The sequence below is a fragment of the Arthrobacter sp. ISL-5 genome, from assembly GCF_018613835.1.
Lineage (GTDB): Bacteria > Actinomycetota > Actinomycetes > Actinomycetales > Micrococcaceae > Arthrobacter.
On sequence record NZ_JAGGPM010000025.1, the window covers coordinates 1 to 112,039 of the forward strand.

General features: G+C 67.0%; 106 protein-coding genes and 6 pseudogenes (1 of these 112 cut by a window edge). 62 read left to right on the top strand and 50 right to left on the bottom strand.

Going from position 1 to position 112,039, the window contains the following annotated elements:
• Positions 1–180: 180 nt before the first annotated feature.
• The 5 genes and pseudogenes from J7I89_RS13305 to rplI all read left to right on the top strand — a co-directional run.
• Positions 181–552: pseudogene (locus J7I89_RS13305) on the top strand (transposase); the annotation flags it as partial.
• Between the two features lie 444 nt (positions 553–996).
• Entirely contained in the window at positions 997–1,302 is a 306-nt protein-coding gene (rpsF, locus tag J7I89_RS13310; protein ID WP_015939036.1) for a 30S ribosomal protein S6, read from the top strand.
• A 55-nt stretch (positions 1,303–1,357) separates the two neighbouring features.
• A complete protein-coding gene (locus J7I89_RS13315; RefSeq protein WP_214971054.1) occupies positions 1,358–1,933 on the top strand; it encodes a single-stranded DNA-binding protein in 576 nt (191 codons plus the stop codon).
• Positions 1,934–2,060: 127 nt separating this feature from the next.
• On the top strand, positions 2,061–2,300 hold the full coding sequence (gene rpsR, locus J7I89_RS13320) for a 30S ribosomal protein S18 (RefSeq protein WP_003800144.1): 240 nt from the start codon (positions 2,061–2,063) through the stop codon (positions 2,298–2,300).
• 17 nt (positions 2,301–2,317) lie between these two features.
• On the top strand, positions 2,318–2,770 hold the full coding sequence (gene rplI, locus J7I89_RS13325) for a 50S ribosomal protein L9 (protein WP_214971057.1): 453 nt from the start codon (positions 2,318–2,320) through the stop codon (positions 2,768–2,770).
• A gap of 116 nt (positions 2,771–2,886) precedes the next feature.
• Here rplI and J7I89_RS13330 read toward each other — a convergent pair whose 3' ends face one another.
• Positions 2,887–3,300, bottom strand: a complete 414-nt coding sequence (locus J7I89_RS13330; protein WP_214971060.1) for a DUF1801 domain-containing protein — start codon at positions 3,298–3,300, stop codon at positions 2,887–2,889.
• A 182-nt stretch (positions 3,301–3,482) separates the two neighbouring features.
• Here J7I89_RS13330 and J7I89_RS13335 point away from each other — a divergent pair, with 182 nt between their 5' ends.
• Positions 3,483–4,106 carry an FMN reductase gene (locus J7I89_RS13335; protein WP_214971392.1) on the top strand — a complete coding sequence of 208 codons (624 nt, stop codon included), beginning with the start codon at positions 3,483–3,485 and terminating at the stop codon, positions 4,104–4,106.
• A gap of 52 nt (positions 4,107–4,158) precedes the next feature.
• Positions 4,159–4,497 carry a zf-TFIIB domain-containing protein gene (locus J7I89_RS13340; RefSeq protein WP_214971063.1) on the top strand — a complete coding sequence of 113 codons (339 nt, stop codon included), beginning with the start codon at positions 4,159–4,161 and terminating at the stop codon, positions 4,495–4,497.
• A gap of 26 nt (positions 4,498–4,523) precedes the next feature.
• Here J7I89_RS13340 and J7I89_RS13345 read toward each other — a convergent pair whose 3' ends face one another.
• Positions 4,524–5,090 carry a hypothetical protein gene (locus J7I89_RS13345; protein ID WP_214971066.1) on the bottom strand — a complete coding sequence of 189 codons (567 nt, stop codon included), beginning with the start codon at positions 5,088–5,090 and terminating at the stop codon, positions 4,524–4,526.
• Between the two features lie 4 nt (positions 5,091–5,094).
• Entirely contained in the window at positions 5,095–5,562 is a 468-nt protein-coding gene (locus tag J7I89_RS13350) for a hypothetical protein (protein WP_214971069.1), read from the bottom strand.
• A 684-nt stretch (positions 5,563–6,246) separates the two neighbouring features.
• Here J7I89_RS13350 and dnaB point away from each other — a divergent pair.
• On the top strand, positions 6,247–7,629 hold the full coding sequence (dnaB, locus tag J7I89_RS13355; protein WP_078028396.1) for a replicative DNA helicase: 1,383 nt from the start codon (positions 6,247–6,249) through the stop codon (positions 7,627–7,629).
• Positions 7,630–7,693: 64 nt separating this feature from the next.
• Here dnaB and J7I89_RS13360 read toward each other — a convergent pair whose 3' ends face one another.
• From J7I89_RS13360 to J7I89_RS13390, 7 genes are all read right to left on the bottom strand, one after another.
• Positions 7,694–9,139, bottom strand: coding sequence for an ABC transporter ATP-binding protein (locus J7I89_RS13360; RefSeq protein ID WP_214971072.1), 1,446 nt, complete (start codon positions 9,137–9,139; stop codon positions 7,694–7,696).
• The gene (locus J7I89_RS13365) at positions 9,136–10,023 is read right to left on the bottom strand and encodes an ABC transporter permease (RefSeq protein WP_214971075.1); all 888 of its coding nucleotides are present in this window, start codon (positions 10,021–10,023) and stop codon (positions 9,136–9,138) included. Before J7I89_RS13365 ends, J7I89_RS13360 begins: the two co-directional genes overlap by 4 nt.
• Positions 10,023–11,012 (bottom strand): ABC transporter permease, encoded by a 990-nt coding sequence (locus J7I89_RS13370; protein ID WP_214971078.1) that lies wholly within the window; start codon positions 11,010–11,012, stop codon positions 10,023–10,025. The genes J7I89_RS13365 and J7I89_RS13370 overlap by 1 nt, the downstream gene beginning before the upstream one ends.
• Positions 11,013–11,025: 13 nt before the next feature.
• Positions 11,026–12,579: an ABC transporter substrate-binding protein gene (locus J7I89_RS13375; RefSeq protein ID WP_214971081.1), complete on the bottom strand. Its 1,554-nt coding sequence runs from the start codon at positions 12,577–12,579 to the stop codon at positions 11,026–11,028.
• 170 nt (positions 12,580–12,749) lie between these two features.
• Positions 12,750–13,721 carry an acyl-CoA thioesterase gene (locus tag J7I89_RS13380; protein ID WP_214971084.1) on the bottom strand — a complete coding sequence of 324 codons (972 nt, stop codon included), beginning with the start codon at positions 13,719–13,721 and terminating at the stop codon, positions 12,750–12,752.
• Positions 13,722–13,939: 218 nt separating this feature from the next.
• Positions 13,940–14,374 carry a DoxX family protein gene (locus J7I89_RS13385; protein ID WP_214971087.1) on the bottom strand — a complete coding sequence of 145 codons (435 nt, stop codon included), beginning with the start codon at positions 14,372–14,374 and terminating at the stop codon, positions 13,940–13,942.
• A 135-nt stretch (positions 14,375–14,509) separates the two neighbouring features.
• On the bottom strand, positions 14,510–15,085 hold the full coding sequence (locus J7I89_RS13390) for an antibiotic biosynthesis monooxygenase (protein WP_308159906.1): 576 nt from the start codon (positions 15,083–15,085) through the stop codon (positions 14,510–14,512).
• A gap of 145 nt (positions 15,086–15,230) precedes the next feature.
• Between J7I89_RS13390 and J7I89_RS13395 the strand changes: the two genes are divergently transcribed.
• From J7I89_RS13395 to J7I89_RS13405, 3 genes are all read left to right on the top strand, one after another.
• Positions 15,231–16,514 carry an MATE family efflux transporter gene (locus J7I89_RS13395; RefSeq protein WP_214971397.1) on the top strand — a complete coding sequence of 428 codons (1,284 nt, stop codon included), beginning with the start codon at positions 15,231–15,233 and terminating at the stop codon, positions 16,512–16,514.
• A gap of 69 nt (positions 16,515–16,583) precedes the next feature.
• Entirely contained in the window at positions 16,584–17,171 is a 588-nt protein-coding gene (locus tag J7I89_RS13400; RefSeq protein WP_214971090.1) for a hypothetical protein, read from the top strand.
• Between the two features lie 102 nt (positions 17,172–17,273).
• Positions 17,274–17,645 (top strand): hypothetical protein, encoded by a 372-nt coding sequence (locus tag J7I89_RS13405; protein WP_214971093.1) that lies wholly within the window; start codon positions 17,274–17,276, stop codon positions 17,643–17,645.
• 73 nt (positions 17,646–17,718) lie between these two features.
• On the opposite strand, the gene J7I89_RS13410 is transcribed toward J7I89_RS13405, so the two are convergent.
• Positions 17,719–18,267 (bottom strand): CGNR zinc finger domain-containing protein, encoded by a 549-nt coding sequence (locus J7I89_RS13410; RefSeq protein WP_214971096.1) that lies wholly within the window; start codon positions 18,265–18,267, stop codon positions 17,719–17,721.
• Between the two features lie 49 nt (positions 18,268–18,316).
• A complete protein-coding gene (locus J7I89_RS13415; protein ID WP_214971099.1) occupies positions 18,317–18,538 on the bottom strand; it encodes a hypothetical protein in 222 nt (73 codons plus the stop codon).
• On the opposite strand from J7I89_RS13415, the gene J7I89_RS13420 reads away from it, so the two are divergent.
• Positions 18,519–19,490 carry a DMT family transporter gene (locus J7I89_RS13420; RefSeq protein ID WP_214971102.1) on the top strand — a complete coding sequence of 324 codons (972 nt, stop codon included), beginning with the start codon at positions 18,519–18,521 and terminating at the stop codon, positions 19,488–19,490. The genes J7I89_RS13415 and J7I89_RS13420 overlap by 20 nt on opposite strands.
• 80 nt (positions 19,491–19,570) lie before the next feature.
• On the opposite strand, the gene J7I89_RS13425 is transcribed toward J7I89_RS13420, so the two are convergent.
• Positions 19,571–19,837 carry a hypothetical protein gene (locus J7I89_RS13425; RefSeq protein WP_214971105.1) on the bottom strand — a complete coding sequence of 89 codons (267 nt, stop codon included), beginning with the start codon at positions 19,835–19,837 and terminating at the stop codon, positions 19,571–19,573.
• A gap of 212 nt (positions 19,838–20,049) precedes the next feature.
• Here J7I89_RS13425 and J7I89_RS13430 point away from each other — a divergent pair, with 212 nt between their 5' ends.
• On the top strand, positions 20,050–20,322 hold the full coding sequence (locus J7I89_RS13430; protein WP_214971108.1) for a DUF2277 domain-containing protein: 273 nt from the start codon (positions 20,050–20,052) through the stop codon (positions 20,320–20,322).
• 57 nt (positions 20,323–20,379) lie between these two features.
• Here J7I89_RS13430 and J7I89_RS13435 read toward each other — a convergent pair whose 3' ends face one another.
• The 4 genes from J7I89_RS13435 to J7I89_RS13450 form a co-directional block, all read right to left on the bottom strand.
• The gene (locus J7I89_RS13435) at positions 20,380–22,884 is read right to left on the bottom strand and encodes a cation-translocating P-type ATPase (RefSeq protein ID WP_214971111.1); all 2,505 of its coding nucleotides are present in this window, start codon (positions 22,882–22,884) and stop codon (positions 20,380–20,382) included.
• Between the two features lie 27 nt (positions 22,885–22,911).
• Positions 22,912–23,142 carry a heavy-metal-associated domain-containing protein gene (locus tag J7I89_RS13440; protein ID WP_214971114.1) on the bottom strand — a complete coding sequence of 77 codons (231 nt, stop codon included), beginning with the start codon at positions 23,140–23,142 and terminating at the stop codon, positions 22,912–22,914.
• Between the two features lie 62 nt (positions 23,143–23,204).
• The gene (locus tag J7I89_RS13445; RefSeq protein ID WP_214971118.1) at positions 23,205–23,561 is read right to left on the bottom strand and encodes a metal-sensitive transcriptional regulator; all 357 of its coding nucleotides are present in this window, start codon (positions 23,559–23,561) and stop codon (positions 23,205–23,207) included.
• Positions 23,562–23,811: 250 nt separating this feature from the next.
• Entirely contained in the window at positions 23,812–24,318 is a 507-nt protein-coding gene (locus J7I89_RS13450; RefSeq protein ID WP_214971121.1) for a universal stress protein, read from the bottom strand.
• Between the two features lie 175 nt (positions 24,319–24,493).
• Here J7I89_RS13450 and J7I89_RS13455 point away from each other — a divergent pair, with 175 nt between their 5' ends.
• The gene (locus J7I89_RS13455; RefSeq protein ID WP_214971124.1) at positions 24,494–24,694 is read left to right on the top strand and encodes a hypothetical protein; all 201 of its coding nucleotides are present in this window, start codon (positions 24,494–24,496) and stop codon (positions 24,692–24,694) included.
• A 34-nt stretch (positions 24,695–24,728) separates the two neighbouring features.
• Here J7I89_RS13455 and J7I89_RS13460 read toward each other — a convergent pair.
• The 3 genes and pseudogenes from J7I89_RS13460 to J7I89_RS13470 all read right to left on the bottom strand — a co-directional run.
• Positions 24,729–25,706, bottom strand: a pseudogene (locus J7I89_RS13460) (DUF4113 domain-containing protein); the annotation flags it as partial.
• A gap of 325 nt (positions 25,707–26,031) precedes the next feature.
• A complete protein-coding gene (locus tag J7I89_RS13465) occupies positions 26,032–26,481 on the bottom strand; it encodes a hypothetical protein (RefSeq protein ID WP_214971427.1) in 450 nt (149 codons plus the stop codon).
• Between the two features lie 56 nt (positions 26,482–26,537).
• Positions 26,538–26,705, bottom strand: a complete 168-nt coding sequence (locus tag J7I89_RS13470) for an IS110 family transposase (protein ID WP_214971127.1) — start codon at positions 26,703–26,705, stop codon at positions 26,538–26,540.
• Between the two features lie 1,046 nt (positions 26,706–27,751).
• Between J7I89_RS13470 and J7I89_RS13475 the strand changes: the two are divergent.
• Together J7I89_RS13475 and J7I89_RS13480 are read left to right on the top strand one after the other, a co-directional pair.
• Positions 27,752–29,112, top strand: a pseudogene (locus J7I89_RS13475) (transposase).
• A gap of 347 nt (positions 29,113–29,459) precedes the next feature.
• Positions 29,460–31,790: an Ig-like domain-containing protein gene (locus J7I89_RS13480; protein WP_214971130.1), complete on the top strand. Its 2,331-nt coding sequence runs from the start codon at positions 29,460–29,462 to the stop codon at positions 31,788–31,790.
• 140 nt (positions 31,791–31,930) lie between these two features.
• Here the strand turns inward: J7I89_RS13480 and J7I89_RS25225 are convergent, their stop codons facing one another.
• The 3 genes and pseudogenes from J7I89_RS25225 to J7I89_RS25235 form a co-directional block, all read right to left on the bottom strand.
• On the bottom strand, positions 31,931–32,785 hold the full coding sequence (locus J7I89_RS25225) for an MFS transporter (protein WP_308159916.1): 855 nt from the start codon (positions 32,783–32,785) through the stop codon (positions 31,931–31,933).
• Positions 32,762–33,997 (bottom strand): annotated as a pseudogene (locus J7I89_RS25230) (IS110 family transposase); the annotation flags it as partial. The pseudogene J7I89_RS25230 and the gene J7I89_RS25225, both read right to left, overlap by 24 nt.
• Before the next feature lie 386 nt (positions 33,998–34,383).
• Positions 34,384–34,638: pseudogene (locus J7I89_RS25235) on the bottom strand (IS110 family transposase); the annotation flags it as partial.
• A 257-nt stretch (positions 34,639–34,895) separates the two neighbouring features.
• On the opposite strand from J7I89_RS25235, the gene J7I89_RS13490 reads away from it, so the two are divergent.
• The 3 genes from J7I89_RS13490 (at position 34,896) to J7I89_RS13500 (ending at position 36,900) form a co-directional block, all read left to right on the top strand.
• Positions 34,896–35,504 carry a dihydrofolate reductase family protein gene (locus tag J7I89_RS13490; RefSeq protein ID WP_214971136.1) on the top strand — a complete coding sequence of 203 codons (609 nt, stop codon included), beginning with the start codon at positions 34,896–34,898 and terminating at the stop codon, positions 35,502–35,504.
• 222 nt (positions 35,505–35,726) lie between these two features.
• Positions 35,727–35,993: a hypothetical protein gene (locus tag J7I89_RS13495; RefSeq protein ID WP_214971139.1), complete on the top strand. Its 267-nt coding sequence runs from the start codon at positions 35,727–35,729 to the stop codon at positions 35,991–35,993.
• Positions 35,983–36,900: a hypothetical protein gene (locus tag J7I89_RS13500; protein ID WP_214971141.1), complete on the top strand. Its 918-nt coding sequence runs from the start codon at positions 35,983–35,985 to the stop codon at positions 36,898–36,900. The genes J7I89_RS13495 and J7I89_RS13500 overlap by 11 nt, the downstream gene beginning before the upstream one ends.
• Before the next feature lie 275 nt (positions 36,901–37,175).
• On the opposite strand, the gene J7I89_RS13505 is transcribed toward J7I89_RS13500, so the two are convergent.
• Both J7I89_RS13505 and J7I89_RS13510 read right to left on the bottom strand, forming a co-directional pair.
• Positions 37,176–37,673, bottom strand: a complete 498-nt coding sequence (locus tag J7I89_RS13505; protein ID WP_214971144.1) for a DinB family protein — start codon at positions 37,671–37,673, stop codon at positions 37,176–37,178.
• A gap of 468 nt (positions 37,674–38,141) precedes the next feature.
• On the bottom strand, positions 38,142–39,041 hold the full coding sequence (locus J7I89_RS13510; RefSeq protein WP_214971147.1) for a helix-turn-helix transcriptional regulator: 900 nt from the start codon (positions 39,039–39,041) through the stop codon (positions 38,142–38,144).
• Positions 39,042–39,205: 164 nt separating this feature from the next.
• Between J7I89_RS13510 and J7I89_RS13515 the strand changes: the two genes are divergently transcribed.
• Positions 39,206–40,474, top strand: coding sequence for a multidrug effflux MFS transporter (locus J7I89_RS13515; RefSeq protein WP_308159907.1), 1,269 nt, complete (start codon positions 39,206–39,208; stop codon positions 40,472–40,474).
• Here the strand turns inward: J7I89_RS13515 and J7I89_RS13520 are convergent.
• Positions 40,422–41,618, bottom strand: a complete 1,197-nt coding sequence (locus J7I89_RS13520; protein WP_214971149.1) for an MFS transporter — start codon at positions 41,616–41,618, stop codon at positions 40,422–40,424. The two genes, J7I89_RS13515 and J7I89_RS13520, sit on opposite strands and share 53 nt — an antisense overlap.
• A complete protein-coding gene (locus J7I89_RS13525; RefSeq protein WP_308159908.1) occupies positions 41,615–42,157 on the bottom strand; it encodes a Chromate resistance protein ChrB in 543 nt (180 codons plus the stop codon). Before J7I89_RS13525 ends, J7I89_RS13520 begins: the two co-directional genes overlap by 4 nt.
• Positions 42,158–42,234: 77 nt before the next feature.
• Between J7I89_RS13525 and J7I89_RS13530 the strand changes: the two genes are divergently transcribed.
• From J7I89_RS13530 to J7I89_RS13550, 5 genes are all read left to right on the top strand, one after another.
• Positions 42,235–42,612 (top strand): metalloregulator ArsR/SmtB family transcription factor, encoded by a 378-nt coding sequence (locus J7I89_RS13530; protein WP_214971151.1) that lies wholly within the window; start codon positions 42,235–42,237, stop codon positions 42,610–42,612.
• The gene (locus tag J7I89_RS13535; protein WP_214971153.1) at positions 42,609–43,664 is read left to right on the top strand and encodes a cation diffusion facilitator family transporter; all 1,056 of its coding nucleotides are present in this window, start codon (positions 42,609–42,611) and stop codon (positions 43,662–43,664) included. Before J7I89_RS13530 ends, J7I89_RS13535 begins: the two co-directional genes overlap by 4 nt.
• Before the next feature lie 188 nt (positions 43,665–43,852).
• On the top strand, positions 43,853–44,134 hold the full coding sequence (locus J7I89_RS13540; RefSeq protein WP_214971155.1) for a hypothetical protein: 282 nt from the start codon (positions 43,853–43,855) through the stop codon (positions 44,132–44,134).
• Between the two features lie 60 nt (positions 44,135–44,194).
• Complete coding sequence (locus tag J7I89_RS13545; RefSeq protein ID WP_214971156.1) at positions 44,195–45,325, top strand: exo-alpha-sialidase; 1,131 nt, start codon at positions 44,195–44,197, stop codon at positions 45,323–45,325.
• Positions 45,326–45,334: 9 nt separating this feature from the next.
• Complete coding sequence (locus J7I89_RS13550) at positions 45,335–45,622, top strand: MoaD/ThiS family protein (RefSeq protein ID WP_078028368.1); 288 nt, start codon at positions 45,335–45,337, stop codon at positions 45,620–45,622.
• 5 nt (positions 45,623–45,627) lie between these two features.
• On the opposite strand, the gene J7I89_RS13555 is transcribed toward J7I89_RS13550, so the two are convergent.
• Positions 45,628–45,864, bottom strand: coding sequence for a hypothetical protein (locus J7I89_RS13555; protein WP_214971158.1), 237 nt, complete (start codon positions 45,862–45,864; stop codon positions 45,628–45,630).
• A gap of 222 nt (positions 45,865–46,086) precedes the next feature.
• Here J7I89_RS13555 and J7I89_RS13560 point away from each other — a divergent pair, with 222 nt between their 5' ends.
• The gene (locus J7I89_RS13560) at positions 46,087–47,817 is read left to right on the top strand and encodes an alpha-glucosidase (protein WP_214971161.1); all 1,731 of its coding nucleotides are present in this window, start codon (positions 46,087–46,089) and stop codon (positions 47,815–47,817) included.
• A gap of 22 nt (positions 47,818–47,839) precedes the next feature.
• Here J7I89_RS13560 and J7I89_RS13565 read toward each other — a convergent pair whose 3' ends face one another.
• Positions 47,840–49,534, bottom strand: a complete 1,695-nt coding sequence (locus J7I89_RS13565; RefSeq protein ID WP_214971164.1) for an alpha-amylase family protein — start codon at positions 49,532–49,534, stop codon at positions 47,840–47,842.
• Positions 49,531–50,502 carry a TIGR03885 family FMN-dependent LLM class oxidoreductase gene (locus J7I89_RS13570; protein WP_214971167.1) on the bottom strand — a complete coding sequence of 324 codons (972 nt, stop codon included), beginning with the start codon at positions 50,500–50,502 and terminating at the stop codon, positions 49,531–49,533. The genes J7I89_RS13565 and J7I89_RS13570 overlap by 4 nt, the downstream gene beginning before the upstream one ends.
• An 82-nt stretch (positions 50,503–50,584) precedes the next feature.
• Between J7I89_RS13570 and J7I89_RS13575 the strand changes: the two genes are divergently transcribed.
• The gene (locus J7I89_RS13575) at positions 50,585–51,652 is read left to right on the top strand and encodes an ATP-dependent DNA ligase (protein ID WP_214971168.1); all 1,068 of its coding nucleotides are present in this window, start codon (positions 50,585–50,587) and stop codon (positions 51,650–51,652) included.
• A 160-nt stretch (positions 51,653–51,812) separates the two neighbouring features.
• Here J7I89_RS13575 and J7I89_RS13580 read toward each other — a convergent pair whose 3' ends face one another.
• Positions 51,813–53,132 (bottom strand): MFS transporter, encoded by a 1,320-nt coding sequence (locus tag J7I89_RS13580; RefSeq protein ID WP_214971170.1) that lies wholly within the window; start codon positions 53,130–53,132, stop codon positions 51,813–51,815.
• 223 nt (positions 53,133–53,355) lie between these two features.
• Here J7I89_RS13580 and J7I89_RS13585 point away from each other — a divergent pair, with 223 nt between their 5' ends.
• The 19 genes and pseudogenes from J7I89_RS13585 to J7I89_RS13675 all read left to right on the top strand — a co-directional run bounded on the left by J7I89_RS13585 (position 53,356) and on the right by J7I89_RS13675 (position 72,147).
• The gene (locus tag J7I89_RS13585) at positions 53,356–54,219 is read left to right on the top strand and encodes an IclR family transcriptional regulator (RefSeq protein WP_214971171.1); all 864 of its coding nucleotides are present in this window, start codon (positions 53,356–53,358) and stop codon (positions 54,217–54,219) included.
• Between the two features lie 152 nt (positions 54,220–54,371).
• On the top strand, positions 54,372–55,253 hold the full coding sequence (locus J7I89_RS13590) for a shikimate dehydrogenase (RefSeq protein WP_214971172.1): 882 nt from the start codon (positions 54,372–54,374) through the stop codon (positions 55,251–55,253).
• Positions 55,253–57,169: a bifunctional sugar phosphate isomerase/epimerase/4-hydroxyphenylpyruvate dioxygenase family protein gene (locus tag J7I89_RS13595; protein ID WP_214971173.1), complete on the top strand. Its 1,917-nt coding sequence runs from the start codon at positions 55,253–55,255 to the stop codon at positions 57,167–57,169. The genes J7I89_RS13590 and J7I89_RS13595 overlap by 1 nt, the downstream gene beginning before the upstream one ends.
• A gap of 32 nt (positions 57,170–57,201) precedes the next feature.
• A complete protein-coding gene (gene pcaH / locus J7I89_RS13600; protein WP_214971175.1) occupies positions 57,202–58,107 on the top strand; it encodes a protocatechuate 3,4-dioxygenase subunit beta in 906 nt (301 codons plus the stop codon).
• Positions 58,100–58,681 carry a protocatechuate 3,4-dioxygenase subunit alpha gene (pcaG, locus tag J7I89_RS13605; protein ID WP_214971178.1) on the top strand — a complete coding sequence of 194 codons (582 nt, stop codon included), beginning with the start codon at positions 58,100–58,102 and terminating at the stop codon, positions 58,679–58,681. The genes pcaH and pcaG overlap by 8 nt, the downstream gene beginning before the upstream one ends.
• On the top strand, positions 58,678–60,162 hold the full coding sequence (locus J7I89_RS13610; protein ID WP_214971180.1) for a lyase family protein: 1,485 nt from the start codon (positions 58,678–58,680) through the stop codon (positions 60,160–60,162). The genes pcaG and J7I89_RS13610 overlap by 4 nt, the downstream gene beginning before the upstream one ends.
• Positions 60,155–60,973, top strand: a complete 819-nt coding sequence (locus J7I89_RS13615; RefSeq protein WP_214971183.1) for an alpha/beta fold hydrolase — start codon at positions 60,155–60,157, stop codon at positions 60,971–60,973. The genes J7I89_RS13610 and J7I89_RS13615 overlap by 8 nt, the downstream gene beginning before the upstream one ends.
• Positions 60,970–61,443: a 4-carboxymuconolactone decarboxylase gene (gene pcaC, locus J7I89_RS13620; protein WP_214971185.1), complete on the top strand. Its 474-nt coding sequence runs from the start codon at positions 60,970–60,972 to the stop codon at positions 61,441–61,443. Before J7I89_RS13615 ends, pcaC begins: the two co-directional genes overlap by 4 nt.
• An 85-nt stretch (positions 61,444–61,528) precedes the next feature.
• Positions 61,529–62,731 carry a thiolase family protein gene (locus J7I89_RS13625; protein WP_214971188.1) on the top strand — a complete coding sequence of 401 codons (1,203 nt, stop codon included), beginning with the start codon at positions 61,529–61,531 and terminating at the stop codon, positions 62,729–62,731.
• A 3-nt stretch (positions 62,732–62,734) separates the two neighbouring features.
• On the top strand, positions 62,735–63,424 hold the full coding sequence (locus tag J7I89_RS13630; RefSeq protein ID WP_214971191.1) for a 3-oxoacid CoA-transferase subunit A: 690 nt from the start codon (positions 62,735–62,737) through the stop codon (positions 63,422–63,424).
• Between the two features lies 1 nt (position 63,425).
• Positions 63,426–64,109, top strand: coding sequence for a 3-oxoacid CoA-transferase subunit B (locus tag J7I89_RS13635; protein WP_056623089.1), 684 nt, complete (start codon positions 63,426–63,428; stop codon positions 64,107–64,109).
• A 208-nt stretch (positions 64,110–64,317) separates the two neighbouring features.
• A complete protein-coding gene (locus tag J7I89_RS13640; protein ID WP_251045309.1) occupies positions 64,318–65,925 on the top strand; it encodes a flavin monoamine oxidase family protein in 1,608 nt (535 codons plus the stop codon).
• Positions 65,922–66,644: a Rid family hydrolase gene (locus tag J7I89_RS13645; protein WP_308159909.1), complete on the top strand. Its 723-nt coding sequence runs from the start codon at positions 65,922–65,924 to the stop codon at positions 66,642–66,644. The genes J7I89_RS13640 and J7I89_RS13645 overlap by 4 nt, the downstream gene beginning before the upstream one ends.
• 128 nt (positions 66,645–66,772) lie before the next feature.
• The gene (locus J7I89_RS13650) at positions 66,773–67,609 is read left to right on the top strand and encodes an IclR family transcriptional regulator C-terminal domain-containing protein (RefSeq protein ID WP_251045310.1); all 837 of its coding nucleotides are present in this window, start codon (positions 66,773–66,775) and stop codon (positions 67,607–67,609) included.
• A 72-nt stretch (positions 67,610–67,681) separates the two neighbouring features.
• Positions 67,682–67,915, top strand: a pseudogene (locus J7I89_RS13655) (PAS domain-containing protein); the annotation flags it as partial.
• Between the two features lie 164 nt (positions 67,916–68,079).
• Entirely contained in the window at positions 68,080–69,354 is a 1,275-nt protein-coding gene (locus tag J7I89_RS13660; RefSeq protein WP_308159910.1) for a Re/Si-specific NAD(P)(+) transhydrogenase subunit alpha, read from the top strand.
• The gene (locus tag J7I89_RS13665; protein ID WP_251045323.1) at positions 69,354–69,749 is read left to right on the top strand and encodes an NAD(P) transhydrogenase subunit alpha; all 396 of its coding nucleotides are present in this window, start codon (positions 69,354–69,356) and stop codon (positions 69,747–69,749) included. The genes J7I89_RS13660 and J7I89_RS13665 overlap by 1 nt, the downstream gene beginning before the upstream one ends.
• Positions 69,746–71,119: an NAD(P)(+) transhydrogenase (Re/Si-specific) subunit beta gene (locus tag J7I89_RS13670; RefSeq protein WP_214971198.1), complete on the top strand. Its 1,374-nt coding sequence runs from the start codon at positions 69,746–69,748 to the stop codon at positions 71,117–71,119. The genes J7I89_RS13665 and J7I89_RS13670 overlap by 4 nt, the downstream gene beginning before the upstream one ends.
• Before the next feature lie 110 nt (positions 71,120–71,229).
• Positions 71,230–72,147, top strand: a complete 918-nt coding sequence (locus J7I89_RS13675; protein WP_214971200.1) for a diacylglycerol kinase family protein — start codon at positions 71,230–71,232, stop codon at positions 72,145–72,147.
• Positions 72,148–72,249: 102 nt separating this feature from the next.
• On the opposite strand, the gene J7I89_RS13680 is transcribed toward J7I89_RS13675, so the two are convergent.
• The 6 genes from J7I89_RS13680 to J7I89_RS13705 form a co-directional block, all read right to left on the bottom strand.
• A complete protein-coding gene (locus J7I89_RS13680; RefSeq protein WP_214971202.1) occupies positions 72,250–72,978 on the bottom strand; it encodes an aspartate/glutamate racemase family protein in 729 nt (242 codons plus the stop codon).
• An 8-nt stretch (positions 72,979–72,986) separates the two neighbouring features.
• Positions 72,987–74,426 carry an amidohydrolase family protein gene (locus J7I89_RS13685; RefSeq protein ID WP_214971204.1) on the bottom strand — a complete coding sequence of 480 codons (1,440 nt, stop codon included), beginning with the start codon at positions 74,424–74,426 and terminating at the stop codon, positions 72,987–72,989.
• Between the two features lie 10 nt (positions 74,427–74,436).
• On the bottom strand, positions 74,437–75,207 hold the full coding sequence (locus tag J7I89_RS13690) for an aspartate/glutamate racemase family protein (protein WP_214971206.1): 771 nt from the start codon (positions 75,205–75,207) through the stop codon (positions 74,437–74,439).
• Positions 75,204–75,887, bottom strand: a complete 684-nt coding sequence (locus J7I89_RS13695; RefSeq protein WP_214971208.1) for a GntR family transcriptional regulator — start codon at positions 75,885–75,887, stop codon at positions 75,204–75,206. The genes J7I89_RS13690 and J7I89_RS13695 overlap by 4 nt, the downstream gene beginning before the upstream one ends.
• Before the next feature lie 107 nt (positions 75,888–75,994).
• Positions 75,995–77,332, bottom strand: coding sequence for an MFS transporter (locus J7I89_RS13700; RefSeq protein WP_308159912.1), 1,338 nt, complete (start codon positions 77,330–77,332; stop codon positions 75,995–75,997).
• Between the two features lie 376 nt (positions 77,333–77,708).
• On the bottom strand, positions 77,709–78,587 hold the full coding sequence (locus tag J7I89_RS13705) for an amino acid-binding protein (protein WP_214971214.1): 879 nt from the start codon (positions 78,585–78,587) through the stop codon (positions 77,709–77,711).
• A 200-nt stretch (positions 78,588–78,787) separates the two neighbouring features.
• On the opposite strand from J7I89_RS13705, the gene J7I89_RS13710 reads away from it, so the two are divergent.
• Positions 78,788–79,744 carry an SMP-30/gluconolactonase/LRE family protein gene (locus J7I89_RS13710; protein ID WP_214971216.1) on the top strand — a complete coding sequence of 319 codons (957 nt, stop codon included), beginning with the start codon at positions 78,788–78,790 and terminating at the stop codon, positions 79,742–79,744.
• A 121-nt stretch (positions 79,745–79,865) separates the two neighbouring features.
• A complete protein-coding gene (locus J7I89_RS13715) occupies positions 79,866–80,915 on the top strand; it encodes an FUSC family protein (RefSeq protein WP_214971220.1) in 1,050 nt (349 codons plus the stop codon).
• Between the two features lie 76 nt (positions 80,916–80,991).
• Here the strand turns inward: J7I89_RS13715 and J7I89_RS13720 are convergent, their stop codons facing one another.
• Positions 80,992–82,353, bottom strand: a complete 1,362-nt coding sequence (locus J7I89_RS13720) for an aromatic acid/H+ symport family MFS transporter (RefSeq protein ID WP_214971224.1) — start codon at positions 82,351–82,353, stop codon at positions 80,992–80,994.
• Between the two features lie 139 nt (positions 82,354–82,492).
• On the opposite strand from J7I89_RS13720, the gene J7I89_RS13725 reads away from it, so the two are divergent.
• The 3 genes from J7I89_RS13725 (at position 82,493) to J7I89_RS13735 (ending at position 85,738) form a co-directional block, all read left to right on the top strand.
• Positions 82,493–83,272 carry an IclR family transcriptional regulator gene (locus tag J7I89_RS13725; protein WP_214971227.1) on the top strand — a complete coding sequence of 260 codons (780 nt, stop codon included), beginning with the start codon at positions 82,493–82,495 and terminating at the stop codon, positions 83,270–83,272.
• Positions 83,273–83,366: 94 nt separating this feature from the next.
• Positions 83,367–84,551, top strand: a complete 1,185-nt coding sequence (locus J7I89_RS13730) for a 4-hydroxybenzoate 3-monooxygenase (RefSeq protein WP_214971229.1) — start codon at positions 83,367–83,369, stop codon at positions 84,549–84,551.
• Positions 84,552–84,706: 155 nt separating this feature from the next.
• Entirely contained in the window at positions 84,707–85,738 is a 1,032-nt protein-coding gene (locus tag J7I89_RS13735) for an FAD-dependent monooxygenase (RefSeq protein ID WP_214971231.1), read from the top strand.
• Positions 85,739–85,869: 131 nt separating this feature from the next.
• Here the strand turns inward: J7I89_RS13735 and J7I89_RS13740 are convergent, their stop codons facing one another.
• The 5 genes from J7I89_RS13740 to purB form a co-directional block, all read right to left on the bottom strand.
• Positions 85,870–86,304: an acyl-CoA thioesterase gene (locus tag J7I89_RS13740; protein WP_214971233.1), complete on the bottom strand. Its 435-nt coding sequence runs from the start codon at positions 86,302–86,304 to the stop codon at positions 85,870–85,872.
• A gap of 159 nt (positions 86,305–86,463) precedes the next feature.
• The gene (locus tag J7I89_RS13745; protein ID WP_214971235.1) at positions 86,464–86,967 is read right to left on the bottom strand and encodes a GNAT family N-acetyltransferase; all 504 of its coding nucleotides are present in this window, start codon (positions 86,965–86,967) and stop codon (positions 86,464–86,466) included.
• A gap of 120 nt (positions 86,968–87,087) precedes the next feature.
• Positions 87,088–91,950 (bottom strand): NAD-glutamate dehydrogenase, encoded by a 4,863-nt coding sequence (locus tag J7I89_RS13750; RefSeq protein WP_214971237.1) that lies wholly within the window; start codon positions 91,948–91,950, stop codon positions 87,088–87,090.
• 112 nt (positions 91,951–92,062) lie between these two features.
• Positions 92,063–92,728, bottom strand: a complete 666-nt coding sequence (locus tag J7I89_RS13755; protein WP_214971239.1) for a histidine phosphatase family protein — start codon at positions 92,726–92,728, stop codon at positions 92,063–92,065.
• 108 nt (positions 92,729–92,836) lie between these two features.
• Positions 92,837–94,279, bottom strand: a complete 1,443-nt coding sequence (gene purB / locus J7I89_RS13760; protein WP_214971241.1) for an adenylosuccinate lyase — start codon at positions 94,277–94,279, stop codon at positions 92,837–92,839.
• Between the two features lie 244 nt (positions 94,280–94,523).
• On the opposite strand from purB, the gene J7I89_RS13765 reads away from it, so the two are divergent.
• Together J7I89_RS13765 and J7I89_RS13770 are read left to right on the top strand one after the other, a co-directional pair.
• Positions 94,524–94,829: a hypothetical protein gene (locus J7I89_RS13765; protein WP_214971243.1), complete on the top strand. Its 306-nt coding sequence runs from the start codon at positions 94,524–94,526 to the stop codon at positions 94,827–94,829.
• Positions 94,829–96,304: a hypothetical protein gene (locus J7I89_RS13770; protein WP_214971246.1), complete on the top strand. Its 1,476-nt coding sequence runs from the start codon at positions 94,829–94,831 to the stop codon at positions 96,302–96,304. The genes J7I89_RS13765 and J7I89_RS13770 overlap by 1 nt, the downstream gene beginning before the upstream one ends.
• Before the next feature lie 127 nt (positions 96,305–96,431).
• Here the strand turns inward: J7I89_RS13770 and J7I89_RS13775 are convergent, their stop codons facing one another.
• The gene (locus tag J7I89_RS13775; RefSeq protein WP_214971249.1) at positions 96,432–96,860 is read right to left on the bottom strand and encodes a phage holin family protein; all 429 of its coding nucleotides are present in this window, start codon (positions 96,858–96,860) and stop codon (positions 96,432–96,434) included.
• Positions 96,861–96,921: 61 nt separating this feature from the next.
• Here J7I89_RS13775 and hisC point away from each other — a divergent pair, with 61 nt between their 5' ends.
• From hisC to J7I89_RS13800, 5 genes are all read left to right on the top strand, one after another.
• On the top strand, positions 96,922–98,040 hold the full coding sequence (gene hisC / locus J7I89_RS13780) for a histidinol-phosphate transaminase (protein ID WP_214971252.1): 1,119 nt from the start codon (positions 96,922–96,924) through the stop codon (positions 98,038–98,040).
• Between the two features lie 148 nt (positions 98,041–98,188).
• Positions 98,189–99,421 (top strand): pyruvate dehydrogenase (acetyl-transferring) E1 component subunit alpha, encoded by a 1,233-nt coding sequence (gene pdhA, locus J7I89_RS13785; RefSeq protein WP_214971253.1) that lies wholly within the window; start codon positions 98,189–98,191, stop codon positions 99,419–99,421.
• The gene (locus J7I89_RS13790; RefSeq protein ID WP_214971255.1) at positions 99,421–100,401 is read left to right on the top strand and encodes an alpha-ketoacid dehydrogenase subunit beta; all 981 of its coding nucleotides are present in this window, start codon (positions 99,421–99,423) and stop codon (positions 100,399–100,401) included. The genes pdhA and J7I89_RS13790 overlap by 1 nt, the downstream gene beginning before the upstream one ends.
• Before the next feature lie 83 nt (positions 100,402–100,484).
• On the top strand, positions 100,485–102,008 hold the full coding sequence (locus tag J7I89_RS13795; RefSeq protein ID WP_214971256.1) for a 2-oxo acid dehydrogenase subunit E2: 1,524 nt from the start codon (positions 100,485–100,487) through the stop codon (positions 102,006–102,008).
• 96 nt (positions 102,009–102,104) lie between these two features.
• Positions 102,105–102,713: a phosphatase PAP2 family protein gene (locus tag J7I89_RS13800; RefSeq protein WP_214971257.1), complete on the top strand. Its 609-nt coding sequence runs from the start codon at positions 102,105–102,107 to the stop codon at positions 102,711–102,713.
• Positions 102,714–102,731: 18 nt separating this feature from the next.
• Here J7I89_RS13800 and J7I89_RS13805 read toward each other — a convergent pair whose 3' ends face one another.
• The 3 genes from J7I89_RS13805 to J7I89_RS13815 all read right to left on the bottom strand — a co-directional run bounded on the left by J7I89_RS13805 (position 102,732) and on the right by J7I89_RS13815 (position 105,131).
• Positions 102,732–103,070 (bottom strand): hypothetical protein, encoded by a 339-nt coding sequence (locus J7I89_RS13805; RefSeq protein ID WP_214971258.1) that lies wholly within the window; start codon positions 103,068–103,070, stop codon positions 102,732–102,734.
• A 199-nt stretch (positions 103,071–103,269) separates the two neighbouring features.
• On the bottom strand, positions 103,270–103,701 hold the full coding sequence (locus J7I89_RS13810; protein WP_214971259.1) for a universal stress protein: 432 nt from the start codon (positions 103,699–103,701) through the stop codon (positions 103,270–103,272).
• Positions 103,702–103,835: 134 nt separating this feature from the next.
• Positions 103,836–105,131, bottom strand: a complete 1,296-nt coding sequence (locus J7I89_RS13815) for a PLP-dependent aminotransferase family protein (protein ID WP_214971261.1) — start codon at positions 105,129–105,131, stop codon at positions 103,836–103,838.
• A gap of 112 nt (positions 105,132–105,243) precedes the next feature.
• Here J7I89_RS13815 and J7I89_RS13820 point away from each other — a divergent pair, with 112 nt between their 5' ends.
• Positions 105,244–106,113, top strand: a complete 870-nt coding sequence (locus tag J7I89_RS13820; protein ID WP_214971263.1) for an isocitrate lyase/phosphoenolpyruvate mutase family protein — start codon at positions 105,244–105,246, stop codon at positions 106,111–106,113.
• 57 nt (positions 106,114–106,170) lie between these two features.
• Here the strand turns inward: J7I89_RS13820 and J7I89_RS25240 are convergent, their stop codons facing one another.
• Together J7I89_RS25240 and J7I89_RS13830 are read right to left on the bottom strand one after the other, a co-directional pair.
• Complete coding sequence (locus J7I89_RS25240; RefSeq protein WP_251045312.1) at positions 106,171–107,034, bottom strand: GerMN domain-containing protein; 864 nt, start codon at positions 107,032–107,034, stop codon at positions 106,171–106,173.
• Positions 107,035–107,230: 196 nt separating this feature from the next.
• Entirely contained in the window at positions 107,231–107,797 is a 567-nt protein-coding gene (locus J7I89_RS13830; RefSeq protein ID WP_214971266.1) for an NAD(P)H-dependent oxidoreductase, read from the bottom strand.
• Between the two features lie 124 nt (positions 107,798–107,921).
• Here J7I89_RS13830 and J7I89_RS13835 point away from each other — a divergent pair, with 124 nt between their 5' ends.
• On the top strand, positions 107,922–108,530 hold the full coding sequence (locus J7I89_RS13835) for a TetR/AcrR family transcriptional regulator (protein WP_214971269.1): 609 nt from the start codon (positions 107,922–107,924) through the stop codon (positions 108,528–108,530).
• A gap of 9 nt (positions 108,531–108,539) precedes the next feature.
• A complete protein-coding gene (locus J7I89_RS13840) occupies positions 108,540–109,598 on the top strand; it encodes a Gfo/Idh/MocA family oxidoreductase (RefSeq protein WP_214971272.1) in 1,059 nt (352 codons plus the stop codon).
• A 94-nt stretch (positions 109,599–109,692) separates the two neighbouring features.
• Here J7I89_RS13840 and ald read toward each other — a convergent pair whose 3' ends face one another.
• Positions 109,693–110,811 (bottom strand): alanine dehydrogenase, encoded by a 1,119-nt coding sequence (gene ald, locus J7I89_RS13845; protein ID WP_214971275.1) that lies wholly within the window; start codon positions 110,809–110,811, stop codon positions 109,693–109,695.
• A gap of 232 nt (positions 110,812–111,043) precedes the next feature.
• Between ald and J7I89_RS13850 the strand changes: the two genes are divergently transcribed.
• On the top strand, positions 111,044–112,039 hold the 5' portion of the coding sequence (locus J7I89_RS13850) for a helix-turn-helix domain-containing protein (protein WP_214971278.1). It continues 225 nt past the right edge of the window; only the first 996 of its 1,221 coding nucleotides appear in the window; its start codon is at positions 111,044–111,046; its stop codon lies beyond the right edge, outside the window.

A 112,039-nucleotide genomic window follows, 5' to 3' on the forward strand; every position in this document is an offset into this window, starting at 1 on the left:
CAACATAACCAAGTACTACTAGACGCCTGTTGAGGACGCACAAACCTTCGTCATCGAAGCCAGAAGGCCTCCGACCAGAAAATCTGGTCGGCGACCTTCTTCCACTGCTGTCCCGGCGGGGCGACGACGGCCTGCAAGGTGTCGTACTTGACCCGACCGCTTAAATTCGCGGTGGCCCGCGGCGATTCGCCTATGTTCCCGGCCGTCATGGAAGCAGTACGGGTTCCCCGCCTCGGCGGCGGCCGCGCCAGGACCCGGCCGGATGCCGTGATGGGCCACAAGGCCTACTCGTCCAGGGCAAACCGGGCACTGCTGCGCGGACGGGGCATCAAAGCCGTCATTCCGGAACCCTCTGACCAGATCGGGCACCGCAAACGCCGCGGCTCACGCGGCGGACGCCCCGTGAACTTCGACGCCGAGACCTACAAAGGCCGCAACACTGTGGAGAGGTCCTTCAGCCTCTTCAAACAACGGCGCGGCATCGCCACCCGCTACGACAAACTCGCACTGACCTATCGAGCCGGCGTCGTCCTCTACGCCGTCGTCAGTTGACTCCGAACCGGACTACACGATGCAACGGTCCTTCGACGGCGCATGGCGTCTGAGCGGAAGCACGCCCGGTAAGGCGTCCGTGAGCTATGAACGGAATGCATCCTTCAGCAAGGCCAGGCCCGAGTGGGAAAAGGAAACGCGAAAGGTCGATTTCTATGTCAGGGGCAGTGTCTCCGTCGCTTCGGACAATGTCGTGGTGAAACTTTCGCGGTTCTAGGGACCCTTTTTTCCACATAGGTGCCTCCGCTGCTGCTGCCGGGGCCCGCATCACGCTAGCCTCGAGCCAGAGCACGAATCGCTGAATCCGGCTTCGATGCACTAAGATATTGAAGTCTGTGCTGCGCCCTGCCTCCGTTTTGGATGCCGGGTGCGCATGGCGCCGCAAATGAACCTCCTGTTACGGAAATGCCGTAACCGCTTAGCCCAAAGGAGGTGGGTTCACATATGCGTCCTTACGAATTGATGGTAATCATCGACCCCGAGGTCGAAGAGCGTACCGTAGAGCCGTCGCTTCAGAAGTTCCTGAATGTCATCACCAACGATGGTGGAACCATCGAAAAGGTTGACATCTGGGGCCGTCGTCGCCTCGCCTATGACATCAAGAAGAAGTCCGAAGGTATCTACGCCGTGGTGAACTTCACCGCCAAGCCGGAAACCGCCAAGGAACTTGACCGCCAGCTGAGTCTCAACGAGACCATCATGCGCACCAAGATCACCCGCCCCGAAGAGCAGAAGGTCGTTGCTGAGTAATTTCAGCTCCCGGCTTTTATTCTTTACCCCGCAGGAACGAACAAGGAGGCAGTAGATGGCAGGCGAAACCACTATTACGGTCATCGGTAATCTCACCAATGACCCCGAACTGAGGTTCACACCGTCAGGTTCGGCAGTAGCGAACTTCACCATCGCTTCCACGCCTCGCACCTTTGACCGCCAGTCCAATGAGTGGAAGGACGGGGAAACCCTGTTCCTCCGCGCATCGGTGTGGCGCGAAGCGGCCGAAAACGTTGCCGAGTCCCTGACAAAGGGCATGCGCGTGATCGTCAACGGCCGCCTGAAGAGCCGTTCCTACGAAACAAAAGAAGGCGAGAAGCGCACCGTTATCGAGCTCGAAGTCGATGAAATCGGCCCGAGCCTGCGCTACGCCAATGCCAAGGTCAACCGCACCCAGCGCTCCGGCGGTCAGGGTGGCCAGGGTGGCTTCGGCGGAGGCAACAGCGGCGGTGGATTCGGTGGCGGCCAGGGTGGAAACCAGGGCGGCAACACCGGAGGAACCTGGGGCGGCAACCAGCCCGCAGCGCAGGAAGACCCCTGGGCAACGCCCGGGGTCAGCAATGCAGGCGGCAGCTGGGGCAACGGCCCGGATTCCGAACCTCCCTTCTAAAACAACAAATTAAAGGTTCGACGCCGGAACCGCCCGGGTGCCGAAGGCACCGTGGTGACTGCCGCCGTCGGACCACCACCATCCCGTGGATCAATATCCACGGGCTCCATAGAATAGGAGCTCCACGATGGCTAAGGCTGAACTCCGTAAGCCCAAACCAAAGTCCAACCCCTTGAAGGCCGCTGACATCACTGTCATCGACTACAAGGACGTAGCATTGCTGCGCAAGTTCATCTCCGACCGCGGAAAGATCCGCGCCCGTCGCGTCACTGGCGTCACGGTGCAGGAACAGCGCAAGATCGCCCAGGCAATCAAGAACGCCCGCGAAGTTGCTCTGCTGCCTTACTCCGGCGCTGGCCGCGGCTAAGGAAGGGATTAACTAACATGGCAAAGCTCATTCTGACCCACGAAGTAACCGGTCTCGGTGCTGCTGGCGACGTTGTCGAGGTCAAGGACGGTTACGCACGTAACTACCTGCTGCCCCGCAACTTCGCTCTGACCTGGAGCAAGGGTGGCGAGAAGCAGGTTGAGTCCATCAAGGCTGCCCGCGCTGCCCGCGAGCACGCTTCCCTGGAAGATGCTCAGAAGCAGGCCGCTGCACTCTCCGCCAAGCCGGTCAAGCTGGTCGTCAAGGCCGGCGAAAGCGGCCGCCTGTTCGGCACCGTCAAGCAGGGCGACGTGGCCGACGCTGTTGAGGCCGCTGGCCTTGGCCGCATCGACAAGCGCAAGGTTGAACTGCCGGCACACATCAAGTCGGTCGGTTCCTACCAGGCGAACGTCCGTCTTCACGACGACGTTGCCGCTGTGATCGAACTCGACGTAGTCGCAGGCAAGTAGCCGTTCCGGCTTCACGCCAGACCGCTACGCAGTCCTGAACTGCTGACGGCCCCCCCGTCGGATTCCTCCGGGAAGCCGACGGCGGGGGCTTTCGCGTTAACAACCCCACGGACCGCTCAGGCCTGATGAATGACGGTGGTGCAGTAGCGGTAGCCGAGCCTGATCAGCGCCGCCTCGTCCACGTCAGCGAGTTTGTTCACGTACAGGCAGCCAGAGCCGGTCTTGTGTTTGCCGAGCCGGGCCAGCAATTCCGCGGATTCCGGCGCAATCGTCAGGCCGTACAGCGAGAGGCTGGCCTTCCGGGGCGAAAAGCCGACGGCGGGCATGTCCCCCTCGCGGCCGGTCGCGTACTTGTAGTGCACGCGGCCAAAGCCCACGATGGTGGGCCCCCACATCTCGGGTCCCTCTCCGGTCAGTTCCGCCATGAGGTCCAGCAGCCGAAGGCCGTCCTGGCGCCGGACGGGGTGCTCCACGCCGGCAACGAATTCGTCCGCCGAAGCGCCGGTCACCTGCGTCTTGTTTTCTGTCATGGGCGCAGTCTACTTCGCGGGAATCCGGTCCCGCGGACCCGCCTGACGGGAGCGTGGACGGGAGCGAGGACCGGTGCGAAGTGCCCGGCGCCTGCTGCGGAATAAACGCGAAGGGCCCCGGGTTGAGCCAGTAGATGCAAACGCATGTACTGTCAGTGGCAGTCGAACCTGAGGAGAACACCGTGGAGACCCGCCGTATCACCGTTCTGTCCGCCGGCCTGGGCGTGCCGTCGTCGAGCCGCCTGCTTGCCGACCAGCTCGCCGCAGCCGCCAAGCAGCGGCTGGAGGCGGCAGGATATGAGGCGGCAGTGGACGTGGTGGAACTCCGCGACCTGGCCGTGGACATTGCCAACAATTTCGTCACGGGCTATGCGGGGCCCCGCCTTGCGGACGCGATCGCCGGGGTGGAGGCCTCGGACGGCATTGTCGCCGTCACGCCCGTCTTCAGTGCCTCGTACAGCGGGCTCTTCAAGTCCTTCATCGATGTCCTAAATCCCAAGTCACTGGACGGAAAGGCCGTGCTGCTCGGCGCCACGGGCGGCACTGACCGCCACCAGATGGTCCTCGAGTACGCCATGCGGCCGCTGTTCAGCTACCTGCGCACGCGGACGGCTGCGACGGCCGTCTTCGCGGGCCCCCAGGACTGGGGCAACACGGACGACGGCGGCTCGCCCCTTTCGGCGCGGATCGACCGCGCTGCGGCCGAGTTCAGCCAGCTGCTCGAGGGCGCGCAGCCGGGCCGGAAGGCCGCCCCGCTGGAGTCCCTGCCCTTTGAACAGTTGCTAGCGGGCATCTCAGGCGCCTGACAGGCAACGGGAGCCAGCGAACTATTCTCCGCACCCGCTCGTTGTGCCGGACATGAAATGTCCTGTTGATTCTGTAGACCTGATCATGAGCGAACGCAGCGGCGTCGAAATCGACTACTGCCCCCAGTGCCGGGGCGTGTGGCTTGACCGGGGGGAGCTGGACAAGATCATTGACCGTGTGGCCGCCGGGGGACCAGGAGCACCGGTGGCGCCCCCGGCGCCTGCCCCGCCGGTCGGCATGGCCCCGCCACCCCTGTACCGGAGCTACGAGCAGCGGCGTGACCAGCCCCGCTACGATGACCGCGGCCACGCTAAAGGCTATGACGGCGACTACGACCGACGCCGGCCCAAGAAGAAGGAAGGCTGGCTGGGCGACCTCTTCGACTTCTAGAGGTCGCCGGGTTCCCGGAGGGCGATTCAGTCGTCAAGCAGCGCGATGAATTCGCGGGCCTGCTTCATGGTGATGTCCGAGTGCCGTGTCAGCGCCGTGGCCGCGGCCTCCGTGTTTCCGCTCTTGGCGAGCGTGCGGATGCGGCCGTAGATCTCGTCGTTCAGCATGTTGCTGCTGACCTCGCGGGTGACGTCGCCCTTGCTGGCGATCGCCCGGTACCGGTAAGGGAAGCGCTGCGGCGTGTCGTCGTCGGCATCGGGCTCGCTGGCTGCCTGTGGCGGCGGCGAGCGGAAGGGCTGCGGGTGGGCCGCCAGCGCGGCTACTGCGTCCCGGGAGGCCCTGAGGCCCTGGCCTGAGACCTCGTAGTAGAGCTTGATCGCGGCCATGGCCTGGCCCTGCGCAATCAGGGCATACAGCCTCCGGTGGTCGTCTTCCGAGAGCTTCGCGGCAGCCATTTTCGCCAGTTCCGCGGATTCCGGCGGGGCCGGGGCGGGTCCGGCGGACTTCCGCCGGCGCCCCCAGGCCCGGGCCGTGAGAGTCACGGCGACGGCGACGGCCACGAGGATCAGGAGGGGGATCACGAGCGATTCCATTGTTCTAAAGCCGATCTACATATTGCTTGGCGGTCAAAAGGTCGGAGTGGGTTGCCTGGCGCAGAAGCCTGATTGCCTGGATTTTCTGCCCGTTGCGCGCCATGGACTGCAGCTGGAGGGCCAACTGCGGATTGAGCTGGCCCCCGGGCAGAACAGCACTCTGGAAAGCGTGCTGCCCCTGGCCTGCGATTGACCCTGGCTGGCCGAGGAGCGCCGCCCGGGCGTGGTCCTGCTGCTGGGTGTGCTGCTGTTCGTTCTGGCTGGGCCGGGTTGCCGCGTCAACGCGGGCGCGGGCGGCCGTCGCGGCCTGGACCTGAGCGGCGTAGTGGGCCTGTGAACGCCTGGCCAGATCCAATTGGTAGCGTTCCGCGTCCGACATGCCGGTGTCCCGCGGCTTCAGCGCCGTGGACAGGGCCCAAAGGACAGCCAAGAGGATAAGGACAGGCAATATGACTATCAGAACGTCGCCCATAGTTAGAGCTTAGGCCAGATGCGCGTTATCCACAGCATGTGCCGGAAGGCGTATATAGCGGCCGCTGCCCGGCCCTATGCGCGCCTCCGGCGGCCCGGCCCTGAACGCGCCGCCCGCGGCCTGGCGGTGACTTTGCTCGCACGAACCGCGTATTTGCTCGTCCACAGCCCGAAATTACCGGCCGGTATCCCCAGCAAACGGCTTCAGGCTGTGGATGAAGGTACGGAAATATTTTCTTCAGTCCACAGGTCCACAGCAGCGTTTTCGCAGGTCAGAGGCTATATATGCCCGAAAGAAAATTGATTTCCACAGCTTCACCCACAGGCTGTGCACAAGCAGGGGAGCGTTGTGCACAGGTTATCCACAGAGGTGCAGAACTGCGGGCTTTGTGCGTTGCCCGGTGGGCGCTAACGTAGCGGAGACACCCCATCAGGACGCGGTTCGCTTTCGGTCCGGCACACCGGAGCTGATGGTTTTCCAGGCCCCGGCTATTCCGTGCTGCCTGTGGAAAACCTGTTGATGAGGGTGTCGCCGCGGGGGCACGGCGTCCGACGGAAAATGTCAGGGCTGGCTGGTGTAGTTGCACTAGCCGCGCGGCAGATTCCGCTGAACGGCCCACCCGGCATACGGCACACCCGCCGCAGATTCCTCCGGGAACTGCGGACACAATGGAGGACGGCAGCTTTGTCAGTTACGCACCTGGACTCAATCGAGGGCACCCGCAGCTCCGAAGGCAGCCGCAAGCCTCCGCAGGACATTCCGGCCGAACAATCCGTCCTGGGCGGCATGATGCTCTCCAAGGACGCCATCGCCGACGTCGTGGAGATCCTCCGCGGCCAGGACTTCTACCGCCCTGCCCACGAAACCATCTACGAGGCCGTGATCGACCTCTATGGCCGCGGCGAACCCGCGGATGCGGTCACGGTCTCGGACGAGCTGACCAAGCGCGGCGAGATCAACCGGATTGGCGGTCCTGCCTACCTCCACGAGCTCATTCAGACCGTTCCCACCGCGGCCAACGCCGGCTACTACGCCGAGATCGTGGCCGAACGGGCCGTCCTCAGGCGCCTGGTCAACGCCGGCACCAAGATCGTCCAGCTCGGCTACGGCCAGGACGGCGAAGTCGAAGACCTCGTCAACCAGGCGCAGGCTGAGGTCTATGCCGTCGCCGAGCGCCGGACCGCTGAGGACTACGTCGTCCTGAAGGACGTCATGGAGTCCACGGTGGACGAGATCGAGGCCTCCGGCCACCGCGGCGAAGGCATGGTGGGCGTCCCCACCGGTTTCTACGAGCTGGACGAGCTCACCCACGGACTGCATCCGGGCCAGATGATCGTCATCGCTGCCCGCCCCGCTGTGGGTAAATCCACCTTCGCGCTGGACTTTGCCCGCTCCGCTGCCATCAAGAACAACCTGGCCACGGTGATGTTCTCGCTCGAAATGGGCCGGAACGAGATTGCCATGCGTCTCCTGTCCGCCGAGGCCACCATCGGGCTGCAGGACCTGCGCAAGGGCACCATCAAGGACGAGCAGTGGTCCAAGATCGCCACCACCATGGGCCGCATGAACGATGCTCCGCTGTTCATTGACGACAGCCCCAACATGTCCCTCATGGAGATCAGGGCCAAGTGCCGGCGCCTCAAGCAGCAGCATGACCTTAAACTCGTGATCCTCGACTACCTGCAGCTGATGAGCTCCGGCAAGAAGGTGGAGTCCCGCCAGCAGGAGGTCTCGGAGTTCTCGCGTGCACTGAAGCTGCTCGCGAAGGAGCTGCAGGTCCCGGTCATCGCGCTGTCACAGCTGAACCGTGGTTCCGAGCAGCGCCAGGACAAGCGGCCCATGGTGTCGGACCTTCGCGAATCGGGGTCCATCGAGCAGGACGCCGACATGGTGATCCTGCTGCACCGCGAGGACGTCTACGACAAGGAGTCCCCGCGGGCCGGTGAGGCGGACATCCTCATCGCCAAGCACCGTAACGGGCCCACGAAGGACATCGTGGTCGCGTTCCAGGGGCACTACTCGCGCTTCGCCAACATGGCGGCGGATGCCGGGGGCGGCGGGTTCTGACCCGCGGAACCTGGCACCAAGCGTGGCGCCCGGTGCCAGGCCGTGCGGCGTCACACCGGAGGCGTCACACCGGCGTTCCCGCGCCTTGGACCAATCGTTCCGTGACCGCGACTCCCAGCGGGATGCGGCGGCCGGCGACAGCGTTGGCGAGGGCATAGTCATGGGTGACCAGCACCAGCGCGCAGCCATGCCGGTCCACCTGGTCCATGAGGCAGGCGACGGTCAGTTCCTGGGTGATGAGGTCCAAGCGTGAGGTGGGTTCGTCGGCGAAGACGAGGGCGGGTTCGAGCAGCATGGCCCTGATGATCGCGAGCCGCTGCAGTTCCCCGCCGGAGACCTGGCCGGGCCTGCGGTTGAGAAGTGCCGGTGTGAGGCCGAGCGAGGCCATGAGTTCCTCGAGGCGGGCTGGCTCCAGCCGGTGACGGCGGATAACGTCGCCGAAGGGGTCCCGCAGGGCGACTCGGGCGGGGAACGCCAGTGCCGGGTCCTGGTACAGCTTTTGCAGCCGGCCTCCGCGGAGCGCGACGGCATGGTGGACGTATCCGGCATCGGGCGGCAGCAGTCGCAGCAGCACGTTGCCCAGAGTCGTTTTGCCGCTGCCGCTGGGACCGCCCAGGGAGACCCGTTCCCCGGCCCGGATCGTGACGGAGAGGTCCGAGAAGAGTTGCTGGCCGCCGAAGGCCTTGGACAGCCCTTCGCCGGAGACAAGCGCGGTGCCACCCTCTTCTGGTGGTGCCCCGCGTCGCGCCCACGCATGGTTCCAGTTCGCCGGTTCGGCTTCCAGCAGCCTGCGTGTGTAGGGATGAGCCGGCTCAGTGAGCACTTGCCGGGCGCAACCCTGCTCAACGACGTGGGCGTCCTTCATGACGAGGACATCCCCGCCGAGTTCTCGGGCCAGGTCCAGGTCGTGGGTGATGGTCAGCAGGATGCCGCCGCCGTCGAGGTGCAGCTTCAGCAGTCCTGCCAGCTCGGTCCGGGCGCGCTCGTCCAGGCCCTTTGACGGCTCATCCGCTATGAGCACGGGCGCTCCGCCGATGGTGGCGGCGGCGAACGCGACGCGTTGGGCCATGCCGCCGGAGAGCGTGTGCGGGAACGCGCGGGACGCGTGTCCGAGCCCAAGGGCAGCGAGCAGCGTTCCTGCTGTGCGGCGGGCGCCGCTGCTGTCTGTTGTGAAGGAGGTGGCGCCTTCGGCGACCTGTTCCTGGGCGCGCATTGTGGGGTCCAAGGCGAGCGTGGGTTCTTGTGGCAGCAGGGACATTAGCCGGCCCCAGAGCCCGCGGCGGTTTGCCCGGTCGGACAGGTCGAACGTTTGGCCGTCCATGGCCAGGCTTCCCCGCGCCGTGAGGTTCGCCGGGAGTGTCCCCATGATCGCATGGGCCAGCAGGGATTTCCCCGAACCGCTTTCGCCGACGATCGTCACCGGGCGGCCGCGCTCAAAGTCCAGGGTGCCCACATCGACCAGGGTGCTGTCAGCGTGGCTGACGACGAGGTGGTTTAGGCGCATGCTCATTGGCGGGCCTCCTTGCTTCGCAGGCTCAGGAGCCCGATCAGGATAGTGCTCAGGACCAGGACGGGGGCGAGAGACATCCACGGTGCCTCGTGATAGTAGGGGAACGCCTCGGTGATCATCAGCCCCAGTTCCGGCGTGGGAGGCCGGACCCCGATCCCGACGAATCCCAGGGTGGACAGGGCCAGGATTGAGGAGCCGATTCCGAAGGTGGCCATGGTGGTCAGCAGCGGCCGCAGATCCGGCCAGAGGTGGCGGCGCATGACGTGGACGGGACCCAGCCTGAGCAAGCCGGCGGCCTCCACAGCCGGCCCGGCGAGCACCAGGGCGCTGCGGGCCCGGACCATGCGGAAATACTCGACCCACTGTGACAGCGCCAGCCCGGCGTAGAGGGTCCACAGATCCCCGTTGGCCAGGGCGGAAAATATGAGGATCACCAGAAGGGCCGGCAGCGCAATGAACGCCTCGGACAAGCCGTTGAGGGCAGTCTCGATCGAGCCCCCGCGCCATGCCGCGATGAGAGCGCCTGTTGTTCCGACCAGCAGGGCAGTACCCACGCAGGCAATTGCCATCATCAGGGACAGCTGCGTGGCGTGGGCCAGCCGGGCAACGACGCTCCGGCCCAAGTGATCCCGGCCGAGCGGCTCCGCCAGGCTGGGTGCTTCGAGGAACCGTGACAGGTCCTGAACGGCGTGGTCCGGCCAGGCCAGCGGACCGATGAGCGCGAAGAGCACCAGCACGGCCAGCAGGGCAGCCGCGACGCCCTGGACGGCCGTTCCTGGTACCAACCGGCGCCGCGCCGCCGGGACCAAGGGAAGAGCCGGGGGCCCGCCCTGTGCCGGCTTGCCGGTTTCCACGCCAGTTCTTCCGGTATCGAAAGGAGCCATCACAGAACTACCTCCCGACGGCGGGGACGGGGATCGATGGCCAGTGAACCGAGGTCAACCACCGTGTTCAAGACGACCACGAGGAGCGCCAGGGCCACGGCTGTAGCCTGGATCATCGGGATGTCCCGCCAGAAAATCGCGTGCACCAGAGCATGTCCCAGTCCGGGCCAGGCGAAGAGGCTTTCAACCACGACCACGCCTTCGATGAGGATCAGCGTCTGCACGCCGACATAGGCGATCAAGGTGACGCCGGTATTCCTGAGTACGTGCCGAAGGAACACCAGCCGGCCGCCCAGGCCCTTGGTCGCGGCGAACCGGACGTACTCGGACTGCCGGATCTGCGCGACGGCGTCACGGGTCACCCGGGCAAACAGCCCCGAGAGCCCCACGGCCAAAGTCGCGGCCGGGAGCACGAAGTTGCTGGCTTCACCGTGGCCCGCGGCGGGCAGTACGCCAAGATGAACCGAAAAGACCAGGATCAGCACCAGGCCCAGCAGGAAGGGCGGCAGGGCGCGCGCGCCGGACACCCAAAACGTCGTGATTCGATCCAATGCACCGCCGGGCCTGGCGGCGGCCAGGGCTCCGCCCGTCGCACCGACCGCCAGCGCCAGGACCAGCGCCGCAGCGGCGAGCTGCAGGCTGCTGGAGAAATAGAGGCCGAGTTCACCGGCCACGTCGGCGCCGGTGACCAGGGAGGTGCCAAGGTCCAGGGAAACGAGGTCACCGAGCCAGTCGAGGAGCTGCTGCCACGCCGGCCTGTCCAGGCCCAGCTCAGCGCGGACCGTGTCCGCCGACGCCGCGGTCACCTGGTCATAGCCGTAGCGGCCCGCAGCGATGCGGTAGGCGATGTCACCGGGCAGGCTCTGCACGATGGCGAAGCACGCCGTCGAGACGAGAAGAACGAGGCCGACCGCCTGGACAGCGCGCTGCCGGAGGACCCGGGCGGCAGGCGCCGCGATGGCCCGGCGTGTGGTTGTTGATGCGTTCATGAACGGTTCCTGCCTACTTTGTCCAGGTCAGATCAGTGAGGCGCCAGGAGCGCTCCAACGGGTCCAGGACGAGCCCGTCCACCCGCTGGCTCACCACGGCACTCTGGCGGTACCACGCGACAGGAATGACGGGCAGTTCGCTCTGCAGGATTTCCGTCACCTGGCGGCGGCCCTCGGCCGCGCCGTCGGTGTCGGTGCCGCTGGCCATGGTGTTCAGCGTCGACGTCAGGGCCGGGCTGTTCCAGCCCATCGCGCCATAGTCCGCACCGTCCGGGCCGAAGTCATCGGCCAGTGTGACCAGGGCGTCTGGTACCAGTGCATAGTTACGGGCGTAGAGGCCCAGCTCAAGTGAGCCGTCCTGGTGACCGGCGGGGATCTCGCTGGAGTTGCCGATCTTCACCTGGAGTGCGATCCCCAGCTCTTTCAGCTTGGCCTGGATGGCGGTGGCAAGAATCGGCAGTTCCGGGCGGTCGGGGAAGGTGCGCAGGGTGACAGTGAACTTGCGGCCGTTCCGTTCCAGGGTGCCGTCACGGCCTGGGCTCCAGCCGGCCCGGGCCAGCAGCTCGCGCGCTCCGGACGGATCGTGAGTCAACGCCGTGGTGGATTTCTGGTGCCATTGCGGGAGTGAGGGCGGGAACAGCTGGGTGGCGGCCATCTCGGGGTCCCGGAGCAGCGCCGTGGCCATCGACTCACGGTCCAGGGCCATGCTCAGCGCACGCCGAACGCGGACGTCGCCGAGGATTTCGTGGCCCGCATTGACCTTGAGCAGGATCGTGCGGGGCAGCGTCACGTCGGCGATGTCCACCTTGCCGGCCTGCTTCAGGCGCTGGAGGCTGGTCGGATCCATGCCGAACGTGACATCGGACTGGCCGCTCTCTGCCATCAGCGCCCGGCTTTCCGACCTCCCCACGGCCTGATATTTCACCTCGGTGATGGCAGGCTTCTTACCCTGCCACTGCTCGAAGGCCGCCAACTCGATGTTCGCCGGCTGCTCCAGCCGCTTGATGCGGTAGGGGCCGGAACCCACGATCTCGGCAACTTTCCGATCCGCGGTGTAGGAGCTGGGGGCGAGGATCTGCGTGCTGGTGTGAGCCAGTACGGCGGCAAGCGGAGCGAAGGGCCTGGCCAGGGCCACCTTCACAGCCTGGCCGTCGGCGGTGATTGCCCTGACGGGGACTTCTGACAGGGGCGTTCCGGCCTTGCCCCGGGCCGTGTCCAGTGCGGCAGCGACAGAAGAAGCGGTCACCGGAGTCCCGTCGTGGAAGTGTGCGCCGGGGCGGAGCCTGAACCCCCATGTGAGGCCGTCGGGGGAAGTGTCCCAGCTCGTCGCCAGCCCCGGCTGCAGGACGCTTTGGGGATCGGCGTCGACCAGGGTCTCGGCGACCTGCAGCCGCGTGAAGAACCCACCGCTTGTTGACGGGTCCAGGCTGTGGAGCTCGAACTGCCCCACCACCTTCAGCGGCTGGCGCGGTTCTTGGTTGTCCTTGGCGCCCTCCCCGGCGCAGCCTGCCATCATCAGCACTGCGGCGGCCGACGCGCCGGCGGCCCTCATCTTGCGCCAAGCCATTTTCTGTTCCTTTTGCATAGTCAACGGTCTATTCCGAGCTGACTCTAGATGCAAATGATTATCAATAGCAATTTTATGGCGCAGTGATGGACATGCGTGGCCGGCAGTTGAGGGCCGTGAGGGGCGGTCGTTTTCGTGCCGTGACGCTGGAACGGCTCAGCGGCGACTTATCAGTGGTTCTGCTGCAGAAGATGGTTGGGCAGCCGGTTCCCGGGCGCGGCCGCGCGGATTTCCAGCAGCTCACGGGCATGCGCGTGCAGGCGCCTGTCCTCGTCCGAAACGGGGACCCACGGGGGAACGGGGACGGAGGTGCCCTCGGCGTCACGGGCAACCATGACGGTGAGGCAGTAGGTGGTCAGATTGAGTTCGCGGCTTTTGGGGTCGCCCGAGCGGACATGTACCGCCACGTGCATACCTTTGGTTCCGGTGTAGACGAGCCTGGCCTCGACCTCCACCACGTGGCCGATCAGGAGCGGACGGTAGAACCGGACGCCGCCGGAGAACACCGCCACAGTGTCCTTGCCGCAGTAGCGCGATGCGCAGACGTAGGCCGCCTCGTCGATCCATTTCATGACGATGCCGCCGTGGACCTTGCCGCCCCAGTTGACATCCGTTGGAGCTGCCATGAACCGCAGGACAACACGTTCCGCGGTGCCGGCATCGGTATATTCCTGGGCGTTCATGGCTTCCACGATCCGTTCGCGGATCCCGATCCGGGCCAGTGCGTGGTCGCGCTCTTCCAGTTCCTGTGCGGTGGCGGGTTCGAACTGCTTCACGGGGATGGGCTTGCCGTCCTCGCCCACGGCCACGAAGATCACCATGCACTGGCTGCGCATGGTTGCCGGGCCGCCCTTGGGATCGCCGGAGGAGACGACGGTGCGGATGTGCATCGAGGACCGGCCCGTGTAAACGATGGTGGCGGTGACTTCCACCATGTCGCCGCTGTTGACGGGGTCCGCAAAGTGGATATTGCCCACATAGGCAGTAACGCAGTAGGACTTCGCCCAGCCCACGGCTGCGGCGTAGGCCGCCTTGTCCACCCACTCCAGGACCGTTCCGGCGTCGACGGAGCCGCTGTGGCCGACGTCCGTAGGGGCCGCGAGGAAGCGGAGGGTCACTGAATTGGCGGCAGTCTCGCTCATGCTGCGATCTTACTGACGACTGGCGCGGCGGGTGGAGCCGGGCAGACACAAACGCCCTCCGGGACGCCACAAGCGGCCGGAGGGCGTTCGTCTGGATGGGCGAGGCCACGGCCTCCCGGGCCGCTCCCTTCAGTACGCCGACAAAAAGCGGCGGCTGCGCACGTGGGTGCGCAGCCGCCGTCGGGCATTCCGTTGAGGTGACGTCCTGAGGTGGCGTCCTAGGCGAGAACGTTCAGCTTCGAGCCGGTGCGGCCGAAGAGGGCGCGGTCGACGGAGAGTCGGCCGGCGCCGGTGAGGGCGATGGCGAGTGCGGCCGCGGCCAGCAGGAGGACCAGTTCGTACCCGCCGTTGGCGGCGAAGACGCCGGCCGGGGCGTGCACCAGGAAGAAGGCGCCGAGCATGTTCAGCGCCAGCAGGGCGGCGAAGACCCGGGCGAGCACGCCGAGGATCAGGGCGATGCCGCCTGCCAGTTCGAGCGTAGCGATGACCGGGGCTGCGGCCTCGGCTGCAGGAACACCCATCTTTGCGAAGGACGCCTGGGTGCCGGCGATGGTGAACTCGCTGAACTTCTGCCAGCCGTGGGCTGCGAACAGGAATCCGACGATGACGCGCAGGATGGTCAGTGCGGTGGTGGTCAGGGTGGGCTGGTTCATGGAAATTTCGCCGTTCGTGTCGGGTGCGTTCGGTCTTGCTAGCCGGCGATCGGATCGCTTGTAGCTTCAAGTCCACTGTGCCGCACAATTAGTTGAAGTGTCAACTAATTGTGACGTTTTGCACTCTTCGGGGCCCTATGACCGCTTCTTCCGGAGCCAGGGGCCGAGCAGCCTGGTGGTGGCCGGAAGGAAGATGTAGGTCATGAGCGGGGTCAGGATGCACGTAGCCAGAAGTACCTGGAGCACCAGCGGCCAGTCTTGTGTGACAGGGTGCAGCAGGAAGTTGGCCAGAAGGCTGAGGGGAAAGAACGGTAGGAAGATGCTGACCATCTGCTTCCAGCGCGGAGGCACCACGGTCTCCGGAACGGCGAGGTGAACATCGCCGGGCTGGGCGAACCAGCCCTCGATCCCGGTGCGGCGCTCCACCCTTGTGGTCTCCACGAGGCCGGCAGCGCTGTCGATCCACCAGCGCCGCTCCTCGGATTGCTCCCAGTCGTGGAGGAGGTCAGCGTCCGCAAAACGGTACAGCATGTGCCATTCGTCGGAATCGGCTGCGGAGCGGACCCACCCGGAGCCGAGGTAGCCTGGCCATTCGCGGGCCAGTTCCTGGCCGGCGTGGGCCCAGGCGCTGGCCTGGCGGGTGCGGCCCGGCAGGACCGTGCGGGCAATGGACACGGTCACGGGTTGGGGCAGGGAATCTGTCTTTGGCACTGCAGGAATATTACCGGGTCAGGTAATCGGGCCAGCGGCGGGCCGCCCCTGCCGCAGCGGCCGCTAGGCTGAAACGGTGCCCGACTCACCTTCCGCCACGGTTCCGGCCGTGAAATCCAACAGCCACGCCCGCGAAATCCTGCGCATGGCGGTCCCCGCGTTCGGAGCCCTGATCGCGGAGCCGCTGTTCCTGCTCGCCGATTCGGCGATCGTAGGCCACCTGGGGGTTGCCCAGCTGGCCGGCGTCGGGCTGGCCTCGGCCGTGCTTCACACTGCTGTCGGCCTGATGGTGTTCCTGGCCTACTCCACCACCCCGGCCGTGGCCCGCGCGATCGGCGACGGGCAATTCGCCAAGGCCCTGGCCGCCGGACGCGACGGCGTTTGGCTGGCCTTCCTGCTGGGAACCATCCTGGCGGTAGCGGGCTTCGTCGCCGCGGAACCGCTGGTGGGACTCATGGGCGCCGGCGGCGAGGTCCGTTCCTTCGCCGTGGACTATCTCCGCTGGTCCATGCCCGGGCTGGTAGCCATGCTGCTGATCTTCGCCGGCACAGGCGTGCTCCGGGGACTGCAGGACACGCGGACGCCGCTGGTGGTGGCCACGGCAGGGTTCGCGCTCAATATCGCACTGAACCTCATGCTGGTCTATGGCCTGGGCTGGTCCGTCACGGGGTCCGCCGTCGGAACCAGCATTGCGCAGTGGGCCATGGCGGCCGTCTATCTCCTGATAGTGCAGCGAAACGCGCGCAGCCACGGCGTTTCGCTCCTGCCTGACTGGCGCGGGATCCGCGCCATGACCAAAGTGGGTTCGTGGCTGATGCTCCGGACCCTGAGCCTGCGGATCGCCATCCTGGCCACCGTCCTGGTGGTCACGGCCCAGGGTGCCGTGAACCTCGCCGCGCATCAGCTGGCCATGACCGTCTTTACCTTCCTCGCCTTTGCGCTGGACGCCCTGGCGATCGCCGCACAGGCACTCATCGGGAGGGAACTCGGGGCCTCCAACCCGGAGAAGGCCCGGCTGCTGACCCGGACCATGATCCGCTGGGGCACCGGCTTTGGTGTGGTGACGGGCGTCCTGCTCGCCGTGGCCGCGCCCTTCGCCGGCGCACTGTTCACGTCCGACGCCGGCGTCCAGTCAGTCCTCACGTCTGCCCTTCTCGTGCTGGCGGCAGGGCAGCCCATTGCGGGGTACGTGTTCGTCCTGGACGGCGTGCTGATCGGGGCAGGTGACGCCAAATATTTGGCGATTGCCGGCGTCGTGAATCTTGCCGTTTACCTGCCGATGCTCCTGGCAGTCCCGCTCCGCGGGCCCGGCGGGGCTGCGGCGCTGGTCTGGGTCTGGGTGGCGTTCTCGCTGGGCTACATGCTGGCCCGGGCCGTGACGCTGGGCCTCAGGGCAAGAACGGACCGCTGGATGGTGCTCGGCTCCTGACGAGGGCCCCTCGCGGGCCGTTGCCGGTGCAAGGTTCGGGGAATCAGGCGGGCGAACTAAACTGGTCCGGTGACTTCCCCCGTGAACCCCGTTGAAGCCTCCGCGCCTGCCCACCAGGCGGAACTGTGGAAGCCCGTGCTGCTGCGCGCCGCCGCCGCGCTGGCGTTCGGCGCCGTGACGGTGTTCTGGGCGGCGCCCTCCGAGACGGGGATGAGCTGGGCGGGAGGGGCGTACCTGCTCGCGACCGGCGCCGTCCTGCTTTGGGGTATCCCGCTGACCGGTTTCCGCCGCGAGGCGTCTCCCGGCAGGACCATGTCCGCGGCGGCCTCGGTCCTCACCGGCGCAGGTGCCAGCGTCCTGATCCTGCAGGGCAGCCTGCTCTTCGCCTTCGTTGCCGCGTTGGGCCTCGCCGCCGTGGCCGCAGCCGAACTGTATTTCGGCATCAGGTTCAGGGGGCGCCATGTCCTGGCGCGGGACTGGCTCGCCTCGGGGGTGGTTGGCCTCGGGACGGCCGCTGCCCTGCCGTTCTTCACCTCCCTCGGCCCGCACGCGCTGCTGGGCGTCGCCGGCGGCGGAGCCATCATCTCGGGCGTGCTCTGGATCCTGGCCGGTCTTTCACTCAGGCATGATGCGCGGGCGGCCGCCGCAAGGCCGTAAACTAGAACGTAAGGGTTCTACTCCCTGTAGAACAATGGCAGTAGACCAATCACATCACAACGGGCAGGCCGCATCCTTGCCGCCCGCATTGGAGGAAACACCGTGGCACACCAGAAACCAGGAGAACCGCGGAACCTGCGGACCTCGGTTAAGGGACCCCTGATGTTCTCCGCGTTTTGGGGTGTGCTGGCCTTCTTCGCGGTGCTGATCTTCGCCTCCGGCGGCAGTGCGCGCGCGCCGCGCTTCGACCTCGCCTTCACCGGCGCTGGCATTGCCTTCATCGTCACGCTCGTCATCGCGGCAATGCTGTCCATGAGCTACAAGGACAACGCCGAGCACCTGGGGAAGGGCTCCGGCGTGAACCTCAGCTCGGCCAAGAAGCCGTCGCACGGCTTGGGCGGACACGGCCAGAAGCCGGGTCCCGTTGCGCCGCATCCCTCGGACGACTCAAATCCTGACGGCGGCACCTCCTAGCGGTACTGCGCCCCCGGCCGTACGGCGCCCCTAGCGGCAAAGCACGTGGCCTGTTAGTCCCCGCCCACCGCTGCTAGTCCCCGCCCGCGGCGCGGCGCGCCCGATAGGCCGCCACATGCGCGCGGTTGGCACAGTTTCCCGTGTCGCAGTACCGTTTGGACCGGTTCCGGCTGAGGTCCAGCACAACGGCGTCGCAGTCGTCCGCCGCACACACCAGCATCCGGTCCATTTCCTTGCTGCGGATCACGTCCACCAGGGCCATGGCTGCCTCTGTTCCCATTCTGTCCGCCAGCGGAGCTTCGCGGGTGGTGGCGTGGAGGTGCCAGTCCCACTGGTCGTGCTTCAGCAGCTGGGGCAGGGCGTGGGCTTCGCGCAGCAACCGGTTCACGCCTGCCACGGCCGTATCCTCGTCCGCGGTCCACAGGGCAGCGAGATCTGACCGCAGCGCGTGCACGCTGGCCAGCTCCGCGGCGTCCCGTGCGCGGGATCCGCTGAAGCCCTCCGCACGGAGGAACTCGTCCAGGTCCGCCACCGTGGCCAGTTTTTCCTCGCCGTTCGCTGCGCTGTTGATGAGGTGCACCACGGTCCGCAGCGCCACCTCCGTGTCAGGGGCAAAGACCATCTTGACTCCTTACAGTGCCGAGGCGTAATGTCATGACCAACACCCCACTTTACTCCTGACAGGAGGCAGCCGTGCCTGCATCCAGCAACCGCGCCAAACTGCCCCAGCCGGCGATCCCCGCAGCGCGGGCTGCCTCAGCGACGTCCCTGACTTCGCCGCCCTCCACTTCGGCGTCCCCAGCTGCGCGGGCCTCCACTGCGCCGTCTGCTTCGGCGCTATCCGTTCCGGCCCGCCCGGCGGCACCGGGGTTCATGGCGTCGGGCCTGGGCATTGCCCTGTTTTCCTCCGCCGTCTTCGGCCTCTCCGGCTCCTTCGCCAAGGCACTGCTGGAAACCGGCTGGACGCCCGGTGCCGCCGTCACCGCACGGCTGACGGGCGCCGCGCTCATCCTGGCGATCCCCGCCATCCCGGCGCTGCGCGGGCGGTGGCACCAGCTGCGGGACAACTGGGTGACCATCGTGCTGTTCGGCCTGATCGGCGTGGCGGCCTGCCAGCTGTTCTACTTCAACGCGGTGGACCGGCTCTCGGTCGCCGTGGCGCTGCTGCTGGAGTACCTCGCCCCGGTCCTGATCGTGCTGTGGATGTGGGCGGCGAGCCGGAAGCGGCCGCGCCCGCTCACCATCGCCGGAACGCTCCTGTCGCTGGGCGGCCTGGTCCTGGTGCTGGACCTGACGGGCGCCGTGAAGATCGACTTCGTCGGCGTGCTCTGGGGCATTGCCGCCGCAGTCTGCCTGGCCATCTATTTCTTCATCACCGCCAAGGAAAACGACACCCTCCCGCCCATCGTCCTTGCCTCCGGCGGGCTCATGGTGGGCGCTGCCGTCATGTGGCTGGCCGCCGCCACGGGCCTGCTGCCCATGGCCTTCAGCACGGCCGACACGAAACTGGGGCCGTGGATCACGCCGTGGTGGGTTTCCGTCGGCGGACTGGTGGTGCTGGCCACCGTGCTGGCGTATGTCTCCGGAATCATGGCGGCGCGCGCCCTGGGATCGAAGGTGGCGTCCTTCGTGTCGCTGACCGAGGTGCTGTTTGCCGTGCTCTGGGCGTGGCTGCTGCTCGGCGAACTGCCGGGCGCCATCCAGCTCCTGGGCGGCGTGCTGATCGTTGGTGGTGTCGTGCTGGTCCGGCTGGACGAGCTGCGGGGACTCGTTCCGCGGACCGGTGCCGGCACTCCGGTTACCGCACCGCTCGACCACGCGAACGACGTCGAACCCGTCCCGTAAGCCGTTGCCCCCTAACGGGGCCGGGGTTAAACGCCAGGAGGGCCGGACGCGTGCGTCCGGCCCTCCTGTGGTTGCTTGCCCTAGCGGTGGGAAGCTTCCTCCTGCTGCTGTGCGTTGCGGGAGGCCTGCTTGCCGGCCTCGTCCAGGGCCTGGGCAATCTTGGCGAGCTGCGCTGCGTGATTGCTTTCCCAGTCGGCGCGGAACTTGTCAGCGTCCGGGCCCTTCCATTCGGTGGCCTGGAGAGCGCTGGACAGCGCGGACCTCTGCTTTTCGATTTCAGCCGAACCCTGCTGAAGCTTCGTGCTCAGTGTCTTGAGCTGGTCGGTATCTGCACCCCAAAATGCCATTCTGTTTCTCCTTAATCAACGGACCCGATCCAGTCGGCATCCCCAGCGGCCTCCGGCTCGTCCGGAAGATCCATTGCCTACAAGCTATCCTCCGACACGAAACAGTGTCGATGGGCACCGCTCCCCATGCAGTCCTCCCCATGGTTTCGGCACCCCTCCCGAAAGGTGTCCGGAGGGTCGATCCCGGGCGATCCAGAGCCTAGCATGGGGGTATGTGCCGGAACATCCGAACCCTCCACAACTACGAACCGCATGCCACGTCCGAGGAGGTCCATGCCGCGGCCCTGCAGTACGTCCGCAAGATCAGCGGCAGCACCAGGCCATCCAAGGCCAACGAGGAAGCCTTCGAACGTGCCGTACACGAGGTGGCGCACGCAACGCAGCACCTGCTCGAGGCGCTCGTGACGCACGCGCCGGCGAAGGACCGGGCAGAGGAAGCGGCGAAGGCCAAGGCCAGGGCGGCCGTGCGCTTCGGCGCTGCCTGACACCGGCGCTGTCTGCCCGGCAGCCCCCTGCCTGGCCGCTCCCTACTTGGCCGCTCCCTACTTGGGCGGCTGCGTGCTTGCCGTGCCGAAGCTGCGCAGCCGGAGCGAATTGGCCACTACCAGCACGGAGCTTGCGGCCATGGCAACGCCGGCGATCATCGGATTGAGCAGGCCCAGCGCGGCCACCGGGATCCCCACCGCGTTGTAGAAGAAGGCCCAGAACAGGTTGGTCTTGATGGTGGCCAGCGTCCGGCGGGACAGTTCGATCGCCGTTGCCACCTGCCCGAGGTCGTTGCCCATGACAGTCAGGTCGGCCGCCTCGATGGCGACGTCCGTTCCGGAGCCCATCGCGATCCCCAGATCCGCCTGGGCCAGGGCCGCGGCGTCGTTCACGCCGTCACCGGCCATGGCCACCGTCGCGCCGGCGGCCTGCAGGCGGCGGACGGCGTCCACCTTGCCTTCGGGGAGGACGCCCGCGAACACGTCCACGGCGGGAATTCCGACGGCGGCTGCCACCTGGGCGGCCACGGCGGCGTTGTCGCCGGTCAGCAGCACGGGCCGCAGCCCCAGGGATTTCAGCCTGGCGACTGCCGCCGCCGATCCCGGTTTGAGCGTGTCCCGCAGGGTGATGATGCCCGCGGCCTCGCCGTCCACGGCAACCCAGATGGCCGTGGCACCCGAGTCCTCCGCCGAACGCAGTGCGTCGAGCTGCCCGGGCAGAGGGCTGAGGCCGTTGTCCTGCAGCCATCCGGTCCGGCCGGCAACCACCAGCCGCCCCTCCACGGTTCCCACCACGCCGCCGCCCGGTGCGGAACGGAAGCCGGCGACGGCGGGGAGGCCGCCGCCGTCGTCCGTCCGGCCGGTGACGGGCACCGTGGCCCGCGCGGCAGCGGCGATCGCGTGCGCGATCGGGTGCTCGGAAGCTGCCTCGACCGCGCCGGCCAGCCGCAGGACCTCCGCCTCGCTGAACGGCGAGAAGGCAACCGCGGAGTCGACGGCAAGGTGTCCGCTGGTGACCGTGCCGGTCTTGTCCAGCAGGATGGTGTCCACGGTGCGGGTGTCCTCGAGGACCTGCGGGCCCCTGATGAGGATGCCCAGCTGGGCGCCGCGCCCGGTTCCGGTCAGGAGCCCCACCGGAGTGGCCAGGCCGAGGGCGCACGGGCATGCAATCACGAGCACCGCCACCGCGGCCGTGAAGGCCGAGCGCAGCTGGGGCCCGCTGACGTCCGGGCCGGCCGCCAGCAGCCAGGCGGCAAAGGTCAGGACGGCGATCGCCAGCACGATCGGGACGAAGACGGCACTGATCCGGTCCGCAAGCCGGGCAATCGGTGCCTTTCCGGTCTGGGCCTGGGCCACAAGCCGGCCCATCTGGGCCAGCGTTGTTTCCGCGCCGACACGCGTGGCGCGGACCAGCAGCCGGCCGGCGGTGTTGATGGTGGCGCCCGTGACCGGGCTCCCGGGACCCACCTCAATGGGCATCGATTCGCCCGTCACCAGCGAGGCGTCGACGGCGGAGGAGCCGCTGATCACGACGCCGTCGGTGGCGATCTTCTCACCGGGGCGCACGACGACGACGTCGTCCACGGCGAGCTGGTCGGCCGAGGTCTTCACCTCGGCGCCGTTGACGAGCACTGTGGCGTCCTTGGCGCCGAGGTTCAGCAGCGCCTTCAGGGCGTCCCCGGCCTTGGCCTTGGCGTTCGCCTCCAGGAACCGGCCGAGCAGCAGGAAGGTGGTGACGACGGCGGCGACCTCGAAGTACAGGCCGCCGGAGCCCGCGCCGCCCATCTGCTCCATGCCGGGATGCTCGGTCAGGCGCGGATCGGCGAGAAGCTGCCAGGCGGAAAAGATGTACGCGGCGAGCACGCCCAGGGACACCAGCGTGTCCATCGTGGAGGTGAAGTGCCGGGCATGGATGGCCGCCGCCCGGTGGAAGGGCCACGCCGCCCAGCTGACCACGGGCAAGGCCAGGGCGCCGGAAACCCAGCCCCAGTTCGGGAACTGGAACGCCGGGAACATCGAGATGAGGAAGACCGGGACCGTCAGGACGGCCGCCGCGATCAGGCGCGGCTTGAGCGCTTGGGCCGTGCTGCCGTGTCTCATGTGGTCTACGTGGTGCTCGTGGTCGCCTTGGTGCTCCGCCGGTCCACCATGCTCCGCGTGCTCGGTCGTTCCTCCCTTAGACGCACGCTTCCGCATGCCGGCACCGGCGTCGTCGCCAGCGCTGCCGGCCCCCACATTGTCACCTGTCGTGGTCGGTACAGCTAGCGTGCCGGTCCGGCGGTCCGTGCCGGAGGTGTGCGCGTCCTGACGCTGGTGTAATGCGGGTTTGATCCGCGCCTTGTAGCCTGCTGCCGCTACCTGATCCGTGATCTGTTGGTCTGTGATTCCGGGCGGGACCCTCACGTGGGCCGATTCCAGGGGGAGGTTGACCGTGGCCTGGACGCCTTCGAGTTTGCCGAGCTTCTTTTCCACCCGGTTCACGCAGGACGCGCAGGTCATGCCCTCGATGTCGAGTTCGACCGCCCTGCTGGTGGGGCGCCCCGGAAGCTGCTCTGTGCTCATTTGTTGTTCCTGCTCTGCCTGGGCGGCTTACGCCTCGTTGGCCACCACAAGGTAGCCCGCTTCGGCCACTGCCTCGCCGATTTCGGACGGCGAGAGCTCCTCGGTGGAGGTGATGGTGACCGTGGAGACTCCGCCGGCATTGAGATCCACGGCTATTTCCTCGACGCCGGCCAGCGATTCGAGCTCTTCGCTGACGGCCGACACGCAGTGCCCGCAGGTCATTCCGGAGACGTGGACGGTGGTGGAAATGGTGCTCATTGCTGGCTCCTCGTTGACGCGCTGACGGGATGGGTCAGCGGGATGGGTGGTGGGTTGTGCCGTTACCGCAACAGCCGCCCGATTGCGTCTGCCGCCTCCTTCACTTTGATGTCGATCGCCTCGGCGCGCAGGGCGGGGTCCGGTTCGGAGGCCGCCCCAATGACGCAGTGGCCGATGTGTTCCTCCACAAGGCCCAGGCTCACGGCATGCAACGCCTTGGTGACGGCCGAGACCTGCGTCAGTATGTCGATGCAGTACTTGTCTTCCTCCACCATCCGGGCGATGCCCCGGACCTGGCCCTCGATCCGCCGGAGCCTTCGCAGGTAGGCGTCTTTGTCCGCGGTGTAGCCATGCTGCGGCGGCGACTCTTCGGTCAGTGCCACGGCCGCTGCCTCAGGCGTCTCTTCGGGAATGCTCATGAGCTCAAGCTATACCCCTAGGGGGTATCTGTCAACGTCTGGCGGGCCTTGTGGGTGGCAGGAGGGCATTAAAAAGCTCCGGAGTGCGTTATTGGGGGATACGCACTCCGGAGCCGTCTTTGAGGCAAGCGCTTGATCAGCCTGCGCTCACCAGCTTACTTGCCGGTAAAGGTGTTGGCCACCACCTCGAATAACTACTTTCGCTTTACTTTCCCGGGCCCGCTTTCAGCGGATTCAGATTGCCGCGGCGTCACTCCGGCCGGTCCTCATGGGCGGCCATCCTGAACGGCACCACCAGCACGGGGCGGCTCTGGTGGTGGGTGAGCCAGGCCGCCACCGAGCCGTTGAGGAGCTCCGTAATGCGGTGGCCGAAGCCCTTCTCGGGGGTTCCCACAATGATCATGGGTGCGTTGACCTCGGCCGCGAGCCGCCCGAGGGCACGGGCCGGATCGCCGGCGAGTGTTCGGAGCGTCCATTCGGGCGACGCGCTCGGTATGGCGGAGCCGATGGCGGACTTGAGGTCATTCGTCAGGGACCGGATGTCGTCGTCGTTCTTGTCCGGATGGAGCGACAAGCGGTGCGCGGAGCGCGCCGGGTCCCACTCCACGAGGTAGCTTGCCTCGTCAACGTAGGCGCAGAGCAGCGGGGCGGAAAGTCTTTGGGCCAGAGTGGCGGCTGTCTGGAGGACCTCGGGATGCTGGCCGGGCACTACGCCCACGAGCAGGGGAGGGGGGCCGCTGAAGCGCTCTGGAGACATACTTTATTGTGTGCCCGGCACCTGATGAATAACCAGACTTCCCGCGGGGTCAGGCACTTTGCGGGCACTTTCGCAGGTGGCGGCCGGAGACGTAAGTCGTCCTGGCCCGGTGCCTTTTTCCCTTGAATCCGGCGGACGGCGGGCCTAGCGTTGAGACGTAGAGAGGCGGCGTGGCATGCAGATATACATGTGGTGGCTAGATCTGGATCTGAAAAGCAAGGAATGGCTGCGGGAAAACCTTCGGGCCGGAGAGCTTCCGCTGTTCGTGATGCAAGGAATCGCCGAAGCAGGCGGTCCGCATCCGGACACGCCGCAGGCGGTTCTGACTGAAAGCGAGTGGGATTTCATCGAGACCCAGTCAGAGTTTGTGGACTGACGGCACCTCCCGCGCAGAGTTAGGCCCCACCAGTTCAGGCTGCCCGGACGACGGGCAGTTCATCCCAGCGCGTGGTGTAGCGGGGTGAGCGCATACCGCGCTTCATGCTCCAGTCAACGCCGTTCTTCAGCCCCGCGAACCCGAGCCCGATCGCGCCACGGCCGTACTTCCGGCTGATCTCCTCCATCAGCGGGCCGATGTTGCGTTCCTCGTGCGGATTTGCGATCAGTTCGAGTGGCTTCTGGTTACCGGTGGGGCGCAGATCCGTGACCATGATTCCGGCCCGCACGTATCTGACGCCTTCCTGGATTGCGGGGAGCAGCCCGTGGGCGGCCCTGGTCAGGAGGACGGGGTCGGCGGTGGGCATGGGCAGGGGAACGCAGACTGAAGGAAAGGACGTGTCCTGCGGGCTGTAGGCGGACGTGCCCGCGAAGGCCGTGAGGACCTTGGCCTGCAGTCCGTGCCTGGCCAGGCGGGCGCTGGCCTGCTGGGCGTACACGCTCAGAATCTGGCGCAGCTCCGGGACGGTGGCTATGGGCGTGGAGAACGATCGGGAGAAGATGAGCTGATCGCGCCCTGCTCGTTCCTCCTCCAGGGGTATGCAGGGCGTTCCCCGCAATTCGAGCACTGTCCGCATCATCACCACCGAAAACCGGTCCCGGAGCATGACGGGGTCCGCGCGGCTCAGGTCAAGGATGGAGCAGATTCCGATGGCGGTCAGGCGCCTGGACAGCCGGGAGGCCACGCCCCAGATTTCGACGACGGGAAGCCGGCTCATAAGCGTCTCCCGCTCCGCGGCTGGCATGGATTCCCAGCGGCACACGCCGCCGAGGGCGGGGTTGTGCTTGGCCCACTTGTTGGCCAGTTTTGCAAGGGTCTTGATGGACGCGATGCCGACGCACACGGGCACGCCGATATTGCGCTGCACGGCTGCATTCATGTCCCGTCCGAGCCCCAGCACGTGCTCCGGGCTGCCCCTGATGCCGAGAAATGCCTCGTCGATGCTGTAGATTCTCACACCCCCTCCTGCGTGTTGCAGCAGCACTGTTCAGGCATTGCCTGAGAAGGCGGCTGACCCACTGCTGGTTCGCGCACTCGGGTCGCTGTCCGATGGACCTGGCCAGTGCGGCAAGATCTGAGACTCAGACGTCCCCAACACGAACGCATCATGACTCCCGGACGAGCTTTCCCACACCGACACCAGTCCCTGGCTGGCGAGGCGTGAGATTCCCCTGGGCCACCCGACCGCTGAACGGGCACTCCCGCGGGCAATAGAGCGTCCCCGGCGGATTGGGCCGGGGACGCTGTCCCTGTCTGGTGGAGATACAGAGGCGGGCTCAGCTGCCGTTGATGTTGGTGATGGTGAAGTTCTCGGTACGCAGGTGGACGACGCTGTCTTGTTGTTGCTGTCTCCTGAGTAGGTTGATGCCCAGCGCCACTCCCCGGCGGTGGTGGCGTGGAACGTGGTGTTGGTGGTGCTCTGGGCGGGCCGCGGCGGGGGTAAGCAATGCCGACGCCACCCAGTGCCTGGCGAGTGGAAAGCCGAGCAGGCCGCCGCGGCTGGAGAGGTGTCCGCCACCCCGGCGCCGCTGGCCGAGCAGGCGGCACGCCTCGCCGGGGGCGATGTGGGCCGAGGCATCCGGATTCTCCACCGTGGTCAGCAGCGTCTTGGACCGGCGGCCGTTGCGGGAGTTGCCGCCGTCGCGCCCGGCCGGATCATGCTTGGCATAGCCGAGATGACCTCCAGCCCCCTCGGCGAGGTCGAGCACGCATGGCACGAGACGCATAAAGCCGCGTAAAACAAGAAGAAGTACCGGCCCGAATTCAATCCCTCACACCACCCCTAGGCATCCAGCGGGTCGGACTTTCCCTGGCTGCGCCTGGCGGAACGGTCGGGACGATCGACCTCGACAACTGCCAGGCCGACTGCCGAGAGGACTCGGGTGAGCCCGGCGCCGTATGAGCCGGTGCCTTCCAGGCCTACGGCGGCGAGCCGACCGAAGGAAGCCATCCACTCCCTGAGCGCGTTGTAGCGGGCGGGTGTCGACTCCGCCGAAGACTTCCGCGATCGCGCTCTGGTCGCCCATTCTCTGCTCGTGCCGCCTTCCAGTTTCAGCTACGGGCGACAGCACGCGTCCGGGAGGGGACGGACAAGACAGTGACGGGGCTCCTGCTCAAGCTCCTGAGGTCACGCCCCCGTACCGGCCGCGTGCGCGACACCCCCGGTGGAGGGCCGACGAATCCCATGCAAAGGCAGTCCGCAGACGCCCGTCGATACTTGAGTCAGACCCTCACCGGGGGATGCCAACTTCATCATCACTGTCGATACTGTTGGGTGCGACGGTCATCGCGGCAGGTCCTTTCGAGTCGAGGTAGAAGACTTCTCGAAGGATCACGCGGTGACCGTCCTCGTCTGCGACGACACGCTCACCGGGGAGCCGTACACACTGCCGGAGGCTACCACGGTGGCACCGGCCATGGAGAGCCTTGACCCATCCGAGTGGGCCGGAGCCCGGTGGATCGGCGCTGTCGACCTTCGGGCTCTTGCCCACTACACACATCTCAGATTGCAGAATTCTGTGGGTTATGACCGGGCGCGATTGCTGGTGCGAGAAGGAAGAAGTGTTCGCGGCTTCGTGGAAGTTGCTGCACCCGGCGGGATCGTCAGCCGCCGCGCATTCGAGGAAACCGTAGCTGCCCTGCCGGCCGCGCGTTCGGATTGCGTCGCGCGCGCGGGGAAAGCGTGGCCTATACCGACGACGATGTGATCGTGGAAGAACGGTGGCGGGGAGTGAGTACCTCCCAAGTACCAGAGCGCTTTTCCCATGCTTCGAAGTAGGTACCTGTTACTCGTGACACCCGCTTGACCTGAATCCTAGGCTCGTAATCACAGGGCGGCCATGGCAACAGTCGATTGTGCTGCAGATGCTGCTGGGAATATGGAGTTCAACTCCGGGGAGCAACATTGCTAGGAGCGCGGGTCAGTAGTCGGCCGGGTTCTTAAAACGCCGTGTGAATTGCCGGGGTGCGGGAGGGGTGGCTGGAAGAATCGGGAGTATGAATTCCGGTTCCCAGGATGGCCTTTTTGATGGAGCTCTCGTGGAGCGGGTGGAGCGTTTTGATGACGGGATCGTTGAGGCCGGCGCTGGTGTGAACAAGCGGTTCAAATCCTTTGAGCCGGACGCGGTGATGCTGGTCCCGCCGTCGGTGGATGAGTGGTTGCCGCAGAATCATCTGGCCCGGTTCTCGCTGATCTGGTGTCCCGGGAGTTGGAGCGGGCGTGCGTGGACGTGGTCGCGTTCCGTTGGCTGGCCGGGCAGCAGGCACCGGATTTCCGGTCCATTGGCCGGTTCCGCAAACGCCATCTCGCGGCGTTGGGGAACGTGTTCCTGCAGGCGCTGGAACTGTGCCGGGCCGCGGGTATGGTCTCGTTGGGCCGGGTTGCCCTGGACGGGACGAAGGTGCGGGCCAACGCGTCCCGGCGAAAGGCGATGAGCTACGGACGGCTGACCGAAAAACAGAGGATCCTCGCCGCGGAGGTCTCGGACATGCTCGCCGACGCCGAGGCCGTGGACAGGGATGAGGATGCCCGGTTCGGGGCGGACAAGCGCGGCGATGAGCTCCCGCCGGACCTGGCCGACCGTGAATCACGGCTGGCGAAGATGGCCGCGGCCCGCAAACAGCTCGAAGAGGACGCAGCAGCCAAAGCACGCAAGGAGGCGGAGCAGAAAGCCCGGGACCGCGGCGATGACGACGGGACTGCTGCGGCCAAGGGTGAGGAAGCCGCGGCCAAAGCGGAGGTCAGACCGAGGGCCCAGCGCAATTTCACGGACCCCGACTCCCGGATCATGAAGACGGCAGACGGCTCGTACCACTATTGCTACAACGCCCAGGCCGTGGTCGATGCCGACCATCAGGTCATCGTCGCCACCGATCTGAACAACATGGCAGTGGACGTGCAGCAACTGGTCCCGATGACCGAACGCACCGCCGCAACCCTGGGCCGGATGCCCGCCCAATGGACCATTGATGCCGGATATTGTTCAGCAGCCAACCTCGAACACGTGAAGGAAATCGAGGCCGCCGGCGGGACCGAGTTCTTCATCGCGACCGGCCGGCTCAAACACGGCGAAAAGGTTCCCGAGACGCCTCGGGGACGGATCCCGGCCAATGCCACACCCAAGGAACGCATGGCGAGGAAACTCAGAACCAAGAAGGGCCGGGCCGTTTACGCGCGGCGCAAGGCGATCATCGAACCGGTCTTCGGGCAAATCCACACCCGCCAGGGCAAACACGTACTCCTGCGCGGCCTCGAACAGGCCAAACACGAGTGGGAACTGATGGCAGGCTGTCATAACCTGCTGAAATTGTTCACTTTCAAAGGGAAAGCCGGTCTCAACGCGCCGGCCCGAGCCTAACCCACGGGCCAAGGCGGCCACGGCTGCCCGGCCATCAAGATGGCAACGTGTCACCGGTCAGTAGACAGGACCACTCCTGGATGACGGAAACCACTACAGCCCCACGCTCCTAGCGAGGCGAGCAGGACTACCCCCAGTTGTGGGGGCAGCGGTAGTCCTACCAAGGTCTCCCCAAGGTTTCAACGATAACTTTTTAATCCTTTCGGATGACGCTTCTCATCCGACGGCATACATACGGTGACGGCTTCGAGGCTCTTCCGTCAGCGCGTCGCGCATCCTCCCGCGCATCCTTCAAGCCAAAACGCCCTCTTGACCGCCTCTTCCCTCCAGATGACAGAGAGGTCATCATGCCCTATACGACGCGTCTGCCACGCCTTTTCATCGCTCTGCTACTCGCGGCGGCCGTCGCTGTCGCGCTCCCCGTCCCCGCCCAGGCGGTCGATGTCGGAGAGCCTGGGCCATCATACGCAGGCGACGGCGTTAGAACCCCGACTGCGGACAAGGCCCAGAGCAAGCTCTGGTTCCAGGATGGGAGCTGGTGGGGGCTGTTGTGGAGCGCGTCCGCAAATGCGACGAAGATCCACCGGCTCGACGTCGCAACGCAGGCGTGGCAGGTGACGGAAACGGTTGTTGACGCACGGCCGAATGCGCGCGGTGACGCGCTCTGGGACGCAAAGGACGGCAAGCTCTACGTCGTGTCGGGCACGACTGTGCTCTCGGAGTGGGGCTCGCCACCATCCCAGGAGGCGGTGACCTCCGGGTCCGCAGAGCTTCACCGCTTCAGCTATAATGCGTCGACGAAGACCTACTCACGAGACGCCGGATTCCCCGTCACCCTTCACAGTGGGAGCTCGGAATCGATTACGCTGGCCAAAGACTCCGTCGGTAAGCTATGGGTCACCTACACCCTCGTCTCGGCCGACAACAGCAACCGTGTCTACGTCAACCACTCGACGACGAGCGACACGGTGTGGGGGACTCCGTTCGTCCTACCGACAACCAACGCCCAGGTGCACTACGACGATATCTCCGCAGTCACGTCGTTCCAGGGCGACAAGGTCGGAATCATGTGGAGCAATCAGCGGCCGGAGCATAAGAAGTTTTACCTGGCCATCCACCAGGACGGCCAGCCAGAGAACTCGTGGCAGACAGAGGTCGCCTACGGGGGGGGGAACAACTGCACCGGGGGATGCGCGAACGACCATCTAAACCTCAGGCAATTGACAAGCGACGGCAGCGGCCGCCTCTTCGCAGCGATCAAGACAGCCGCTAAGAACGTCGGTCAAACGTTTGTGGCGCTCCTGGTGCGGGATAGTAAGGCCCACTGGACCAGCGCGCAGTTCGGCGCTGTCGAGGACGCCCACACCCGGCCCATGGTCATGATCGACGAGGAGCACCGTCAGGTCTGGATGTTCGCGGTCGCGCCGGAGGTGGGCGGCACCGTCTTTTACAAGAAGGCGCCGCTTGACAACGTTTCCTTCCCGCCCGGCGCCGGTACGCCCATCATCAGCAGCAGTACCGACAAGGACATCAACGACCCCACATCAACGAAACAAAACGTCAACGGTCAGACCGGTCTGGTGGTGTTGGCGGCCTCGAGGGACAACGCTCGGTACTGGCACGCCTACATAGATCTTGGGGACCAGTCCCCACCGCCGGGTGGTGGGGATACGACGGCGCCGACGGTGACCGCTGTGTCGCCGGACGACAAGGCGGCCGGGGTGGCGGTGAACACGAATGTGACCGGGACCTTCTCCGAGGCGATGGACGCGACCACGATCGACGGCACCACCGTGACGCTGAAGAACGCTGCCGGGGCTGCTGTGACGGCCGGGGTGACCTACGACGCCACCAGCCGGATCGTCACCCTGAACCCGAACGCGGATCTGGCTGCCTCCACGGCCTATACCGCGTCCATTAGCACCGGAGTGAAGGACGCCAGCGGGAATGCGCTGGCCACGGCCAAGACGTGGAGCTTCACGACGCCTTCGCCGACACCGACGCCGACCTCTGTCCGGTCGTCGGCAGCCGGATCTGGCGAGCTGTCCTCTTCGGGCTCGTACACGCCCACCCTGCCAGCAGGCTGGCAGCCCGGCGACGTAGTCTTCCTGTTCTCGCAGGTGACCGTGGCTGGGTCGGCGAACGCCACGACTCCCACGGGATGGACGCGGGCAATCGCCGACTTCACCAGCGCCGGATCCACCTCGGCGCACCAGGCGGTCTGGTATCGGGTGATGCGGTCCGGCGACACCGCGCCGAGCGTGCCTGAACCCGCCTCCCGGTATGCCTGGGTGACGGTTGCCGTGCAGGGTGCAGACGCCACCACGCCGCTGGACGTTACGCCCACCAGTGACACCAACACTGGCGTGCCCTACCCGGATGTCCGGGCCCCGTCGATCACGCCGGTGACGTCGGGGGCGTTGTTGTTGACCGCACACGGCGTGCGGAACGGCAGCAACTCGGCGACCACGACATTCACGCCACCGTCGGGGACGGCCGAGGTCGGCGACGTAACGTCAAGCGCTGCGTCCAAGTCGAACGCGGCCATCGAGGTCGACTTCCTCTCGCTGACCGATACGTCCGCCACTGGCGCGAAAACCGCGACCGCAGCCTCAAGCTCCGGCACGATCATCAACCAGTGCGGCTCGGCCATCGTCGTGCGCCCAGCCTCGCCCTGACCGGTGCGGGGCAGTGATGGCCGCTGCGGGCCAGGTCGGCGCCTGCGGGGCCGCCACCCTGGTCGAGAACAGCTCCGCCGGCCCCGACCTTTAACTCTCCTGCCCACAGGCGTGAGGTTCCCCCCGAACCGCTGATGCCTCTACGGTCCGGGGGGAACCTCAGGCCGTGCCCGATGCAGGGGTCTGGTTACAGCCGGTGGGGTGGGGTGTTGCCGGCGGCGGTGATGGCCCGGCGTATCGGGACGGCGAGGAGGGGCGACGAAGCCGGCGATGAAGAAGACCAGCACCGAGACGATGCCGAGTCGGCAGCTGGTGGTGGCCTGGTAGACCAGCCCGAACAGGAGGGGGCCGAGCCAGCTGGTTCCCTTGTCGGAGATCGCGTAGAAGCCGAAGTACTCGGCCTCGCGGCCAGATGGGATGAGTTGGCTGAACAGCGAGCGGGACAGCGCCTGGCTGCCGCCGAGTACGAGACCGATGCCGGCGCCGAGGGCCAGGAACAGGACCGGCGCGCGGGCGGGTAGCCAGAATGCGGCCAGAACGAGCCCGGCCCACGCGGTCAGCGAGGCGAGCACGGTCTTGCGTGCGCCGATGAGGGTGGCGATCGCGCCGAGCAGCAGGGCGCCGCCGAAGGCGACGAACTGCACCACCAGGATGGTGGCGGCCAGGGTGGCTTCGCCGAGCTGGAGCTGTTCGCTGCCATAGGTGCTGGCCAGGGCGATCACGGTTTGGATACCGTCGTTGTAGATCAGGAACGCGCCGAGGAACAGCAGCGTGAGCGGGTAGGCGCGCAGGTTCGCGATGGTCTGCCCGAGTTGGCGGAAGCCGGCGGAGAGGATCCCCCTTGGCGCGGGCACGGTGTCGGCTGTCATCCGCCACGTAATTCCCCACTCGTAGGTGAGTTCTGACGCGAAAATTGTGGTTACCGGAATTGGGCGGGATGGATCGATTGGTTGGCGGGTGCGGGGTTTGGCGGTCAGCTGCAGTGGTTCGAGGATGACCTGGTAGCCGAGCGCTTCGAGTTGTTGAACGGCCCTTTCTTTGCTGCGCAGCGGCTGGCGCCGGGTGTAGTAGTCGGGGCCGGGGTCGACGTAGCTTTCACCGGTGTTGAGCATGTGCCAGATGGAGATGAGCATGGAATGCTCCACGGCGACGAGGGCTTCCATCGGCCCGCGTCGGGACTTGATGCGCCGGTATTTCGCCCCGAGATAGGTTTGTGATCGGGCCACGGACAGTGCTGCGGTTCGCAGTGCCCGTTTCAGGTGCCGGTTCCCGGGCCGGGTCTTCGTGGACTTGACCCGTCCGGCGGACTCGTTGGCCCCGGGAGCGGTGCCGGCCCACGAGGCCAGATGCCGGGCGGTGGGGAAAACCGTCATGTCGGCACCGGTTTCGGCGATGATGACCTCGGCGATGCGGGTGCTGATGCCCGGGACGGTCGCCAGCAGTTCCCGGGCGGCGCTAAAAGGCCGCATGAGCTCATCGATCCGGGCATCGAGGGCGGCGATGTCCTTGCTGTGGGCGTCGATCCGGTCCAGAAAGACTCTGGCCAGGAATGCGTGGTGGGCGTTGAAGCGGCCCGTCAGTGCCTCCGTCAGTGCGGGGATCTTCCTGCGCATGCGCTTCTTCGCCAGATCGGCCAGCGCGTCCGGGTCGTTCTGGCCTTCGATCAGGGCCTGGAGCATCGCCCTGCCGGAGACACCGGTGATGTCGGTTGCGACCGAGGAGAGTTTGATTCCGGAGTCCTCCAGCATCTTCTCCAGCCGCTGCACTTCGCGGGAGCGTTCGTCGGTGATCGCGGTGCGGGTCCGGGTCAGATCACGCAGCCGGCGGATGTTTTCCGGCGGGACCAGGCAGCCGTGCAGCAGGCCGTGCGCGCCGAGCTGGGCGAGCCAGGCCGCGTCGGTTAACACGTCCGTTTTGCGTCCGGGCAGGTTCCTTGCCTCCCTGGCGTTCACCAGCTGAACGTTAAGGCCTTTGTCTTCGAGCAGAAAGTAGAACTGGCGCCAGTAATCCCCGGTCGCCTCGATCACGACCAGGCCCACCTGTTGGGCCAGCAGATGCTCCGCCAGTTTCATGACCTGGTTTGTCATGGCCGTCCAGGTCGTGATCTCCTGGGTCGTCCTGCCGCTGTCACTCGTGAGGCGCACGCACGCCTTCGCGTCCCGTTTGGACACATCCAGTCCCGCGCACCGTTGATAGAGAACATCCATCACGTCACCATCCGTTCTGGCCGCCGTTGAGGATGAAGCGTGCACCGGAAAGGAGAGCAGAAGAAGCAGAAATCTGACGCTCGTGCTGATGGGCAACATTCCACGGTCCCCGCGGAAACGGGCTCTCCGCCACCAGGCTGACATACAGGCTCACAGGCACCACAGAAAGGCCAGGGTCGTATCCGGAACACGGCAGCAGTATCAGCCCTCATCGCTTCCGGGACAAGGACGGCCAACCCCGAAAGGGGACTGCCTGAGGAATTTTCCCGTTCCACGGCGCGGCGAGCGAAGCCGACCCTGTTCGGCTGACATGAAAATTTGGGTGACCGGCGCGCGGTGGTGTGGCCGTGAGGGCTGTTCTGGGTTCGACTATCCGGCCTGTCTGAGGGCTCGATTGTGACTGTGTAGCCGAGGGATTCGAGCTGGCTGATCGCGCGGGACTTGGCCTTGGCTGGGGAGTGTCGGGTGAAGTAGTCGGGGCCTGGATCTCGGTAGAGCTCGCCGGTGGCGAGCATGTGCCAGGCTGCGGCGATCATGGCGTGTTCGACGGCGACGAGTGCCCTCGTGGGTCCGCGGCGGGCGGCGATGCGTCTGTATTTGGCTGAGAAGTAGGTGGTGTTCGTCCTTGAGACGTGGAGACTTTGCGGATTTGCACCGGATGCATGATCCGCTGTACCTGAGACCGTCCCAATAGGCCGAGGGACGCACTCTACGTCCAAGGAGTCCTTGGCCCCAACTTACTTTCCTGCATTTAATGCGGGAAAGTTGCGTCATAAGGTGGCTATCGTGGCCGAGGCTGCCGGCTGGGTCATGTCCTGTTCCACCGGACCCCTGGAGTGCTTCACTGAAAGGTACAACGACGGCCACGCCGCCTTTCGCCGCCACCGGAGGTAGTCGAATGCGCAAGATCATCCTCATGATGTCGGTCTCCTTGGACGGATTCTTCGAGACGGCCGACCGGGACATCAGCTGGCACCTGGTGGATGACGAACTCCTCCACCACTTGAACGAGCAGTTCCGGACGATGGGAGCCTTCATGTTCGGGCGCGTCACCCATGAGCTGATGGCCGATTACTGGCCCACTGCCGACAAGGATCCGGACATCTCGGCGGAACTCGTTGAGTTCGCCGGGATCTGGCGCGAGATGCCCAAGTTCGTCTTTTCACGTACCCTCACGCAGGCAGGCTGGAATACCACGGTGATGCACGACGTCGTGCCTGAACAAATCGCGGAACTGAAGGCGCAGCCCGGGGGCGACATCGCCCTTAGCGGCGCCAATTTGGCCTCCACTTTCATGCGGCACGGCCTGATCGACGAATTTCGAATTCTCGTCCATCCCGTGGTCCTGGGGCAGGGCCGGCCGCTGTTCGAGGCCCCTGGTGTCCGGATGGACCTCAGGCTCGAGGGGACGCGGACGTTCGGCAACGGCGTGGTTTTGCTCCACTACTCGAGCCACGGCGCCTCAGGGGCCCACCCGTTGGGAGCCGGGTTACAGGCTGCCCTTTAATTTTCCGGGAACCCCCGGCACGGAGTGGCGAAAACCGCCACACTGCCGCTTTCGGCGAGCTATTCGTACAAATGCTACTCCGCGAGTTACCGATACTTGGAACCGCGGTGTGATGTGGGCAACTCATCCCTCACGGTGGCATGTGGTAGGTGTGGTAGCTCGACTGGATCTCGTCTTCCTGGCTGAAGACGAACAACGACCAAACGCATTCCTGGGGGTCTGATGAACACGCATGTGCTGAGAACGACGATCGCGGTGCTAACCGCGCCGCTCCTGCTTCTGACCGCGAACGGTGTCGCGGAGGCCCAGGAGGCAAAACCGCCGAAGCCCACCACGATCATCAAGTGCGAGGAAGCGGCGACCGGCGGCACGGCACCGCTGTACGACGGCAGGTCCGCCTCGTACATGTACGACGAGCGCTTCAAGCCGGGGCCGGATCTGACTTCTCAAGAGCTCAGCGACCACACGCCTCAGGGTGTTGCCTGGTGAAGAACTGAACGAGCGGTGGGCATTCGTCGACGGCCCCAAATCAGGCGACTGGCACACTATCCGCAAGTACAGCTTGTCCGATCTCAGGAAGGCGATGGCGAAGAACGATTCTGTCAAGCCTGACGGCGAAGACCGCAAGGTCTACGGCGCGTCTTTTATGACCATCGACGGCCGCCATCTGTACGCGGGCAAGTGGAGCGGTGAACACCGCGACTGGATGTACAGCTACACGATTGCCGACGACGGATCCTTGACCTTGGACAGGAAGGAAGACGGAAACGGCTTGCGCTGGGAAGTGCCCGAGTGGACGCAGGGCGTTGCAGTCGCAGACGGACGTTTTCTCCTCAGTTCCTCAAGCGGCCGCAACAAACGCGGCAACCTCTACGTCACGAACAAGGGCGAAACGAATCTCGACAGGGCATCCGTGCGTTGCTTCCGCGCGCCGAGCATGGCGGAAGGGATCACCGCCACGCCGGATGGCGAGGCGTATCTGCTGTTCGAATCCGGTTCGTACAAGTTCAACGGTGCCAGCGGGGACCGTGCCATCAATGTGATCGACGGCCTGCACAGGGCCAAACTCTCTGATCTGACGTCCTTGACTGGTGGCAAGATCCATCTCGGAACCCTGCACTGCGTCGAGCAGGAGGACTTCGTTGGCGATGACGAAATCCTGATCAATGTCGAGGATCAAAAATTGGGGAAGTCCGTGCAGATCGCCGAGGGCGACAAGAAGGAGATCGACAGGACAATCCAGTTCACCGGCAAGGTTTCGGTGAAGCTCTATGCAAACGACGTCGAAGGTGACGACTACCTGGGCCAGCAGGTCCTCGAACCCGGCAGCAAAGACGGGATTATGGAGTTCGCGAAAGACGGCGCCAGCTACCGGCTGAGCTACAAGGTGACGTGAGCGCTCCACCTATTGGGGTCGCCGCATCGGCCTTGGAGTCGGGTTCGCCGTCGGGGGACGGGGCGGGATCGGAGTGGTGGCTGCTGCGGTGACCGGCAGAGCAGTGAGCGTCGCGATGGTCTCGACGACGTTGGGAGCGGTTGCTGGTCCTATTCTGCGTGCCCCAAGAGGTGCTTTCTATGGCCTGCGCACCGGTGTCATCACCGCCGACCTGCGCGCTGCCCTATACAAGGCCGCAGCGCTCATCACCGGCGTCACCGTCGGACGCCGGTACGCTACTCATTGAGAAGCTGCTCGCGCAGAATGTCTGCGTGCCCGCAGTGTTGATCGAGTTCGCGCAACATGTGTAGGTACACCCACCTCAGCGGGAGCGGGCCTCGCCGGTTGCCGTGGACCATTTCGTCGAGCCCTAGGGATGACGTCGCGCGGCGCGATGACTCGCATGCCTCGCGGTGTGCTCGCTGGACTGTGGCGATGGTGTCGTCCTCATCGAGGACAAACGACTCGTCTGGCGTCGCAGGGATGCCGATCTCGGTGCGGGGCCGACACGTGACAGCCTCGTCGAACCAGACCTTCTCGACGAAGGTCGCGTGTTTGACCAGGCCCAGGAGCGTGGTCCGTGAGGGCACCAATGATCGGCGCGCCTGGGCCTCGGTCAGACCGTTCAAACAGCCGTTGAGCGCGCCGCGGTGCTCGTCGAGGAATGCCTCGAACTGGGCCTGGGGCGGCTGATTCATGATGTCCTTGGAGAACGTCGCAGGGAGGGAAGACATGGGTGGAGTATCCCCTAGGCCGACGCCGGGGAGCAATTAGCGCACATGGTATGTCCGAGCCCTTCGACCGGTCGCGGCTGCCCGCAAGGCAGACGTTCCCTCACTGTCGCCGGCATCAACCAGCTCCGCAAGGGACCAGCCGACGCGGAGGCCTGGTCACGCCGGTAACTCAGGGACCTCAGTGCTCACTTTCGAGGAGCGCGTTGGCAGCGTTACGGACTGCTGCGCTGCGCAGCGCGTGGGTGGCACTGATGATTTCCTGGACGATGGCCGGATCTGCTTTTCCCGGTGATCCGTGGTCGAACGGAGGCTCGGGATCGTACTCGATGGCCAGTTGGATGCTGCGGGCTACCAGGGCAGCGAGGATGTCCGGTGCGACCTGTGGGAAACTCTACGAGGCCGTTCATATCCGCTTGAGCAGGCTGCCATCCGGACAACAGCCACTCGGCAAACTACCGGTAGCGGCGTTCAGGGGCGATGGACGGCTTGTGGTTGTGGTGCGTCCGCGAGGTCTTGGATTCGTTCAGTGGCGGCCCAGCTGGCGAGCATGCGGAGGCGTTCATCTGATGGGGATCCGGGCACGGCAGGGTAGACGGTGAGGGTGAAGCCAGGGTCTTCGGCGAGCTCCATGGCTTCGTAGGCGAGTTCGAGTTCTCCTACGACCGGGTGGCGGAAAATCTTGGTCCCGGCGTAGTGGCGCCGGACATTGTGGGCGGCCCAGCGCGTCCGGAATTCTTCGCTGCGCACCGACAGTTCCCCGACAAGATCGGCCAGGCGCTTGTCGAAGGGGTTGCGACCGCTCTGCGTCCGCATGATTGCGACGTTCGTATTGGCCGCCAGCTCCCAATTGGGGTAAAAGTCCCGGGCTCTGGGGTCCAGGAAAATGAACCGGGAGTGGTTGGCGGGCCGTGTTGAACCGCGGTACATCTCCGAGTACAGGGCATAGCCAAGCTGGTTGGCGGCCACGATGTCCATGTGATGGTTGCCGATGAAGGCCGGCGCAGCCGTGATGGCGTCAAGCATGAACTGGAGCGTCGGGCGGACTGCCCCGCTTTGGAGGGGGCGCCGCTGGGCCCTGCCGGAAGGGCCGGATGCACGGGCAAGGTTGTAGAGGTGGTCCCGTTCGGCCTCGTCGAGACTCAGCGCCCTCGCGACGGCGTCGAGGACGCTTTCGGAGGTGCCGGCCAAGTTCCCGCGCTCAAGCTTTGTGTAGTAATCCACGCTGACACCGGCGAGCATCGCAACCTCTTCGCGGCGCAGGCCGGGGACCCGGCGGCGTCCGCCAAAGAGCGTTAGCCCCGCCATTTCGGGGGTGATTTTCGCGCGTCTTGAGGCGAGAAACTCGCGCACGGCCATCCTGTTGTCCACTCATCCACGCTACCCCGGAGCGCCGGTCCGTAGGGAGGTACTACCAGAACCCGGATAAGCAGTGCCCTCGCTAGGACCGGCGCGACCCTGTTGCATTGAACATGACCCCCGACATCCTTGGCCCCCAATCGGGCCGCCCCAATGACCCCTAGAACAGAGCCAGCGTGACAGTCATCGAGACCCCGATGCCCGCACGTGAGCAGACCGTCGGCCGCTTCCTGGCGGTCGTGCTCGGCCTGCTGACAATCTTCGGTCCGATCTCCATGGACCTCTACCTGCCTGTCCTTCCGGCCCTCACAGCGGAGCTTCAGAGCACGACGTCGGTTGCCCAGCTGACAATCACCGCCTGTCTGCTGGGCCTGGCCATAGGCCAGGTGATCGCCGGGCCCCTCTCGGACCGCTTCGGCCGCCGAACGCCGCTGCTGATCGGGGTCAGTGCATACGCCCTCACCTCGGCCCTGTGTGCGGTGAGCCCAACCATCGAAACACTCATCATCGCGAGGTTCGTCCAGGGCCTGGCCGGCGCCGTAGGCATAGTGATCGCGCAAGCGGCTGGTCGGGACGTCTACTCGGGCGGCAAGCTGCTTCGCTACTACGGCCGCCTCACTGTGCTCGGAGGGCTGGCCGCAATCATCGGCCCGGTCATCGGCGGGCAGCTCGCAACGGTCACGGACTGGCGCGGAGTCTTCCTCTTCCTTGCAGCCGTTGGCATCGCCATCCTGGTGGCATCGTTGGTGATCTTCCACGAGACCCTGCCGGCAAACAGACGCGTCACTGGAGGTTTCTCCCATGCCCTCAACGATTTCCGCCGACTCCTCGCTGACCGGGTGTTCGTCGGAGCTGTACTGATCACCGGCTTCACCTACTCCGCGATATTCGCCTACCTGAGCGGGGCAACCTACATTCTCCAAGGCATGTATGGCCTCTCCCCGCAGGGCTACTCGCTGGCATTCGGCCTGAATTCCTTGGGCTTCATGGTCTTCGGGTTCATCGCCGGCCGCCTGTCTGAACGGTGGTCCGTGCGTGGAACGCTCACCGTGGGACTGATCATGACAGCCGCCGGCGCCCTGGGGCTGCTTGCGACGGCACTCCTGCACTTGCCTCTGATCGCCATCGTCCTGTCCCTGTTCACGATGGTCAGCGGCGTGGCCGTAACCAGCCCGCCGGCCATCTCGCTTGCGCTAAAGGACTATCCCGACATCGCCGGGACAGCCTCCTCACTCCTGGGGCTGGCCCGTTTTGCTTTCCGCAGCAGCGGCCGCACTGTGCCTCGGACTGGTCAGCGGGCGGCGCAGAGACCGTTACGGCGCACCAGATTAACCCCGACGCCGGTCTGGCCACCACATCGCACCGGGCCGGCTGAGGTAAGGGTCGAACGCGTTAGTTGGTTTTCCGGCTGCCCGGAATTCCCGCGTCGATGGGGGTCTTGGTGAGGCGGGGCAGGCTGGCGGCTGCTATCAGGAGGGCCAGGGCTCCGAGGCCAAAGGGCAGGGCGCTGGCGGTGGCGATGCCTCCGACGAGAAGCGGGCCTCCGGCGTCGCCAAGTTCCCGGCCAAGTTCGGCCGAGCCCATGGTCCGGCCCATGCGTTCCGGCGGTGTGGTATCGGCCAGGTGGGCAAAACCCAGGGGTGCCGCGGCGCCCACGCCGGCGCCGATTGCCGCGGCCGAGATGAACAAGGTGACCGGCCCCGGTGCCAGGGCAATGAGGGCCACGCCGCTGGCGGTGAGCAGGAGGCCGGCGGTCATGCCGTGGTTGTCGCTGATGCGTTGCTGGTCGCGCATCTTGCCTATCCTGGGCTGCACCAGGAGTGCGGCGATCGCCAGGACGCTCACCGTCGCGGTTCCCGCGACGGGGCCCAGGCCATGTCGGGTGGCCAGGGCGGGAAGGAATCCGATCGCGGCACCCATTGCCGCCGTCGAGGCCGCGAGCACGAGCGTGGGGACGAGGAAGCGCCGTTCCGTGACCTGGCGCGCCAGATCAAGGATCGTGTAGCGCTGGCGAGGGAGCGGTTCCACGTGGGGGACGCAGAGAAGGACCCAGAGAGCCGCGGCTGCCGCCAAAACAGAGAGCGCGGCAAAGAGCAAGGCGAAACCCCCGGCGAGGATCAGCCCCGCCCCCAGCAGCGGTCCGATCACGTAGCCGAGGCTCTTCCAGGATCCGTACCGGCCGAAGTAGGTGCCGGCATTCTTTCCCCCGGCCATCCGTGCGACCATGGCCGACGCTGCCGGAGAGAAGGCCGAGGCCGCGGCGCCCTGCCCAAGCCGGGCCATGCCCAGCATGAGGGGATCGCTTCCCCACAGCCCCGGGATCGAGAGCACGGCGAAGGCCAGGAGGCCGCCGACGATGACGGGCTTAGTGCCGATTCTGTCGCTCAGTGCGCCGAAGACGGGCTTGAGGAACACTTCTGAGATGTCGTAGGCAGCCAGCAGAATGCCGAGAGTGAGCAGCGTCAGGCCGATGTTCCCGCTTTGGGCGCCCATGCCCGCGGCAACGCTGTGGGCACCGAAGGCCGTCACGAACCCGGCGGCGTACAACGGCGCGGAGGACGTCCGGGTGTCCGGCGCGGCGGGGCTCATGAGTGGACCTCCCGGTAGACGTGCCCGGCGAAATCATCCAGGGCGGCGGTGCAGCGGGCCAGCTCATCCTCGGCGCGGGTTGCGCCGGCGCTGCCGAAGACATCCCTGGACCGGATCGACCGGGACCACCGGCGGAGCCGTTCCAGGCTTTGTTCTTCCTCTTCCAGTTCGGCGAGAGTGAACTTCTTTTTGGCGATTTCCCGGGCGATCTCGTCCGTGAATTTCACGCAGTCAGCCAGGAATTCGGCCCATTCATCCCCGCGGGCGGCATCAAAGAGCGACCGCAGCTTGGGGGCATCGTCGTCACCGGAACCGGTGGTCAGCAGCATCAGTTCGCCCTTCCCGGCCCGGGCGAGATCACGTGCTTTCGTTGCCCCTTCCCGGCAGGCCGGCACATCCGGTGCAGCCCAGGTGCCTTGCCCGAGCGGAACGGCGCCAAACCGCCGCAATTCCCGCCAGACGGCAACACGGTGGCGGGACGGGACAGCAGGAACCTGAACGATCATGACGAGCCAGGAAACATTTTCGACTATTGACACATCATCAATTGTAACGGTTGCTACATGGGCATCCGGCCGCTTTGTCAAACACGAGACCATTATGCAAGTATTTGCGTATGAATGCAGATACGCAATCTTGCACCTTGGGGCCTGACAGCCAGTATGTGGAGCTGGCAGTCGAGGTCTTCGCCATGCTGGCGGACGCCACGCGGGTCCGGCTGATTCTGGCTCTTCGTGACGGCGAGTTGCCGGTCAATGCGTTGGCCGAGAAAGCCGGAAAGTCCGCAGCTGCTGTGTCCCAGCATCTGGCCAAGATGCGCCTGGCCCGCATGGTTTCCACACGGCAGGAAGGCACGAAGGTTTACTACCGGCTGGCCGATGGTCACGCCTGGCAACTTGTTGCCGACGCCATCCACCAGGCCGAACATGCCCTGGGAACGGCGCCCCATCATGGCGCCGCACCCCACCATGCTCCCGGCGAGGCCGGGGCATGAGTAAGCCTGCACCGCACCTGCATCCCCACCCGCATGACGGTCCCGCTGCGGGCGGCGGACACCATCACGATCATGACCATCCGCACGATCACGACCACGGCCATGTCCACGCCACAGGGCTCAAAGGGTGGCTGCAGGAACTCTTCATCCCGCACTCCCACGATTCGGCAGACTCCGTCGACGAAGCCATGGAGTCCAGCGCGGAAGGTATCCGCGCGGTCAAACTCTCGTTGCTCGGACTCGGCACCACGTCGCTGTTCCAGCTGGGCATCGTCCTGATCAGCGGGTCCGTCGCGCTGCTGGCCGACACCGTGCACAACTTTTCCGACGCCCTGACCGCTGTCCCCCTTTGGATCGCCTTCCTGCTCGGCCGCCGCACCGCCACGCGGACTTACACCTATGGCTTCGGCCGAGCCGAAGACCTGGCTGGATTGTTCATCGTGGCCATGATCTCCCTGTCCGCGGTGGTGGCCGCCGTCGAGTCCATCCACCGTTTCTTTGCCCCACAGCCAGTCCAGAACCTGGGCTGGGTGCTGGCCGCAGGACTCGTCGGTTTCGCCGGCAACGAGCTCGTTGCGATCTACCGGATCCGCGTCGGCCGGAAAATCGGCTCCGCCGCCCTGGTCGCCGACGGGATCCACGCCCGCACGGACGGCTTTACCTCCCTGGCCGTGGTCGCCGGTGTCATCGGCACCTGGCTTGGCTTCCCGCTGGCCGATCCGATCGTGGGCCTGCTCATCTCCGTCGCCATCGCAATCCTGCTCTGGGGAACCGTCCGGGACATCGGGCGCAGACTCATGGACGGCGTCAACCCGGCGCTCACAGACAAGCTCGCCGACGTCGTGCGGGGGCACGCCCCTGCCGACTCAACGTCCAGGCTGCATGGTCCGGCCACAAGCTGCACGCAGAAATCAGCATTCCTGCTGGCAGCTGCGGCGATCTGGCCGAACTCGCAGCGCTGGCCGCGGACCTTAAACACGCCGCGGCGCACGCCTTGCCGAATATCGGATCGGTGGAGGTCGTTCCCAGGTTCGATTAGGCAGGTTCGATGAGGTCGGTTCGATGAGGCCGGTTTCATGAGACGCCATCCCCTGCTCCTGACTTGCGAAGCGCGATATTCCGCCACCTCCGCGGTTGTGTTCATCACACGCCGTTGTGCCGTCGCGGCGGTTCGGTCCGTCGGTCGCATACTGGACTGACCGGGAGGCGGCGTGTGCACGGGCGGGCAGGAGGAGCAGGCATGAAAACCCTGATGGCAGTGGTGCGGAACGAGTACTTTCCCGCGGCCGCAGTGTTGGCGTTCGTCGTGCTGTTCTGGACGGCGGGACTGTTCGGCGGCCTGTCATTGCTCAGCACCAGCCAGCCGCCCATCGCCACACTGTTCTGGCTGTTGTTCGTCTACGCGGTCGCCGTCCTTTCGCCGCTGGCCGGGCTGCTCGCAGCAGTTGACCTCGTCCGCAGATGGTGGCGGAACCGCCGCGCAGCGCGGATCGGAACCGGCGCAGCACGCCACGACCAGTGACTGGCACTCGTCCAGGCTCCTGCGCCTAAACCATTGCGGCCTCCCCGCCGGAGTGGTTGCATGGGGTGCATGGCTACCCCGGAGAGTTACGTCTTAGCGATCGGGACCAAGAAAGGCCTCTGGCTGGCGACCAGCCAGGACCGGAAGCAATGGTCCTTCACCGGCCCGCATTTCCTGATGAGCGAGATCCCGAGCATCGGAATCGACACGCGCGACGGCCGCACCCGGATCATGGTGGGCGTCCGGTCCGAACACTGGGGCCCCACCGTTGCCCACTCGGATGATCTCGGCGCCACCTGGACCGAGCCCGAGCAGGGCGCGATCAAGTTCCCCGACGGCACCGACGCCGCCGTGGAACGCATCTGGCAGATCTACCCCGACGCCGACTCCCGCCCCGGAGTGGTGTGGGCCGGTGCCGAGCCGATTTCGGTCTGGAAGTCCACCGACGGCGGCGAGCACTTCGAGCTGAACCGCGGACTGTGGGACCATCCGCACCGCAGCGAATGGGGCGCCGGATACGGCGGCGCCGCCGCACACTCGATCGTGGTCAACACGTCCGGAGACAACGTGCACGTGGCCATGAGCACCGGCGGCGTATACCGCTCGCTCGACGGCGGATCGTCCTGGGAACCCCGGAACAAGGGCATCTCCGCCTACTTCATGCCCGATCCCAACCCGGAATTCGGCCAGTGCGTGCACAAGATTGCGGCGGACGCCGCCGTCGAAGGCCGCCTCTACGCGCAGAATCATCACGGCGTCTACCGCAGTGATGACAATGCCGAGAACTGGGAGTCAATCGCGGAGGGGCTGCCCGCCGATTTCGGTTTCGTGATGCTGACGCATCCGCGGCGGGCGGGCACGGCTTGGGTGATTCCCCTCAAGGCCGACGGCGAGCGGATTCCGCCCGAGGGCAAGCTCGCCGTGCACCGGACCGATGATGCCGGCGGCACCTGGAAGCGGCTAGATGCCGGACTTCCCCAGTCCGAATACAACGCGGTGCTCCGTGACGCGGCCGCGGTGGATTCTGCTGAACCCGCCGGGGTGTACTTCGGAACACGCGGCGGCTCGGTCTATGCCAGCGCCGACGAGGGTGAATCGTTTGACGAGGTTGCGTCCCACCTGCCGGACGTCCTGTGCGTCCGGGCCGCCGTGGTTGCGGATGCCAAGGTCGCGGCAACGGTTTCTGTGTGAGGATCCGTTGTGGCTGAGATCAGCGTGGTGCTTCCCAGCGTGCTCCAGCCGCTCGCCGGCGGGCAGTCCTACCTGACTGCGCCCGCCGACGGGACGGTGACCGTGGGCTGGTTGCTGGATTCCGTGACCGGGGATTACCCGGTGCTTGCCAGGAGGCTGCGGGACGAAACGGGTGCCCTCCGCCGCTACGTGAATATTTACGTGAACGGTGACGAGGTCCGGCGTCTCCAGGGCCTGGATACGGAGGTCGCTGCCGGCCAGGAAGTGCTGATCATTCAGTCCGTGGCCGGGGGCTAGCTGGCTCAGGCGACGCGCCAAACGCTGCATTCATCCGTATTGATGGCCTTGCGCATGCCCGTGTGATGATCCATGATCCAGACGACGCCGATGCCCGGCGCTGTCTCTTGGACGCTGCCACGGCGGATGATGACGTCGTCGTAGCTGGGCCCCACCGAGAGGCGGGCTTCGATCTCGTCCCCGCGGTGGAGCTGGTCCAGTGCGCGGACGCGGGTTATGTGGGCTCTGGCTTCCTTCAACATGGCATGGCCTCCTGAACTGGAGCTGGTGCCTGCAATTGCCGGCACTTCCAGTGTGGCGGGGGATTGTTGCGCCCGGGTTTCCTGCCCGTTAGCACCGGGTTAGTTTCACGCGCCGGTCCGGTTTCCACACCCGGGGCGCCGGCCATTGACCGACGAATCATCTGCTACGAGACTTTCAATGGGTTTGTATCCCGCAACGGCCCCGACCAGGAGGAACCAGCAATGACCATCCAGGAATCCGAGGCAGAAGCCGCCTTCAGGGCAGGCAGGGAATGGTTCAAGAGTGCGGTGGTGTACCAGATCTACCCGCGCAGTTTCGCCGATTCTGACGGTGACGGCATCGGGGATCTCCGCGGGATCATCAGCCGGCTCGACTACCTGCAGAAGCTGGGCGTCGACGTCGTCTGGCTGTCCCCGGTGTACCGCTCGCCGCAGGACGACAACGGCTACGACATCAGCGACTACCGGGACATCGATCCGGTCTTCGGGGACCTGGAAACCCTGGACGAGCTCTTGGACGGACTGCACGCACGCGGCATGAAGCTCTTGATGGACCTCGTGGTCAACCACACCTCGGACGAGCACCCCTGGTTCGTGGAATCCCGCTCGGGCAAGGACAATCCGAAACGGGACTGGTACTGGTGGCGGCCGCCGCGGGACGGCGCCGAGCCCGGCACTCCGGGTGCGGAGCCGAACAACTGGGGCTCCGCATTCTCGGGGCCGGCCTGGGAATACGACGCCGCTTCGGGGGAGTACTACCTCCACCTCTTCTCCCGGAAGCAGCCGGACCTCAACTGGGAGAATCCGGACGTGCGTGCCGCCATCTACGACATGATGAACTGGTGGCTCGACAGGGGAGTGGACGGCTTCCGGATGGACGTCATCAACTTCATTTCCAAGGAGGAGTCACTGCCGGACGGCCCCCGCGCCGACGGCATGCTCTACGGCGACGGCGGCCCCCACTACATCTGCGGGCCCCGCATCCACGAGTTCCTGCAGGAGATGCACCAGGAGGTCTTCGCCGGCCGGGACAAGGACCTGCTCACCGTGGGCGAGATGCCGGGCGTGACGTTGGAGGACGCCGCGCTGTTCACCGACCCCGGACGCCACGAGGTGGACATGGTGTTCCAGTTTGAGCACGTGGCCCTGGACCAGGAGGGCGGCAACAAGTGGCGGCCCAAGAAGCTGCTGCTGACCGATCTGAAGAAGTCCCTCGGCCGCTGGCAGGAGGCGCTGGCGGAGAGCGGCTGGAACAGCCTCTACTGGGGCAACCACGACCAGGCCCGCGCCGTGTCCCGCTTCGGCGACGACGGCCGGTACCGCGAGCTGTCAGCCAAGATGCTGGCCGCCGTCCTCCATCTGCACCGCGGCACGCCGTACGTGTACCAGGGCGAGGAGCTGGGCATGACCAACATGGCGTTCGGCGCCATCAGCGACTACCGCGACATCGAGGTCCTCAACCACCACCGCGAGGCCACCACGCACCTGGGACACACGGACGCCGAGGTCCTCGCCGCCCTGGCGCCGCTGAACCGCGACAATGCGCGCACGCCGGTCCAGTGGGAGGCCGGCCGGAACGCGGGGTTCACCACCGGGGCCCCGTGGATCGCGGTCAATCCGAACGCGAACACCATCAACGCCGCCGCCCAGGTGGACGACCCCCAGTCGGTCTTCAGCTTCTACCGGCAGGTCATCGCCCTGCGCCACGCGGATCCCGTGGTGGCCTACGGAGACTTCACCATGCTGCTCCCCGACGACGAACACATCTACGCGTTCCGGCGCTCGCTGCCGGACGCGGAGATGCTGGTCCTGGGAAACTTTTCCGGGACCGGACAGTCTGCCGGCGTTGAGGGATCATGGGGCGGCGCCGAGCTGGTGCTGGGCAACTACCCGCAGGAAGCCGGCCTGCAGCTGCGTCCCTGGGAGGTGAAGGTCTTCCGCCGGAGCCTGTAGGGGGCCCTTCTAAAGGCGGGCCTCAGGGAGCGAGCCTGTCGCCCGGTTTGTGGACCCGGAACCAGCGGTAGCCGTAGCGGCCCAGCTCAACCGTGAATCCGCCGTCGGGCTCCAGCGGAACGTTGTCGCCGTCGAGCAGGTCCAGCAGCGTGGCGCCCTTGAACGCCCGGGGCGGGCCGTCCTCGGGACCGGCGTTGCCGCTGACTTTTACGGTGTCCTCGCCGAAGTTGTGCAGCAGCACCAGGGTTGCCCCCGCCGAGCTGCAGGTGTGCGCGAAGACCGCCGGCTCGGGCTGGTCGATGACCGCGAAGTCGCCCCAGCCCAGCTCGGGTGACTCGCGGTAGCGCTGGATGAGCGTGGCGATGAAGTTCCACAGGGACGCCGGGTCCCGTTTGGCGGCCGCGGCATTGACCTTGTCCGGGCCGAACTCCCCGCGCGCCACCGGTTGCACAAGGTCCGCGACCAGAGCACTGGAGAAGCCGCCGTTCTTTTCGTCGTTCCACTGCATCGGCGTGCGGACGGCAGCGCGGCTCTTCTGCCGCAGGTCCTCGCCCATCCCGATTTCCTCGCCGTAATAGAGCACGGGTGTGCCCGGCAGCGAGAACATCAGCGAGTACACCATGCGGATCCGGCCGGCGTCGCCGTTCAGCATCGGCGGCAGCCTGCGCCGGAGGCCCCGGCCGTAGACCTGCATGTTCTTCTCCGGGCCGAACGCGGCAAAAACCTCCTCGCGCTCGCCCTCGCTGAGCTTATCCAGCGTGAGCTCGTCATGGTTGCGGACAAACATGGCCCACTGGTTGTCAGGATTCAGCGCCGGCCGGCTCTTCAGCGTCTCCGCCAGCGGCCGGGCGTCCCCGCGGGCCAGCGAAAGGTACAGGTGCTGCATGGACATGAAGTCGAACTGCATGTTCAGCTCGTTGCCCACGGCCCCGCCGAAGTATTCGAGCTGCTCCTTGTACGGCAGGTTCACCTCGCCCAGCAGCACCGCGCTGCCGTTACGCCGGCCGACGAAGCTGCGCAGGGCGGCCAGGTAGTCGTGCGGGTCAATCCTGGCCGCCTCATCCTTGGGCTGGCCGCGGGTTTCCAGGAAGAACGGCACCGCATCGAGCCGGAAACCATCCAGGCCCAGTTCCAGCCAGAGTCCCATGGCCTTGGCAATCTCGTTCCGGACCTTGGGGTTGGTGACATTGAGGTCGGGCTGGTGCTCGGCGAACATGTGCAGGTACCACTCGCCGGTGGCGTCGTCCTGCGTCCAGAGGGAAGTCTGCTCGCCCGGGAACACCACTTCCGAGGAGGTGTCCGGCGGGGTGTCCTTCCGCCATACGTAATAGTCGCGGTACGGGTTGTCCACGGATTTGCGGGCTTCCAGGAACCACGGATGCTGGTTGGACGTGTGGTTGACCACGAAATCCGCGATCACCCTGAGGCCCCGGTCCTTGGCGGTGCGGATGAACTCCACGAGGTCGCCCATGGTGCCCAGCCGGTGGTCCACGCCGAAGAAATCAGTGACGTCGTAGCCGTCGTCCCGGTCCGGCGACGGATAGAACGGCATGAGCCAGATGCAGCTCACGCCCAGCGCCGCGAGGTAGTCCACCCGCTGCGTGAGGCCGGCAAAATCGCCGGTGCCGTCGCCGTCGTCGTCGAAAAAAGTCTCAACGTCGAGGCAGTAGATCACGGCGTTCTTCCACCACAGGTCCGAGGTTTCAGAGATTCTCATGCGACACGCACCTTCCGCAGCTGGGGCAGCACCTGGTCCGCGAACGCATCAATGAACGGGGCCTGCTCCTGGCCCACGAAGTGCAGGTAGAGTTCGTCGAAGCCGAGGTCGCCGTACTCGCCGAGCCACTGGGCGTGCTGGTCAAGGCTGGCCGAAATGTTTACCGATTTCCGCAGCTGTTCCTCGCCGACGTCGGCGCTGACGCCGTCGAAATGCGCGGCCGTGGGCAGGTCCCAGGGTATGGGCGGCGCGAAAATGTTGGACCGCCACTGGTCCATCGCAATGGCCACGGCATCCTTCTCATCGGGGGCCCAGGACAGGTGGATCTGCAGGATCGCCTTGCCGCGGCCGCCGTTGTCGCGGTAGGCGGCGAGCATCTCCGCGAGCTTGGCATGGGGCTGGTTCACGGTGACCAGGCCGTCCGCCCAGGCCGCGGAGCGGCGCGCGGTCTCGACGCTGATGGCCGGGGCGATGAGCTGCGGCGGGGGCTCCGGAACGTCCCAGATCCGGGCCTGCTCCACCGTGACCAGTCCGTGGTGCGTGACCTCCTCCCCTGCGTGCAGGCGGCGGATGACGTCCACGCACTCCTCGAGCCGCTGCTGCCGGGTCTCCTTCAGCGGCCAGGGGTCGCCGGTGATGTGCTCGTTCATGTTCTCCCCGCTGCCAAGGGCCACCCAGAAGCGGCCCGGGAACATGGAGGCCAGCGTGGCCGAGGCATGCGCGATGATGGCGGGGTGGTACCGCTGGCCCGGCGCGTTGACCACGCCGAAGGGCAGCTTGGTGGTGGCCAGCGCGGCGCCCAGCCAGGACCACGCGAAGCCGGAATGCCCCTGCCGGGCGGACCACGGTTCGATGTGGTCCGAGCACATGGCGGCGTCGAAGCCGGCCGCCTCGGCGTGCTGGACATCCTTGAGGAGCTGTCCCGGACTGATCTGTTCATGCGATGCGTGAAATCCGATGGCTGCCATCGTTAATGTCTACCGGGGGCCGCTCGCGGTGTCGAGGGTAAGGGGGTGGCGCCGGGGCGGGCCCCGGGCAAGAATGGGGCGTATGCAGCTTCCGGTCATGCCCCCCATTGCTCCCATGCTTGCCAAATCGGTGGCCGCCATCCCGGAGGGTGCCATGAGCTACGAGCCGAAGTGGGACGGTTTCCGGTCGATCATTTTCCGCGATGGCGACGACGTGGAGATCGGCAGCCGCAACGAAAAGCCCATGACCCGGTACTTTCCGGAGCTCGTGGAGGCGCTGAAAGCCAACCTGCCGCCGAGGTGCGTGCTCGACGGCGAGATCGTCCTGGTGGGCGCGTCGGGGGACCGGCTCGACTTTGACGCCCTGCAGCAGCGGATCCATCCGGCCGCCAGCAGGGTCAAGCTGCTGGCCGAACAGACGCCGGCGAAGTTTGTGGCCTTCGATCTGCTGGCCCTGGGCGACGACGACTTCAGCGGCAGGCCCTTCGCCGAGCGGCGCGCCGCCCTGGAAGCGGCGCTGGCCACGGCGAGTTCGCCGATCCATCTGACCGCCGCGACGCTGGACCGGGAGCTTGCCGGGAAGTGGTTCAACCAGTTTGAGGGCGCCGGCCTGGACGGGATTATCGCCAAGCCCCTCGACGGCGAGTACCAGCCGGACAAGCGCGTGATGTTCAAGGTCAAGCACGAACGCACGGCCGACTGCGTCCTGGCCGGCTACCGGGTGCACAAGAGCGGACCGGACGCCATCGGATCGCTGCTGCTGGGCCTGTACAAGCCCGACGGCGAACTCGCCAGCGTGGGCGTGGTGGGCGCCTTTCCGATGCAGCGGAGGCGGGAGCTGTTCGAGGAACTCCAGCCGCTGGTGACCAACTTTGACGAGCACCCGTGGGCCTGGGCCAAGCAGGAGGACGGCGCCCGGACGCCGCGCAACGCCGAGGGCAGCCGCTGGAGCGCCGGCAAGGACCTGTCCTTCACGCCCCTGCGTCCCGAGCGCGTGCTGGAAGTGAAGTACGACCACATGGAAGGCGAGCGGTTCCGCCACACCGCGCAGTTCGTGCGCTGGCGCCCGGACCGGGACCCGTCGTCCTGCACCTACGAGCAGCTCGAGGAGCCCGTGAAGTTCGACCTCGCCGAGGTGCTGGCCACATAAACAGGTGACCCGCCCCTCGGGAGGGGCGGGCCGCCGTCGTGACCTTCTTTGGAGCTAAGCAGGCCGAATAGGCGGGGGACTCGCCGTGTCGCGGGGCGTTTGGCAGGCAAACGGGGTCACGACGGCGGGACGCACCCGGGCCGGTCGGGTGCCGGTCGGATTACTTGAGGCCGAGCTGCTTGGTGGGGGTCCTGAAGGTTTCCTTGGCCGTGAGGGCCGAGACCGCAGCGATGGTGCAGATGACCGCCGTGAAGATGCTGATCTGGACCCAGCCGCCGGGCTTGATGCCGCCCATGGCAGCCACGATGGCGGGCGCAAACCCTGCCATCAGGAAGCCGAGCTGGGTGCCGATGGCCAGGCCGGAGAAGCGGACCTTGGTGCTGAACATCTCGGCGTAGAAGGACGGCCAGACGGCGTTCGAGGCTGCGTAGCCGCAGGAGAAGAAGCCGATGGCGGCGAGGAACATCAGCGGGACGCTGCCGGATTCGAGGCTCAGCAGGAACACGGGGGTCAGGACAGCGCTGGCCAGCGCGCCGTAGATGAAGACGGGCTTGCGGCCGATCCTGTCGGCCAGCTTTCCGAACAGCGGCTGGGTGCCCAGGGCCACCAGGTTTGCGCCGACCACGAGCCACAGGGTGGTGGTGCCGTCCACGCCCGCAACGGTCTTGGCGTAGCTGATGGCGAGGGTGCCGAACACGGTGGAGACGGCGGCGATGAAGGCGCAGCAGATGACCCGGAGGACGTCGCGCCAGTGGGACTTCAACAGGTCGGCCACGGGCAGCTTGGCGATCTGGGCTGACTTCTGGGCTTCCTCGAAGGCCGGCGGCTCGTGCAGGGTGCGGCGGATGAAGAACGCGACGATCACCACAACGGCGCTGAGCCAGAACGGGATGCGCCAGCCGATGCCGTACTTGATCTCGTCAGGCAGGGCGAGGACCGGGATGAAGACGAGTGCGGCGAGGATCTGGCCGCCCTGGGTGCCGGTGAGCGTCCAGGAGGTGAAGAAGGAGCGGCGGTTGTCCGGTGCGTGTTCCAGGGTCATGGAGGAGGCGCCGGCCTGCTCGCCGGCCGCGGAGAGGCCCTGGCAGAGGCGTGCCAGCACCAGCAGGGCCGGAGCCCACCAGCCGACGGTGTTGAAGTCGGGCAGGCAGCCGATCACGAACGTGGAGGCGCCCATGAGCAGCAGCGTGAACATCAGGACCTTGCGGCGTCCCACCCGGTCACCGAAGTGGCCCAGGATGACAGCGCCGACGGGCCGGGCAACGTAGGCGAAGCCGAAGGTCGCGAAGGACATGATGGCCGCATTGGCGCCGGCATCCGGGAAGAAGACCTTGGGGAAGATCAGTGCAGCGGCGGAACCGAAAATGAAAAAGTCGTAGTACTCGACGGCGCTGCCGAGGAAGCTGGCAAGGGCTGCCTTCTTCGGGGTCCCGGCCGGGGCAACGGTGCCCGGCTCTACGGACGGGAGTGTCTGGCTCATGGTGTTCCTTCGGTGTGACGACGTTGTCGCGGATGTATCAGGAGTGTTGCAGCCGCCGTCCGTGTTGGGGAAGGGGCGGCTGGAGGTCCTCGGACCCGGACGAAGTAGCCACATGGTGAGAGCTACTTGTGCGATACAGCAATGATGACTGTGAGGGCAGTCACCTGTCAAGAAATTTATTCACCATCTAGAAATAGCTCTCACATTGTGGCAACATCGAGTTATGAGTGTGAAAGAAGCCACAGGCAACGACGCCGGCATCCAGTCCCCGGCAGAAGCAACCGCGGACGGCCTGGACCAGGCTGCCAAGCCGGCCAAGGCGAGCAAAGACGATTCCCGGACGGACATGGTGGGCAAGGCCCTGGGCCTCCTCGTGCTGCTGGGCGATGAACCCCGCGGCGCGAGCGCTTCGGAGCTGTCCCGCCGTGCCGAACTGCCCTTCAGCACGACGTACCGGCTCCTGGGTTCGCTGACCCGGGACGGCTTTGTGGACTACGAAGCCGAGGGCCGCCGCTACCACCTGGGCCTGCGCATCTTCCAGCTGGGCCAGCGCGTTTCCAACCACCACGGCTTCGCCGGCACCGCGCTGCCAATCCTGCGGCGCGTCACGGAACAGACGGGGGAGGCCACCATCCTGTCCGTCCGCGATGGCCACCACCACCTCACGGTGAACAAGGTGGACGGGCCGCAGACCTTCCGGGTCACCAGCGACCCCGGCCACCTCGGGGCGCTCCACACCACCTCGGTAGGAAAGGCGCTGGTGGCCTTCGCGGAGGAGGGCGAACGCGAGCGGCTGCTTGACGAACTGCCGCTGGAAGCCCTCACCAGCCTCTCCATCACGGACCGCGACGCCTTCAGGGCCGAAATTGACCAGGTCCGGCGGCAGGGGTACGCGGTGATGGACGAGGAGAACGAGCTCGGCATGCGCGCCGTGGCGGTGCCGGTCCTGAACTCCCAGGGGGTGGCCTTCGCCTCGCTGGCCACTGCAGTTCCCGTGTTCCGGCTCAGCATGGAGGCGCTCGTTGCCCTTGTGCCGCTGCTCCAGGCGGCCGCCGCGGAGCTCGCCGCCCGGCTGCCCCAGCGCTGATCGCCGGCTGAGTATTTTCCGGAATTGTTCGTATCTAGAACAAGAGTGCAACATATGAACTTCTGCTGTACTGTAATCCCTATCACCCGGCCAGCGGCCGGCGCCACGGGCGCCCAGCCGGCCGAGTGCCGTTGTCAAAGGAGCCCGCACGCATGAGCAATCGAACTGAGTCCTACCTCGTGGGACTCGTCGGCGATGGCGTGATGCCGTCACTCTCCCCGTACATGCATGAACGCGAAGGCGACGTCCAGGGCCTCCGGTACCTGTACCGCCCCATCGACCTCCACGAGCTGGGCCTTCCCGGCTCGACCATCGGGGACCTGCTGCAGAGCGCCTATCGGATGGGCTTCAACGGCCTGAACATCACCCACCCGTGCAAGCAGCTGGTCCTGGACCACTTGGACGAGATCGCCCCCGACGCCGCGAAGCTGGGCGCCGTGAACACCGTGGTCATCCAGGACGGCCGCTTCATCGGACACAACACCGACTTCTCCGGCTTTGCCGCCGCCCTCGCCTCCGGCCTTCCGGACGCCAAGCTGGACCGCGTCGTGCAGCTGGGAGCGGGAGGTGCCGGTTCCGCCGTCGCGTACGCACTGCTCACCGCCGGCGTCCAGGTGCTGGACCTCGTGGACATGGATCCGCAGCGCGGCGCCGAACGCGCCGGCGAGCTGGCCGGCTTCTTCCCGGACCGCACCATTACGGCCCGCACGACGGCGGAGCTGCCGCGGCTCATGCCGCTGGCCGACGGCCTGGTGCACTGCACACCGGTGGGCATGGCCGCCCACCCCGGCGTTCCGCTGGACATGACGCTGGTGGAACCGCGCCACTGGGTGGCGGACATCGTCTACCGCCCCATCGAAACCGAACTGGTCCGCGAGGCCCGGGCCAAGGGCTGCGACGTTCTCGACGGCGGCCGCATGGCCGTGGGCCAGGCCGCTGACGCCTTCCGCATCTTCACGGGTCTCGAAGCCGATGCCGACCGGATGCGGGCCCACTTCCTGGAGCTCATTGCCGCCGAAGAGGTGTCCGTCTGATGCGCACCGGAATCGCCACCGTGTGCCTCTCCGGCACGCTGAAGGAAAAAATGCAGGCCTGCGCCATAGCGGGCTTCGACGGCATCGAAATCTTCGAACAGGACCTGGTCACCTCGCCGCTGAGCCCGGAAGACGTCCGGAAAATGGCCGCCGACCTGGGCCTCACCCTGGATCTCTACCAGCCGTTCCGCGATTTCGATGGCGTCACGGAGGACGTGCTCGCCGCGAACCTCCGCCGGGCCGACGCCAAGTTCCGGCTCATGTCCCGGCTGGGCATGGACACCATCCTGGTCTGCTCCAACGTCGCCACCGCCACGATCGACGACGACGGCCTCAGGGCCAAGCAGCTCGCCGCCCTGGCGGAACTGGCCGGGGACCACGGCGTGAAGGTGGCCTACGAGGCGCTGGCCTGGGGCAAGTACGTCAACGACTACGAGCATGCCCACCGGCTCGTGGAAATGGTGGACCACCCCAACCTCGGCACGTGCCTGGACTCCTTCCACATCCTGTCCCGCGACTGGGACACCGCGCCCATCGAGGACTTCAACCCGGATAAGATCTTCTTCGTCCAGGTGGCCGACGCCCCCAAGCTCTCCATGGACGTGCTCTCCTGGAGCCGGCATTACCGCGTCTTCCCGGGCGAGGGGCAGTTCGAGCTGGCCAAGTTCATGGGCCACGTGGTCCGCGCCGGCTACACCGGGCCGGTGTCCTTGGAGGTCTTCAACGACGTCTTCCGCCAGTCGGACGTCGAACGCACCGCCGTTGACGCCATGCGTTCGCTGATCTGGCTGGAGGAGCAGAGCGCCAAGTGGCTCGAGGCGAACGCTGCTTCCGTTTCGAACGGAAGCGCCGCCGACGGCGGGGCGGGCGCCAAAGCCGCCGGCCGCCGTCGTTATCCCATGGAACTGGCCACGCTCCCGCAGGTCGCCGAACCGGCCGGATTCAACTTCGCCGAGGTCAAGGCCGCGGACACCGCCGCGCTGGAAACCGTTCTGGGGCAGCTCGGCTTCGAATTCAACGGCCGGCACCGGACCAAGGACGTGCAGCTGTGGACCATGGGCCATGCCCGGGTCATCATCAACGAACAGGCCCCGGGTATCGGGGACGGCTCACCGGCCCCGGCGATCGCCGCCCTGGGGTTCGACGTCGATTCCCCCGTGATTGCCTCCGCCCGCGCCCAGCAGCTCAAGGCCCCGGTTGTCCCGCGCAAGAGCCAGGCCAACGAGGAAGTGTTCCAGGGCTTCGCCGCCCCGGACTCCACCGAGATCTTCCTGTGCCAGGGCAGCCCCGACGGCACCGCCGCCTGGACCCGCGAGTTCGGCGGGGGGCTGGAAGTCCCGTCGGGTGCGCGCACCGCGGTGATCGACCACGTCAACCTGGCCCAGCCGTGGCAGCACTTCGACGAGGCCGTCCTCTTCTACACGAGCGCCCTGGCCCTGGAGCCGCAGCCCTACGCCGAGGTGGCAAGCCCCAGCGGACTGGTCCGCTCCCAGATCATGCAGACCTCCGACCGGGCCGTGCGCCTGGTGCTGAACCTGGCGCCGCTCCTGCAGCAGGACGGAACCCGGCACAAGACGTACCAGGAGCACATCGCGTTCGCGGTGGATGACCTGGTGGCCACCGCCAGGGCTGCCCGGGACCGGGGGCTGGATTTCCTGCAGATCCCGGCGAACTACTACGAAGACCTGGACGCCCGGTTCGGGCTGGACCCGGATTTCCTGGCCACGCTCCAGGACCTCAACCTGCTCTATGACCGCGACGCCGACGGCGAGTTCCTGCACTTCTACACCGCCACCGTGGGCAGCGTCTTCTTCGAAATGGTGGAACGCCGCGGCAGCTACGACGGCTACGGGGCGCCCAACGCCCCGGTCCGCCACGCCGTCCAGTACGACCACCTGCACCAACTGACCAACTAACCAACACCACCACCGATTGAAAGGAGGCTGCTGTGCCTGAAGACGTGAATCTCGCGACTTACAACGCCGACGCGCTCACCGAGGACCTGTCGGACGCAGTACCTGCCGAATCCGGGACTGCACCGCAGGCCGTCCCGGCGGAAGCGCCCCGCGTGGAAACCCAGCAGGATCTCAGCGCGGAGATCAAGGCACTCGGAGACGCCTATGCCCGGGCCCTGAAGGACGGTGCACCGAAGGAAACCCAGCCCCGCCTGGACTTCGCCCCGTACCGCAGCAGCATCCTGCGCCACCCCACCAAGAGCCTGCACCACGCGGACCCGGAAACCATCGAGCTGCACTCCCCGGCGTTCGGACACCAGGACGTGCACGCCCTGGAGGCGGACCTCACCATCCAGCACAACGGCGAGCCGCAGGGCGAACGCATCATCGTGGCCGGCCGCGTGCTCGACGGCGACGGCCGCCCTGTAGCGGGCCAGCTGGTGGAAATCTGGCAGGCCAACTCCTCCGGCCGCTACATCCACAAGCGCGACCAGCACCCCGCCCCGCTGGACCCCAACTTCACCGGCGTGGGCCGCTGCATCACGGGCCCGGACGGCTCCTACCGCTTCACCACCATCAAGCCCGGCGCGTACCCGTGGAAGAACCACCTCAACGCCTGGCGCCCGGCGCACATCCACTTCTCCCTGTTCGGCACGGAGTTCACCCAGCGGATCGTCACGCAGATGTACTTCCCGGGGGACCAGCTCTTCCCGCTGGACCCGATCTACCAGTCGATCGTGGACCAGGACGCCCGCGACCGCCTCGTGGCCTCTTACGACCACGACCTCACCGAGCCCGAATGGGCCCTGGGCTACAACTGGGACATCGTCCTGACAGGCTGCAAGCGGACCTGGACCGAAAACGAGGCGCTGGGCGCAGAAGGCGATGACCATGAGTAAACTCACCGCAACACCTGGCCAGACCGTGGGCCCCTTCTACGGCTACGCGCTGCCCTACGACAAGGACCGGGAGCTGCTGGCTCCCGGCTCCCCGGGCTCCATCCGCCTCCAGGGCACCGTGTACGACGGCGCCGGGCACCCGATCCCGGACGCCATCCTGGAAATCTGGCAGCCGGACGCCGAGGGCGACATCGTCCGCCGGACCGGGTCCCTGGTCCGAGACGCCTACACCTTCACCGGCTTCGGCCGCAGCGCCGTTGGCAACACCGGCGTGTACACCTTCACCACGGTGAACCCCGGACCCACCGAGCCCGGCGCCGCGGCGTTCATCTCAGTGGCCGTCTTTGCCCGCGGCCTGATGAACCGCCTGTTCACGCGCATCTACCTGCCGGAGAACGAGGAAGCACTCGCGAAGGACCCGCTGCTGTCCTCGCTGGACCCGGAGCGCCGCAAGACGCTGATCGCCCGCCGCGACGCCGACGGCGGCCTCACCTGGGACATCCGCCTCCAGGGTGAGGGCGAAACCGTCTTCCTCGACTTCGAGGGAACCGGAACCGAGGGTGCCTCACAGTGACCGACTTCCAGCCAGCCGGCACCGACGGCGACGTCGGGCTGCTCAGCCCCGTGTCGGCGTCGCCCCTGGTGACGGCGCTGATCGGTGACCGAGCGGTCTTGGCGGCGATCCTCGCCGTCGAGGCCGGCTGGGCCGCCGTGCTGGACCGGGCCGGCCTGGCGCCGGCCGGTTCCGCGGCGGTGGTGGCCCACGCGGCCGACGCGTCGCGCTACGACGTTGCCGGCATCGCGCTGCGGGCGCAGGGCGGCGGCAACCCGGTCATCCCGCTGCTGGCCGACCTGCTGGCCCAGGTCAAGGCCCTGGACACCGGCAACATCGGCGCCGCCGGTGTTGGTGCACTGGGTGCGGTGCACACCTCGCTGACCAGCCAGGACGTGCTGGACACGGCGCTCATGCTGCTGGCACGGAACACGGTTTCGGCCCTGCTGGCCGATGTCAGGGGCACGACGACGGCGCTCGCCCGCCTGGCGGAGCAGCATGCGGACACGCTCTGCGTGGGCCGGAGCCTGACGCAGCATTCGCTGCCGTTCACGTTTGGACTCAAGGCCGCGCAGTGGTTCCACGGGCTGGCCGCCGCGGCGCGCAGGCTCGAGGCGCTGGAACTGCCCGTGCAGACCGGCGGCGCGGCCGGCACGCTGGCCGCCGGCACCGTCCTCACCTCCGGGTCGGCGTCGGATCCCTTCAGCCTGTCGGATCAGCTCGCCGCGCAGCTGGGCCTCGCCGCCACACCGGCCCCGTGGCACACCAACCGGCTCGCCGTCACCTCCCTGGGCGACGCCCTGGCCGGTGTGACGGATGCGCTGGGCAAGATTGCCTCCGACGTCCTGTTCCTGAGCCGGCCCGAGGTGGCCGAACTGGCCGAACCCCGGGCGCCGGGCCGCGGCGTTTCCTCGGCCATGCCGCAGAAGCAGAACCCGGTGCTGTCGGTGCTGGTCCGCAGCGCGGCGCTCCGGGCCCCCGGCCTGGCCGCCCAGCTGCACCTTGCTGCCGCCAACTTCAACGACGAACGCCCCGACGGCGCCTGGCACACCGAATGGCCCGCCCTGCGCGAGCTGCTCGGACTGGCCCTCGGAGCGGCCGGACACCTCCGCGCACTGGCTGAAGGGCTGCAGGTTTTCCCGGAGGGCATGCGCCGCAACCTGGACCTGTCCGGGCCCCTGCTCCTGAGCGAGGGCGTGTCCGCTGCCGTGGCGCCGCTGCTCGCCGTTGACGGATCCGGCGCCGATGGCAAGCAGCAGCTGCAGGCTGCGGTGGCCCGGACCCTGCAGGCACCCGCCGCCGAGCAGGCGGACACCTACCGGCGGCTCCTCCGTGCGGCCGTCCCCGCGGACCGGCTCTCCGACGACAAACTCGAAGAGCTGCTGGACCCCGCGAGCTACCTCGGCCAGGCCGCCGGGATCTCGCGGCGGATCCTGGCCGCCTTCCCGGACTTTGCGCCTACCCCACCCGAAAAAGACGGAAACGGAGACTCCCGTGGCTAGACCAACACTGAAGGCAGTGCTGCTTTCTCCCCAGCGCACACTAGGCGACAAACCCCTCCTGATCGTGGGACCGTCGCTGGGCACCTCCTCGGTGCTGTGGGCGCAGGCCGGTTCCCTCCTGGCCGACGGCTTCGACGTCGTCGCCTGGGACTTGCCCGGCCACGGCGTCTCTCCGGCCGCTACGGAACCGTTCAGCGTCGCGGAACTGGCGGACGCCGTCGTCGAACTTGCCGACTCGATCGCCCCCGGCGAGACGTTCCACTACGCTGGGGTTTCGCTGGGCGGGGCCACCGGCCTGCAGCTCGCTATCAAACACGGCGACCGGCTGAAGAGCCTCTCCGTGCAGTGCTCCGGCGCCAAGCTGGGCACGCCCGAAGCCTGGCGGGAACGCGCGGAAACGGTCCGCACCCAAGGCACCCCCGTGATGATCCAGGGCTCGGCCGGGCGCTGGTTCGCACCCGGATTCATGGACCGCGAGCCGGAGCTGAGCAGCCAGCTGCTGCACTCCCTGCGCGACACCGACCGCTTCAGTTACGCCTTCTGCTGCGAGGCCCTGGCCGGCTTCGACGTCCGGGACCAGCTCGGCAGCATCACCGTCCCCACCCAGGCGGTGGCCGGCGCGGAGGACTCTGTTGCGCCGCCGTCGGTCGCGCAGGAAATCGCGGACGGCATCACCGCCGGGGGAGGCACGGCCTCGGCCGTCACCCTCGGAGGCGTGGCGCACCTGGCACCCGCCGAAGCGCCCGGCCACGTTGCCGATCTGCTGCGGACCCTCATCACGTGGAGCGAATCCCGCGGGGCTGCCAAGTGACCGGCCCGGAGGCATCACAGCGCTCCGGCGCTGAACGAAACGGCGTCGTGCAGCCGGAGGCCACCAGCCAGGACATCTACGACGGCGGCATGGTGGTCCGGCGAGAAGTGCTCGGCGATGCACACGTGGACCGCGCCAACGCCAACAAGGACGCCTTCACCGAGGACTTCCAGGACATGATCACCCGCATCGCGTGGGGCGGCATCTGGACCCGTCCCGGCCTCCCGCGCCAGATGCGCTCGGCCGTCACCATCACCGCCATGGTGGCGCACGGGCACTGGGAAGAACTGGCCATGCACATCCGCGCAGCCATCACCAACGGCCTGAGCAGGGACGAAATCAAGGAAATCCTGCTGCAGACCGCCATCTACTGCGGAGTCCCCTCCGCCAACACCGCCTTCAAGACCGCGCAGCAGGTGTTCCGTGAAATGGACAACACAGCGCTTGACGCACCCACCCCACCCAACTAGGTAGCAGCAGGTGTCGTTTTGAGCCGTCATAACGACATCAACTGCGACCTAGTTGGGACTCACAGACGGAATTAGAGGAACAGTTATGAACCAGGCTTTTGTGTACGACGCCGTTCGCACGCCTTTCGGGAAGTTCGGCTCCGGCCTCGCCGGAGTCCGCCCGGATGATCTCGCCGCGCACGTGATCGGCGAGTCCGTTCGCCGGGCCCCCGGCTTGGACGTGGAGCGGATCGACGAGGTGGTCTTCGGCAACGCGAACGGCGCCGGCGAGGAGAACCGGAACATCGCCCGGATGGGCACGCTGCTGGCGGGTTTGCCGGTCTCGATCCCGGGTACCACGGTGAACCGGCTTTGCGGTTCGTCGCTGGACGCGGCGATCATCGCGTCCCGTCAGATCAACGCCGGCGATGCCGACCTGGTCCTGGTGGGCGGCGCCGAGTCCATGTCGCGGGCGCCGTGGGTGCTGCCCAAAACGGAGAAGCCCTACCCGGCCGGGGACATGACCCTGGCCTCCACCACGCTGGGCTGGCGCCTGGTGAACAAGGCCATGCCGAACGAGTGGACCATCTCCCTGGGGGAGGCCACCGAACGGCTCCGTGAGAAGTACGGCGTGACCCGCGAACAGCAGGACGAGTTCGCCGCGGACTCGCACAACCTGTCCGCCGCGGCGTGGGACGAGGGCTTCTACGACAACCTCGTGGCCCCGGTGCCGGGCACGGACCTGGTCCGGGATGAAGGCATCCGCGCCGGGTCCTCGGCCGAGAAGCTCGCCGGCCTGAAGACCGTGTTCCGCACCGAGAACGGCACCGTCACCGCCGGCAACGCCTCCCCGCTGTCCGACGGCGCCTCCGCGGCCTGGATCGGCTCCGAGACCGCCGCCGGGCTGCTCGGGCTCGAGCCGCTGGCCCGGATCGCCGGCCGCGGCGCGCACGCGAACGATCCGCAGTACTTCGGCTACGCCCCGGTGGAGGCCGCGAACAAGGCCCTCGCGAAGGCGGGCATCGGCTGGGACCAGGTGGGCGCCGTCGAACTTAACGAAGCGTTCGCCGCGCAGTCCCTGGCGTGCATCAACGCATGGGGCATCGACCATTCGATCGTGAACCGGCACGGCGGCGCGATCGCCATGGGCCACCCGCTGGGCGCCTCCGGCACCCGCATCCTCGGCACCCTCGCCCGCAGCCTCCAGGCCTCCGGTGAGCGCTGGGGCGTCGCGGCAATCTGCATCGGCGTCGGGCAAGGCCTGGCCGTGGTGCTCGAAAACGTAACTGCTAACAGCGGAAAGGCGTAGGCCATGCTGACTTTCATTGACACCGTGGGCGAGGCCGTCGCCGGCATCAAGGACGGCTCCACCGTGATGATCGGCGGGTTCGGCAACGCCGGGCAGCCGTTCGAGCTGATCGACGCCCTGCTCGACGGCGGCGCCACGGACCTGACCGTGGTGAACAACAACGCCGGACAGGGCGACCAGGGCCTCGCGCTGCTGATCAAGGAAGGGCGGGTCCGCAAGATGATCTGTTCCTTCCCGCGGCAGTCCGATTCCTGGCACTTCGACGCCAAGTACAAGGCGGGAGAAATCGAACTGGAACTCGTGCCGCAGGGCAACCTGGCCGAGCGCATCCGGGCCGCCGGTGCCGGAATCGGCGGCTTCTTTACGCCCACCGGCTACGGCACCATGCTGGCCGAGGGCAAGGAAACCCGGATCATCGACGGCCGCGGACAGGTCTTCGAGACACCCATCCACGCCGACGTCGCCCTCATCAAGGCGCTCAAGGCCGACGGCAAGGGCAACCTCGTGTACCGGAAGACGGCACGGAACTTCGGCCCCATCATGGCCGCGGCCGCGAAGCACACCATCGCCCAGGTGTCGGAGATCGTGCCGACCGGCGGCCTGGATCCGGAGAACGTCGTGACCCCCGGCATTTACGTCAACAGCATTGTCCGCGTGGCCGGCACTGCCGGCAAAACAGAGCAGGTGGCCTGACATGAGCATCCAGACAGCATCTCTCCAGACCAGCGACAAGCCGCTGGGCCGCGATGATCTCGCCCGCCTGGTGGCACGGGACATCAAGCCCGGCTCGTTCGTGAACCTCGGGATCGGCCAGCCCACGCTGGTGTCCAACTACCTCGAGCCCGAGCAGAACATCACGCTCCACACCGAGAACGGGATGCTGGGCATGGGACCCGTCGCCGAGGGGGACCAGATCGACGGCGACCTCATCAACGCCGGCAAGATCCCTGTCACCGAACTGCCCGGGGCGTCCTACTTCCACCACGCCGATTCGTTCGCGATCATGCGCGGCGGGCACCTGGACATCTGCGTGCTCGGCGCGTTCCAGGTCTCCGCGACCGGCGACCTCGCCAACTGGCACACCGGCGCGCCGGACGCCATTCCTGCCGTGGGCGGGGCGATGGACCTGGCCACCGGCGCCAAGGACGTGTTTGTGATGATGACGCTCCTGACCCGGGACGGCGCCTCCAAGATCGTGGACGCCTGCACGTACCCGCTCACCGGGGTGGGCTGCGTGACCCGCGTGTACACGGACAAGGCCGTGTTCCTGACCGGCCCGGACGGCGTCCAGGTCCGCGAGACGTTCGGCTGCACGCTCGAGGAGCTCCAGGCCCTGGTGCCCGTCCCCCTCACGGCAGCCCCCGCCGTCGAACGCTAACCCCCACCACCGCGCGAACTGGCAGCAGATGCCCTCAAATCCCCGCTCTGAGGTCATTAGCTGCCAGTTCGCGCGCACGTGACGTGTGACAGGCTTGCCATTCACTTGTCCGAAATGTAACCGGAATACGACAGAAATTGTCACGGCCTTTTTTGAAACATTTCATCCCTACGCTCGGTGCGTACGCTCCGGTTGAAAGGGATTATGAATGGCAAGCGCAACTCGCAGAAATTTCCTCCGCTACGTTGGCATCGTGGGCGGGGCAGGCGTCATGTACGAGACCATGGCTGCCATGGGGCTCGCACCCGACACCGCTACTCCGGCCTTCGCGGCTCCGCGGGCAGGAGACCTGCAGGGCAACAACGGCAAATCCGTCGTCGTGCTCGGCGGCGGAATCGCAGGACTGACAACTGCTTACGAGCTGGGAAAGGCGGGCTACAAGGTTACTGTCCTCGAGGCGCGGATGCGTCCGGGCGGGCGCAACTGGACAGTCCGCGGCGGCACGGAGGAAACGGACCTCAAGGGTGTCACCCAGCGGGCCGCATTTTCCAAAGACCAGTACATGAACGCCGGTCCGGGACGCATTCCGCAGCACCACGTCACGCTCGACTACTGCAAAGAGCTGGGCGTGGCCATCGAGCCCTTCACCAACCAAAACGCTGATGGCTACCTGTTCCGGGAGGGCAACACCAAGCTGTCCAACAGGCCCATCCGGCACCGCGCCGCCAAGGCCGATGTCTACGGCTACGTCTCCGAGCTGTTGGCGAAAGCCACCGACCAGGGAGCCCTGGACACGTACCTGAGCTCGGCGGACAAGGAAAACCTGATCTCCTTCCTGCAGAACTTCGGCGCCATCGGAGCGAAGGTCCCCGGCGACGCCGCCGGAAGTTTCAAGTACGCGGGCAGCGGCCGCAAAGGCTACTCCACGGTCCCCGGGGCCGGCCTCGAAGCAGGTGAGCCCCTGGCGCCGGACGCTCTGTCCGATGTGTTTGCCAGCGGTGTGGGCAACTACTTCTCGTTCGAGTTTGGCTGGGACCAGGCCATGATGATGTTCCAGCCTGTCGGCGGAATGGACCGCATCCCCTACGCCTTCGAAAAGGCCATCGGAAGGGACAAGTTCGTCTATGGGGCGAAGGTAGTCTCGATGACCAACACGGCTGCCGGGGTCGCCGTCGAGTACACCAATCCGGGAGGACAGGCCCAAAGGATCGAGGCGGACTTTGCCGTCTGCACGCTGCCCCCACACATCGCGGCCAACATTCCCGGCAACCTGCCCGCCGACGTCCTTGAGGCCCTTAAATTCGCCACCCCGAGCGACGCCGGAAAGATCGGCATTGAATACTCCCGGCGCTGGTGGGAGGAGGACCACCGCATCTACGGCGGGATCACCAACACCAACATCGACCTCGGCAACATGTGGTACCCGTCCACCGGATTCCACGGCCAGCGCGGCACGATGGTGGGCTACTACAACACCGGCGCCAATGCCCGCGTGTACCAGTCACTGAGCCCGGCAAACCGCCTGAACCGCGCCCTTGACCAAGGCACCCGCATCCATGGCGACGTGTACCGGAAGGACGTGGCGGCGTCGTTCTCCGTCGACTGGGGCAGCACCGCCTTCTCCGAGGGCGCATGGGTGGGCTGGCCGTCGCAGACCGACGCCAAATACGCCAAACTGCTGGAACCTTCCGGCAACATCTACTTCGCCGGCGATCATCTCAGCCACGCCGTCGCCTGGCAGCACGGTGCCATGACGTCGGCCCGCGCTGCCGTCACCTCCCTGCACACCCGCGTGGCTGCGGCGGTGGCCGGGTGAACACCGTTCTCGGCCCACGCTCCGCCCCGACCCCCGGAAGGAAACCCCTGCTCCGTCGTCAGATCGTACCGATTGCCGCCATCATCGCCGGTATCAGCCTGACCGCCAGCGCGGCCATGGCCGCTCCTGCGGTCTTCGCGGACCTGACTGCCCCGAAGCCAGGCACCACAGTGCCGAACCTCCCGGCGGGCCAGGACAACCCGATGATTGCCGGCGGAGTGGCGATCGGCGCCAACACGGCAATCTACAAGACCAGCGGCCTGGGTCCGTCCGCGCTGAACGCGTCAGCTCCGGCCGGCAGCGAGGAACGCTACATCGACCCCGCGGTGTTCCCCGGCGGGGTTCTCCCCGCGGGAGTGACAATCACGGAGGCGCAGGGCATTAACGCCCTGCGCCGGATCGGTGAGAACCTCGCCCAGGCGGGGCTGGACTACGACGACGTCATCACCATGCGCGTCTTCCTCCAGAATCCGGCCGGGGCGGAAAAGGCCGATTTCGACGGCTGGAACAGGGCGTACCGGCAGTACTTCGCCAACACCAACCTTGCTGACGGGACGCCGGTCAAAGTCCGCCTTGGCTCAGCAGAGCCGGCAGCGCCCTTCGTGGTGAACGCCGCACGGCCATCGCGCTTTGCCCTGGAGATCGAGAACCTGCCGGTGAATGGCTGGCTCGTCGAGGTGGAGGTCGACGCCGCGTACCCGGCTCCAGCGGGGAAGTAACCGGGCCCTCCTTTCAGCGCGAACTGGCAGCAGATGCCCTCAAATCCGCGATCTGAGGTCATTAGCTGCCAGTTCGCGCTTCGGGGCGGGGCCGGAAGTGCCCGTTCGCGCGAATAGGATTGGTAACCATGACCGACGCAGCAGCAGGGACCGCATCGAGGGCCGGCCGCCCGCCGAAAACCGGCGCGCCGGCGGCGAGTGACCAGTATGTGCAGTCCCTGGCGCGGGGGCTGGCCGTGATCCGCGCGTTCGACACCGACCACTCCGTCATGACCCTGACCGAGGTGGCCGCGCGCACCGACCTGACCCGTGCCACGGCCCGCCGCTTCCTGCACACGCTCGTCGAACTCGGCTACGTGCGGACGGACGGCAAGACATTCGCGCTCACGGCCCAGGTGCTGCAGCTCGGGTACGCCTACCTGTCCGGCCTGTCCCTCCCGCAGCTTGCCCAGCCGCACCTCGAGGAGCTGTCCCTCAAGCTCGGGGAATCCACGTCGGCCGCGGTGCTGGACGGCACGGACATCGCCTACATTGCCCGCGTGACCACGCGCCGGATCATGAACATCGGCATCACGGTGGGCACCCGGTTCCCTGCCTACGCGACGTCGATGGGCAGGGTGCTGCTCGCCGCCCTTCCGCCCGCAAAGCTCAAGGAATACCTGGCCGCGGCCGAGATCAAGCCGCTCACACCGCGCGCCGTCGGCACCGTCCAGGAGCTCCTGGCCGTCCTGGACACCGTCCGCGCCCAGGGCTGGTGCCTGCTGGACCAGGAGCTCGAGCTGGGGCTCATGTCCGTCGCGGCACCCGTCTACCACGGCACGAAGGTGGTGGCAGCCGTCAACGTTTCCCTGCAGGCCCAGAGCGTTGCGGCCAAGCCGGACCCCGAGGCCTACCTGGACTCGGTGCGCAAGGAAATCGTGGCCACTGCGGAGCGGATTTCGTCGGACTTTTCCACGGGACGCTAGGCGGGAAACCGCAGGTCGGGCCGCCTTTCCCCGGTGGGGGGATTGTAGGGTTCGGCGGTCCTCAACGCGCTTCCCGCCATGGTGGGGTACTGGGACCGGGAGCTGCGGAACAGGCTTGCCAACGATGCGTATGTCGGCTGGGTCGGGCGGACGCCGGAGCAGGCTCGCGGACTCCACATGCGCGACGTCGTGGGCGAGGACGCGTACCGGGAGAATCTGCCGTACATCGCCGGCGTCCTCCAAGCCCTCTACCGGGCCAAACAGTGCGGCCGCAACAGCACTGTCAGGTACCGCAGCGGAACGTAGGCCGGTCTGTTGCGCCCGCCCTACTGCCGCGCAGCCCCGCTGGGTCATAGACTCAAGCCAACCATGTGTAGCAGCGCGGCTCACCGGGCCCCCGCCAGCAGCGGCAACCAGGCAGGCGGCAACCAGGCAGGCGCAGCTGCATTCGTCCGGAAGGGGAGTGGCGGGTGAAGCTAGGAATACCGAGGGAGCGCCGGGAAGGTGAGCGGCGGGTGGCTGCGACGCCGGAAACGGTGAAGCAGCTGACCGGGCTGGGCCTTGACGTGCTGGTCGAATCGAGGGCAGGGTCGTCCGCCGGGCACGGCGACGAGGACTACCGCCAGGCCGGCGCCCGGATCGTCCCGGACCTTGACCCGGCAGAACTGGATGTCCTGGCCCACGTCCGCCCGCTCGAACCGTCAACGGCCCGGTCCCTTAAATGGGGCGCCGTCACCGTCGGCCTGGCCTCGCCGTCGACCGAACTGGCCGTCGTCCAGTCGCTCGCCGAGGGCGGCGTGACGTCCTTCGCCCTCGAGCTGGTGCCGCGCATCTCCCGCGCCCAGTCCATGGACGCGCTCTCCTCACAGGCGCTGGTGGCCGGCTACCGCTGCGTACTCGAGGCCGCCATCCGGCTGCCCCGCTTCTTTCCCCTCTACATGACGGCCGCCGGAACGGTCCCGCCCGCGCGGGTGCTGGTGCTCGGCGTCGGCGTGGCCGGGCTGCAGGCCATCGGCACCGCCAAGAGGCTGGGCGCGCGGGTCTCGGCCAACGACATCCGGCCGTCCTCGGCCGAAGAGGTCACCTCGATGGGCGGCACGTTCATCAACCTGGATCTTGAGACGGCGGAGGCGTCCGGCGGCTACGCCCGTGAACTCAGCGCGGACCGCGGCGCCCGGCAGCGCGAGCTCCTGGCGCCGCACGTCGCCGACGCGGACGTGCTGATCACGACGGCGGCCGTCCCCGGCAGGCGGGCCCCGCTCCTGGTGACCCATGACATGGTGCGGGGCATGCGCCCCGGATCGGTCGTCGTCGACCTCGCCGCGGAATCCGGCGGCAACGTGGAGGGCTCGATGCCCGGCCGGGACATTCACGTCCCCACCGCCGACGGCCACGGTACCGTCACCCTCGTGGGGCTGAAGGACGCGCCGTCGGCCATGCCCGCCGATGCCTCGCGCCTGTACGCCAAGAATGTGGCCAACCTGCTCGCCCTGATGACCCGCGACGGCACCGTCGCTCCGGACTTCGACGACGACGTGGTGGCCGGGGCGTGCCTGACGCACGACGGCGTGGTGCGGCACGCGCCGACGGCGGAGGCCCTCGCGGCGATCGCCGGGCCGGCGGGGTTCCCCGAGCAGGCGCCCCCCGAACAGGCGCCCCCGGAGAGCGAGCTCTCCGAACAGGCGGGGCCTCCGGAGGGCGAGCTCTCCGGAGAGAAGGCGTCCGAGAACGAGGGGGTGTCATGATGGACGGCATCAGCCTCCTGACCATCACCGTGCTGGCGGTCTTTGTCGGCTTCGAAGTGGTTTCCAAAGTCTCCAGCACCCTGCACACACCGCTGATGTCCGGCGCAAACGCCATCCACGGCATCATCCTGGTGGGCGCCATCATCGTTGCCGGCCAGGCTGCGCACCCCTGGGTGTTGGCCGTGGCGCTCCTCGCGGTGGTCCTCGCCACCGCGAACCTGGTGGGCGGCTTCGTGGTGACGGACCGCATGCTGGAGATGTTCCGGGGCCGCCGGGGCGCGGCGGACAAACCGCCGGGGAAGCCGTCCGCCTCGGGCGGGCCTCACGCGGGCGGGCCGTCCGACATCAAAGCGCACGAGGGCAAAGCACCTGAAGGCAAGGGGAGCGTCCGGTGACCCTTCTCGATCCCACCCTGACCTCGCTGCTGTACCTCGCCGCCGCCGTCTTCTTCATCCTGGCCCTCAAGGGCCTCAACTCACCCCGCACCGCCCGCCGCGGCAACCTGGTCGGCGCCTTCGGGGCGCTCCTGGCCGTGGTGACGGTGTTCTTCTCGGTCAGGCTGGACAACGTCCCGTGGATTCTCGGCGCCATCGCCGTGGGGTCCGGCGTGGCCGCGCCCGTGGCCCGGCGGGTGAAGATGACCCAGATGCCGCAGCTCGTGGCCCTCTTCAACGGCGTGGGCGGCGGCGCCGCGGCGCTCGTGGCGCTGCTTGAGCTTCCGCATGCCGACGACGGCTGGATGCGTCTCGCCGTCGTCTTTACTCTGCTGGTGGGCGCGGTGTCCTTCGCCGGCTCCGCCATCACCTTCGCCAAGCTCCAGGAGCTGATGACCACCCGGCCCGTGGTGTTCCCCGGGCTGCCCGTGCTCATGGGTGCAGTACTGCTCGCGGCGGTGGGTTCCGGCGCCGCCGTCGTTCTCGGGGGTTCGCTCGCGCTCGCCCTGGTGCTCCTGGTGCTGGGACTGCTGGCCGGCGTGCTGCTGGTGCTTCCCGTCGGCGGCGCGGACGTGCCCATCGTCATCTCCCTGCTGAACGCGTTCACCGGCCTGGCCGTCGCGGCCTCCGGCCTGGTGCTGGGCAACGTGCTCCTGGTGGTGGCGGGCACGCTGGTGGGTGCCTCGGGCACCATCCTCACCCGCGCCATGGCCGCGGCCATGGGCCGCAGCGTCGCGGGCATCCTGTTCGGGGCGTTCAAGGGAAATTCGACGGCGGGATCCACGGCCGTGAGCGACCGGCCCGTGCGCTCTTCCAGCGCGGAGGACGTGGCGGTGCTGCTGGGCTACGCGCAGCGTGTGATCATCGTGCCCGGCTACGGCCTTGCAGTGGCTCAGGGCCAGCACACCGCGGCGGAGCTGGCGCTGGCGCTCGAGGCCCGCGGCATCCGGGTGGACTTCGCCATCCACCCCGTGGCGGGGCGCATGCCGGGGCACATGAACGTGCTGCTCGCCGAGGCCAACGTGCCCTACGAATCGCTCAAGGAGATGAGCGAGATCAACTCCGAATTCCGGACCGCCGACGTCGCGCTGGTGGTAGGCGCCAACGACGTGGTCAACCCCGCGGCCAAGACGTCGGCCGGCTCGCCGATCTACGGCATGCCCATCCTCGAGGTGGCCGACGCGCGGCAGGTGGTGTTCCTCAAGCGCTCCCTCCGCCCCGGATTCGCCGGGATCGAGAACGAACTCATGTACGAGCCGCAGACCACGCTGCTGTTCGGCGACGCGAAGGACTCCCTCACGAAGGTGCTCGGGGCCGTGAAGGCGCTCTGAGGGCGCAATTTCCGGCCGGCCGCGCCGTCCCGGACCCCTACGGGCAGCCGGCGAACCCCGCTACGATGTGAATTCCCGGGTTAACCGCCCCTCTGCCGTTGAAGGACACCATGACAGCCAAGAACGCCTCCTCGCCGAAACGGGCCGCCGTGGTCATCAACCCCGCCAAGGCCGCGGGTTCCGACCTCCGCGCTTCCCTGGTCAGGCTCTGCGATACGCAGGGCTGGGCCGAGCCGCTTTGGCTGGAAACGACGGAAGAGGACCCCGGCGTCGGCCAGGCGCGCCAGGCGCTTGAGGCGGGGGTCGACGTCGTCATTGCCGCCGGCGGCGACGGAACCGTGCGGTGCGTCGCGGAGGTCCTGGCCGGAACGGACACGCCGCTGGGACTCGTGCCGCTGGGTACCGGCAACCTGCTGGCCCGCAACATGGGGGTGGAGATCGCCGACCCCGTTTCCGCCGCGTATGACGTCCTGAACGGCACGGAACGCACCGTGGACGTGGTCAGGAGCAGGTTTGACCAGTCCGAGGACGAGAATGTCTTCCTGGTCATGGCCGGAGTGGGCTACGACGCCGCGATCATGGCCGACACCGTGGACATCCTCAAGGACCGCATGGGCTGGCTCGCCTACGTGGAGGCCGGCATCCGCAAGCTGCCGGGCAAGCCGGTGAAGGCCACCATCACGGTTGACGGCCGGGACCCGGTGAAGCGCAGAATCCGCAGCGTGATGATCGGCAACTGCGGGCAGATCATGGGCGGCATCGAAATATTTCCCGAGGCGAAGGTGGACGACGGCGTCCTGGATCTCCTCATCCTCGCGCCCCGAGGCCGGCTCGGATGGCTCGGGGTGGTGAAGGGCATCTTCGGCCGCCGGAAGAACCGGACCGAATCCGCCGAGTACTTCCAGGGCCGAACGGCCGAGGTGACCCTCCACCACGGACAGGAGTTCCAGCTGGACGGCGACCACGTGGGGTCCGGAAAGCACATGAGCGTCAGGGTGGATCCCGGGGCGCTCAGGATCCGCATGTAGTTCGACGGCGGCGGCCCGCTCCCAGTGGACGGGCCGCCGCCGTCTGCCTTGCCTGGGCTGCGACCGTGCCTTGGGGGGGGGTGGCAGGGCCGGCGGGCTGGATCAGTCCGCGAGCAGCCGGCCCCACCTCGGTGCGAGCAAGGGGGACCCGGCAAGTTTCAGGCAGTGCCACAGGGTCACGGCCACCGAGTCCAGCACCGGAACGCCGGTGCCGGCCTCGATCTCCGCGGCGATGTTGGCGCCGTACAGGTTGGTGCAGAGATAGATCAGGGCATCCGGTGCGGCTGCCGCCAGTTCGAGTGAGCCGGGGCGCATCTCGTCATCCGTGACGCGGCCGAAGGACTCGTTGTCGCTCAGGCCAAGGCAGGTGTGGGCGACCGTCTTGATGCCGTCCCGCTCGTAGGACGCCACGATGGCCTGGTTGACGTCCGCCGTGTACGGCGTGAACAGCCCGATCCGCTCGGTGCCGAACTCGCGGAACGCCTCCATGTAGGCGAGCGTGGACGTGGTGGCCGGAATGCCGGTGGCGTCCCGGATTTCACGGACCAGTTCGCGGTCGTGGTCCCCCCCGAGCCATGACCCCGAGGTGCCGTTCCAGGCGATGACGTCCACGTCCGCCGTCGCGAGCAGCTGGGCCGCTGCGCGCATGACGGCGGGGTCGAACTGCCGGTCCGACGAGTCGTCCAGGGCGATCCGCGTCACGGGAATCCGGGTGAAATGGATGGTGACATCATCCCGGTCGCCCAGGATGCGGTAGCTCTGCGGTTCCAGGCAGGTGTTGGAGGACGGCACGATCATGCCGATGCGAGTCTTGCGTGTTGCGGCAGGCACTTGTTCTCCTAAGCGGTGGCAGCGGCGGTGGCGGTGGCGGGGGACAGCAGCGGGGCGGCCGCGAGGTGCTCCCGGAATCCGTTCCGGGCCACGAAGCGCCCCACGGGGCCGGGATCGTGGAAGCCGCCAGCGTCCAGGACCACCCGTCCGGCCGAGACCACGACGGCGGGCCAGCCGGTGAGCGTCCGGCCGTCGAACGGCGAGAAATCAGTGCCCATGTGCAGCGCGCCGCCGTCGACCGTGCGCTGTTCGGCGGGATCGAAAACCACGAGGTCGGCGTCGAAGCCGGCGGCGATGGTCCCCTTGCCGGGAAGGGCGTTGATGCGGGCCGGACCGGCGGCGAAGACCTCCACGAAGTCCTCCACGGAGCCGCCCGCGGAAGCCAAGGCCGTGAAAGTCACGGGCATCCGCGTTTCCACGCCCGGCAGGCCGTGCGGCATGGCCCGGATGTCATCCGAGCGCTCCCGTTTCTGCGACAGGTCATAGCAGGAGTGGTCCGAGGAAACAGTGTGGATCGCCCCGTCTGCCAGCCGTTCCTTCAGGGCGGCGACGGTTTCGGGGCTGCGCATGGGCGGGCAGCAGGCGTACCACTCGGGAAATGCCGAGCCATACACCGTGTCATCCAGGGTCAGGTAGTGCGGGCAGGTCTCGGAGTACGCTTCCTGGCCGCGGGCCCTGGCCTCGGTGACCAGGTCAACGGCCCCGGGGGTGGACTGGTGGACGAAGTACACGGGTGCCTTGGTGTAGTCGGCCATGGCCAGGGTCTCCTTGACCGAGACCTCCTCGGCAAGTTCCGGGCGCGTCCGGTGCAGGTGTTCGATGCCGATCCTGCCGTCGTCGGCGTGCTGCCCGGTGCAGTCCGCGATGATGGGATCGTGTTCCGCGTGGATGTAGGTGAGGCCGTCCAGGTGGACCATTTCGCGCATGACCTTCAGGATGGTGTCCCCGTCCGCCATGGTGGTGCCCCGGTTGGTGGTGTACATCTTGACCGACCGCACGCCCTCCGCGGCCAGCTGCTCCAGTTGCCAGGGCACGGTCTCGTCCCAGCTGACCACCGAGCCGTGCAGGGCGACGTCGCAGCGGGACTCCTGCGCCAGCTCCTTCTTGTGCAGGACGGCCGCAAGCGGTGTCTCCTGGGCGTCCCGGGGGATGCCGAAGTCGATGATGGTGGTGGTGCCGCCCCACAGCGCTGCCGTTGAGGTGGTCCGGTAGTCGTCCAGGGTCCGGAAGCGTCCGGTCACCTGGGCCACGTGGCAGTGGCCGTCCACGCCGCCGGGGATCACGAGCTTCCCGGCGGCGTCGATGGTGCGGTTGGCGTCGGGGACAGGCGCCGAGGCGTCGACCAGCTGGGCGATCCTGCCGTCCCGCACCACGATGTGGGCGTTCTGGCGGCCGAAGCTGTTGACCACGGTGCCGTTGGCAATGACAAGGTCTGGGGTGTTGGACATCGGTGTCCTCCTAGTTTTTTGAAGCGGCGGGTGCAGACTGGGCGGCGGCGAGGGCGGCGTCGAGGTTTTCCGAGAGGCCCCTGCGGGCCTTGACCGGCGGAGGAGCGAATGCGCCGGCACGGTGCGGGCCGGACTCGAGGCCCACCACGGCCTCCGCCATGCGGATGCCGGCGGAGATGCCGTCCACCACGGGGACCGGAATCTGCCCCCGCAGGTCGCGGGCCAGTCCCGCCAGCGGGGCGCCGGCAAGGATCACGACGTCGGCCCCGTCCTCGGTGACGGCCTGCCGGCTGAGTGCCAGAAGGGTTTCCTTGAAGTCCTGCTGCACCGAGCCGATGGCGTTGAGGCTTTCGTTGATGGAGCGGATGGAGGCCAGCCGGCCGCCGAGCCCGAACCGTTCGACGCAGTCCAGGTACCACGGCCGGATCCGGTCCGAGATGGCGATGATGGAGAACCGGTGCCCCTGCAGGGCCGCGGCGCACAGGGCAGCCTCGGTGATGCCGATGACGGGAACGTCGGCGAGTTCCTTCAGGGCCGGCATGCCGGGATCGCCGAAGGCTGCCACCACCACGCCGTCGACGCGGCCGTGATGCTCGGCAATGATCTCGGCCACGGCGCCGGCCGCGATCAGGGACTCAAAGCGGGTTTCGATGTATTCCACCCCGTGCCCGGCAGTGCGGACCACCAGCTCCGTGCCCGGGGACGCGGAGCGCAGGGCCTCCGACTCGATGAGGGCGGTGACGTCGTCGCTGATGTTGGGGTTGATGACGAGTAGCTTCATGATTTCTTCCGGTGAAGGGCGGGTTCCGTTTTCCGGAAGTCCTCGGGGAACTGCTCGCGGTACTTGCCGATGTGCGACGCCGACTGGGCGGCGGCGCGGTCCGGATCGCCGCTGGCGATGGCGGCGTACAGCTCGCGGTGTTCCTGGATCAGTTCCGGCAGGTCGCTGACATGGCGGAACAGCCAGTGCATGCGGCCCTGGAGGGGTTCCAGCGCGGATTTGAGAAAGTTGTTGTCGGCGATGGCGGTGATGGCGTCGTGGAATTCGCTGTTGGCACGGTGGGCCTCCATGACGGCGCCCTTGGCGAGGCAGCGGTCCGCCTCGTCGAGCAGGCCTTCCAGGCGGGCCAGGTCATCCGCGGTGGCGCGGGCGGCGGCGAGCCGGCAGGCCAGCACCTCGAGTGACTGCCGGACGTCGAAGAGGTCCTCCACGTCCTTGGGGCTGAGGGTGCTGACTTCCGCGCCGCGTGCGCCGCGGTCGCTGATGAGGCCTTCCATGCGCAGCATGCGCAGCGCTTCCCGGACGGGAAGGCGCGACACGTTGAATTCCGCGGCGAGATCACGTTCCACCAGCCGCGTGCCGGGAGCGTAATGTCCTTCAAAGATCCGGGTGCGGAGTGTGTCCCGGACGGCCTCGCGGAGGGGGCGTTCCTTGTCCTGGGTCTCTTCGGCGGTAAGCATGGTGCTCCATTCGGATTCTTCGGTGACATTGCGCCCCGGCGGGCGGGAGATGGTGCTGTGGCCTAGCTTAGGGCGGCTGGCCTAGGCGGTTGGCCCAGACAGTTGGCCTAGACGGGAAGCCGCTTGTTGTAGTCCAGGGTCAGGACGGACACGCCCATGATGATGGCGGATCCCACGAAGTACAGCAGCGCCCACGTGTAGGAGTCCGTGGCCCCGACGATCAGGCCGACGGCGATCGGTGTGACAAAGCCGGAGATGTTGCCGCTGAAGTTCATGGCACCGCCCAGGACGCCGGCGTTGGTCCGGCCGCCGAGGATGGAGGGGATGCTCCAGAAGAGGCCCACCCAGCGGAGGAAGAACATGACCACCGAGAGCAGGACAACCGCGGTGGTGGGGTCGGCCACCACCGTCACGCCCACCAGGCCGCCGATCACCACGACGCTGGAGATGCCCAGGAGGGTGCGCATGACGCGGTTGGCCGAGGCGCCGGACGCCCGCCACTTGTCGGCGATGTTGCCGCCGAGGATTTCACCGACGAAGCCGGCTCCGAAGATCACGAAGGTGGACCAGCCGATGGTCTTCAGGTCAAAGCCCTTGGCCTGCGCGAGGTAGAGCGGGCCCCAGGTGAGCAGGCCGTAGAACACGCCGTTGAAGCCCAGCCAACCGAAGCACATGGCCCAGAAGGAACGGAACCTCAGGTAGGGAAGCAGGGCGCGCTTGCCCTTGCTGCCGTCGAGTTCGGCTTCGGCGTCCTCCGCGGCGTGGGAGGCCTCGATGTATTCGGCCTCGGCAGCATTGACTCCGCGGTGCTGGCGCGGATTGTCACGGACGTACCACCAGACCGCCAGGCCCATGAGCACCGTGGCGGCACCGGCGATGATGAACGCCGTGCGCCAGCTGCCGGTGGAGGCGATGAGTCCGGCGATCAGGATGCCGCCCAGGCCCGCGCCGAGCGGCGCGCCGGCGTCCAGGATGGTGGCGCCGCGGCCGCGCTCTGACTTGTGCATCCAGATGGCGTTCAGCTTGCCGCCGGCGGGCATGACGCCCGCCTCCGTGACGCCGATACCGAGGCGGGCGATGAACATGCTGAGGAAGCCGCCGGCCAGGCCCGAGGCGGCGGTTGCGGCGCCCCAGCCCACGCAGGATGCCGTCATGACCTTGCGCGGACCGAACTTGTCGATGAGCCAGCCGACCGGGATCTGCATCAGGGCGTAGGTCCAGAAGAAGGCCGACAGCAGGAGGCCCACGAGCTCCGGGGCGAGGTTGAATTCCTTTTGGATGATGGGCAGTGCCACGGAGATGGAGCCGCGGTCGATGTAGTTGACGGCGACGAGGACCAGCAGCAGCAGAAAAAGCTTCCAGCGGACGTTGGTGCGCCGTTGCACGCCGTCCTTGCCGGGTTCGCCGCCGGCGGCGGCAACTGTGGTTTGGGCTTCGGTTGTCACGGTTTCAGTATTGGGGAGAGACACAGCTTCTCCTTCACGGGGAAGTTTGCGGACAGGGGGAACGAGCTTGGGTGTTTAGGAGTGTGCGGCCGCGGGTTGGGCGGCGGGAATCGTGGAGCGAAGGCCTGCAGCGGCGTTCCGGAATCGCCTGGCCACTCTGTACGGGTCCGTCGATGCTGGACCATTTGGGATCCCGTTTTGGGATCCCAAAATCAAAGGTAGGAGTGACCGGCGCCACTGTCAAGAGTTTTCTGTGCAGGCGGGTGCTGCTTGGGCTAATTACCGAATGTGACTGGCCGGCCGCGCACAGACGGCCGCCCGCCCCGTCGTCCGTGGGTGCCGGAGGCGGGGCGGGCGGATGCTGGCTTTCGGGCGGCTAGCTTTCGGCCAGAACACCGGCTTCCCTGGTGTCCCGGGGGCCGGCGGGCACGTGGGCGAGGATCTCGGCGAGCTCCGCGAGCCGGTGCGCGCGGGCTGATTCGGCGGGTGTGAACGGTTCGCCGGGGCGGTAGAAGGTGATGGGTCCGTGCCAGGCGGTGGGGATCTTGAGGAGGGTCCCGGCGTCGTTCGTTTCGGCCGTCTGGCGGGCGGTTTCACTGTCCTCCGGCAGGATCCGCGCGGACAGCAGTTCCGCGACGGCGAGCGGAAGTTCCTGCGGGCTCGCGGCGATCCGTGCCGCCAGGCTCAGGGCCTTCGTCTGCCCGTCGGCCACTGCCAGGGCCGTGGTGGGCCATGCCTGCGGCTGCCTGCCGCCGCCGTCTTCCAGCGCCTCCACCAGCTGCCGCTCGGTCACCTTGCCTGGCGTGGACAGCACGAATTCATCCATGACACCGCCCCGGACCGGATGGACGTGGATGCTGAGGATGTTGGTGTCCAGCAGGGCCAGCGACCGGGTGATTTTCTTCAGCGAACCCGGCTGGTCGCGCAGCACGGTCCTGGCCCGCCACAGGGCGGGGGCCGCACCGAGCCGCCGGCGGTGCCGCAGCGCGGGCGCGTGGAGCCAGCGCCGCAGGATCCGCGCCGCGGACGGCTCGGCCACCCAGATGACCAGGACCGTGGCGGTGAGCGTGAGCACCAGGACCTTGGCCAGGTACGGCAGGTGCGTCTGGACCACGAGGGCGTGCACCAGCAGTTCGATGGGGAGCATGACGGCGACATTGGCCACCGTGAGGCGGGTCTTGGGAGGCTCGGGCATCTGGCCGCAGACCTCGCAGCTTAATTCAGCCGTGGCAGGCGTGGGTGCTTGAGGCTTCATGATGCCAGCCTGCCGGGCAGCTGTTACGGGCGCGTTGCCCCCGCGTTCCGATCGCGGGAAGATTTCCGGGCCGGGACCTGACGCCTGATTTCCGGCGCTATGGCCAGCTCCACACTGCGGTACCTACACTGAAAAGACCAGCGTGCGGAGCTCCGTACAACGGCCAGCTCGCACGGAAAGAGTCGATTCCGGAGAGCATCATGCATCTCAGCTTAGTTTCAGGAAAAACACGCCGCCATGCGGCCGCAGGGTTAGTTGCCCTCGCCGCCCTCCTGATCCCGGCACCCGTCGCATCGGCCGGGCAGGCACAGTCCGAAGACGAATCCAAAGTCATCCTGCTGGACGGAGCAAAGGGTGCCGAGGGCATCGCCGCCGGCGAAGGCAGCACCTTCTTCGCGGGCGATCTGGTCACGGGGGACATTTACCGTGGCGATATCCACAAAGACACGGCCAAGAAGTTCATCGACGCTCCCGACGGCCGCGTGGCCGTTGGCCTTAAGGCCGATACCCGCAACGACCTGCTGTTCGTGGCCGGCGGCCCCACCGGCCAGGCCTACGTCTATGACACGGACACCAAGAAGACGGTCAAGACCTACCAGCTGACGGACAAGGCCGCGTTCATCAACGACGTCGCACTGACCGAGGACGGCGCCTGGTTCACCAACTCCCAGCAGGGCGAGCTGTACTTTCTCCCGGTGGACGACGACGGCGACCTCGGCGACGTACGCACGCTGGCGCTCAAGGGCCCGGCTGCCGACCTCTCCGGCGCCTTCAACCTCAACGGCATCGCCTATTCCCCTGACGCTCGCAGGCTCGTGGTGGCCCACTCCGCCAACCAGGCCCTGTACACGGTCAGCCCGCGGACCGGGGCAAGCACGAAGATCGACGGCATCACCGTGCCCAACGGCGACGGTCTCGTGGTGAAGGACGACATCGTGTGGGTGGTGCAGAACTTCATCAACCAGGTGAGCCGCATCCGCGTCAACTTCCACGAGTCGACCGGGAGCGTGAGGGAGGTCATCACCAGCCCGCACTTCAACATTCCGACGACGGCCGCCCTCTTCCATGACTCCCTTGCCGTGGTGAACGCGAAATTCGGCGTCGCGAATGCCACCACCTTCGAAGCGGTTGTGGTGGATGCCCACCCGCACCACTGACCGGAGACCCACCTAACAGCCCTCTTCTGCAGAGGGGAGAACCCGCCAACGTAAGCTGTTAAGCGCACGCCAGCGCCGCCGTCGTCAGTTCCATACTGCCAACGAAAGGCGCGAATCCACCGTGAAGCTGCTGGCCGAGATGTTCACCATTGCCCCGGCAAACAAGGATCATCATGTCGCCATCCGCTGCGCAATCGGAGTCTTCGTCCCGCTGATCACCCTGGTGCTGCTGGACCGCTTGGATCTGGCAATTTTCGCGTCATTCGGCGCCTTCACGGGAATCTACGGCCGCGGTGAAATGCACCGGAAGCGGCTCTTCATCCAGGTGCGCGCCGGCTCGCTCATGCTGGTGGTAATGCTGCTGGCAAGCCTCTTCGCCCGTACGGTCCAGGCCAGCGGCCTCTCGGGCCCGGCGAGCTCCTGGCTCCTGGTGCTTGCTACCACGATGGTTGCCGGGGCGTGTTCGCTGGTCATTGCGCGGTGGCGGCACCGCCCGGCGGGCTCGCTGTTCCACATCTTCGCCTTTGCCGCGATCGCTTCGATCCCGAACCAGCCGCCCCTCTGGCAGTGCATGCTGGCGGCCGTCCTGACCACCGCATTCTGCCTGTTGGTGGGGCTGTCCTCGCGCGTGCTCCGGAGCCGCCGGACGCCGTGGGAGATGCCGGCGCCGGCGAGGCTCACCGCGAAGGAGAAGCAGGCCGCCCGGCTGGAAGCCGTGGGCTACATCGCGGCGGCCGGCCTGGCCGGGACGCTGGCAACCCTTGCCGGCCAGTGGCTCGGCTTCGGGCACAACTACTGGGCGATGGTGGCCGCGGTGGTGCCGCTGGTTGGCCGCTCCACGCGGCACCGAATCAGCCGCGGCGTCCAGAGAATCATCGGCACGGTTCTGGGCCTGGTGCTGCTCGCAGGGATCCTCGCGCTCAACCCGGCGCCCTGGCAGATGGTGCTGGTGATGGCTCTCTGCCAGTTCGGTGCCGAGTTGTACATCGCCCGCAACTACGTCGTTGCGCAGGTCTTCGTGACGCCGCTGGCGCTTGTTTCCACGCTGCTGGTCGCACCCGCCGCGCCCGGCATGCTGCTGCGCGACCGGATCGTGGAAACCGTGATCGGCGCCGCCGTGGGCATTGCCGTGGTGCTCGCACCGTCTGCCTGGGCGCGGCTCCGGCGCTAGCCCATCGTTAGGCCCGCGCGCCCGCATGACCGGCCTTGCCCGGGGCCGGTTATGCGGGGGAGGGCCGGTTCAGCGGTTAGGAACGCCCGACGTCGGACGGCTGGCCGGATGCCGGCGCGATCGCGTGGGGGACGGTCACCAAGGCCAGCACTGCCAGAAGGGCGGCGGCGGCAAAGACGTAGAAGCCCCACGGGTAGGCGATGCCGGCGGCCACGAGCGTCCCCGTAACGGCCGGTCCCATGATGGCGCCGAGGCGCCCCACGCCCGCCGCAAAGCCGAGGGCGGTGCCGCGGAGCCGGGCCGGGAAGAGCTGGCTGACCCAGGCGTAGACGAGCACCTGCGAGCTGAAGACGAAGACGCCGGTCACGAACACGGCGGCATTGAGCAGGAATTCGCTCTGGATCTTGATGCTGAGGACAGCCAGGAAGAGCGCGGACAGGCCGAACCAGAGGAGCACGATTTTCTTGGTGCCGTGCTTGTCTGCCAGGATGCCGGCCACGATCAGACCCACCACGGCGCCCACGTTGAGCACCAGCAGCAGCACCAGGCCCGTGCTGACGGTGTACCCGGCGGAGGACATGAGCTGCGGCAGCCAGGTGTTCAGGCCGTACACCAACAGGAGCCCCATGAATGATGCCACCGCTATTCCCAGGGCCACCAGCGGATACGGCTTGCGCGTGAGGTCTCGGAAGCTGGCCCGCTCGCCGGCTTGGTCGGCAGCCAACATCGATGCCGGCGCAGCTTCGGGTTCTGCCGACGGCACGGCGATGGGGCGGTGTGCCCGGGCGGCCACGGCGCGGTGGGCTTCTGCAGTTTCACCTTCGGCGCCCTTGATTCCGGCACCGTGCTCGGCATGGACGGGCGGCAGGGTCTCCGGCAGCCGGAACCACAGGAACGGCACCAGCGCGAAGCCGGCGAGTCCTCCCACCACGAACATGATGCGCCAGTCCGGCACCACCAGGATGGCAAGGAACGCCGTGGCCACGGCGCCGACGTGGTAGCCGGTCATGGTCCTGGTGGTGGACTTCCCTGCCGTGCCGGCGGGGGCATAATCGTTCATGTAGGCCAGGGCTGCGGGCAGGCAGGCGCCGAGTCCCACGCCTGCGAGGAGCCGGAAGATGCCGAACATGGCAACGTTGGGCGCAAACGCCACGGCGATGGTGAAGAGGGAGAACCAGGCCACGCAGGCAACAAGCAGCCGGCGGCGTCCGAAGCGGTCCGAGAGCGGCGCGATGAAGAGTGCTCCGATGCCCACGCCCACCAGGGAGATGGTGGCCGCATACGTCGCGCCCACAGCGTCGAAGCCAAGGTCCTGGGTCTTGATCAGGGTGGGAATGACGGTGCCCAGCACCACCAGATCGAATCCGTCCAGCACCATGGCCAGCCAGCACAGCCATACGGGCCACTGGGAACGGCGGGCAACTGAGAGCGTTGACATGGGAACCTCATTGTTCGGGTTTGGGGAACTGTTCATGGATGGCGGCCGGGCGGACAGCGGGGACGTTCGACATGAGAGTTGTATCACTCGCGGGTGTAATCTGGGAACAACAAAAACCATTGAACGGAAGCGGGGCATCGTGGCCAACTCAGCCTCCGGCGACTCCGTGGTGGACAGGGTGGTGCGCGTCATTGCGGCCTTCCCGGAGGGGGTCAGCGTCCTGCAGCTTTCGGAGTTGGCGGACCGTGCAGGGCTGCCCCTGACCACAGCCCACCGGCTGGTCCGGCAGTTGGCACACCACGGCCTCCTCGAAGCCGGCGCCGGAGGTTCCGTACGGCTGGGGCTGCGCCTGTGGGAGCTGGTCAACCGGAATTCACCGACCCTCGCCCTGCGCCAGGCGGCGATGCCGTTCATGGAGGACATTCAGCACGTGCTCAACCAGAACGTGAACCTGGCGGTGCTGGACGGCTGGGAAGCGCTCTTCGTGGAACGGCTCTCCCGCCGCGGTTCGGTAGCGAACCGGGCGCAGATCGCCGGCCGCATGGCCGTGCACGTGTCGTCGGCCGGGCTGGCCTTGATGTCCCACCAGCCGCGGTCCGTCCAGGCCGAATACCTGGAACAGTTCGCCGATCCCGCCGGAAAAGTGACGCCGGAGGACCTGCGGGCACTTCTGGGCGAAGCAGCCCGCCAGGGTTATGCGCAGCTGGCAGGCGTGATTGATCCGGATACGTGGGGGATTGCGGTTCCCGTGCTGAATGGCCAGAAGCGGGCGGTTGCTGCCCTCGGCGTCGTCGTACCCCTGCGGGAAATGCGGATGCAGGCGCTGGTTCCGGCGTTGCAGACCGCGGCCCGGGGGATCGGGCGAAGGCTCGCGGAGTCGGCCACCAGCCCCGATTTCCGTTCAATGGAATCCTTGTAACGCCGGACACACAGCCCGGCGCACACTGTTAGCCAGAACCAACTTCCGGCCCCAGTTTCCAAGCCGAGGGCCCCGCGACGAAGCGAGGAACATCATGGCAGCACGCAAGATCATCACCACCCAGGTAGCCATTATGGGCGCCGGCCCCGCCGGACTCATGCTCTCCCATCTGCTGGCCAAAGCCGGCGTCGAGTCCACAGTGATCGAAATCCGAAGCCGCCAGGAGATCTCCGAGACAGTCCGTGCGGGCATCCTGGAACACGGAACCGTCAACATGCTGGTGGACAGCGGTGTTTCCGACCGCGTTCTGCGCGAGGGCGACCGGCACGACGGCATCGAACTCCGGTTCAACGGCGAAAGCCACCGCATCGACTTCAAGGACCTTGTGGGGGAGTCGGTCTGGCTGTATCCGCAGACTGACGTCTTCATGGACCTCGCGGCACGCCGCGAGGCCGACGGCGGCGACGTCCGCTACAGCGTCACGGACACCACGGTGCACGACATCGAGGGCAAGCCCAAAGTCTGGTTCACGGACGCCGACGGCACGGAGTACGAGCTGCAGGCCGACTTCATCGCCGGTGCCGACGGCTCCCGTAGCCATTGCCGCTTCCAGATCCCCGAAGCGCACCGCAAGTGGTACTTCCACGAGTACCCGTTCGCCTGGTTCGGCATTCTTGCCGAGGCTCCGCGCAGCTCGGACGAGCTGATCTACGCCAACTCGGCAAACGGCTTCGCCCTGATCAGCCAGCGCACCGAAACCGTGCAGCGGATGTACTTCCAGTGCGACCCGAACGAGGACGTGAACAACTGGAGCGAGGAACGGATCTGGGACGCCTTCCGCAGCCGCGTCAACGGCAACGGCTTCGAACTGAAGGAGGGCCCGGTCATCGACAAGATGGTGCTGAAGTTCCGCAGTTTCGTGCACACGCCCATGCGCCACGGCAAACTGTTCCTGGCCGGGGACGCCGCCCACACCGTCCCGCCCACGGGCGCCAAGGGCCTGAACCTCGCGATCCACGACGTCAAGGTGCTGTTCGAGGGCCTGGACAGCTTTTACAAGTCGGGCTCCACCGCGCTCCTCGATTCGTACAGCGACCGTGCCCTGGACCGGGTCTGGAAGGCCCAGCAGTTCTCCTACTGGATGACGTCCATGCTGCATACCCCGGTGGATGCCGATGATTTCTCCCGGGCCCGGCAGCTCGGCGAACTTAACTCCGTGGTCTCATCACGCCACGGCAGGGCCTATCTGGCCGAGGCCTACACCGGCTGGCCGTCCTAGCTCTCGCCCGCACTCGCCCGCATAACCGGCCCGACCCCGCATGACCGGCCCCGCCCCACTCAACCGGCCCGGACCAAGGCCGGCCAAGCGGGGGAGGGCCGCCCACGGGGAAGCCGCACAGGCCGCCGGCCGCCGCCGGGCATAACATCGGTTCCATGGACGCCATAACCATCATCGGCGGCGGCATCGCCGGCCTGGCGCTCGCCGCCGGGCTCGACCCGCAGCGCTTCGACGTCACACTCCATGAGCAGCGTCCAGGCGTGCCGCCGGTGGAGACCTCGCTGGCCATGTGGCCTGAAGCGCAGGCTGCCCTGGCCGTTCTCGGCGTCCTGCCGGAGATCCGCGCAGCCGGCACCGGGCTCGGCGGCATGGCCCTGCGGGACAGCGCCGGAAATTCGTGGGCTTCGCCGGAGGTTCGCGGTGTCCTCGGCGTGTCCCGGGCCGATCTGCTCAGGGTCCTGGAGGCCGCCGTTCCCCCCGCTGTGCGCCGGGTGGCGGGCCGGGTGGATGAAGTGCCGGCGTCGGGCCCGCTGGCGGCAGGGCTGCTGGTGGGCGCCGACGGTGTCCACAGCGTGGTCCGCCGCGCGTTCTGGGGCGGGCGGGCTGCGGCGAAGCTGACGCCCTACCTGGCGTTGCGGGGCGTCCTCGCCGAGCCCGTTGCCGCGGATGCGGGCGGCGAATACTGGGGCCGCGGACAGCTGTTCGGCATCACGCCGGCGTCGGGCGGGAGGACCTACTGGTACGCGTCGTTCCGCTCGGATCTGGGGCCGGCCGGAATTGACGCCGCCGAGGCGCTGCAGCGGACCCGGGAACGCTTCGCCGGAAGCGCCCCCGCCATCAGGCGCGTCTTGGAGAAGGCCGCGCCGGAAACAACCCTCGCCCAGCGGATCTGGACCGTTCCGACGCTCGGCAGCTTTGTCCGGCCGGGCGCTGTGCTGATCGGCGACGCCGCGCATGGGATGACTCCCAACCTTGGGCGGGGGGCCTGCGAGGCACTCGTGGACGCCGCAACTCTGGCCGAACTCCTGGACGCGCGGCCGGTGGCGGAGGCACTCCGGGCCTACAACCGGCAGCGGGCGGTCCGGACACAGCTGCTGCGGGTTGCTTCCTCGGCCATGTCCGGCCTGGCTCTCACCGAACGCGCCCAGCCGCTCCGCGACCGCCTCCTCGGGCTGGCCGCCCGCTAAAGTCCGGCAGCCGCCGTCGAGCAGTCCCCGTCCGTACAGGCGGCCCTCACCCGCACGAACGGCCCTGGCCGGGGCCGGTTAGGCGGGGCGGGGCCGGTCAAGCGGGGAAGGAGGCGGACGACGGCGGCCCGTCAGTCCTGCTCGAGCGTCTCCGTGAGGTGGTGGGTGGGGATGCGGTCGCGGTCGTACGTGATCTCCGTGTAGCCGTGCGGCTCCGGCTTGCCGTTGGTGCTGAGGTTTACGAACACGATCTCTTCGATGGTGAGGATGCTCCGGCGGGTGATCATGTTGCGCACCTCGGCGCGCATGGTCAGGGAGGTGCGGCCGAAGCGGGTGGCGGTCAGGCCCATCTCGATCAGGTCGCCCTGCACGGCCGAGCTGACGAAGTTGATCTCGGAGATGTACTTGGTGACAGCACGGCCGTTTCCGAGCTGGAGGATGGCGTAGATCGCGGCTTCCTCGTCGATCCACTTCAGCAGGCTTCCGCCGAACAGGGTGCCGTTGGCGTTGAGGTCCTCAGGGCGGACCCACTTGCGGGTGCGGAAGGTGATGTCCGTAGTTTCCATAACGCGAGATTAGCCGACGGCGGCGGTCCGATCCCGAGTGTGACGGCGCTGCGCCTTGCCCCGCACCGCCCTTTCCCGCACGCGCGGCCCCGCCCCGCACAAGCGGCCCGGCCCGGGGCCGGTCAAGCGGGCGAGGGCCGGTTGTGGGCGGAAGAGGACTCAGGCCATGGCCGTGTGCGCCGCGCTATGGGAATCGATGCTCTTGGCGTAGCAGTACGAGTGCTCAACGCCGATGTACGGGCCGAAGTTGGGCACCTGCTCGAAGCCGGAGTTCTGATAGAAGTTCCGCCCGTCTGGCTGGGCTGAGCCGGCCTCAGCCGTGACGCGGGTGATTCCCTGCGCGAACGCCTCCGCCTCGAGGGCCGCCAGAATCGAGCTGGCCACGCCCGAGCCGCGGGTGTACGGCAGAACGTACAGGCGCTTGATCTCGGCGGTGTGCGAATCGAGCAGCCGCAGCCCACCGCAGCCCACCGGCTGTCCGGAACCTTTGTCGTACGCCACCAGGAACACCGCGGTGTCCACTTCCGACGGCTTCGGCCCCGGCTCGTGGTCAGCGCATCCGAAGCGGGCGTCGAGTTCCGCCTGCTGTGCGGCCCGCAGATCCGCACCCACGGGATTGGACCAGCTGACTTTCCTGATGTTGAGCCTGGGGTTGGTCTGCATCGCTGCCTCGATTCGCCGAAGGGTTATGCAGATCAAGCCTAGAATCGCGCCGTTACCGCGGTGTTTCCTGCGGGTAAGCGCCTTGCGAACAGTGCGCGTTACACAGCGTGCACCCTTGGCCTACCTCCGCACGAGGGTCCGCAACAGCTTCAGGGCCACGGAAATCGACGCGATGTCCTGCTGCCCCGGTTCGGTCACCTCGGCGAATGTGTCCTTGATCCGCACCAGCTGCTCCTGGTGGCCGCGTTCCCAGGCCACGATCCGCTCGATTGAATCAGCACTTTCGGTGTCAGCGCCGTTCGTCATCTCCATCACCGAAATCGTCATGTCGGCAACGGCTGAATAGACATCGTCCCGCAGTGCTGCGCGGGCGAGTGCCTCCCACCGGTTCTCGCGGGGAAGAGCCGTGATGCGCAGCAGCAATTTGAGTGCGCCGATCCGCGCAAACACTGTCCAGTACAGGTCCATGATCCGCTCGATGGGTTCATCGATCTGTTCCGATATCAGGGAGATGTCCAGCAGCCCGAAGCTCTCGAGGAGGTCGGCGGCGCGGCGTACCAGGTCAGGGGGCAGCCCGACGCCCTCCCAATGTGCCTGCCGTTCCTCGACGAGGTCGATGCTGTCACCGCGCAGGAAGTCCCGGGTCCTGTTCCGCAGCAGCTCCAGCGTGGGCATAATCCGGGCGAGGGCCTCGGCAACGGGCTGGTCGCGATGGTCGTGGGTGACATACCAGCGGATGGACCGGTCGAGGATCCGGCGCATGTGCAGGGTCAGCTCTGCGGCGTGTTCGCTGGGTAACGCGGGGGGCAGCTCGGCCACCCGGTCCACGAACCGCTGCAGGTCGTAGGCTTCACGGGTTGCCACGAATGCCCTGGCAACAGCTGCGGCGGTGGCGGTGGTTTCCTCGATGGTCCGGAAGGCGAAGGTGATTCCGCCGAGGTTGATCATGTCGTTGGCCAGGACGGTGCATATGATCTGCCGGCGCAGCGGGTGGGCATTGAGTTCCGGGCCAAAGCGGTCCACGAGCTGATGCGGGAAGTAGCTGCGGAGCACCCGTTCGAACCAGGCATCCTCGGTGACGTCGCTTTCGTTCAGTTCCTTGGCAAGCTCGATCTTCGCATAGGCCGCCAGGACGGACAGTTCGGGTGCCGTGAGGCCTTTGCCGGTCAGCAGCCGCGCATGGAGCTGTTCTGTGTTGGGCAGTCCTTCCAGACGCCGGTCAAGGTAGGAGGCGTTCTCCAGCCAGTCCATGGTTCGCTCGAAACCGGGGCTCCAATTCAGGACCAGGGCCCCGTCGTTGAGCAGCAGGGTGTTCTGGTCGCGGTTGTTTTTCAGCACAAGCCGTGCCACTTCGTCCGTGAGCGAGTGCAGGAACGCGGTGCGTTCGGATGCTCCCATCCTGCCTGTGGCGATCATGCGGTCGATGAAGATCTTGATGTTAACCTCATGGTCCGAGCAGTCCACGCCGGCCGAATTGTCGATCGCATCGGTGTTGAGCAGGACGCCAGCCAAGGCGGCTTCAATCCGGCCGAGCTGGGTTACGCCGAGATTGCCGCCCTCGGAAATGATCTTGGCCCGGACCTCATTGCCGTTAATCCTGATGGGGTCGTTTGCCTTGTCGCCCACCTCGCCGTGCGTTTCGGAGGACGCCTTGATGTACGTCCCGATACCGCCGTTGTAGATAAGGTCCACCGGCGCGCGCAGGATGGCCTGCAGCAGCTCGGGCGGGGTTATCATGGACGTCGTGCCCGGGAGCCTGAGCGCCGAAATTACCGGGGCGGTGATGGGGATGGACTTTGCGTGGCGCGAATACACGCCGCCGCCCGGGCTGATCAGCGAGGCGTCGTAGTCGGCCCAAGACGATCGTGGAAGCATGAACAGGCGGCGGCGCTCCGCCAGCGAGCCGGCCGCGTCCGGAGTCGGGTCCAGGAAGATGTGCCGGTGGTCGAAGGCTGCCACGAGCCGGATGTGGTTTGACAGGAGCATCCCGTTGCCGAACACGTCGCCGCTCATGTCGCCGATGCCGGCAACCGTGAAGTCTTCCCGCTGCGAGTCGATGCCGAGTTCGCTGAAGTGGTGCTTGACGGACTCCCAGGCGCCGCGGGCCGTGATGCCCATCTCCTTGTGGTCGTAGCCCGCGGAACCGCCTGAGGCGAAGGCATCGCCCAGCCAGAAGCCGTACTCGAATGCCACGGCGTTGGCCGTATCGGAGAACGCGGCGGTTCCTTTGTCAGCGGCCACCACGAGGTAGTGATCGTCGTCGTCGTGCTTCACCACATTCTCCGGTGAAATGACCCGCCCGGGGGTCCCGCGCGATGGCACCGTTCCGACGTCGGACGTGTCCAGGTTGTCCGTGACGTCCAGCAGCCCGCGGACAAAGTCCTTGTAGCTTTCCTCCCCTTCAGTGAGCCAGGCGGTACGGTCAGAGACTGGACTGGGCAGCCTTTTGGGATAGAAACCGCCCTTTGCTCCGGTGGGGACAATCACCGAATTTTTGACCGTCTGGGCTTTGACGAGGCCAAGGATCTCGGTGCGGAAATCCTCACGCCTGTCCGACCATCTCAACCCGCCGCGCGCCACGGGTCCGAACCGCAGATGCACGCCTTCCACGCGGGGTGAATAGACCCAGATCTCAAATTTTGGCCGGGGGTAGGGCGCTCCGGGAATGTCGGACGGCCGGAGCTTGAAGCTCAGGTAGGGCCGGTAGCGGAAGAAGTTGGTGCGGGTTGTCGCCTCTATCAGGTTCAGGAAGGTCCGCAACAATCGGTCCGCTTCCAAGGACGGAACGGCGTCGATCGCGTCGGCCACTGCGGCGCGGGCGGCAGCCGTATCCTGGAGCCGCCGGGAGTGGCTGAGTTCGGGATTGAACCGGGCACGGAACAGGCTGAGTAATGCGTGGGTGGCGGGCACATTGGCCAGCAGGGTGTCGGCGATGAAGCCGTAGGTGTAGATGGTTCCCAGCTGCCTCAAGTACTTGGCGTAGCTGCGCAGGATGACCACCTTCCGCCACGTGAGCTCCTCCTGGAGCACAAGGGCGTCGAAGCGGTCAGACTCTTCGTCCCCCCGGACGGCGGCGCTGAAGGCTTCCCCCAGCAGCGCGCTGGTCCCGGCCGGGTCAACGCCGGCGGGATACCTGACGCCGAGGTCGTACAGGAACAACTGCCGGTCGTTCCCGCGGATCACATCGAAGGGCCGTTGGTTCAGTACCTCCAGGCCGAGGTTGTGGAAGAACGGCAGGATCTGCGTCAGGCTCTGGGCGCTGGTGAGGTAGAGCCGGATCCGGGCGTCTTCGGCCAACGTTGGGGACGCATCGGTGCGGAAGTAAACGGCCAGCTGTGGATCGTTCAGCGGCCGTCCGCCCGTGCCGTCCAAGTCGAACTGCTCAAACCGCCTGACATCTTCCACCGCGTCCTCGACTTCGAAGTCGGCCCGGTAGCTGGCGGGGAAGGCGGCGGACCACAGCGCCGACAGCCGGCTGGCCTCGGCGGGGGGCAGCCTGTCACGAAGCGTTTCGTCCAGGCCTTCGGCCCAGGTCCGCGTTGTGCTGACGATGCTCCGCTCGAGCGAAGCGGGGTCGACGTCGGGCATCCCGCCGGCGGGCAGCAGGATCCGGAAGAAAACGCGGGCCATGGGGGATTCACTCAGCCGGACTTCGAATTCGAGCGAAGAGGACCTGAAGGCCTGCTTGAGCTCCTGTTCGATGCGGAGCCGGACGGCGGTGCTGTACCTGTGCCGGGGCAGGAACACCAAGGCGGACGCGAAGCGGCCGTAGCTGTCAGAGCGCAGGAACACGCGCGTCTGGTGGTGGGCCTGCAGGAGCAGGATCTCACGGGAGAGCCCGGCCAGTTCGTCCAGGCTCAGATGGAACAGCTCGTCCAAGGGGAAGGACTCGAGGACGGCCAGCAGCTGCCTGCCGGGATGGGAGACCTCGGTGAAGCCGAAGCGTTCCTGGACTGCGCGCACCTTGTCCCGGATGACAGGGATGCGCCGCACGGACCGGCCGGTGGCCCCCGGGGCGAACAGTCCCACGAACCGAATCTCACCTGTCGGCTGCCCTACGCTGTCGAAGGTCCGGACGAGGATTTCATCCAGGTACGCCGGGCGGGGGACGGACGATCTCAGGTCCGACGTGGCGAGCGTGAGAACCTGCGAATGCGGAAGCCCGGTGACCGGCTGGCGGGCTTCCGGCCGGTCGTCCCTGAGCAGGCCAAGCCCCGTGCCGGGCCGCAGCTTTACGCTCTCCGGGCCGCCCGCCGTCGGGTATTCATATTCGCTGTATCCCAAAAACATGAAGTTTCCGCGGTCCAGCCAGCTCAGGAGCTCACCGAGCTGCTCCGGAGTCGGAGCCGAGCCGGCGGGCAACCGCTCCAGCGAGCCGATCGCACGCCCGAGGCGGGAGTGGATGGCGGGGGTGTCATCGGCGACCACCTGAACGTCAGCCAGGACCCGCCTCACATTGTTCATGAGCTCCGCGATGGCCCGCGATCCGGGCAAACGGCCGATCTCTGCGGCCACCCAGGTTTCCGACAGCCACCCCGGAGGGGCCGGGGCGGACGCAGTGTTGCCTGCCGTACCCGCCATTCCCGCCGTAGGTCCGGGCGACGACGCATGCCGTACCTCCAGCAACACGTGCGTCCCTGGATCCCGCCGCACCAGGAAAGTGGGATGGACCAGTAATCGGATGGATTCGATTTCGCGGGTCAGCTCGGCCGTGAGGGAATGGAGCAGGTGCGGCATGGCGTCTGCAACCACCAGCAGGACGCTGGCATCAGTTTCGTTCAAGACGTCGACGGCCGACGTGCCTGCCGGACGGGTGTGTGCCAGTTCCGCATGGAACATGGCCCTCTGCTCCAGGTCCTCGGGACTGGAGCTCTGAAGGTCCTCTGGCGCTACGTGCTCGTAGTAGTCCGCCAGGAAGGCGTCTCCGGGCGTGAAGGAACCGGCAGCGGCGGCTTGACCCCTCGGCACGGTTTCGCGTGACATGCCTGTACGCCTCCACTGCGGGGGATGCCACCGCGGGTCGCGGTTGCCGGTCCGGTCCCCACGCCTTCTTTCATCATGGCCGCCCCCTAGGGGGACGTCCAGTGCCGTGCAGCTAGCCGGCGGACCGCCCCATCGGATCCTCCGCGGTGGGGTCGGCCAGAGCGAGGCCGCCCACCGGGCTGGCGTCCCAGTGGATCAGCTGCCACCCGGCGTCGGGATCGCCTTCCAGCGCCACGATGCCGGTGTTGGCCAGGACGTGCCTGGCGGCAAACTCCATGTCGATGTTGCCGGCACGGAGGCCGGCCCAGACGCGGATGGCGGCGCCGTGGCTGACGACGGCCACGGCACCCGGGTCCGAAGCGTCGGCGGCCACCTTGGCGATGGCGGCGTCGTAGCGTTCAAAGAACTCGTGCCCGTTGGGGCCGGCGGGCATCCGCCGGTCGAAGTCCCCGGCGGTCCAGGCGAAGACGGTCGTCATGTACCGGCGGTGGGCCTCGTGGTCCGTGAGCTTTTCGAGGGAACCTGCCTCGATTTCGTGGATCCCGTCCAGCACCTTGACGTCCAGCCCGAGCTCGCGGCCAAGGGGCCTGGCCGTGACCTGGGTCCGGAGCAGGGTGGAGGCATACAGCGCGCTGATCGGCTCATTCGCCAGTGCCTTCGGCAGCGCCTCGGCCTGGCGCTCGCCGAGCTCGGTCAGTCCGGGTCCGGGGTGTGCCGTGTCCAGCTGCCCCAGCACGTTTCCGGGGGTCTCTCCGTGGCGGATGAGGAGGAGCCTCATGGTACGCATTCCTTTTCGTCGTCGTGAAGGTGAGCGGGCACTTTCGCGGAAAGCTGCCGGGGTAACGGAAACGGTGCCGGGCAGCGAAGCCCGGCACCGCCGTCGTGCTTATTTGAGGTGGTCCACCAGCTGGTCGGCGATGCCCGTGTACTTGCCGGGCGTCAGGGCCAGCAGCCGGGCTTCCGCCTCCGGTGAGAGCCCCAGGCCCTGGACGAACTCCTGCATGCGGGCGGCGTCCACGCGCTGGCCGCGCGTGAGGTCCTTGAGCCGCTCGTAGGGGTTCTCCATGCCTTCGACGCCGGCAATCGCCTCGGCGCGCATGACCATCTGGATTGCTTCGCCCAGGACTTCCCAGTTGGTGTCGAGGTCTCCGGCGAGCACGTCCTCGGCCACGTCAAGGCGGTCCAGGCCCTTGGCCACGTTGGAGATCGCCAGCAGCGAGTGGCCGAACGCCACGCCGATGTTGCGCTGGCTGGAGGAGTCCGTGAGGTCGCGCTGCCACCGGGAAGTGACAAGCGTGGAGCCCAGTACATCCAGGAGCCCGGAGGAGATTTCCAGGTTGGCCTCGGCATTTTCGAAGCGGATCGGGTTGACCTTGTGCGGCATCGTGGAGGAACCGGTGGCGCCGGCTACTGGGATCTGCGCAAAGTAGCCGATGGAGATGTAGCTCCAGATGTCCGTGCAGACATTGTGCAGGATCCGGTTGAAGCGGGCCACGTCGGCGTACAGCTCGGCTTGCCAGTCGTGGCTCTCGATCTGCGTGGTCAGCGGGTTCCAGGTCAGGCCCAGGCCCTCGACGAACGACTTGGAAACCTGCTGCCAGTCAGCGCCCGGGACGGAGGCCACGTGGGCGGCGTAGGTGCCGGTGGCGCCGTTGATCTTGCCGAGGTATTCGGTCTTGGCAATGCGGTCCAGCTGGCGCGTGAGGCGGTGGGCGATGACGGCGAGTTCCTTGCCCAGCGTGGTGGGCGTGGCAGGCTGGCCGTGGGTGCGGGACAGCATGGGCACGGAGCGGTTCTCTTCGGCCATCTTGCTGATCTGGGCCACGAGCGCCTTGGCGGCGGGCAGCCACACGTCCTCCACAGCACCCTTCACGCCGAGGGCGTAGGCGAGGTTGTTGATGTCCTCGGAGGTGCAGCCGAAGTGCACCATGGCCGTGAGGTGCTCAATGCCGATGGCCGGCAGGCGCCGGGCGATGTAGTACTCCACGGCCTTCACGTCGTGGACCGTCACGGCTTCGATTTCGGCGAGCTCCGCGACCGATGCCGCGTCGAATTCGGTGACGATCCTGCGGAGCTGCTCCCGCTGCTCTTCGGTGAGTGGGCCGGCGCCGGGGAGGACGTTGTTGCTGGTCAGGTGGATGAGCCACTCCACCTCGACGGCGACGCGGTCGCGGTTGAGGGCGGCCTCGGACAGGTAGTCCACGAGGGGCGCGACGGCGGGCTGGTAGCGGCCGTCCAGCGGGCCGAGCGCAATCTTTTCCGGCGACGCGGCGAGGGCCAGGCGTCCGGAGGGCGTACGGGTGTCAGCTGTGGCGGCAGTTTCAGGCATGCCCTGATTCTTTCATGAACTCCAGCGACCGCTGAAGCTCGCGGTGCGTTGTGACTTCTCCCCCACAGCCTGTGCCGGAAGCGCCTTTCCACATAGCCGACGGCGGCCGTTCCGGAGCGCTGCCGGACTCCGTAGCGTCGTGGGCAGGAGGGAACGGGCGGGTGCCCGGTCCGGCGGGTGCCCGGTCCGGCAGAAGCCTAGTGCGGCAGAAGCCCGGCGCGGCAGAAGAGGGAGGAGCATCCGGATGAGTGCCAGCATCACCGCGGCTGATGCCGCGGCGTGTTCGTCACGCAGCTTTGAAGTTCAGTTGCTGGCCGGGCGCCTGGAGGCGTGCACGGCACGGCTTGAGGAGGTGCTTTCACGGCTTACGCGGCTGCAGCTGTCAGACTGGCAGTCGCCGGCGGGCAGGGCATACCGGGAAACGGCAGGGCTGCAGGTCGCAGCCCTGCGCCGGGCCGGCGAGCAGATGGACTCGGCCGCTGCGTCCGTGCGAAGACACGCCAACAATGTGTCTCTGTCCTCCCCGCGGAATGCGGCAGGCGGGTTCTGATGGCCGAGCTAACGCCGCCGGGGAGCGGGGGACCGCTGCGGCCGGTTGAGCCGGCCTCGGACGGATTCCTTGCGGTGCGCGGCGGTGTAGGCGGAATCGCTTTCCAGCTGGAGGAGCTCGCAGCAGGAGCGATCGAGCTGGACGGCCTCGCCCGGGAACTGTCTTCTGTGGAGCTTGATGCCTATAAGGTCTGGACGGAGCTGGGCCCCTACCAGAACGATCCGCCGTCCAGCGGGCTGGAAACAGTCACGGCCGTCTGGGAAGGACGGCGTGCGGTCGCCGCCGTGCGCGAGGAACTGCAGGAGATCGCAAGCCAGGTTCAGGCCTGCCAGCGGGACTATGACGTTGCCGAACAGCGAAGCGTGGCAGGCCTCCGCTCCGGCGCCGATGCGCTCAGGCTCCTGCCGGCCCAATTGACGGATCTGCATCTCGGTGGTCTCGGCGACCCCTTCCGCGCGGACTTCAGCAGGCTGCTGAACCGGGACGGCATGGAGGAGTTGACGGGCAACTACCCGGTCATCCTTTGCCTATTGGGGGTGAATTCCCAGGCCATCCTCGGGGCTGTCACCATGGCGGCGGCCACCGGGATGAAGGGATCCGGCGTCCCCGACGTCATCCGCATGCTTGCCGGCGGCGTGATGCCGCAACTCAGGCCCCGCCCTGTCACAGCTACGGCAACTTCCGCTTCGGTGATCACCCTTGATGCCTCTCCTGCCGGCCTGCTGGCCAGGGCTAGGGCTGTGGACGAGGACGGCCGAGGCAAGATCGAGGTCATCAGGACGGAACACGGCGGTCGGGAGGCTTTCGTTGTCATCGTTCCCGGCACGCAGCCGGGTGACGCCGGCGGTCCGAACCCCTTCGACGAGCACGGCATCGCCGAAGGCCTGGGATACGGCTCTGCACACACGAGTGCCGCGATCCGGGAGGCACTGCGGCAGGCCGGCGCGGAGGCCGGTGCGCAGGTTGTGGCCGTTGGCTACAGCCAGGGCGGAATCCACGCCATGAACCTCAGCCAAGACAAGGCCTTCCTCGCGGACTACGACCTCAAGTACGTGCTGACGGCAGGATCGCCGGTGGGCGGCATCAATCCCGAGCCCGGGATCAGCAGCCTGCATCTGGAACATCGCCAGGACTGGGTTCCGGGAGCGGACGGGGCGCCTGGCTCGGATACCCGGGACCGCGTCACGGTCACACTCCAAAACCGGGTGCTGACGCCCATGGGGGAGGATCCCGGCCTGGGCCCCGGCCACAGGCTGACCAACTATGAAGCCGGGGCCCGGGCGGTCTCGGCCAGCGGCGACCCGTCCCTCGTGGCGTCCACGGCCGTGCTTGCGGGAGTCGTGGGGTCCGGCGGAGCGGCCACCGCCACGCGCTTCCAGCTGGTCCGCACTCCGAAGCCGCAGGAACCGGGGCGCCCCGACGTGGCTGCGCGCCCCGTCGAAAAGTCGGATATCCGGCCGCCGGGCGGCCGGTAGCTGGGTTCCGCGGCCGCGCTGTCCGGCGGCGGCTATTGGCGGCGGGCGGGCGTGCGGCGAGATACGCCGGGCCGGGGTGTGGCGCGGTACGCCGGGCGGGCGTGCGGCGAGATACGCCGGGCCGGGGTTACCGGTGGCGGGCCCCCGGAATCCTGTCGGCCACGAGGGAAATGATGGTGATGATGATGGCCGCCAACACGGCCGTCCAGAAGAAGGAGTCGATGGTGAAATGCACCGGCGTGTAGCTGCTGATCCAGGACGTCAGGTAGAGCATGGCTGCGTTGATCACAATCGTGAACAGCCCCAGCGTGAGGATGGTGATGGGGAGGGAGAGGAAACTGACCACGGGCCGCACGAAGGCGTTCACCACCCCGAAAATAAGGCCGATGAACAGGTAGGCCAGGATGACGCCGACCGCATCGGTTCCCTGGCTGACACCTGAGTTCGCCACCGCCTCGGTGGTGGCCGACGTCGAGATGTCCAGCCCGGGCAGAATCCAGCTGGCAACCCACAGCGCCAAGCCGTTGATGAGGACGCGCATGATGAAAGACCGCATGCGCCCATGCTGTCACATCGCGGGAGGGCATGGCCGGATGCCGCGAAGTAGGCTGGTTGGCATGACTTCATCAGAGACCACCGCGGGCAGCGTCAGGCCGAGACCGGTTGTTGACCGGCTGCCACGCTACGCCGCAGGCAAGCCGCCCGTCGCCGTCGACGGCCTGGCCAGCTACAAACTGTCGTCCAACGAAAACCCGCTGCCGCCGATTCCCGCCGTCGCCGAGGCCATCGCCGCCCAGACCGACTTCAACCGCTACCCGGACCCGCTGAGCACCAAGCTGCGGACCGCGCTCGCCGACTTCCTTGACGTGCCCGCCGAGGACATCGTGACCGGAGCGGGCAGCCTCGGGGCGCTCAACCAGCTCCTGACCACCTTTGCCGGCCAGAACGACGACGGTAAAGCCGACGAAGTGATCTACGCGTGGCGTTCCTTCGAGGCCTATCCCATCTGTGTTGGCCTGGCCGGGGCCGAGAGTGTCCGGATTCCGCTGACGCCGGACGGCCGCCACGATCTCGACGCCATGGCGGCCGCCGTGACCGTGCGCACCAAGGTGATCCTGCTGTGCACCCCGAACAATCCCACCGGCCCGATCATCACCGCCGAGGAAACGGAGCGGTTCATCAACGCTGTTCCCTCGGACGTCGTTGTGGTCATCGATGAGGCCTACCAGGAGTTCGTTCGGGCGGAAGACGCCGTGGACGGCATCCGGATGTACCGGAAATACTCGAACGTCGTGGTGCTCCGGACCTTCTCGAAGGCGCACGGCCTCGCCGGCCTCCGCGTGGGCTACAGCATTTCCCAGCCGGAACTCACGCAGTACCTGCGCGTGTCCGCCACGCCGTTCGCGGTGTCCCAGATCGCGGAGCAGGCCGCCGTGGTGTCACTCCAGAATTTTGACCAGGTTGTAGAAAGGGTACAAAGCCTGGTGGATGAGCGGGACCGCGTGACGGCCGGTCTTCGGGAACTGGGCTGGTTCGTTCCGGAGGCGCAGGGGAACTTTGTGTGGCTGAATCTGGGCGAGAACAGCACCGAGTTCGCCCAGCTGGCGGCGGAACGCGCCCTCTCCGTGCGTGCCTTCGGCAACGAGGGCGTCCGGGTCAGCATCGGCGAGGTGGAGGCCAACACCCGCTTCCTCGAGCTCTGTTCGATCTATACAAAACCCCCGCGGCGTTCCTAGCGGTTAACAAACGCGCCTCGGTGGTTACGCCGGATAAAGTAAGGAACAGTAAGCCAGAAATATATGCCGCAGCCGGAATGCATTCCGAATGAGGCATGTATCCCAGCGACATTGCAACGCATCCGGATGCGGCAAGCAAGGAGACGGTATGGGCGCCACACATCTGCCCTCCACCGAGTTCGACGGAACAGGATTGGACGACCAGCTCGAGGCGGAGGCCGAGGCTGTCCTTGGCGAGCCGGCGGCCGAGATGGTCCAGTTACTGGGCCCCGACGGGACTCTCGGCACGGACTCCGTGTTCTCCGAGTACGCCGAACGGCTGGATGCGGAGAAGCTTCGCGGCTTCTACGCCGACATGGCCGCCATCCGGCGCTTCGACCAGGAGGCCACGGCGCTCCAGCGCCAGGGCCAGCTGGCGCTCTGGGTTCCACTGACCGGCCAGGAAGCGGCGCAGATCGGCTCCGGCCGGGCCAGCCAGCCGCAGGATTACATCTTCCCGACATACCGTGAGCACGGCGTGGCCCTCACCCGGAATGTGGACCTGGCCGAACTCCTCCGGCAGTTCCGCGGCATCTCCAACGGCGGCTGGAACCCCAAGGACACGAACTTCCACCTGTACACGCTGGTTCTTGCTGCCCAGACGCCCCATGCCGTCGGCTATGCCATGGGGATCCAGCGCGACCAGCGGCTCGCGGAGGCCAACGGCCTGGCGGAGTCCGGAACGGCTGAACCGAAGGCCGCCGTCATGGTCTATTTCGGCGACGGCGCCAGCTCCGAGGGCGACGTCCATGAGTCCATGGTGTTTGCGTCCTCCTACAACGCGCCGGTGGTCTTCTTCTGCCAGAACAACCACTGGGCCATTTCCGTGCCCACCGCCGTGCAGACCCGCATTCCGCTATCCAACCGCGCCAAGGGCTACGGCTTCCCGGGCATCCGGGTGGACGGCAACGACGTCATCGCCGTGCACGCCGTCACCGAGTGGGCGCTCGAGCACGCGCGCCAGGGCAACGGCCCGGTGCTGATCGAGGCCTTCACCTACCGCGTCGGAGCGCACACGACCGCGGACGATCCCACGAAGTACCGCGAGTCCTCGGAAGAGGCGCTCTGGCGGGCCAAGGATCCGCTGGAGCGGCTGGAGAAATACCTCCGCACCGAGGGCATGGCCGACGACGCCTTCTTCGAGCAGGTGGCCGCGGACGGCAACGAACTCGCCGCCTACATCCGCAAATCCACCTACGAATCCGACACCCCGGACATCCGGACGGCGTTCGCCAACACGTACGTGGAGGCGCATCCGCTCGTGGCCGAGGAGCTGGCCTGGTTCGAGGAATACAGTGCGGGATTCGCCGGCGAGGACGCTGCAGAAGGGGCAGGCAACTGATGACCACCATGACCATCGCCAAGGCCATCAACGAAGGCCTGCGAGCAACCCTCAGCAACAACCCCAAGTCCCTGCTGATGGGCGAGGACATCGGACCGCTCGGCGGCGTCTACCGCGTCACCGACGGCCTGATCGCCGAATTCGGCGCAGACCGTGTGGTGGACACGCCGCTCGCTGAGTCCGGGATCGTCGGCACGGCGATCGGTCTGGCCCTGCGCGGCTACCTGCCCGTCTGTGAAATCCAGTTCGACGGCTTCGTCTTCCCGGGCTTCAACCAGATCACCACGCAGCTGGCCAAGATGCATTCCCGCAGCAACGGCAACCTGACCGTTCCCGTGGTCATCCGCATCCCCTACGGCGGAGGCATCGGCTCGATCGAGCACCACTCCGAATCGCCGGAGGCCCTGTTTGCGCACACCGCCGGGCTCCGCATCATCACCCCGTCCAATGCGCACGACGCCTACTGGATGATCCAGCAGGCCGTCGACTGCCAGGACCCGGTCATCGTCTTCGAGCCCAAGCGCCGCTACTGGCTCAAGGGCGAGGTGGACACCGAGGCTGCCGGCCTGGCCGAGGACCCGTTCAAAGCACACGTGGTCCGCGAAGGAACCGACGCCACCGCGGTGGTCTACGGCCCGCTGGTTCCCGTGGCCCTCGCGGCCGCCAACGCCGCCGCGGAAGACGGACGCAGCGTCGAAGTCATCGACCTCCGTTCCATCTCGCCGATCGACTTTGACACCATCGAAGCGTCGGTCAAGAAAACCGGCCGCCTGATCGTGGCCCATGAGGCCCCCACCTTCGGCGGCATCGGCGGCGAAATCGCAGCGCGGATCAGCGAACGGGCGTTCCATTCCCTGGAGGCCCCGGTCATCCGCGTGGGCGGTTTCCACATGCCGTACCCCGTGGCCAAGGTGGAAGAGGATTACCTGCCAGACATCGACCGCATTCTTGAGGCGCTGGACCGTACCTTCACGTACTGACGCCTGAGCCTTACTGTCGCCTTCGCCTACCGACGACTCCGTGCACTGACCGGACCGCCTGAGCTTTCGAACCCGAGGACACCATGACGCTTAACAAGTTCAACCTCCCCGATGTTGGCGAGGGCCTCACCGAGGCCGAGATCGTCTCCTGGAAGGTCAAGCCGGGCGACACCGTGGCCATCAACGATGTCCTCTGCGAAATCGAGACCGCGAAGTCCCTCGTGGAGCTGCCGTCACCGTTCGCCGGCACCGTCACGGAACTGCTGGTCCCGGAAGGGGTGACCGTCGACGTCGGGACCGCCATCATCAGCGTGTCCGATGCCGTCTCGGGCGACCCCACGCCCGCCGACGTGCCGGCGCCCACCCTGCAGACGGCGGCGCCTGCGGCACCGATGTACGGGAAGCTTGCGGCAGACGACCAGCCGGCTTCCGACGGCGGAGCTTCCGACGGCGGCCCGGCCGGCGGTCCGCTCGTGGGGTCCGGCCCCAAGGCCGACGCCGTCAAGCGCCGCCCGCGGAAGACGCGGACTGAGATTCCGGCGGACCCAATCCACGGTGCTCCGGAGATCGAGCCTGTCCAGCCCCGGTCGGCGGAAGCTGTGCTGGAGGCCCCGGTTCCAGCGGGCTCAACCAGCGGCGCGGTTCCGGCGGGTTCGGCCAGCGGCGCCGAAAAACCCACGCTCGGCGGCACCATCACTGGACTGGTGAACAAGGTCCTGGCCAAGCCGCCGGTGCGCAAGATCGCCCGGGACCTGGGCATTGACCTGGCCGACGTCGTCGCCACCGGCGCCCGGGGCGAGGTGACCCGGGAGGACTTGGTCAGCTACCAGGCGCAGCGGGACGCGGAGCTGGACAAGGCGGACACGTTCTGGGGCAAGTCGGGCCGCCCGCAGGACCAGCGGATCGAACGTATCCCGGTCAAGGGCGTCCGGAAGGCCACCGCGAAGGCCATGGTGGAATCGGCGTTCTCCGCGCCGCACGTCAGCATCTTCGTGGACGTGGACGCCAGCCGCACCATGGAGTTCGTCAAGCGGCTCAAGGCCTCCCGCGATTTCGAGGGCATCAAGGTTTCACCGCTGCTGATCCTCGCCAAGGCCGTCATCTGGGCCGCGGCCCGCAATCCCAGCGTGAACGCCACGTGGGTGGACGACCCGGAGGGCAGCGATGCCGCGGAAATCCACGTCAAGCACTTCATGAACCTGGGCATTGCCGCGGCGACGCCACGGGGCCTGATGGTGCCGAACATCAAGAACGCCCAGGACCTCTCGCTCAAGGAGCTGGCACTGGCGCTGAACGACCTCGCCACCACGGCCCGTGCCGGCAAGACCCAGCCGTCCCAGATGCAGGGCGGCACCCTGACCGTCACCAACATCGGGGCCCTCGGCATCGATACCGGCACCCCCATCATCAATCCCGGCGAAGTGGCCATCGTGGCCTTCGGCACCATCAAGCAGAAGCCGTGGGTCCTGGACGGCGAGGTCATTCCGCGCTGGATCACCACGCTCGGCGGCTCCTTCGACCACCGTGTTGTGGACGGCGACCTCTCCGCCCGCTTCATGGCCGACGTCGCCTCCATCCTTGAGGAGCCAGCCCTGCTGCTTGACTGATTCGGCCAGGGTCAGGTTCTGTGCCAAGGCGATGGCCAAGGCGAGGCCAGGGCTAAGCGAGCGGAAGGGCGGGACTGTGGGCAGGACGGGACCTTCATGAGCATCCGTGCCATGAACCTCGCGGCCAGGGTGATCACGGAGCTCTTTCAGCCAACTGTCACCGTGGCCTTACTCCTGCTGTTCAGCCCGGCCGTTGAACCGGGGTTCCCGGGCACGGCCTGGTTCGGTGCCGTGGCGGTGCTGTTTGTGTGCGTGCTGCCGCTGGCCGCCGTTGTACTGCTGGTCCGGCTGGGGAAGGTGACGGACCACCACGTCAGCGACCGCAGGCAGCGCGCCCCGGTGCTGGCCATGGCAACCGTGTCACTGCTGGCCGGATTATGCCTGTTGCTGGCCATCAACGCTCCGCGCAGCGTGATAGCGATGGTGCTGGCGACAGTGGGCGGAGTGGCGGTGCTTGCCGTCATCAGCCTCTACTGGAAAATCAGCGGGCATGCGGGGTCCATTGCCTTCGCCACGGCCGTCGCCGTCCTGATGCTGGGCGCCCCGTGGAGTCCGTTGCTGCTGCTGATCCCAGCTGTCTGCTGGTCCCGCGTGGTGCTCCGCGCGCATACTGTCGCCCAGGTGGTGGCCGGCGCGGTGGTTGGCGGCGGCGTCACCACGTTGCTGTGGTGGTTACTGCTGGAACTGACGGTCCGCCGAGCCTGACGCCGCCGGAGCTGAGCCTCAGTACGCGGCGTACGTGGTCATCAGCTGGGCCAGGACGGGATCGGAACTCATGCCCGCCAAGCCAAAGGCGGCGGCAATCATCGCGCCGGACACGGCGGCGACGGTGCCCGACACGGCGGCCAGGAACTTCCAGTCATCGCGCAGGACGCTCTGCACGGTGTCGGGCAGCCGCAGGTCCGGGGAGATGAGGTTCGGGGCGCTGTCCACGGAGCCGTCATCCAGCAGTGCGATGACACGGCCGGCCGAACGGTCCACGCGCATGGCGCTGATGTGGTTGCCGTGACGGGCAAGAAGGATGTCGTGACCCACGAGCTGGCGCCGCTGGAGTGTAAGCAAAGTGTTCCCCTGAAGTGGTAGATTCTCGGATGTCCGCTCCATCGGGGGCACCTCAAATTTTACCGTCGGGTTCGTCGCGGCCTGCCGCAAAACGGGGTGAGACTGCCCACCACAAGGGGTGACCCGCGTCAAGTCGTGGGCGGCTTCCCGCTGACACGGCTTGCTACAGCAGCGCCGCCCACTCGCGGATGCTGACCTTCTAGTCGGCGCCGTACGTGTTGGCGATGTAGACGTCGCAGGAGGCGCTGTGTGCAACGCTGTTTGCCACGCTGCCCAGGACGCGCCCCAGGCCGTGCATGCGCCGGTTTCCCACCACGATCATGCTGGCATCGAGCCGTTCCGCCTCTTTGACGATGGCCTCGGCCGGCTTGCCACGCGCCGAGGAGTAGGTGATCTTGAGGTCGCCGCCGGCCAGGTCTGTGGCGACATTCTTGGCTACCTTCTCGGCTTCGCCCGCATCCGAGACGATCCACCTGTCACTGCCGCTGCCGTAGACCTCGGTCCGGTCGGTGTCGAAGGCCGACACCACGTGCAGCCTTGCCCCGAGTGCCAGGGCAAGGTCCCTGGCTGCTTCCGCCGCCTTCCGGGCGGTCCCGCTCTTGTCCACGCCTACAACAATGATTCCGCCCATGCCCCTGCTCCTCTTCGTTCGCCGCCTCTGCGTGCGCAGTGCCTCATTGTCTCCTGCGTCTGCACCGGTGTCCGGCCGCCATTCTCAGGCTATCGCTCCTCTGAGGTGCGGCCCAGCCTTTGGGCCGGTGCGGCTCACGCCAGCGCGTCGATTGCCTCCCGCAGCACCGGCGCCAGGCGCCGCACGCCCTCGGCAATGGCCTCCGGCGGCACTGCGCTGAACGCCAGGCGGAGCTTGTTGGACGGCTCGTCCGAGTGGGTGAAAGCGGCGCCCGGGATGAAGACGACGCCTGCATCGATCGCTTTGCGCAGCAGCGGGTAGGTGTCCACGCCCGCGGGAAGCGTTACCCACACGAAGAATCCGCCTTCGGGCCGGGTCCAGGTGAGCCCCTCCGGCATGTACTTCTCCAGCGCGGCGAGCATGGCGTGGCAGCGCTCGGCATACAGGCCGCGGTACGTCTGGATCTGGCCCTTCCAGTCATAATCCCGGAGGTAGGCCGAGACCAGCATCTGGTTCAGGGTCGGCGGGCACAGCGTGACGGCCTCGGAGGCCAGGTAGTAGCGGCGCTGCAGGTGTGCCGGAACGAGTGCCCAGCCGATGCGCAGGCCGGGTGCGAAGATCTTGGAGAAGGACCCCATGTAGATGACATCGTCCGGGTTGGCGGCCCGCAGCGGTTCGAGGTGCTGCCCTTCAAACCTCAGCAGGCCGTAGGGGTTGTCTTCCAGGACAATGATGTTGGCCCTGCGGCAGATATCAACGATTTGCTGCCGGCGTTCCTTGGCCAGGGTGATGCCGGACGGGTTGTTGAAGTTGGGGATGGTATAGAGGAACTTGATGTTCTTTCCGGCGGTCTGGAGCGCAGCGATCCTGGCCTCAAGAAGCTCGGGCACCAGCCCGTCGTCGTCCATCATCACCGCCTCAACCTGCACCTGGTAAGCCTCGAAGGTGTTGAGGGCGCCCACGTAGGTGGGCTCCTCCACGAGGACGACGTCGCCGGGGTTGCAGAACACCTTGGTGGCCACGTCCTGGGCCGACTGCGAGCCAGCGGTGATCACCACGTTTTCCGGCTTGGCGTCGAGGATTCCTTCGGCGGCCATCACCTCGCAGATCTGGGTGCGGAGTTCTTCCGTGCCCTGGCCTCCGCCGTACTGGAGGGCCGTCAGGCCGTCTTCGGCGATGATCCTCGCGGCCGTCTGGGCGAGCTTTTCCAGGGGCAGGGACTGCAGGTAGGGGCTGCCGCCGGCGAGGGAGACGAGCCCCGGGCGCATGGAGATGTCGAAGACGTCCCGGACGGCCGACTGCTTGATGTTTGCTGCGCGCTCCGAGAAGAGTTCCTCGTGGCGGTGGGCGGACGTGGCCGCGCGTTCGATTGCGTCAATGGCTTCGGCCGGCAGGACGGCTGCCGCGGCATCAAGTGTTTCGTGGGTCACATTTCCTAGGATACAGCCAAAGGTTGTCGGGAAGGCAACAGTTGTTGACAACGAAACCCCCGGATCCCGGGCCGGGCTTTACCTCCGTTCGCCGAAGGCATGGAATGGAGCCATGACACCGCACCCTTCTGCCAGCGCCCAGTCAGCCAAGGCAGCCGCCTTCCATCAGCTCCACTCGGCCGCGGCGGCGCCGCTGGTGCTCGTGAACGTGTGGGACGCGGCGTCGGCAAAACTCGTGGAGGAGGCCGGGGCCACGGCCCTGGCGACGTCCAGTTCCGCCGTTTCCTGGAGCCTGGGATTTCCGGACGGCAACCATCTGCCCGTTGACCTTGCCGTGGCGGCCATCCGCCGGATCGCGGCGGCCACAGCCCTCCCTGTCACGGCGGACATCGAGACCGGATACGCCGGCTCCGACGGCGCCTTCGATGACGGCCTGCTCCGGCAGACCGTTACGGCCGTGCTGGAGGCCGGAGCCGTCGGCGTGAACCTCGAGGACTCCGGCGGGGATCCGCTCACGCCCGTGGCCGAACAGGCCCGCCGGATCGGCCTTGTCCGGGACGCGGCGGAAGACTTCGGGGTGGCACTTTTCATCAACGCCCGGACGGACACGTACCTGTCAGGCCGCTTTCCGGAATCGGCTTTCGAGGAAACCCTGCAGCGCGCCGCCGCCTACGTGGCCGCCGGGGCCGACGGAATATTCGTTCCCGGCGTCACCGACCTCCACGTTTTGCACGAGCTCGCGCGGAGAATCGCGGCGCCACTGAACGCGCTCGCCGGCGTCGGGGCCGCTTCCGTGGGGGAACTGCACGACGCCGGCGTGCGGCGTATCAGCATCGGCGGCAACACGGCGAAGGCGGCGTATGCGACGGTGTCCCGGGTGGCCGCCGAGGTGCTCGGCGACGGCAACTGGTCGGAACTGGCCGGCGCGCGCAGCCACGCCGAGATGGACGCCCTGTTTGCCCCGGGTGACGCCGACGAATGAGGCGCCCAGGAACGAGACGGGATTGGCCCGCGGGAGGCCCGCCCAAGCCGGCGGCGCCTAGCGCAGGCTGAGGACCTCGGCCAGCCTGACGCCGTTGACGTAGATCTCCGCCCGGGTGGCGCCCACTGCCGTGACGGCGGTTTGGGTGAGCTGCGCTTCAATACGCGGAATGTCGCAGACGCCGCCCGGCTGCACCGACCCGGACAGGTTGACCACCACGGTGGTGCCGTCGAGGTACCCGGAAACATACTGCAGCGTGGACGATGATAGGGCGTTATAGAGGCCGGACGGCGGCGGTGGGCCGGCCAACAGCCGGCTCATGGCGGCGTGTAGCGGCTCCCGGATGGAGGGATCGGCGTCGTGCACGGCAACCAGGCTGTCGTTGCAGCCGAAGCGCACACCCGACGTGCCGCCGTCGTCGAGGGCCACGTAGTAGACGGCGGTTCCGCCAGCCTGGCCGCCCGACCCGGCGCCGGGCCCTGTGGCCTTAGGTGCCGTGGCCTTGGGCGCCGCTGCCTCAGGCGCCGTGCCCGCGGGAGCATCCTGTGTGCCGGCGGACGGCAGACCCTGGATGGCCGGGCCGCCGGCGTCTGGCGGTGGGGCGGCCGGGTCCGGTGGCCCGGAGGCCTGCTCCGGCACGTCAGCGGCCGTGCCCGAACCGAAACCAGGCCCCGTGCCGGACGCGGCAGATCCGGACCCGAAGCCTTCGGCGGGACTTGCAGGCGCGCCACCGGCCTCCTCCGGCGGACTGGCCGGCGGGGCGGGGCGGGGCTGGGGAGCGGGGGCCGCGGCGCCGGCGTCCGCAGACCCTCCGGGGGCGGACGCCGGGCGCGGGGCGCAGGAGCCCAGCCACAACGGAAGTAGGAGGCAGAGGGCGGCAGCCGCCGCCCTGCGTGCCCTGCCGTCCTGGCTGGTCTTCATGACTGCACCGCACTTCCTGCCCCGGTACGTCCCGTATGTCAACGTTACGGCGGAGGACGCTGCCGCGGGTTTCAGTTCGGCCGCAGCTCAGTCACGGATTGGTTGCGCCCCCGGCAGCCCGTGGCAGCCCGCCGCTTAAACGGCACACGCCCCCGCAACGGTGAGGTTGCCGGGGGCGTGGGCGGAATTAGCTGGATCAGGCTGCTGCGGTGGCCTGCTCGGCGGATGCCAGGGAGTCGAAGATGCCCTTGATCTGCTCAACAACCTCGGCGTCGTCCTTCGGGTGGGTCTCGGCGAAGCGGACCATGGAACCGGGAACGGCGAGCTTGACGTCCTCCAGGACCTTCGCGCCGGCGATGCCTACCGCCTTGCGGGCCTCGTCCTGCGCCCAGACGCCGCCGAACTGGCCGAAGGCGGTGCCGACGACGGCGGTGGGCTTGCCGACGAGGGCGCCGGCGCCGAACGGGCGGGACAGCCAGTCGATGGCGTTCTTCAGCGAGGCGGGCATGGTGCCGTTGTGCTCCGGCGTGACCAGGAGCAGGGCGTCTGCCGCGTTGGCTGCGGCGCGGAGGGCGGCGGCGGCTTCGGGGACCTGGCCCTCGACGTCGATGTCCTCGTTGTAGAAGGGGATGTTGCCCAGGCTCTCGTGGATGACGATGTCAAGGTCCTCCGGGGCGTTCAGCTGGATGGCCTCGGCGAGCTTGCGGTTGGTGGAATCGGCGCGGAGGCTGCCGACCAGGGTGAGGACGGTGTTCTTGGACATTTGAACTCCTTGTGTCAGGCCGCGGAGGGTCCGCCGGCCGGCTGGGTGTCGAGGCGCTTAATGCCTTCACCGATACTAAACGGACTACGGTCCGGATAATATTCCCCGGTCTAGAATGTTTCTTGTGAGCCTCATCCCAATCCGCTCCGGGACACCCGGTTCCGGCCCGGAACGCAGCGATGCCGCCCGGAACCGGGAACTGCTGCTGTGCGCGGCCCGGCAGCTGATCGAGGAGTGCGGCGCCGACGCCCTCACCATGGACAAGCTGGCCGAGCGCGCGGGCGTGGGCAAGGGGACCGTTTTCCGCCGCTTCGGCAGCCGTGCCGGGCTCATGATGACGCTGCTCAGTGACTCCGAGGCCGAATTCCAGGGGCGTTTCATGTTCGGGCCCCCGCCGCTGGGCCCCGGGGCGCCGCCGCTGGAGCGGCTCATCGCCTTCGGTGCCGGGCGCATCGGGTACGTCCTGGAGTACGGGGACCTCGCCCGGGCCGCCGAGCATTCGGTGTACAACCGCTTCGAGGTTCCCGCCGCCGTGCTGTGGCACCGGCACATCGAGCATCTGCTGCGCGAAGCGGGGCTGGATGCGGACCCCTGGCTTATGGCGATGTCGCTCAGCGCGACCCTGGATCCGGAGCGGCTCCTGCATGCCGTCCGCGTGCAGGGCGTATCGCCGGAGCGGCTGGTGGAATCTTGGCGCCAGCTTGTTACGCGGGTGGTCCGGCCAGCGGAGTAGCGTTGCACCATGAGCACCGATGCCGCTTCCTCCCGTATCCGCACCGCAGTTGTGGGTTTTGGCCTTTCCGGCAGCGTCTTCCACGCGCCGCTGATCGCCGCTGACCAGAGCTATTCGCTGGACGTCATCGCGACATCCGACGCCGGACGCCAGGCCGCCGCCGTCGAGCGGTACCCCGGCGTGAAGACAGTGCCCGACGGCGATGCCGTCCTTGCGCTGGCGGCCGACCTTGACCTTGTGGTGCTGGGGACGCCTCCCGCCACGCACTACCCCCTGGCGAAGGCCGCCCTCGAGGCCGGGCTCGACGTCGTAGTCGACAAGCCGTTCGCCGTGACCAGCGCGCAGGGGCAGGAGCTGATCGGGCTGGCCGAACGGCTGGGCAGGGTCCTTACGGTGTTCCAGAACCGCCGCTGGGATGGGGACTTCCTGACCGTGAAGGCGCTGCTGGAGGGTGGCTCGCTGGGCCTGGTGATGCGGTTCGAATCGCGGTTTGAGCGGTGGTCGCCCGAGGTGTCCAAGGCCTGGAAGGCGGAGGCCACGGCGGCCGACGGCGGCGGGGTCCTCTTCGACCTCGGCACCCACCTGCTGGACCAGGCGCTGCTGCTCTTCGGGCCCGGCGCTGTGGTCCACGCGGAGCTCCTGGCGCGGCGGCCGGACGAAAAGGTGGACGACGACTGCTTCCTGGTGGTGCAGCACGAGTCCGGGGTGCAGAGCCACCTGTGGATGAACATGCTGTGCGCCCAGCAGGGTCCCCGCTACCGCGTGCTCGGATCCGAGGCCGGCTACACCAAGCACGGCGTCGACCCGCAGGAACCCTACATAGTTGCCGGTGGAGGCCCGCTGGACGAAGAGTACGGTGTGGAGGACCCTAAGTGGGCCGGACAGCTGGGCCGCGACGGCCACATCGACCGGCTGTCCACCGAGCGCGGCGCCTACCCGGAGTTCTACCGGATCCTCGCGGCCAAGATCTCCGACGGTGGCACGGCCTCGTCACTGCCGCTCCCGGTCGGCCCGGCCGGCCCTGTAGAGGTCCTGAAACTGATAGAGCAGGCCCGGACATTGGCGTAAGGCGGGCTTAAGCAGCAATCGACTGCTCCGCAACTGCCGTTCTGGGGGGCCAAAAGGGCGGTTGCGGAGCAGTCGATGCTAACTCCGGCGAGGGTTATGCGGAGACCAGCTCGTGCCAGTCCGCTACGAGGGGCAGGTTGTGCGCCTCGGAGACGGAGCGGTGTGCCACGTGGCCGGCGGCGATGTTCAGGCCGGCCGCGAGGGCGGGATCCTTCTCAAACGCAGCCTTCACGCCCAGGTTGGCCAGGGCCACTCCATAGCGCAGGGTGACGTTGGTCAGCGCGTAGGTGGACGTGTTCGGGACGGCACCCGGCATGTTGGCCACGCAGTAGAAGATGGTGTTGTGCACCTTGTACGTGGGTTCGTGGTGCGTGGTGGGGTGCGTGTCCTCGAAGCAGCCACCCTGGTCCACGGCGATGTCCACCAGCACGGAGCCGGGCTTCATGCGGGCCACGAGTTCGTTGGTGACCAGCTTGGGGGCCTTGGCGCCGGGAATCAGGACGGAACCGATGACGAGGTCCGCGTCCACCACGGACTTCTCGATCTCGTACTTGTTGGACGCGACGGTCTTCAGGCGGCCCTGGTACTGGGCGTCGAGCTCGCGCAGGCGGTTGATGTTGATGTCCAGGATGGTGACGTCGGCACCGAGGCCGATTGCCATGGCGGCGGCGTTGGTGCCCGCGACGCCGGCGCCGAGGACCACAACCTTGGCCGGGCGGACGCCGGGGACGCCGCCGAGGAGCACGCCTTTGCCGCCGGCAGGGGCCATCAGGGACGTGGCGCCGACCTGGACGGACAGCCGGCCGGCGACCTCGGACATCGGCGCGAGGAGCGGCAGGGTGCGGCCTTCCTGGACGGTTTCATAGGCGATGGCCGTGACGCCGGAGTTGATGAGTTCGCGGGTGAGCTCGGGCTCGGCGGCGAGGTGGAGGTAGGTGAAGAGGATCAGGCCCTTGCGGAAGCGGTGGTATTCGGCCTTGATGGGTTCCTTGACCTTCATCACCATGTCGGCGCGGGACCAGACTTCGTCCGGATCGGCGACGATCTCGGCGCCGGCGATGGCGTATTCCTCGTCGGTGATGCCGGAGCCCAAGCCTGCGCCGCGCTCGACCAGGACCGTGTGGCCGTAGGTGCGGAACTCGTGAACGCCGGCAGCCGTGATGGCGACGCGGAATTCGTTGTTCTTGATCTCTTTGGGGACACCGATGATCATTTTGGGCTCCATATTCGATGGCCATTGAGGCCGAAAGTTGCGGGGGAGGTGTGATTCCAGAATAGATCCGCCTGTGAGGCGCGCGACAGGAATGGTCCGCGGACCAGCGCGCGAAACGGCGTATTTCCGGGGATTTTTGCAATCAACGTTCGACGTTTGTCGAGGCGCGGGGCGTCAGGTGTCGCCTGCTGTCCGTTCGCCCGGCAGGCCCTCCGGGACGTAGTCTTGCAGCATGCATCAGCAGGACGTGGAACAGATCGTGGAGCGGGTGGCGCTGAAGCTGGGCCGCGGGTTATCGCTGGAAGACCTCGACGGGCTGCTCCTCGCCTACAGCTCAAACCAGTCGCACGCGGACAGGGTGCGGGTGAACTTCCTGCTCAGCAAGCGCGTGCCGCTGGACGTCAAGGCGTGGCAGCTCTCGCACGGGATCGCCACGGCGGTGCGTCCCGTCGTCGTTCCTGCCAACGAGGACCTGGGAATGCTGGGGCGCGTCTGCGTCCCACTGATGGTCCGCGGTTTCCGCGTGGGCTACCTCTGGGTGCAGCAGGACGCCGAAGAGCAAAGCGCGACGGCGATCCTCACCCAGCTGCCGGACGTCCGGAACGAGCTTGACCTGCTGTCCGGGCTTCTGCTGGACTCCAACACCGCCGAATCCGAGTTCCGGCGCGGCCGCGAACGTGAATTCCTGGCGGCCTGCGCCGGGGAAGCCAATGCCGTGGCGGCCGTGGCCGGCTGGAAGGAAGTGCAGGACCGCGGTCCCTGGCAGCTGGTGACTGTCCTAGACGCCGACGGCTGGTCCGCCGGACCCGACCCCATCGCCTCGACGCTCATCCACCGGGCAGCGGCGCTCCAGGCAACCATCGGTGTGGACGCCGCCCTCTTCAGTGCGGGGGCCGAAACGCACGCCGTGGTCCTGTTCCGGGAGTCCACCGGGCGCGCCAGCCATGCGCAGGTCCTGGTGCACTACCAGCTGGAACTCGCCAAGCGCTCCGGGCGTCCCGTGGAGCGCGTTATCCTGGGCATCAGCGAGGGGTTCACCCGGACCAAGTACCTGGCCGAGGCGTATCGCCAGTCCAAGGTGGCCGCCCAGGCCGCGGCGGTTGACCCGCAGCTGGGGGAGCTCGTTGATTGCCGGGCTGCGGGCGTGTACCAGCTGTTGGCATCCGCCGGCGGCGGGGCCGGTGTCTGGGGTGATGCGGGTTCTGTGAATTTCCGGATCCTCGAGGAC

Excerpts from the sequence above, each read along its gene's own strand:
- J7I89_RS13415 (WP_214971099.1), bottom strand. The coding sequence starts at position 18,538 with ATGCCCAGGCCCGACGCCATGAACCCCGGTGCCGCCGGGCGGGCCGGA.
- J7I89_RS13650 (WP_251045310.1), top strand. The coding sequence starts at position 66,773 with ATGACCGACGCAGCAGCAGGGACCGCATCGAGGGCCGGCCGCCCGCCG.
- J7I89_RS13575 (WP_214971168.1), top strand. The coding sequence starts at position 50,585 with ATGCAGCTTCCGGTCATGCCCCCCATTGCTCCCATGCTTGCCAAATCG.
- rpsR (WP_003800144.1), top strand. The coding sequence starts at position 2,061 with ATGGCTAAGGCTGAACTCCGTAAGCCCAAACCAAAGTCCAACCCCTTG.
- J7I89_RS13520 (WP_214971149.1), bottom strand. The coding sequence starts at position 41,618 with ATGAGCCCCGCCGCGCCGGACACCCGGACGTCCTCCGCGCCGTTGTAC.
- J7I89_RS13750 (WP_214971237.1), bottom strand. The coding sequence starts at position 91,950 with ATGTCACGCGAAACCGTGCCGAGGGGTCAAGCCGCCGCTGCCGGTTCC.
- J7I89_RS13315 (WP_214971054.1), top strand. The coding sequence starts at position 1,358 with ATGGCAGGCGAAACCACTATTACGGTCATCGGTAATCTCACCAATGAC.
- J7I89_RS13720 (WP_214971224.1), bottom strand. The coding sequence starts at position 82,353 with ATGTCAACGCTCTCAGTTGCCCGCCGTTCCCAGTGGCCCGTATGGCTG.
- purB (WP_214971241.1), bottom strand. The coding sequence starts at position 94,279 with ATGCCTGAAACTGCCGCCACAGCTGACACCCGTACGCCCTCCGGACGC.
- J7I89_RS13495 (WP_214971139.1), top strand. The coding sequence starts at position 35,727 with ATGAACACGCATGTGCTGAGAACGACGATCGCGGTGCTAACCGCGCCG.
- J7I89_RS13595 (WP_214971173.1), top strand. The coding sequence starts at position 55,253 with ATGCGCACCGGAATCGCCACCGTGTGCCTCTCCGGCACGCTGAAGGAA.
- J7I89_RS13505 (WP_214971144.1), bottom strand. The coding sequence starts at position 37,673 with ATGTCTTCCCTCCCTGCGACGTTCTCCAAGGACATCATGAATCAGCCG.
- hisC (WP_214971252.1), top strand. The coding sequence starts at position 96,922 with ATGACTTCATCAGAGACCACCGCGGGCAGCGTCAGGCCGAGACCGGTT.
- J7I89_RS13365 (WP_214971075.1), bottom strand. The coding sequence starts at position 10,023 with ATGGCTCCTTTCGATACCGGAAGAACTGGCGTGGAAACCGGCAAGCCG.
- J7I89_RS13740 (WP_214971233.1), bottom strand. The coding sequence starts at position 86,304 with ATGGAAACTACGGACATCACCTTCCGCACCCGCAAGTGGGTCCGCCCT.
- J7I89_RS13430 (WP_214971108.1), top strand. The coding sequence starts at position 20,050 with ATGTGCCGGAACATCCGAACCCTCCACAACTACGAACCGCATGCCACG.
- J7I89_RS13450 (WP_214971121.1), bottom strand. The coding sequence starts at position 24,318 with ATGTCTCCAGAGCGCTTCAGCGGCCCCCCTCCCCTGCTCGTGGGCGTA.
- J7I89_RS13565 (WP_214971164.1), bottom strand. The coding sequence starts at position 49,534 with ATGAGAATCTCTGAAACCTCGGACCTGTGGTGGAAGAACGCCGTGATC.
- J7I89_RS13585 (WP_214971171.1), top strand. The coding sequence starts at position 53,356 with ATGAGTGTGAAAGAAGCCACAGGCAACGACGCCGGCATCCAGTCCCCG.
- J7I89_RS13360 (WP_214971072.1), bottom strand. The coding sequence starts at position 9,139 with ATGAGCATGCGCCTAAACCACCTCGTCGTCAGCCACGCTGACAGCACC.
- J7I89_RS25240 (WP_251045312.1), bottom strand. The coding sequence starts at position 107,034 with ATGAAGACCAGCCAGGACGGCAGGGCACGCAGGGCGGCGGCTGCCGCC.
- J7I89_RS13665 (WP_251045323.1), top strand. The coding sequence starts at position 69,354 with ATGGACGGCATCAGCCTCCTGACCATCACCGTGCTGGCGGTCTTTGTC.
- J7I89_RS13345 (WP_214971066.1), bottom strand. The coding sequence starts at position 5,090 with ATGGAATCGCTCGTGATCCCCCTCCTGATCCTCGTGGCCGTCGCCGTC.
- J7I89_RS13555 (WP_214971158.1), bottom strand. The coding sequence starts at position 45,864 with ATGTTGAAGGAAGCCAGAGCCCACATAACCCGCGTCCGCGCACTGGAC.
- J7I89_RS13340 (WP_214971063.1), top strand. The coding sequence starts at position 4,159 with ATGAAATGTCCTGTTGATTCTGTAGACCTGATCATGAGCGAACGCAGC.
- J7I89_RS13410 (WP_214971096.1), bottom strand. The coding sequence starts at position 18,267 with ATGGTCTTTGCCCCTGACACGGAGGTGGCGCTGCGGACCGTGGTGCAC.
- J7I89_RS13635 (WP_056623089.1), top strand. The coding sequence starts at position 63,426 with ATGAGCATCCAGACAGCATCTCTCCAGACCAGCGACAAGCCGCTGGGC.
- pdhA (WP_214971253.1), top strand. The coding sequence starts at position 98,189 with ATGGGCGCCACACATCTGCCCTCCACCGAGTTCGACGGAACAGGATTG.
- J7I89_RS13765 (WP_214971243.1), top strand. The coding sequence starts at position 94,524 with ATGAGTGCCAGCATCACCGCGGCTGATGCCGCGGCGTGTTCGTCACGC.
- J7I89_RS13800 (WP_214971257.1), top strand. The coding sequence starts at position 102,105 with ATGAGCATCCGTGCCATGAACCTCGCGGCCAGGGTGATCACGGAGCTC.
- J7I89_RS13530 (WP_214971151.1), top strand. The coding sequence starts at position 42,235 with ATGAATGCAGATACGCAATCTTGCACCTTGGGGCCTGACAGCCAGTAT.
- J7I89_RS13570 (WP_214971167.1), bottom strand. The coding sequence starts at position 50,502 with ATGGCAGCCATCGGATTTCACGCATCGCATGAACAGATCAGTCCGGGA.
- J7I89_RS13705 (WP_214971214.1), bottom strand. The coding sequence starts at position 78,587 with ATGAAGCCTCAAGCACCCACGCCTGCCACGGCTGAATTAAGCTGCGAG.
- J7I89_RS13445 (WP_214971118.1), bottom strand. The coding sequence starts at position 23,561 with ATGAGCATTCCCGAAGAGACGCCTGAGGCAGCGGCCGTGGCACTGACC.
- J7I89_RS13840 (WP_214971272.1), top strand. The coding sequence starts at position 108,540 with ATGAGCACCGATGCCGCTTCCTCCCGTATCCGCACCGCAGTTGTGGGT.
- J7I89_RS13435 (WP_214971111.1), bottom strand. The coding sequence starts at position 22,884 with ATGAGCACAGAGCAGCTTCCGGGGCGCCCCACCAGCAGGGCGGTCGAA.
- J7I89_RS13640 (WP_251045309.1), top strand. The coding sequence starts at position 64,318 with ATGGCAAGCGCAACTCGCAGAAATTTCCTCCGCTACGTTGGCATCGTG.
- J7I89_RS13375 (WP_214971081.1), bottom strand. The coding sequence starts at position 12,579 with ATGGCTTGGCGCAAGATGAGGGCCGCCGGCGCGTCGGCCGCCGCAGTG.
- J7I89_RS13695 (WP_214971208.1), bottom strand. The coding sequence starts at position 75,887 with ATGCTTACCGCCGAAGAGACCCAGGACAAGGAACGCCCCCTCCGCGAG.
- J7I89_RS13675 (WP_214971200.1), top strand. The coding sequence starts at position 71,230 with ATGACAGCCAAGAACGCCTCCTCGCCGAAACGGGCCGCCGTGGTCATC.
- J7I89_RS13425 (WP_214971105.1), bottom strand. The coding sequence starts at position 19,837 with ATGGCATTTTGGGGTGCAGATACCGACCAGCTCAAGACACTGAGCACG.
- J7I89_RS13730 (WP_214971229.1), top strand. The coding sequence starts at position 83,367 with ATGGCAGCACGCAAGATCATCACCACCCAGGTAGCCATTATGGGCGCC.
- J7I89_RS13455 (WP_214971124.1), top strand. The coding sequence starts at position 24,494 with ATGCAGATATACATGTGGTGGCTAGATCTGGATCTGAAAAGCAAGGAA.
- J7I89_RS13745 (WP_214971235.1), bottom strand. The coding sequence starts at position 86,967 with ATGCAGACCAACCCCAGGCTCAACATCAGGAAAGTCAGCTGGTCCAAT.
- rpsF (WP_015939036.1), top strand. The coding sequence starts at position 997 with ATGCGTCCTTACGAATTGATGGTAATCATCGACCCCGAGGTCGAAGAG.
- J7I89_RS13480 (WP_214971130.1), top strand. The coding sequence starts at position 29,460 with ATGCCCTATACGACGCGTCTGCCACGCCTTTTCATCGCTCTGCTACTC.
- J7I89_RS13795 (WP_214971256.1), top strand. The coding sequence starts at position 100,485 with ATGACGCTTAACAAGTTCAACCTCCCCGATGTTGGCGAGGGCCTCACC.
- J7I89_RS13820 (WP_214971263.1), top strand. The coding sequence starts at position 105,244 with ATGACACCGCACCCTTCTGCCAGCGCCCAGTCAGCCAAGGCAGCCGCC.
- pcaG (WP_214971178.1), top strand. The coding sequence starts at position 58,100 with ATGAGTAAACTCACCGCAACACCTGGCCAGACCGTGGGCCCCTTCTAC.
- J7I89_RS13330 (WP_214971060.1), bottom strand. The coding sequence starts at position 3,300 with ATGACAGAAAACAAGACGCAGGTGACCGGCGCTTCGGCGGACGAATTC.
- J7I89_RS13560 (WP_214971161.1), top strand. The coding sequence starts at position 46,087 with ATGACCATCCAGGAATCCGAGGCAGAAGCCGCCTTCAGGGCAGGCAGG.
- J7I89_RS13755 (WP_214971239.1), bottom strand. The coding sequence starts at position 92,728 with ATGAGGCTCCTCCTCATCCGCCACGGAGAGACCCCCGGAAACGTGCTG.
- J7I89_RS13590 (WP_214971172.1), top strand. The coding sequence starts at position 54,372 with ATGAGCAATCGAACTGAGTCCTACCTCGTGGGACTCGTCGGCGATGGC.
- J7I89_RS13830 (WP_214971266.1), bottom strand. The coding sequence starts at position 107,797 with ATGTCCAAGAACACCGTCCTCACCCTGGTCGGCAGCCTCCGCGCCGAT.
- J7I89_RS13625 (WP_214971188.1), top strand. The coding sequence starts at position 61,529 with ATGAACCAGGCTTTTGTGTACGACGCCGTTCGCACGCCTTTCGGGAAG.
- J7I89_RS13465 (WP_214971427.1), bottom strand. The coding sequence starts at position 26,481 with ATGCGTCTCGTGCCATGCGTGCTCGACCTCGCCGAGGGGGCTGGAGGT.
- J7I89_RS13775 (WP_214971249.1), bottom strand. The coding sequence starts at position 96,860 with ATGCGGTCTTTCATCATGCGCGTCCTCATCAACGGCTTGGCGCTGTGG.
- J7I89_RS13350 (WP_214971069.1), bottom strand. The coding sequence starts at position 5,562 with ATGGGCGACGTTCTGATAGTCATATTGCCTGTCCTTATCCTCTTGGCT.
- J7I89_RS13490 (WP_214971136.1), top strand. The coding sequence starts at position 34,896 with ATGCGCAAGATCATCCTCATGATGTCGGTCTCCTTGGACGGATTCTTC.
- J7I89_RS13690 (WP_214971206.1), bottom strand. The coding sequence starts at position 75,207 with ATGAAGCTACTCGTCATCAACCCCAACATCAGCGACGACGTCACCGCC.
- J7I89_RS13710 (WP_214971216.1), top strand. The coding sequence starts at position 78,788 with ATGCATCTCAGCTTAGTTTCAGGAAAAACACGCCGCCATGCGGCCGCA.
- J7I89_RS13385 (WP_214971087.1), bottom strand. The coding sequence starts at position 14,374 with ATGAACCAGCCCACCCTGACCACCACCGCACTGACCATCCTGCGCGTC.
- J7I89_RS13420 (WP_214971102.1), top strand. The coding sequence starts at position 18,519 with ATGGCGTCGGGCCTGGGCATTGCCCTGTTTTCCTCCGCCGTCTTCGGC.
- J7I89_RS13685 (WP_214971204.1), bottom strand. The coding sequence starts at position 74,426 with ATGTCCAACACCCCAGACCTTGTCATTGCCAACGGCACCGTGGTCAAC.
- J7I89_RS13735 (WP_214971231.1), top strand. The coding sequence starts at position 84,707 with ATGGACGCCATAACCATCATCGGCGGCGGCATCGCCGGCCTGGCGCTC.
- J7I89_RS13440 (WP_214971114.1), bottom strand. The coding sequence starts at position 23,142 with ATGAGCACCATTTCCACCACCGTCCACGTCTCCGGAATGACCTGCGGG.
- J7I89_RS13580 (WP_214971170.1), bottom strand. The coding sequence starts at position 53,132 with ATGAGCCAGACACTCCCGTCCGTAGAGCCGGGCACCGTTGCCCCGGCC.
- ald (WP_214971275.1), bottom strand. The coding sequence starts at position 110,811 with ATGATCATCGGTGTCCCCAAAGAGATCAAGAACAACGAATTCCGCGTC.
- J7I89_RS13545 (WP_214971156.1), top strand. The coding sequence starts at position 44,195 with ATGGGGTGCATGGCTACCCCGGAGAGTTACGTCTTAGCGATCGGGACC.
- J7I89_RS13790 (WP_214971255.1), top strand. The coding sequence starts at position 99,421 with ATGACCACCATGACCATCGCCAAGGCCATCAACGAAGGCCTGCGAGCA.
- J7I89_RS13535 (WP_214971153.1), top strand. The coding sequence starts at position 42,609 with ATGAGTAAGCCTGCACCGCACCTGCATCCCCACCCGCATGACGGTCCC.
- rplI (WP_214971057.1), top strand. The coding sequence starts at position 2,318 with ATGGCAAAGCTCATTCTGACCCACGAAGTAACCGGTCTCGGTGCTGCT.
- J7I89_RS13380 (WP_214971084.1), bottom strand. The coding sequence starts at position 13,721 with ATGAGCGAGACTGCCGCCAATTCAGTGACCCTCCGCTTCCTCGCGGCC.
- J7I89_RS13395 (WP_214971397.1), top strand. The coding sequence starts at position 15,231 with ATGGCGGTCCCCGCGTTCGGAGCCCTGATCGCGGAGCCGCTGTTCCTG.
- J7I89_RS13370 (WP_214971078.1), bottom strand. The coding sequence starts at position 11,012 with ATGAACGCATCAACAACCACACGCCGGGCCATCGCGGCGCCTGCCGCC.
- J7I89_RS13810 (WP_214971259.1), bottom strand. The coding sequence starts at position 103,701 with ATGGGCGGAATCATTGTTGTAGGCGTGGACAAGAGCGGGACCGCCCGG.
- J7I89_RS13770 (WP_214971246.1), top strand. The coding sequence starts at position 94,829 with ATGGCCGAGCTAACGCCGCCGGGGAGCGGGGGACCGCTGCGGCCGGTT.
- J7I89_RS13470 (WP_214971127.1), bottom strand. The coding sequence starts at position 26,705 with ATGGCTTCCTTCGGTCGGCTCGCCGCCGTAGGCCTGGAAGGCACCGGC.
- J7I89_RS13630 (WP_214971191.1), top strand. The coding sequence starts at position 62,735 with ATGCTGACTTTCATTGACACCGTGGGCGAGGCCGTCGCCGGCATCAAG.
- J7I89_RS13540 (WP_214971155.1), top strand. The coding sequence starts at position 43,853 with ATGAAAACCCTGATGGCAGTGGTGCGGAACGAGTACTTTCCCGCGGCC.